Origin of the sequence: Synechococcales cyanobacterium CNB (assembly GCA_030263455.1) — a bacterium.
GTDB lineage: Bacteria > Planctomycetota > Phycisphaerae > Phycisphaerales > UBA1924 > CAADGN01.
This window is the reverse complement of record SZOZ01000002.1, coordinates 1-114,286: the sequence shown is the minus strand read 5'-3', so window position 1 is coordinate 114,286 and position 114,286 is coordinate 1. Positions and strand designations below refer to the sequence as shown.

Here is a 114,286-nt window from a genome sequence, read left to right as displayed (position 1 = left end):
GCGCAAGTGGCGCGCAAAGCGAACCGTCGCCGCGAACCACTCGACCGATTCGCCGGGGACCAGCCCCTCCCCCGCCTCGCGCGCGGCAAGCCGTTCCAGCACGTCCTCGACACGATCGGCTGGCAGGCGCAGTGCGGCCACTTCGAACGCCCGCAACCCGAAGCCCGATTCCTCGCTCTCATGCCCGACCGCGTGCGCCAGGCGCGGGCTGGGTTCGGGCATGCTGTCGAGGGAGGGCAGCAGGACCCGCAGCGGCTCGGGCGACGCGGCGGGGAGCAGGCGGGCGAGTTCATCGGCAGCAGCAGCGAACGGATGGGCCGAGTCCGATGCCGCGGCTCTGAGCGGCCACAGCCGGGCCGACTCCGCCCACAGCCGAACCGAACCACCCGCCCACACTCCATGAACGATCAACATTGGCGCGGCTTACGACTCGGAATGCAGGGTGGCACGATTGACTCGGGACTCTTCCGAATGAGGGCGCAGGGACTCGAACCCTGGACCCGCGGATTAAAAGTCCGCTGCTCTACCAACTGAGCTACGCCCTCGGGGGCCGTCAGCGGGGTTCGCCCGCGCAGCCAAGCCGGAATCCTAGACCCCGACCGCCTCCGCGACCAACCCGGCGTTCCGTCGGCTCGCCCCGCGGTTGGCTTCGACGCAGGCGAGGGCGCGGCGGCCCAGTTCGGCCCGACGCTCCGCGTCGTTGAGAAGGGCGGCCAGGTCCGCGCTGACCCGGGCGCGGTCGGTGCGCACAATGGCCCCGGCATGGTCGAGCGTCTCGACCACGGAGCGGAAGTCGTCCACGCGCTGGCCGATCAGCACGGGCTTGCCGAGCGCGGCCGGTTCGAGCGGGTCCGAGCCGTACAGGTCGAAGAACGAGCGACCGACGACGACGAGGTCGGCCAGCGCGTAGGCCGAGCGGAGTTCGCCGATGGTGTCGAGGAGATACCAGCGCGGGGGCGTCTCCGTGCGCGCGCCGGGCTGCGAACGGCGCACGCATCCCGGCAGCGCGGCCGCGGCCTCGTCGAAGCGTTCCGGCTTGCGCGGCGCGCACAGGAGTTGGACGTGTTCCCCGTGGAACGCTCGCTCGCACGCCGAGCGGAGCAGGGCTTCCTCCCCGGGTCCGGTGCTGCCCGCGACGATGAGCGGGCGAGCGCGGTCGATGCCCAGCTCGCGCGCGAGGGCGCCCGCTCCTTCCGGCTCGCCGACGCGGGCCGAGTCGAACTTCATCGAGCCGGTGACGTGCACGCGCTCCGGTGGCGTGCCCATCGCGCGGAAACGCTCCGCGTAGGTCTCGTCCTGCACACACGCGAAAGCGAGCGCGCGGAAACTCGCGCCGATGAACGGGCGGATGCGCCGGTAGCCCCGGAACGAGCGGTCGCTCAGCCGCCCGTTCACGACGCCGATGGGGATGCCGCGCCCGACGCACTCGCGCACGAAGTTCGGCCAGAGTTCCAGCTCGACGAGAGCGACAGCGTCCGGCCGCACCGCGTCGAGAAAGCGACGCACCGCGCCCGAGGCATCCAGCGGGTATCGCACCACGAGGTGTCGGTCGGCGAAGAGTTCGCGGGCGCGGGCGATGCCCGTGTCGGTCGAGGCCGCGACCACGACCTCGGCCCGCTCGGCGAGCAGGGGGACGAACTCGCGGACGGCGTTGACCTCGCCGACGGAGACGGCGTGGACGAGCACGCGGGGGCGCGAGGCGTCGCCGCGGGGGGGGGGGAGGTCGCGGGCGAAGCGCTCGCGCCAGCCGCCCCTGGCTTTGCGTGCCCACCACGGGGCGGTCGCGCCGGCGACGAGGAGATAGGCGAGGTCGAGGGCGTTCAGCGGCGGCCTCCGCGCGTGGCGACGGGTGAATGGGCGGGCCGGGACTCGAACCCGGGACCCTTCGCGTGTAAGGCGAATGCTCTGGCCAACTGAGCTACCCGCCCGGGCGGGGAAGGGTAGCGCGGCAGAGGATGTGCCCTCTCAGCAGCCTTCGTTGTAGGCGTTGAGATACGCCAGAAGGTCGGCAGTATTCACGATGCCGTCGCCGTTGAAGTCGGCGTCCGGGTGCCCGTCGGACCACTGGTTGAGGAAGGCGATGAAGTCGAGCGTGTTCACATCGCCGTCGAGGTTCCAGTCCGACGGGCAGCGGACGGTGACGGTGATCGTGCCCCAGCCTCGCGTGCCGGGGTCGCGCATCCAGCGTGAGGCGAGCAGGACTTCGGCGCTCTGGCCCGCGGCGTCGGGGGGGGGAGAGAACACGGCGTGAACCTGTTCGCTCTGGGCTGGCGCGAGTTCAGCCGTCTGCACCGGGTCGGCGGCAGCGGGCCACGGGGAGTCTTCAACACCGGGCAGGAGCGAGGCCGGGAGATGCCCCGAGTTCGTCACCGTGAATGGGACGGGTGTGTCCGTCCCGGCGCGAATGAACACCTCCGGCGCGTCCGGCGCGACGGTGATGCCGCTCTCGTGCGTGAGCGAGACGCGAGGATCCGTGCCCGCGTCCGGTCCCCAGACGACCTTCCACCGCGACTGATCCGACCTGAGGTTGAGGTCGAAGAACTCGACCAGCAAACGACGCGTGAGCTCGAGCTGCTGGGCGCGCGGGAGTGAGCCGCTGTCGCAGAAGATCACGGAAGAGTCCATGAAGCCGCAGTGCGAGCCGCCGATGATCATCGGCAGTTGCTTGGGCGCGTTGCCGGCGTTGTACATGGGAATCTGGTGCTGCCCGGGCGGGGTGATGGCGTCCTGCGAGCCGGCGATGAGCGAGATGGGGATGGTGAGATCGTCCATCACGGCGATTGCGCTTGGTGATGTCTCGGCCGCGGCGAGGTTCGCCAACGCGCGAACGCGTGCATCGCGTCCCGCGGCGAGGATGCTCGCGCCGCCGCCCATCGAGTGCCCGGAGAGTCCGTATCCGGCGTCGATATCGAGCGCGGTGTGGTACGGCGAGTTCGGGTCGGCGCTCGCGGTTTCGAGCCACGTGAGGCAGTAGAGCAGGTCGTCGGCGTACTTCGAGTGATTAGGCGAGAAGCCCGTGTACGACTCGGTGGCGATCGCAAAGTAACCGTGCGTGGCGAGGTGCCGAAGCGTCGAGTCGTACATCGTCGGCTGCTGGAGGAATCCATGCCCGAACGAGACGGCTTGGTACGGAGCGCCGGAAGGATCGAACGGCGTGTTGTTGCCGGCCGCGGTCGACGGGTAGTAGAGCAACGCCGTGAAGGTCGTGGCGTCCGGGCGCGTGACGGTCACGCGCGTGCGGCCGGCGGGGAACGGGCCGGGCGCACCCGCATCGTCCGAGGCGGGGCAGGGTTCCGCTCCCGTGACCAGTGTGAGCACGACGAAGCCGAGGATCGTTGCACGCATGATGAATCTCTCCGATACGAAAGGCTGAACAGTGTGCCAGGAGATTGTCGCACACGGAGGGGTACTGTTCCAGCGCGGAATGCGGGATTCGCGCGAGACACATGCCGTGCGACGAATCGTGCGAAACGGGCAGAACGGATGAAGTCGTCCGTGCACACCGGCGCTTCATAGACTGCCGATGCAGCATTTCGCACGCCATGCGTGGCATCGGGAGGGCTGCCGCAGGGAAGAACGGGCCATGAACACGCGCGCAAAGCACGTCGAATCCGTCCTCCCCACCCCGCCCATGCACTGGGTCGGCGATGGGTTCCCGGTCAGTTCCGTCATCTCGCCGCACGCCGTCGGCTCGCGGCTCAGCCCGTTCGTTCTCATGGACTACGCACCGCCCGTGCGCTTCGAGCCTTCCGACCGGCCGCGCGGCGTGGACACGCACCCCCACCGCGGGTTCGAGACTGTCACCGTCGTCTTCCAGGGCGAACTCGAACACCGTGACTCGGCCGGCAACAGCGGGCGCATCGGCCCCGGCGACGTCCAGTGGATGACGGCCGGCGCGGGCGTGCTGCACGAGGAGAAGCACTCGCGCGAGTTCACCCACCGCGGCGGCGCGTTTGAGGTCGTCCAACTCTGGGTGAACCTGCCCGCGAAACACAAGATGACCCCGCCGCGATACCAGGAACTGCCGGCGAGCGCAATCCCGAGCGTGCAACTGCCCGGCGACGCAGGCACGGCTCGCGTCATCGCCGGCGACTTCGCCGGCGTGCGCGGCCCGGCGGCGACGGTGACGCCCGTCGTCCTCTGGGACGTGCGATTGCGCGCCGGCGCGCGCGCGGAGTTGCCCATCCCCGAAGGCCACAACGCGGCCTTCTTCGTGCGGCGCGGATCGGTGGGCGTTGCGGGCGAGCGCGATGTGTCGGCGGGCGAACTCGCCCTGCTCTCACGGGCTGGCGCCGGCGCGGCAGTCGAATCGGCCGACGGCGCAGACCTGCTCGTCCTCGCCGGCGAGCCGATCGACGAGCCGGTCGTCGCCTACGGCCCGTTCGTGATGAACACGGCCGAAGAAATCCAGCAGGCCGTCGCCGACGTGCGGGCGGGAAGGTTCGGAAGGCTGTGAAGAAAGGACGCGCCCGGTCACCGCCGCCGGGCGCGCCGATCTCAGGGGGCGGCAGGGTTGATCGCAAAGGAGTCGCCATGTCATACAAGTACCGCCGTCTCGACAAGAACGATGCCGCCGTCCTTCTCGTGGACCATCAGTCCGGGCTGTGCAACATCGTGCACGACTGGTCCACGGACGAGTTCCGCAACAACGTGCTCGCGTTGGGTGCGTGCGCGAAGTATTTTCGCCTGCCGACCGTTCTGACGACCAGTTTCGAGGACGGTCCCAACGGGCCGCTCATGCCCGAACTCAAGGAGATGTTCCCGGATGCCCCGTACATTGCGCGCCCGGGCAACATCAACGCATGGGACAACGAGGACTTCGTGCGCGCCGTGCGCGCGACAGGGAAGAAGCAGCTGGTCATCGCGGGCGTGGTGACCGAGGTGTGTGTCGCGTTCCCAGCGCTCTCGGCGGCGGAAGAGGGGTTTGAGGTCTTCGTGGTGGCGGATGCCTCCGGCACGTTCAACGAGGTGACGCGACACGCCGCGTGGATGCGCATGCAGGCTGCGGGAGTGCAGATGATGACCTGGTTCGGAGTGGCGTGCGAGTTGCACCGCGACTGGCGCAACGACGTCGAGGGACTCGCCCGCCTCTTCTCGAACCACCTGCCTGCGTACCGGAATTTGATCACCAGCCATAGCGGACGCCCGTAGGCAGGGCACGGCTACCCGCCCTGTTCGGCGTTGGCTGTGTAGGCTTTGGCATGGCCAGGACGTGCCGCGTGGGCGGCGTGGAGATCGGGGCTGGGCGGCGGCTCGCGGTGATCGCGGGGCCGTGCGTGCTTGAGTCGTTCGAGTTGGGGCTGCGCGTGGGGGAGACGGTGCGCGAGGCTTGCGAGGGCCTCGGCCTCGGGTACGTTTTCAAGGCGTCGTTCGATAAGGCGAACCGTTCGAGCGTGTCGTCCGCGCGCGGGCCGGGGTTGCAGGCCGGGCTAGAGGCGCTGACACGGCTGCGCGATCGGCTCGGCGTGCCGGTGACAACGGACGTGCACCTGCCCGAGCAGGCCGAGCCCGCGGCGCAGGCGGTTGACCTGCTGCAGGTGCCGGCGTTCCTGTGCCGGCAGAGCGACCTGCTCGCGGCCGTGGGCGAGTCCGCGGCCCGGCACGGGCGGGGGGTGAACGTGAAGAAGGGGCAGTTCCTCTCGCCGGCCGAGATGCTCGGGCCGGTGCGGAAACTCGCGGCCGCACGATGCGCGAACGTGATGCTCACCGAGCGGGGCACGTTCTTCGGCTATCACCGGCTGGTGAACGACTTCATCGGCGTGGGCGACCTGATCGAACTGCCCGCGGAGGGGGGGGCGCCGCCCGTGTGCTTCGACGTGACACACTCGACGCAACTGCCCGGCGCGGGCGAGCAGACGGGCGGCCGCCCCGAGCGGGCGCCGCTGCTGGCGCGGGCCGCGGCGGCGGCCGGAGTTCATGCGCTGTTCCTGGAGTGCCACCCGGAGCCGGCGAAAGGGGCGAGCGACTCGGCGACGATGCTCTCGCTGGAGCGGGTGCCGGAACTCTTGCGCGCGGCGGCACGGGTGCGCGAGGCGATCGAGGGGGGGGGCAGCGGAGCGAGCGAAAGGAAAACCGCTCTCTCACGGTCGCGGCCCGTTGAGTAGTCGCGGCTCGTTGAGGAGCGCTGACGCTTTTCGTCGGCTCGCTCGCTGGTGCCGGGTCAGTTGTTGGACGACGCCCTGGGGAGCCAGACGGGTCGGGGTGCGCCCGGGTCGGAAGGATCCACGTGGACGCGGCGGCCCTGGAAGACGACCGTGCCGTGGGCAACGGAGAAGAGCGTATCGTCGGTGCCGCGGCGGACGTTGAAGCCGGGCTGGAACTTCGTGCCGCGCTGGCGGACGATGACCGAGCCGGGCTTGGCGGTTTCACCGCCGTAGAGCTTGACGCCGAGGTACTGGGGGTTGGAGTCGCGCCCGTTCTTGGTCGAGCCTTGACCCTTCTTATGTGCCATGGCGAAGCCCTCTGAGTGCTGCCCGCGGGTGTCCGGCCCGCGGGACGGGGAGGATAGGCGCGGCGTTACCGCATGATCCAGCGGCGGTTGACCTCGGTCAGCGGGCGGGATTTCTGGAGTTCGAGCCGGAGATCGCCCGGAACGGCGTAGGCGAGCATGAGGGTCTTGCGGAAGACGAGTCGGCGTTCCTGGCCCGTGCGGGGGTCGATGAGGGTGATGGTCTCGTTCTCGCCGCTGAAGCCGGCGGCGAAGACCTTGACCTCGTCGATCTTCAGGTCGTTGGCGGGCCAGATCACGACGCCGTGGCGAGCGTTCTCGACGCCCTGCTGGATGCGACCGATGATGGCGATCTGGTCTTCGAGCAGCGGGTCGCGCAAACGGGCCATGATGTCGCGCGTGGCGATCTCCGGAACCCCGACGCCGGAGAGAAGAACCTCGCCCTCGTCGGTGGCGAGCTCGAAGGAGGGGACGAGGTCGAGTTCCTCGCCCGTGTGGTTCACGACGGAATAGGTGAGGTAATAGAAGGCGCGGGGGCCTTCGCCGGGCAGCTCGACCGAGGCCACGCGGAGCGGCCCCGGCTTGAGGTCCAGTTGCCAGCGCTTCGGCACGGGTGCGGGTTCAGGCGCAGCGAACGCGGTCGCTATCGCGGCGGAGACCGCCAACGCTGCGAGAGCAACAAGGGACAGATGCCGGAAGGGACGGTCGGACATGCCTGGGTCTCCGTCGGATGGGTCGGGGGCGAGTGTAGTCTAGTGGGGAGCAGCAGTGTTGAGGAGCGGGGCCTGCAAAGCCTCCGCCCCGAGACAAGGAGTGGGGCCTTCAAGGCCTCGCCCCGGGGTGCGAAAAAGGGGTTCGCTTGGGCCGGCCCCGAAGATATCGATCGGGCGAGAGGTGTGAGTGAGCGAGCGGGTAGAGAAATCGGGTGTCGTCGTCGGGGTCGCCGCGTGCAAGGCGGTTCCGGTACCGGACGACCTGTTGGTTGAGGCAGCGGGTCGGCTCGCGGCTGCGTCTCGTGGGCAGCGGATGCGTGCCGGGCGGCAGTTCGTCGAGCAAGCTGGGCGACTGGGGATCGACCTGCGTCTGATGCGGGCCGCCGTGCATGGGGAGGGTCGGCACCGGGCGGTAGGGCAGGTCTGTCTGCCCGTGGCCGGGGCGGGGCGGACGGCAATGTTCTTCGTCTCCGGGCCAGCCACGCAGGAGTCCGATGCCGACCGGGCTGAGCGGGTCGCGGTGGTTGAAGCTGGGGTCGAGGCGGTGCGGTCGCTCGGCGAAGGGGTCGTTCGGCTGTGCCAGGCCCTGCCTGAACCACGGGAAGTCTGGGCCATTGCCGCGTACGAGGCGGCGGGGTTCATGCGGATAGGCCCGCTCGACTACATGAGGAGGCCGCTGCACGCTGCGGAGGGCCGTGGGGGAGTCGCGCCGTGCCTGCCGAGCGGGCTGGACTGCTGGCCGGGCGGCGTGGAGGTGCGTTCCTGCGAACAGGGCGAGCGGGACGAGGTGTTCGTCGCGCGCGCTCTGGAGGCGAGTTACGAGGGGACGATGGACTGCCCCGAGTTGTGCGGGCTGCGCGAGACGACGGACGTGATGGCGTCCCACCGCGCGACGGGACGGTGGGAGCCATGCATGTGGTGGCTCGTGCTGCGCGAGGGCGAACCAGTTGGGTGCGTGCTGCTCAACCCGTGCCCGGAGATCGGGAGTGTGGAGCTGGTGTACCTGGGGCTTTCGCCCTTGGTGCGCGGCGTCGGGCTTGCGGACGCGCTGCTGCGTGCGGCGATCTCCGCGTGCGCGACGCGGGGCGGGGAGTTGACCTGCGCGGTGGACAGGCGGAACCAGCCAGCGTGTCGGCTGTATGCGCGCCACGGGTTTCGTCGGTTCGCGGAACGCATCGCGCTCGTGCGTGCGCTGTGAGCGACGGCCGGGGGGAGTCCCGCGATTTCACGCGAAGCGGCGAGTGTTGCGAGGAACGACGGCGCGCGCGGTGGGGGGAATCGCGCAAACGCCCGATCGGCCGGGGAGTTGCGCGTTGCGCGCACGAGTTATACACACGTTGTTCGAGTGTGTATCAGCGTCGTGTGCAGAAGTCCGGCGGTGCGCAAGCGCTTGCGGGAGCGCGACAAGCGCATTTCGCGTGAAGAAGTTCGACAAGGCTCTTGCTCGCCGAGCGTCGGCGCAATATCTTTGCCCCGCTCGTCAGGGAGCGACGGGCGAGTGGTGGAACGGAAGAGAGAGATCGTGCGGTCGCGCGCCGCGTTCGGAGCGTGCGGGCGCGCGGAATGGCGGGGTTCGCTCCGCCGCTCGGGTGAACGGACTCGCACTCGTGGCATCGTTTCGGCGGACCAACGGGCGGGGCCGGTCGCGCGCGGGTTGTGTGCGCGGGGTTGTGCATCGCGCGCCGGGACGCTGCGGAGGTGGCGCCGGTGCCGGAGGCAGCAGGGGTCGCGAGCGGGATGACAATGGGAACTGACGCGGACTCGCGCCTGCGGTCGCGGCTGCGAGAGCAACTCGGAGAGGATCGGTACGAGCGGTACTTCGGGCGAGACGTGCGGTTCGAGTGCCGCGACGGCGAGGTCGAGGTCGCGGTGGCGACGCCGTTCCTTGCCAAACTGCTGGACCGCCGCGTGGGCGAAAGTCTGCGCCGCGCGGCCGAGGCCGAGGGCGGTACGCGCGTGCGCGTGCGGGTCGATCGCAGCGCGTTCGAGCGCGCGGGCGGCAACCTCGTGCCAGAGCAAAGCGGCGAAAGGCACGATCGACGCCCTCCCAGGCCGAGCGCCAAGCGAAGGCCAGCCGGGGCGCCGGGCAAGCGGCTCGAAGACTTCGTCGTCGGCGAGGCGAACCGGCTCGCTTACAACGCGGCGGTCAGCCTCGCCGAGGGGGGCGAGGGGGCGAGGTTCAGCCCACTCTTCATCCACGGCGCGTCGGGGATGGGCAAGACGCACCTGCTCCAGGGGATCGTCGGGCGAGTGCAGGCACGCAGCCCTGGCGCGCGGGTCATCATGACCACCGCCGAGTCCTTCATGAACGACTACGTCGCGGCGGTCAAGGGAAATGCGCTGGAGGGCTTCCGCCGGCGCTGGCGCGGTGTGGAACTGCTCTGCCTCGACGACGTTCATTTCCTCTCCAGCAAGCAGGGGACGCAGAACGAACTCCTGCACACCTTCGATGCGATCGACCTGACCGGCGCCCGCGTCGCGCTGGCCTCCGACGAACATCCGCACCGCATCGACCAACTCTCGGCGCAACTCCGATCGAGATTCCTCTCCGGGGCCGTCGTTCGGCTGGACGCGCCGGAGGCGGACCTTCGGCGGCGACTGATCGCCGCGTTCGCCGCGCGTCGCGGAATCGCGCTCGAGGACGAGGCGGTGCGAGTGATCGTGGAGCGGTCGGGGTTGCCGACGGGTTCGCCGGCCTCCGTGCGCGACATCGAGGGCATGGTGACGCAGGTCGAGGCAGTCAGCAGGCTCCTCCCGGAGTTCGTGACGAACAGCGGCAGGATCGGCGCGCTGGCCGTGCGTCGTGCCATGGGACTCGGGGAGCCGGGGTCGGAGGGCGTGTCGCGTCGTCCGCTCAGGCCGATCCGCCCCGAGGCCGTCGTGCGCGGGGTGGCCGCCGCGCTGGGGGTCGAAGTCTCGGACGTTCTGGGCACGACCAGGCACCGACGGGTTGTACTCGCGAGAGCCTTGTGCGTCTACCTGATGCGCGAGTTGACGACGCTCAGTTACCCCGAGATCAGCCGCGCCCTCGCCAGGCGGAACCACTCCACGGCCGCCACGGCGGACAAGCGGCTCCGGAGGCAGATCGTGGATGCCTTCCCAGCGGGGGTGGGCGGGGAGTTCGAGGGCATGACCGTCGGAGAGGTCATCGGCAGAGTTCAGCGGCTCGTGCTGGACGGTGTATCGAACCGGGGTTGAGTGAAAAAATGTGGGTTTGGGTAACGCTCACCCAAGCGGCTTCACGGCGTTTGTTCGGGCGATGAGCGGGGAGCAAATTTTTCGGTGGAAATCAACCGGGAAATTACACCCAGGGTCTTGACTCAGGGTTTCCGTTGTGTTGAGATGTGCCCGATCGGCAAGCCCACAAGGCGGTCGAGCCGTGGGGCAGTCTGAGAGAGACGAGACAGACCCAGCCCCAAGATGGTGTTCGGAGCGTGAGGCGAGGAATCGCGTCGCGTTCGTGTGCATGAGGTGCCGGTCGCGTGGCCGGCACTGAATAGGGGTTTCGTGCCGTCGAGTGTCATCGACGGCGTCAGTTCCGGGCCATGGCCCGTACAGGAGAGAGTCTCATGAAGAAGGCGATTGCAGTTCTTGCCGTTCTCGCCGTGAGCGGCGCCGCGTTCGGCAACACGATCATCCACAACAAGCTTCAGGGGCCCGGCTACGCCTGGTCGAGCGGCTTCGGCAGCTCGAGCGGCGGCCAGAACCTCTTCGGCGGCTACAACGACTACGCCGTCGTTGACAAGGTCAGCGTTCCCCTCGGCTTCAATGCCATCACCGAGATCAAGACGACCAGCATCTCGGCGGCGAACTTCTTCTTCGGCGCTGCGCCCATTCTCGCGACGCAGGCCTCCGTCTACGTCACCCAGAACCTCGGCTCCGGCGCCCCGACGCTGACGAACGTCGGCGTCGCCTCCGTCAACATCGGTGTTGACGGCTACGGGATCGCCATGGTCCAGATGACCTGGACGGGCAACATCCCCGTCACCGGCGGCCAGGACTACTACATCGGCCTGCGTGCGTTCAGCACCGCCGGCGAGCCCAACGAGTGGTACTACCAGCACGACGCCCCGGGCGGCGGCAGTGCCCACCAGTCCGCCTTCGGCGGGCCGTTCGGCTCTCTCGGCAAGGCTTCGCTGGCCCTCGTCGGCCTCGGCGGCCTCGTCGCCGCCCGTCGTCGTCGCTGATCGCGGCTACGGCATCCTGTGGATCCTCTGATCCATCCGCGACCCCGGTCTCACGACCGGGGTCGTTTTTTTCCCCGTGATCCGTCAGTTCCCATGACCAGCAGGGCCAGGCGTTGTGCGAGCGGGGCATCCCCCTCAGCCGATCGGACTTCAGCCCACTCGAGGTCGAAATGGTCCCGCTGACGCTCCGGTCGGGCCGGCTCGTGCGCGGCCAGATGGTCGAGCGGCAGGAGGGGGGCGGACTTGCAGCGATCCGCGCGCCGGACCGGCGCCGTCGGCTCGCGAGTGCTCGGAGTACACCCGACCGTACCGACATCGAGTTCGAGTAGCGCGATGGAGAGGTCGAGGTCGCGGTGGCATCGTCGTTTCGGGCGAAACCGCCGGAGCGCGGCGTCGGACTGCTGTCTCGACGGCGTCCGTTTCCCTTCCAGCGGGAGGGGACGCAGAACGAGATCGTGCACAACTTCGATGCGATCGACACCGCAGGCGCCAGCCTCGCGCAGACATCAGACGATCACCCGCAGCACCTCGACCGGCTCTCGGCGCAGCTTCGTCGGGACTCCGTCTCGTGGTGGTCGTTCGCTTGGATGTGAAGGACGCGGGCCTGAAGCGCCGGCTGGCCGCGGGCTTCGCCGCACCCGCGTTCTCTTGAAGCTGTGGTGCGCGGCGCGGCTTCTGCGCTCGGGGGCGAAGGCTCGGATCTTCTGCGCACAACTCGGCGCTGACGCGTCGTACTCGCGAGAGCATTGTGCGCCTTCCTGATGCGCGTTGATGATGCCGGTGATGTCGCCGGAGTTCCGAAAACATCTGTTGAGTTTGGTGTTGAGCGACGGCGAGGGCAATTACGGGATCGTTTTGCATTGGGGTTTATCTCTTGCTGCTGACCAGGGGAGTTTGCCCACCAGCGAGAAAAAGGTGCGGAACTGCGGGAATCGTGCTTGACGCACGGCGGTCGGTCCAATCAGAATGCGGTCCATCGACATCGACGTGTTGTGGTCGAGTCGCGGGCAGTCTGAGAAGAGAGACAAGGCAAACGCTGCCCCCCATCCGATGCGGAGCGTGAGGCGAGAGATCGTGTCGCGTTCGTATGTTTCTGGAGTCCGGCCGCGTGGTCGGTACACCGTTGTGTTGCGGCCGTCGTACGTTCGGCGGCGAATATCGGGGTCATTCCCGCAGGAGAGAGTCACATGAAGAAGGCGATTGCAGTTCTTGCCGTTCTCGCGCTGAGCGGCGCGGCCTACGGCGACACCATCATCCACAACAACCTGCAGGGCGCGGGTTACGCGTGGGTCAACGGTTGGGGCAGTTCCGTGGGCGGCGACAACCTGTTCGGCGGACGCAGCGACTACGCCGTCGTTGACCGCGTCACCGTTCCCGCCGGCTTCAACAAGATCACGAGCGTCTCGACGACGAGCATCTCGTCCCAGAGCTTCTTCTTCGGCGGCGTGCCGATCCTCGCCACCCAGGCGACCCTCTACATCATCCCCGCCGGCGACATGCCGAACAACTTCGCCGGCAACCGCTTCGAGAACGTGTCCGTGACCTCGACGAACATCGGGTTCGACGGCTACGGCATCGCCATGGTGCAGATGGACTGGACCGGCAGCGTCAACGTTGCCCCCGGCACGTACTACATCGGCCTGCGTGCGTTCAGCACCGCCGGCGAGCCCAACGAGTGGTACTACCAGCACGATGCCCCGGTGGCCGGTGATGCCTACCAGGCCTCCTTCGATGGTCCCTTCGGCTCCCTCGGCGGGGCTTCGCTGGCCCTCGTCGGCCTCGGCGGCCTCGTCGCCGCCCGTCGTCGTCGCTGATCGCGGCTACGGCATCCTGTGGATCCTCTGATCCATCCGCGGCCCCGGCCTCACGACCGGGGCCGCTTTTTTCCTACAATGCGCCCGGCGTCCCTGGCCAGGAGGGCCGAGCGTTGAGCGAGCAGGACATCCCCCTCAGCCGACCGGACATCAGCGATCTTGAAGTGGAGATGGTCTCGCTGACACTTCGGTCGGGGCGGCTCGCGCTCGGGCCGATGGTCGAGCGCTTCGAGCGGCATGTCGCGGATCGCGCCGGGTGCGCGCACGGCGTCGCGGTCTCGTCGGGGACAGCCGGGCTGCACCTCGCCCTCCAGGCGCTGGGCGTAGGGCCGGGCGATGAGGTCGTCACCACGCCGTTCTCGTTCATCGCCTCGGCGAACGCGATCCTGTACGTCGGCGCCCGGCCGGTCTTTGTGGACATCGACCCGTGCAGCCTGAACATGGACCCGGGTCGCGTGGCGGAGGCGATCGGACCGCGCACGCGGGCGATCCTGGCGGTCGAGGCCTTCGGCAACCCGAAGCACATGGATGCCTACGCCTCCATCGCGGCCCGCGACGAGATCCCGCTCGTCGAAGACTGCTGCGAAGCGCTCGGATGCTCGCACAAGGGGCGGGCGTGCGGGTCGTTTGGGCGCGTCGGCGTCTTCGGGTTCTATCCGAACAAGCAGGTCACGACGGGCGAGGGCGGCATGATCGTGACGGACGACGAGCGGCTTGCGGATGTCTGCCGCTCCCTGCGCAACCAGGGTCGAGCGGCGCGGGGCGCGCAGACACCGGGCGATCCGCAGGCCGCGCTGGGATCGTGGCTGGCGCACGAGCGAGTGGGGTACAACTACCGGCTTGACGAGTTGTCGGCCGCGCTGGGCGTGGCCCAGATGCGCCGCTTTGACGAGATCGTCGCACGCCGGCAGGCGGTGGCGCAGATGTACATGGAGCGCCTCATCGACCACCCCGAGCTGATCCTGCCGACCGTTGACCCCGAGTCGGTGCAGAGCTGGTTCGTGTTCGTCGTGCGGCTGGCGACCGGGTGGTCGCGCGCCGAGCGAGATCGGATCATCGCCAGCCTTCGCCGGCACGAGGTCGGTGCGGCGGACTACTTCCCCTGCATCCATCTTCAGCCGCCCTATCGCGAGCGGTTCGGGTTCGAGGAAGGGTCGTTCCCGATCGCGGAGGCGGTGAGTGGGCGGACGATCGCGCTGCCGTTCCACTCGGGCCTGACGGAACGGGACGTGGACTTCGTGTGCCAGACCCTTGCACTGATGATGTCGCGCGAGGGGCTGGGGCGGGGGTGAGCCATGTCGCCGGTCCGTTGAGTCCTGCTGACATCACAGGCACACACTTATGTTGTTGTGTGGCATGATGTTGCGATGCGATTCCGTCACGGCGAACGAGTGATGCCGCACTCGATCGTATCCCTACCAAACATATCGTTGGAATTCGAGTGTTGCGTTGACCCGGGGTTATCCGTAGGCTGGAAGACCAGTCGGCGGTGAGTGGGATCCGGGTGGGTTGCACCGGCGCGCGGCGAGAACACTCAACAAGGGAGAGTAGCCATGGGATATGGACGCCAGATTGCGGCGTTGGTGGTCGCGTGCGGTCTCGGCTCGGCGGCTGCGGCGCAGGTGAGCGATCCGGTCGGGCCTGCGCCCGGCACGGTGAGCGTGGCGCGGCCCGACGTGCTGGTGTACGAGGGATTGCTTGTCTACCTCGGCACGCCCGTGGAGGGCGAGGTGGACATGGTGGTGACGGCGTGGGACCGGCCGCTTGGCGGCGCGTTGCTGGAAGGGCCGACCGAGTACACGGCGGTGCTGGTGGAGGATGGGTGGTTCCGTGTGGAACTCGAACCGACGCTGCTGGAGCGTGGGCGTGGGTTCGCGTGGCTGGAGGTGTCGGTGCGCTGGCCGTCGGGGTTGGGCGAGTACGAGAGGCTCGACGGGCGTCAGCGTGTGGACTTCGGGTCGGTGGTGTATGTTCCGAATGATGGCGAAGGCGGCGCGGCGCGAGGGGGCGAGCCGGACGACGATGGGGCTCGCTTCGGCGCGCGTGGGCGCACGGCGACGCCGATCTCGACGGGGCGCGGGCTCGCGGCGGGTGATCGGCCCGATGACGTGCGCGACCCCGCGCGTGGACGCTTTGACGGTTCGTCCGGCACGATCGGCGACGGTTCAGAGGGCGGGGGCGGGACGCGCGCGTGCGACTGGACAATCGTCGGCGACAACGTGTACTACGAGTGCGGGAACGTGGGCGTGGGCACGACGAACCCGTTGCACCGGCTGCACGTCGTGAGCGGCGGGCAGCACGCGATCTTCAGCGTGAACACACTGAACACAGGCGGCCTTGCGTACGGGGTGTGGGGCCAGGCTGCCTCGACTAGCGGACGGGGGGTGGTGGGCTTCGCAACGGCTGGAACCGGGGCGACCGCCGGACTGTACGGACGCAGCGACAGCACGGCCGGGCGCGGCGTGTTCGGCGTGGCGACGGCACCGAGCGGCTTCGTGTACGGGGTGTGGGGTGAGGCCGGCTCGCCGACCGGGCGTGGCGTGCTCGGGTTCGCGACGTCCGCGACAGGGGGCGCCGCGGGCCTCTTCGGCCGCAGCGACAGCACGACGGGCTACGGGCTGTTCTCCCTCGCAACGGCGGTGAGCGGCCAGAACTACGCCGTGTTTGCGGAGACGATGAGCAGCGGCGGCTTCGCGGGGTACTTCAAGGGCGGCAAGAACTACTTCCAAGGACGGGTGGGCATCGGGACGGAAAGCCCCGAGGGTGCCCTTCATGTGCTGACCGGGGTTCAGCACGGGGTCTTCTCGCAGGCGTCGCACAACACGGGGCGCGCGGTCTATGGCGAGGCCACCGGCAGCAACAACGGCATCGGCGTCATCGGCGTCGCGAGCGCGACGACGGGCACCAACTACGGGATGTACGGGCGGACGCACGGGTCGACGGGCACGGGCGTGTACGGCATCGCAATGCACACGACCGGCACCACCTACGGCGTGCAGGGACGAAACCACAGCTCCGCCGGGCGCGGCGTGTATGGCTACGCGACGTCGGGGAGCGGGACCACGTACGGTGTGATGGGTGAGGCGGAGAGCACGAGCGGGCGTGGGGTGTTTGGCAGAGCGTTGTCGGGTTCCGGGACGACGTACGGCGTTCGGGGTGAGGTGAGCAGCACGAGCGGGCGCGGCGTCTACGGCAGTTCAAGCGCAACCACGGGCACGACCTACGGTGTCTACGGCACGAGCAGCAGCAGCAGCGGGCGCGGCGTGTTCGGTTTCTCGAACAACTCGACATCGACGGCACGGGGGGTGCTCGGGCAGGCGGCCGCGCCGGCCGTCGCCGTCTATGCCGTCGGCAACTCGCACGCTTCGGGCACCAAGACGTTCGAGATCGACCACCCGCTGGACCCGGCGAACAAGTACCTCCGTCACTACAGCACCGAGGCGCCCGAGCCGATCAACTTCTATTCCGGGAACGTGGTGCTGGATGACGCGGGGCAGGCATGGGTCGACCTGCCCGACTACTTCGAGGAGATCAACCGCGACTTCCGCTACCAGTTGACGACGATCGGCGGCTGGGCGCCGGTGTATGTGGCGCTCGAGATCGAGGACAACCGGTTCATGATCGCGGGAGGGCCGGGCGGGATGAAGGTCTCGTGGCGAGTCGAGGCGATCCGCAACGACGCCTACGTCCGCGTGTACGGCGCGCCGGTCGAGGTCGAGAAGGCCGAGAGTGAGCGCGGCAAGTTCATTCACCCCGAGTTGTTCGGGCAGCCGGAGGAGATGGGCATCTACTACGACCCCGAGCCGATCGGGCCGACACCAGTGGACGAGGTGCCGGCCGACCTGGCCAGCGGGTCCTGAACGGCGTGGGCCGGGCACGGAAAGTCGGATTCTGCTTTGCCCGGGACGGTCTCTGCGGTAGCCTCGACTCGGTGGCGCGCGGATGCGTTCGCGTGCTGCCGAGCGAGGCGCGCCATGAATGGACCGTGCGTTGATCGTTGTGGTGCGATTCGTCGTACCTTCCTGCTGATGGCCGGTGTCGGCGCGGTCTGTTCCCTGCCGGTTTCGGCCCAGGACTGGACGAACGCGGGAGGGAACGCGGGGCGGAATGGACGCACCGGCGAAGTGGGGCCGGACGCGGCGGACGTGCTGTGGACGGGCGGGCGATCGTCGATCATCGCATGGCAGCCGGTGACGCTCGGGGGCAAAGCGTTCATGGTTCGGCAGACGGGGTTCCCGCCCGAGCCGAACTCGGACGAGTCGCCGGTGGTGGCGATGGACCTCGACACCGGGGCCGAGTTGTGGTTCGTGCATGTGCCCGCGCGGCCGGCGGACTGGACGACGTGGGTGCTCGGGGCGCGGGACGGCCGGGTGTACGTGTCGCGCTCCGGCAACGGGTCGAGCGTGTACGCGCCGGTGTATGCGCTGGATGCGGCCGACGGTTCGGTGGTGTGGGTGTCGGACGTGGAGACGGGGGCGGGGGCGTACGACGGCGTGGTGTTCGCGCCGGACGGGGACCTCATCGTCGCGGACTTCCGGAAGATCTACCGGATCAGCGCGCTGGACGGCTCGACGGTGTGGACGGCGGATCGGCTCTGCTCGGTGAGCGGGAACTGCGGACCGTGCGCGACGCAGACCGCGGTCTACGTCGCGGACGCGGCGGTGGGAGGGCACGTTGTCAAGCGCTACGACCTGGCGACCGGAGCGTTCCAGTACGAAAGCCCGGTGATGAGCGGGTTCACCCTCCAGAACACGCCGATGGTTGCGCCGGACGGAACGATCTACCTCTCGCGCACGCAGAACAACCCCGCGGTGGATTACTTCTACGCGATCGACGACACGGGAGCGGCGATGTCGATCCGGTGGTCCGTGCCGGCGGGCCGCGCCGGGAAACCGCATCAGGCGTCTGGACGCGGCGACGGGGGCGACGCTGGCGGAGTCGGATTCGCTGGACGCCCTCTCCGCGCCGCGGATGGCGACGGATGCGCAGGGACGGGTGTACGTCTCAAACGGAGCGTTCGCGCAGGGGCGGTTCTACTCGTTCGACGCGGACCTGACGCCGCGCTGGTCCGTGCCCGTGCAGAACATCAACATCGGCGCGCCGGCGATCGGAGCCGACGGGGCGCTCGTGGTCTGCGGCGTGGGGACGGACGTGCGGGCATACCGCACGGAACGCAACGATTGCCCCGCGGACTTCAACGGCGACACGGTCGTCAACTCGCTGGACTTCATCGCCTTCCTGAACGCCTACACGGCGGGAGACCCGAAGGCGGACTTCAACGGCGACACCGTCGTCAACTCGCTGGACGTGCTGGCGTTCCTGAATGCGTACGTCCTGGGGTGCGGCTGAGCGGCTCACAGGCGGGCAACGCGGCGGCTGTCAGGGTCATGATCGGCTGGCGACCCTGTCCTCAGGGACCACCGGTTGCCTTGGTTGGGGGGCGGACTAGAGTTGGGGCCTTGAGTTCGTCGGGCGGCCCCTGAGGGGCGAGGATTGAGCCATGCCGCGTGTCTGCCATTTCACCGGGAAGAAGACCACCTTCGGCAAGTCCCGCGTCTATCGCGGGCAGAAGATCACGAAGGGCGGCTTCGGCCTCAAGCCGACGGGGATCAGCCCCCGTACCTTCAAGCCGAACCTGCAGCCCGTGACGGCGATCGTGGACGAAGGCGGCAAGCCCACCCGGCGTCGCATCCTGGCTTCGACCAAGGCCATCCGGCAGGGGCTGGTCGTCAAGCCGCTGAAGCGCAAGTACGGCTACACCCGCCAGCAGAAACTCAGCGGCCACTGAACTTCGCGGCTGCGGGCCACGTGCCCATTGGTAACGCGCGCGATCAGCAGCCTGCGATCCACTCGTTGAGGAAGGCCAGGAAGTCGAGGCTGTTGACGGTGCCGTCCCGATTCCAGTCCGCGGCCGGGTGTGACGCCGTCCAGTAGTTGAGGAACAGGACGAAGTCGAGCGAGTTGACCGCTCCGTCGCCGTTGAGGTCGGGGCGGCAGGTGTTGATGACGGCCAGTCCGACGCCGCGCGGAGTGGTTGTGGGCGCGACGTCGAGTGCGTGGTGGTATGCGCCGGTGTTGAGGTTGATGGTGCCGATGCGGAGCATGCCGCCGGCCTTGCTTGGCGGGGGGTGGATTCGGGCGTTGCTAGGGCATGTTCGAGGCCCACGGGGTTGCGAGTGGCGGTGCGGGCCGGGCGGGCGTTGATCGGGCTATCCGCGCGGTTGTAGACTGCCGGTTGGCGTGAAGTGCGATCACTGCGACAACGAGGCGACGGTACACGAGGTGACCGTGGCGGGCGGCGTGCCGTACGAGAAGCACCTGTGCGAGGCCTGCGCCCGCGACGCCGGGCTGGCCGTGGCGACGCAGCTGCCGATCAGCCAGCTGCTCACCCACGCGGTGGTGCAGAAGGCCTCGACGAAGCTCGTTGGGCCGGGCGTGTCGAGCCGGTGCCCCGAGTGCGGCACGACGTTCGGCGAGTTCAAGGAGTCGGGGCTGCTCGGGTGTCCCGCGTGCTACCGGTCGTTCGAGAAGCACCTCTCGCCGCTGCTGGATCGTGCGCACGAGGGGGCGACGCACCACGTCGGGAAGGTGCCTCGGCGGGCGCTGCGGGCGAGCCGGGCAGGTGGGGGTGACGAGGGGGCGATCGAGTCGGTCCTCGGGCCGGCGGAGGAGCGGGCAAGGCGAGGCCGGCTGCTGCGCCAGCAGATGGAGGCCGCGATTTCGGCAGAGGAGTACGAGCGGGCGGCTCGCTTGCGGGACGAGTTGAGTCGGTTGACCGAGTTGGGCCTGGCGTCGGGCGAGGACGACTCGAACGGAGACGACTCGTGAGGCCGGGCGGCGGCGAACCGGCGCGTCTGTTCGAGGCGGGCACGGAATGGCTGCGCGGCGAGGGCGACGGCTCGGACGTCGTGCTCTCGTCGCGCGTTCGGCTTGCTCGCAACCTCGCCGGCGTCCCTTTCCCGAGCCGCGGTTCGCCGACGGACCGTCGCCACGCGCTCGAAACGTGCAAGCAGGCGATCCTGTCGTCGTCGATCGGCAGCGCGAGCACGCTCTGGGTGGACCTGCACGATGCGCCCCCGCTGGAACGCACGCTGTTGGTCGAGCGGCACCTGATCAGCAAGCAGCACGCGCGCGGGCCGCGCGGCAAGGGAGCGAACGACGCGGATCATCCGCGCGGCGTCGCGGTCGCACTCCCCGGCGAGCGGGCCTCGGTGATGGTGAACGAGGAGGACCACCTCCGGGTGCAGGTGATCCGATCGGGCCTCTCGCTCGACTCCGCGCTCGAAGAGGCGGACGCTCTCGACGATCGGCTGGAGGAACGCCTCGACTTCGCGTACAGCCCGCGGTTCGGCTATCTCACCGCCTGCCCGACGAATGTCGGCACGGGCGTCCGCCTCAGCGTCATGCTGCACCTGCCAGGCCTGCGCATGACGGGCGAGATCGACAAGGTCAAGCGAGCGGCGGCGGACATGTCGCTGGCGGTGCGGGGGTTCTACGGCGAAGGATCGGAGGCTTCGGGGGACTTCTACCAGATCTCGAACCAGACGACGCTGGGCAAGACCGAGCGCGTGCTGCTCCACGAGATGCAGCGTGAGATCATCCCGCGCGTCGTGGAGTATGAGCGAGAGAGCAGGCGGCAGCTGCTGACGAGGCGACGCGCACTGCTGGAGGACCAGGTGTGTCGACCGCTCGGCGTGCTCCGCCACGCGAGAGTGCTGGCGACGGAAGAGGCCCTGAAACTGCTGAGCATGGTGCGGCTGGGCGTGTCGCTCGGGCTGGTCGAGGGGATCGAGTTGAGGGCGGTCCATCACCTCATGCTGCTCGTGCAGCCGGCGCACCTGCAGCGTGCGCTCAAGAAGGAACTGGACCAGAATCAGCGGAGCGTGGAGCGGGCCGCGATGGTGCGCGCCCGGCTGGCATGAGCGCCGGTGCGCCCCCCGGCCGCGGGGCGTTCGCCTGGCCGCCGGGCGGCGGCGGTGAGCGCACGCAAGCGGATGAAGCGGGCGTTGTTGCCGCTCGTGGCGTGCGATCGGCGTGGGGATGGATCGAGCGAGACTGGCTCGGGGTCCGGGCGGTGAGCCTGCGCGAGCGAGCGACGGACGCCGGCTGGACGCCCGACCCTCCCGGAGCGTACTGCCCTCGGTGTGCGACAAGCGTCGGTGCGTTCGAGGCCGACGCGGACGGTTGCTCGGCCTGCCGAGAGAAGCGGCTGGCGTGGAACGGGGCGTTCAGGGTCGGGTCGTACGAGGGTGTGCTGCGCGACGCGGTGATGGAACTGAAGTTCACGGCATGGCGACGCGTGGGGCGCGAGATGGGGTCGATGTTGGGAGCGGCCGTTGCGGAGGGGCTGCGTGCGCGCGGGATCGACCCGCGCCTGGTGGTTGTGGTGCCGGTACCGACGACGTTTCGGAGACGCATGTCGCGCGGGGTGCATCACACGCTGGTGCTGGCGTGGGAGGTCGCCGGGGCGTGTGGTGGCCGGATGGTTCGCGGTTTGAGTCGGAAGCACCGCCCGACCCAGACGAGCCTGCCCCGAAGCGAGCGGGCGAGGAACATGGTGGGCGTGTTCAGGCCGCGCGATCCGGAACGGCTGGCGGAACTTGCGGCGTCGGGGCGTGTATTCGTGGTGGTGGACGACGTTCGGACGACTGGGGCGACGATGACGGCAGCCTGCCGGGCGTTGCGGGCCGGGCTGCCGAGAGGGGCGGAGATCTACGCTGGGGTGGTGGCGGTGACGCCGTTCGACGGGCGGTAGGGGGGGTTGTGTCGCGGTTTTTGGGTTGCCCTGCTTGACGGTACGGGGCAGTGGGGTACGATGTCCCCTGCCGCTTGACGCGGTCGGCACGGTTTCGTGTCGGCCCAAGGGGTCGGTTTCGGCCTGCTTGGGCGTCTTCCTTGAAAAGTGAACAGTTGGTGCCATCGCGAGGACGTGAGGCGTCGGGAGCGGTCCATGACCGCGGGTTGCCAGCCTATCCGGCGTCGCCAAACGGCCACGGGGATTCACAGTCACCCGTGCGCTGACGTTCTCGTGGAAAGCCCCCGCCCGTGTTGAACGGGCGGAGTTTTGAACGTCAGAACACCGTCGGTTTGCCGACCGACGGCGCCGCATGGGTCGTGAGGCTTGTGCGGTGGAGACCGGCCCGCGTCGAGCGACGCGGGTGTAAACCGGGTCATCGCTTCTTTTGAAGACTGCCCGCGAGAGCGGGAGTAACGGCTTTCAACTGAAGAGTTTGATCCTGGCTCAGATTGAACGCTGGCGGCATGGCTAAAGCATGCAAGTCGAACGAGAACCGGCTTCGGCCGGGGACAGTGGCGGAAGGGCGAGGAATACGATCGAACGTGCCCCGAGGTGGGGGATAGCCGCGGGAAACTGCGGGTAATACCCCATGTGCTCTTCGGAGGAAAGGTTTACCGCCTTGGGAGCGGCGATCGTCCTATCAGGTAGTTGGCGGGGTAACGGCCCACCAAGCCGAAGACGGGTAGCGGGTGTGAGAGCACGACCCGCCGCATCGGGACTGAGACACTGCCCGGACTCCTACGGGAGGCTGCAGCGACGAATCTTCCGCAATGGGCGCAAGCCTGACGGAGCAATGCCGCGTGCGGGATGAAGCGGCTTCGCCGTGTAAACCGCTGTCAGGTCCCAGGAACACTGACCGGGACCAGAGGAAGGGCCGGCTAACCTCGTGCCAGCAGCCGCGGTAATACGAGGGGCCCGAGCGTTAATCGGAATCACTGGGCTTAAAGGGTGCGCAGGCTGGCCCGAAAGCGTCTTGTGAAAGCCCCCGGCTCAACCGGGGAACAGCGGGGCGAACTTCGGGTCTTGAGGCAGGTAGGGGCGGATGGAACTGTCGGTGGAGCGGTGGAATGCGTAGATATCGACAGGAACGCCGATGGCGAAGGCAGTCCGCTGGGCCTGTCCTGACGCTCAGGCACGAAAGCGTGGGGAGCAAACAGGATTAGATACCCTGGTAGTCCACGCCGTAAACGATGCACACTAGATCGGAGTGGTTCTCATGCCTTTCCGGTCGAAGCAAAAGCGCTAAGTGTGCCGCCTGGGGAGTACGGTCGCAAGGCTAAAACTCAAAGGAATTGACGGGGGCTCACACAAGCGGTGGAGCATGTTGCTTAATTCGAGGCAACGCGAAGAACCTTACCTGGGCTTGACATGCACGGATTAACTCCCTGAAAGGGGAGCCACGCCCGCAAGGGTGGAACGTGCACAGGTGTTGCATGGCTGTCGTCAGCTCGTGCTGTGAAGTGTCGGGTTAAGTCCCTTAACGAGCGCAACCCCTGTCGCTAGTTGCTAACGGGTAATGCCGAGGACTCTAGCGAGACTGCCGGTGTCAAACCGGAGGAAGGTGGGGATGACGTCAAGTCCTCATGGCCCTTATGTCCAGGGATGCTAACGTGCTACAATGGCGCGTACAGAGCGAAGCGAGGCCGCGAGGCGGAGCAAATCGCAAAAAGCGCGCCCCAGTTCGGATTGCAGGCTGCAACTCGCCTGCATGAAGCCGGAATCGCTAGTAATCGGAGATCAGCTACGCTCCGGTGAATACGTTCCTGAGCCTTGTACACACCGCCCGTCACGTCATGGAAGCCGGGAGCGCCCGAAGTCGCCGCATCTCAGCGGCGCCCACGGCAAGCTCGGTGACTGGGACGAAGTCGTAACAAGGTAGCCGTAGGAGAACCTGCGGCTGGATCACCTCCTTTCTAAGGGATTTCCTTAGGCCCGCCAAACCCGGGACAACCAACCCCCGGGCCGCAGAGCGATCTGCAGCGGGACCATGAGCGCGATCTCGCCCGACCCCACGGGGTCGGATAGCTGTGCGGCGACGCACGGCGAAGATGGCCCCAACTGTCTCACGTTCACGCGACGCCCGCCGATTCCCTCGGCGGGCGTCGTCATTTTTGGATTTCGTTCGGATCGGGAAGGGCAACCGGGTACCCCTGCCCCGCGAACCTTTCTTCGCGGGCTGAACGCCGGGGTGCCGATCTACGATCGTCTCCCGGGGGTATGGCGTAGGGTTTGCCCGTACCCGAAAGGCAGGAGAGTCTCCATGCGTATCGAGCCTCGTGTGTCGCCGCATTGTCGTTCGGGATCGCTTCGAGGGACCGGGTCCGCCATCGGCACACCCCTCTGTGAGTCACTCGAAGGCAGGACGCTGCTCTCGATCTCGTTCTCCGATCCGACGACCATTGCCGTGGGCGACCAGCCGCTCTCGATCGCGCTCGCCGACCTGAACGCTGACGGCAGCCCCGACCTCGTGGTCGGGCTTCGCGCCGGCATCAGCACCCTGCTGAACGACGGATCGGGCACGTTCGGCAACCAGAGAACGTACACGCACGCCTCGCCGATGTCGTCGGTCGCGGTCGGCGACGTGAACGGCGACGGGGTACCGGACATCGTGACGGCTAGCCTCGGCGCAACCGTGATCGGCAAGCGCATGTACGTGTACATCGGCCTCGGCGGCGGGGAGTTCGAAGATCCCGCCGAGTACGACGCCGGAACGAGCGTGAGCAGCATGGCGCTCGCCGACCTGAACGGCGACGGGTTCCTCGACATCGTCGCCACGAATCCCGGCTCGAACGTGCTCTCGGTGCTGCTGAATCAGGGTGATGGAACGTTCGGCGCCCGTCAGACGAGGGCCACCGGCGCGAACCCGCAGTCGCTGGTGCTCGCCGACATCACCGGCAACGGGCACCTGGACGCGATCCTGCTGTCGTTCGCGGACCTGCAGATCGTGATCCATCAGGGCGTCGGCAACGGGTCGTTCGAGGACGCCGTGACGGTCGAGTCGCCGTCGAACCCGCGAGCGGTGCGTGTCGCCGATTTCACCGGGGACGGCCTGCTCGACCTTCTGGTCGCGAGCGGGGACGAGTCGGTCGGGCGCCTCACGCTCTACCCCGGCCTGGGCGGAGGCACGTTCGGCACGAGCGTGGAGACACAACTCACGGTGCCGCCGCTGAACAACGGGCTGGCGATCGGCGATCTGAACCTGGACGGCCGCCCGGACGCGGTGCCGAACAACTCGGGCGGCGGTGCGGGCGAGGCGCGCCTCTTCGGCGTCGGCGGCGTGTTCGAGACGCCGGTTCCGTTCGAATCGGCGGGGTTCTCGAACACGGGCGTCGCCCTGGCGGACATCGACGGCGACGGCGACCTCGACCTCGTCACGTCGCAGGGACTGGACGGCACGGTCACGGTGTTCAAGCTGCGCCGCGCGCCCACCATCGGCTCGCTCGTCTCGACGGGCGCGGTGCTCCCCGGCGGGGCGAGTTTCACGCTGACGGCCAACAACGTGACCGACCCGGACGGCAGCGTCGTTCACGTCCGGTTCTACATCGACCTCAATGGGAACGGCACGGGCGACGCGGGCGAGTTGCTCTTCGTCGATTCCAACGGGGCGAACGGGTGGAGTTTCTCCGGCACCGTGACGGCCGACTACCCGCTCGGTCCGGTCTCGTTCCTCGCGATCGCCGAGGACAACGACGGAGCCTTCAGCGAGCCGGTCGCGCTGCCGGTCACGATCGTCTATTCAACGCTCGCGGGCGACAACGCCCGCATCACGGGCACATCCGCGCCCGGGAACCTGCACGCCGTTGCAGGGCTGAACTTCACCGGGCTGCCCATCGTTTTCGAGCAGATCACGGACACGGGCTGGTCGGTGCGAGACCTTGTCGCGGCGACCGGCTCGCCGATCCCGAACGGGGATCCCGTCGCGTGGACCGACCCGACCGACGGTCGGCTGTTCGTCTTTGCGCCGTCCGCCGCCGGGCTGATCGCGTACTGGCGTCGCAACGACGGCACGTGGGCGTTCCAGAACTTGACCGAATCCGTACAGGGCGGTCGCGGCATCGCGTCGGCCGTCACGGTCTTCGCGGACGTTTCGGGGCGTCTCCATGTCGCGGGCCTCGATGCGGACGGCGACCTCGTGCTGTACGTGCGGACCGGCACGGCCGAGGACGGCTCGGCGACCTGGTCCTTCGAGAACATCTCCGAGACGCACCTGCGCGCCCGCGGACAGGACACGCCGGCCTGGGTCGGGCCGATCATCAGTTACGTCACGCGGTGGGACGGGCTGAACATCGCGGCGCTCGACGGTGCGGGCCGCATCCAGGTCGTGTGGACCTCGCCCGAACTTGGGCACTGGCGCGTGGACGACCTGAGCGCGATCACTGGCGCGCCCGCGCTCAGCGGCGGGCTGACGGCGTACCTCACGACTTGGGACGGCATCAACCTCGCCGGACTCGACGCCTCGGGCAAGGTCTCCGTGACCTGGTGGGTGCCCGCCTTCGGCGGCGACTGGGAGACCAGCAACCTGACCGACCTCTTTGACGGCCCGACGCTCCAAGGCACGGGACTGACGAGTTACGTGACGCCGTGGGGCGGCCTGAACGTCGCCGGCCTCAACCCGGGCGGCGACCTCATCATCTACTGGTGGGTGCCGGAGTTCGCCAGCGACCCGGAGACCGACGTCTGGGTCATCAGCAACCTCAGCGAGGGCTTCGAGGAGGGCACGCCCAACCCCGCCGGCCAGATCACCAGCCACGCGTCCGCAGCCGGCACGCTCAACCTGTTCGGGGCGGCGGCAGGCGGCGAAATCCTGCGGTTCTTCTGGAATCCGGGCGACGGCGGCACGTGGTCGGCGCAGGATCTCTCGACGACGGCCGGTCGCCTTTGAAGTCGGCGGTCGGGGGCACTAGAGTTCGCGGTTCCGAGGGAGCCGGGCGTGACGGAGAGCCGCGCGAGCGGTTCGAGGCGCGTCCATGGGCCTTCCGACCGGGCGTCGTGCCCGGCGCGGCATAGGTGGGTCCAGCTCCAAACTCTCGCGGCCCCGGTCGGCGCGCGGGGGTGATGTGCCGCGGCCGCTGTCTTGTGTCCGGCGTGCGACGCCGGGGACCGCGGACCGCGTGAGGTCCGTGTGATCCCGGCCCGGTGGGCCGAGCGAGGCAGGAGGTCCGCGTCGTTCGCCGACGGCACCGCCCGCGTCAGTAGTACGCGATACCCGGTGGTGTAACGGTAGCACAGCAGATTTTGGTTCTGCTTGTCCAGGTTCGAATCCTGGCCGGGTAGTTTGCCCTTCGGGGCTGCCACCCCGGTGCCTGCGGTGCGTCCGGTGAGTGAGACGGTGTGATGGGTGTCGAGAAGACGACAACCGGTTCGGCATCGCCAGTGGGCGTCGTTCTGGCCGCGGGGCAGGGTGTGCGCATGCGATCGGACCTGCCGAAGGTGGTGCATCCGGTCGGCGGGCGGGCGATGGTGTGCGCTGTGGTGGACGCGTGCCTCGACGCCGGGTGTGAGCGGGTGATCGTGGTGGTGGGGTATCGGCAGGAGGCGGTGCGTGCCGCGCTGGCGGAGTACGGGCCGGAGGTGTGTTTCGCGGTGCAGGCGGAGCAGTTGGGAACGGGGCACGCCGTGCTGAGCGCGCGGCGCGAGCTGGAGGGGCTGGCGGAGGGAACGGCGGTGTTCGTGCTCTGCGGGGACGGACCGCTGATCCGCGCGGAGACGCTGCGGAAGTTGCTCTCGCGGCATCGTGCGAGCGGTGCGGCGGCGACTCTGGCGACGGCGGTGCTGAACGACCCGGCCGGCTACGGGCGTGTGGTGCGCGACGAAGCGGGGCGTTTCCGCGAGATCGTTGAGGAGAAGGCGGCGACGCCGGAACAGCGCAGCATCCGCGAAGTGAACCCGAGCTACTACTGCTTCGAGGCGGGCGCGCTGCTGCGGGCGCTGGAGCGCGTGCGACGCAACCCCGCGAGCGGCGAGTATTACGTGACCGACGTGCCCACGCTGTTGCTGGCGGAGGGCGCGCGGGTCGAGGTGATCGACGCGGTGCCGGCGCAGGACGTGCTGAGCATCAACACGCCGGAGCAACTGGCGGAGGTGGACCGGATCTTCCGTTCGCGTGCGGGGGCGCGTGTGAGCGCGGGGAGGGGGTCGTGATGGCGCAGCCGGGCTTCAACGGGAACGACGGGTTGAAGATCTTCGCGGGTCGCCACAGCCGGACGCTCACCGAGCGCGTGTGCGAGCACATCGGCATCCCGATCGGGGAGGCGCGCACGCTCGAGTTCCCGGACGGAGAACTGCTGGTTCGGCTCGAGGAGGACGTGCGCGGGCGCGATTGCTACGTCGTGATCTCGACGTGCAACCCCGTGAACGAGAACCTGGTCGAACTGCTGATCTTCATCGACTGCCTGAAGCGGGCGAGCGCGCGGCGGGTGACGATCGTCACGCCGTACTTCGGCTACGCCCGCCAGGACCGCAAGGACAAGGGCCGGGTGCCCATCACGGCGAAACTGGTGGCGAACCTCATCACCGCGGCCCGGGCGGACCGCGTGCTGGCGATCGACCTGCACGCGGCCCAGATTCAGGGGTTCTTCGACCTGCCGGTGGATCACCTCTCGGCGACGCCGGTGTTCCATCGCTACTTCACGTCGATCCGCGACGAACTGGGCGACCTGTGCCTCGTCAGCCCGGACGTGGGGAACGTGAAAGTGGCGGAGGGCTTCGCCAACATGCTCGGTGGCGACCTGGCGATCATCAACAAGCGTCGCATCAGCGGCACGGCAGTGGTGACGGAGCACATCATCGGCACCGTGAAGGGCAAGACGGTGCTGATGTTCGACGACATGATCTCGACCGCGGGCACGGTTACGGAGGCCGCACGCCTCGTGATGGACCACGGCGCGAAGGACGTGATCGCGGCGGCGACGCACCCTGTGCTCTGCGGCAGCGCGATGGAGCGGCTCGCCGCGTCGCCGATCTCGCGCCTCGTCGTGACGAACACCATTCCCCTCGGCGAGCGGGCCGCGCCGATCCGCGACCGGCTCGTCGAGTTGTGCGTGGGCGGCCTGCTGGGCGAGGCCATCCACCGCATCCACAACAACCAATCGGTGTCGGCCCTGTTCGGGCCGGCGGCGGGCGTCAAGCGATGAGCGGCCCGCGTGGAGACGCATCGAAGTTCGACCGCTGAACGGTCGGTGAAGGAAGCACAGCCATGCATGAGAACGCCACGATTCTGCACGCCTCGACCCGCGACCGGGTCGGTTCCCGCTACGCCCGCAGGCTGCGCCAGAGCGGCCGCCTGCCCGCCGTGCTCTACGGGCACGGGGAGGCGCCGGCCTCGGTGCACCTGGACGCGAAGGACGCCCTGCTGCACCTGCACAGGGGTGAGAAGGTCTTCCAGATCACGATCGACGGAGGAACGCCGCAGGTCGCGCTGCTGAAGGAAGTGCAGTACGACTACCTCGGCTCGAACATCGTGCATGCGGACTTCGCACGGGTGTCGCTGACCGACCGCGTGGAGACGCGCGTGCCGCTGCACCTGATCGGCGAGGCGGTGGGCCTGAAGACTGCCGGGGCGATCCTCATGCACCCGACCTCGGAACTCGAGATCGAGTGCGCGGTGTCGGACATCCCCGAGTACCTGGAACTGGACATCACCGCGCTGGAGGCGGGCCATTCGATGTCGGCTTCGGACGTGCCGCTGCCCTCGGGCATGACGCTGGTGACCGACCCGCACGCGGTGGTGGCGCAGATCGTGGTGCAGGTGGAGGAGAAGGTTGCGGAGGCGGCGCCGGCCGAGGCCCCCGCCGCGCCGGAAGTCATCACCGAGAAGAAGCGCGAGGAGGAGAACGAGGAGTGACCTCTCCGCTGGATTGCCGAGCATGAAGATGATCGTCGGACTTGGCAACCCCGGGCAGCGCTACGAGCGGACGCGGCACAACGCGGGCGCGATGGTCGTGGACCGTCTCGTTCGCCGGCACGCGCCGTCGGAGCCTGTCCGTTCGCGATTCAACGCCGATTGCGTGGAGGCGGTGGTGCGCGGGGAGCGGTGCCTGCTGATGAAGCCGGTCACCTACATGAACCGCTCGGGGATCGCCGTCGCCGAGGCGCTGCGGTTCTACAAGCTCGACCCGGGCAGGGACGTGCTGGTCGTGACCGACGACGTGGCGCTGCCGCCCGGCTCGATCCGCCTTCGTGCCTCCGGCGGCGCGGGCGGGCACAACGGGCTTTCCGACGTCACGCAGCGGCTGGGCACGGACGGCTACGCGCGGTGCCGGATCGGCATCGGGGCCTCGCCACCCCTGATGGACCAGGCGGACTACGTGCTCGGGAAGTTCACGGAAGAGGAGATGGCGGTCGTGTCGCCCGCGCTGGATCGCGCCGCGGACGCGGCCGAGACGTTCGCGGTCGAAGGGATCGAGGCCGCGATGAACAGGTTCAACGTGCGGGCCGAGCCGCGTGGGCGCGGCCCAGAGTCGAAGCAGGACGAGCAAGACCCGATCGACCCCGGCTGGACCGGCGCGTGATCGGCGTGACCGGATGACCAAGCGAGCCGCGGCGCGGCCGCGGAAAGGAAACGGAACGATGGCAGAGCAGGTGATGCATCAGTACGAGGGGATGTTCCTCATCAGTCAGTCGGAGGCGGTGGACCTCGGAGGTGTGGTGTCGCACATCGAGGAGATTCTGGGCCGCGCGCACGCCCGCATCGTGGCGATGAAGAAGTGGGACGAGCGCCGCCTGGCCTACGAGATCAAGAAGCAGAAGCGTGGCGTGTACCTGCTGGTGTACTTCGTGGCGCCCGCGTCGTCGCTGGCGCAGATCGAGCGCGACTGCAACCTCTCGGAGCGCCTGCTGCGGGTGCTGGTCACGAAGGCCGACCACCTGACCGAGGATGAGATGCTGGCCGCCGATGCACGCGAGGAACTGAAGGTCGAGGCCCGGCTTCGGGCCGAGCGTGCGGCGGAGCGTGACGCCCGAGAAGGGGCAGGGGCGACGCTCGGTCGGCCCGAGGAGGAGTCCGAGGCCGGCGAGCAGGCAGAGGGCGAGGGCGGCGACACCGCCACAGCGACCGCGGAGGACGAGGACGAGGAATAAACCCCTGCGAGATGACTTGCGGCGCACAGGTTCGGGTTCTGCTAGACTCTGCCGGGCGGGGAGCCCGCCCCAGACAAGGAGGCCTTGATGGCCGGTAGTTTCAACAAGGTGCTGCTGATGGGAAACCTGACCCGCGACCCGGAAGTCCGTCACACGGCGGGGAACCAGGCGGTGGCGAACATCGGGCTTGCGGTGAACCGCCGATGGAAGAGCGCGGACGGCGAGAACCGCGAGGAGACGACGTTCATCGACTGCGAGGCGTGGGGCCGCACCGCCGAGATGATCGGGCAGTACTTCAAGAAGGGCCGACCCATCTTCATCGAGGGGCGGTTGAAACTGGACCAGTGGGAGGACAAGAACGACGGCTCGAAGCGCTCCAAACTGAAGGTCGTCGTTGAGAACTTCCACTTCGTGGACAGCAAGTCCGACGGCGACGGCGGTGAAGGCCGTCCGATCGGTGCGGGCGCGGGACGGCGCGGCGCGCCGCAGCACGCGGACGAGCCGCCGCCGGACGATGACATTCCGTTCTGAGGCCGAGGGGAGCGGGTTGAAGGCGGAAGGGGAAGCGGGATCGCGGCGGGTGGTCCGTCGCGGAGCGTTGGGGCCGGGCTGGTCGGCTCCTCAACTTCCCGTGCCTGCGGGCGCGGGCGAGGACAGCGAAAGGGAACGCGATGGCGAGCAAGAACGTGCGGTTGCTGCTGACGGAGAACGTGGACAACCTCGGGATCGTCGGGGACGTGGTGTCGGTGCGCGTGGGGTACGCGAGGAACTACCTGCTGCCGATGGGGATGGCGACGGAGCCGTCGGAGGAGCGGCTGGCCGCGCTGGCGGCCAAGCGTGCCGCAGCAGAGCAGCAGCTGGCAGAACTGCGCAAGCAGCGTGAGGGGATCATCGTCCGGCTTGCAGGCGTGGAGATCACGCTCGAGCGTTCGTGCAACGACCAGGGCATCCTGTACGGCGCGGTGACTCAGCAGGACATCGCGTCCGCGCTCACGGGCCTCGGCTACCCGGTGAAGCCGCGCGAGGTGAGGCTGCCGCAGACGATCAAGCGTGTGGACACCTACGACGTGCACATCAAGTTCGACACGGACCTGGAGGCCGACGTCAAGGTGTGGGTCGTGCCCGATCGGAAGATCGAGGAGGATAAGCGCGAGGAGATGGAGTTCGACAACGAGGGAAACCTCATCGAGAAGCGAACCGACAAGCAGAAGGGCGGCAAGGGCGAGAAGGTGGGTGTGGCCGAGGGCGACGATCGCCCGGCTCGCCGGCGGTCGCGCCGCGACGAGGAATAGTCGACAGGGCCGGCACCGTGACGAACAAGCCCCCCGCGCCGAGCGGGGGGCTTGTTTATCCATGCGGGGGCAGGAAAGGCCCGGATGAAATGGGGTCGCTCAACGCTGCGTGCGTTCGAGTTTCATCGGCGGGTCGAGGACGACGATGGCCTTGTCGCCGATGGCGAAAGCGGAGAGGTCCACGCCCTGATCGCAGAGGAAGAGCAGGGTGAGTTTCTGGTCGGGCCGGCTCGCGGAGATCATCACGCGGTTCTCCTGGAGTTCGGAGATGCCGCGGACGGGCTTGCCGGGCGTGTAGCGGATGAAGACGAGTTCGTTGTCCTCGTAGACCCAGCCGACGGCCGGGTAGCGGGTGCCTTGAGCGTCCACGAGGAAGGGCGGGTCGTTGCGGTCCGCGGCGGCGGCAGCGGGTGAGAGCACGCTCGCGGGTCGGCCGCGGCCGACATCGACCTGGACCATGACCGTGCCGCGGTTGACCTCGAAGGTGCGGACCTGCAACTGGCGATCGATGGTGTTCCCGCCCTGGAGTTCAGCGGGCGAGAACTTCTCCTCGCCGCCGATGATGCCGTTGCTCTCGCCGATCTGGAGGCCCTTCTCGCGTCCCTTCTGGATGACGTAGCGTCCGACGAGGTTGTTGACGTCGGTGATGCCGGCGGCGCGAGTTGCCTCATCGCTCTGGCGTCCGGTTCCGATCGTCGTCGCCATGGAGCGGTCGAGCGGGCCGCCGCCGCCCCCGGTTTTGAGAATCGAGCCTGAGGGCACGTCGCGGTCGCGGTCCGCGGCGGTGCGGTACGTGGCGACATTGCCGCCGGTCAGTTCGCGCCGGATGTTGCGGACGTAGACGGCGATCGGCTCATAGCCCGGCGGGACGACGAACTCGAAGCCCATCGGCTCGAGGGCCGCACCCGCTGAGGCGACGAAGACTTCCGAATCGAAGCGGAAGCGTCCGAAGGCGATGTCGCCCGGAGCGGCCTTCGCCACGACGCCGACGGGGTGGATATTCATGCGGTCGCCCGTCTGCGCGTTCTCGGCGACGATCCAGATCTGTCCCTCGCCGATGACGACTTGGCCGTGCTTCTCCTTGATGCCCGGTTTGAAGTCGATCACGATCCCCTCGATGCGCGAGCCTGGGGGATAGGGCTTGCCGTCGAGCATCTTCGCGTCGTGAGGGCGAACACCCCAGGAATCGCGGAGCAGATCGACGACGCCGACCCCTTCACCACCCACGCGGTAGCGCCGGATGATCTCGAACTCGGCCGGTCTGGCATAGTTCTTCGCGCGGCCTTGGCGGTCGGTGAGCCGCATGACGGCGGCGGTGTGCGAGACGTCCGGGTACCACCGCGCGAGCGGTCGGGCAGTGCGGAACGCGGATTCGGAGAGGTGTCCGTAGAGGCCGCCGACGATGCGATCGACGGGAACGATCAGGCCTCCGGTGCGCTGCAGGCTCTCGCCCTGGTACCGGATGGGCTGATAGCCGAGGAAGTCGGAGGACATGCGCATGGTCCCGAGGGCGATGACGAGGATGCCCGCGGTGATGACGCCCGAGACCGCGCCGCACGCCGCCCCGCCGACGTAGGAGACGGTGGACTGGACCTGAACGTTCGCGGGGATGAGTTTGTCCACGCCGAGTCGGAGGAGAGCGAGCGACGCCGCGAAGGGGAGCACGAGCCCCCACGCCCACGCGGTTCCGAGCACGAAGGCCGTGAACTTCCGGTCCTCGGGGCCTTTGGCGAGGATGAGGTGGGAGAGCGGCTCCCAGAAAGCGAACGCGATCGCGCCCGCGATGATGACGCAGACCATGTGGATCAGGGCGGAAAAGAACCCGCGGGTCATCCAGATGTAGCCCAGCAGGCCGATGACGGCGATGGCGAGAAGGCTCATGAACATGGGTCAGGCTCCTGCGGGCTGGGCGGCGTCGGCGGGTGGCCGGTTCTCCTGCTGGGGCTTGGCTTCGGTCGTGACGCGCACGACCTCCTCGACGCTGGTGATGCCGTCGATGGCCTTGCGCAGCGCGGCCTGCTGGATGGTCGGCAGTTGCTTCTTGCGGAGTTCGGCGCGCAGACCGGCGAGGTTATTGCCCTTGATGAGGTCGCGCTCGGCGTCGCCCAGGTGATAGACCTCAAACAACCCTTCCTGCCCGACGTACCCGACACCCTGGCAGACGGGGCAGGTCTCGGGCTTGTTCTTGATGAGCACCTGGCCGCCCTTCTTGAAGAGTTGCTTCACCTTGTCCGCCGGCAGCCCCAGTTTCTTGAGCATGTCCGCGGAAGGCTGGTAGGCGACGCGGCAGTTGATGCAGAGTTTGCGGCAGAGCCGGACGGCGACGACGCCGTGCAGGCAGCCTGCCGAGGCGGCCGGATCGCCGACGGCCTTCATCCAGAGTTGAACGGCCGGGAGCGCGCCGTTGGCGCGGAGCAGCACGTAGGTCCGGGTGCGGTCCTGGTCGGCGCGGGTGATCTCCTTGGCGGTCGCAGCGTCGGGCAGTTCGGTGACGCTCACGACGTCCGGGTCGCGACGCATGATCGACCGCACGAGCGTGGAGAACTCCTGGCCCTCCTTCGTCGGGTCGAAGACGTTCTGGCGGACGCCCTCGATGACGCCCTGCGTCTCGTACTCGATCGTCTGCACGTTGGTCGTGTAGGCGTCGTGCATGCGCGTGAGGGAGTAGATGAGCGTCGTGCCCCCGCCGTCGGGCATGGCGGCCACCAGCACGACACCCTTGCCGTCCTCGACGATGGCGCGCAGTTCCTCGGCCTGCTGGTCGAGCAGCCCCAGCTCATCGGCCTTGCGCCGGACGGCCTTCTCGGGGTCAAAGAGCAGGTTGAGCGTCATGCCCCCCTGCCCGCCCGCCGTCCGCACGCGGAGCTTGTGCTTCTCCTCGTTGCGGTCGTAGGAGCAGTGGCCGGTCTGCTTGCGGCGGCGGTCGTTCACGTCCAGCCCGGCTGCGGACTTCCAGAAATCGATGATCTTCACGGCGTCCGCGGCGGGCGTGGTGCCGCCGGCGGTGCGCACGCCGTCCACGAGGAAGACGCTGACGTACGAACCGTCGCGCCCGGGTGCGAGGTCGATCTCGGCGGCGCGGGCTTCGCGAGCGCGGAGGACGATCTGCTCGGCAGCGACGCGGACCTGGAACTCGGGTGAATCGGACTCGGGGACGGGGATCGGTTTGCCGTCCGGGAGCCGCACGATGATCTCCGAGGAGCCGATCTGCTTGGTCTCCTTCTTCGCACGCCGGGCCTCGGCCATCTTGGAGAAGTCGAGGCGCAGGCGGTGCTGCTCGGGGACGCGCTCGTCCTTGTTGGTCAGGAGCGGGAAGACGGCGACGCTGATGCCGAGCACGACGATCTCGAGCAGGAACCCGAGCCAGAACGACAACTCGCTCTTCATCGGGATCGCAAGGGCAACGACGATCGCGAGTACGCCGAGGCAGAGGTGGATGGCTGCCCACTTCTCTCGCCCGAGGTGGAAGCGTGCGGCATGCTTGTCGTAGACCGACGAGATGAGCCAGGCCCACGCGACGAAGGGCAGGAGCAGCAGAACGGGCTTCCAGGGCGAGACGAGGAGATAGGCCTGCTGCGCGAGGAACAACGCGTGCGTGCCGGGGGCGTCCGATGCGTCGAACGCCGCGAGGTAGTCGGTTGGTGCGCTCACCGCTGGAAGTTCCTTCGTGGTGGAGGCCCGCCGTTCGGCGCGCGGGCCTGGGTGCTGCACGGCTAGCCGAGCTTCTTGAGCCGCATCATCAGTTCGTCAACGTTCGGCGAGGCGTCGATGGCAACGCGCATGTGGATGTACTCTTTCTCCACCAGATCGACCAGCGACTGGTTGAAGTCCACCATGCCGCGCTGGCGCGCCTCGATCGAGTTCAGGTACTCGCGGAGTTCGCCCTCGCGCCCCTCGAGGATGAACTTCTGCACGACGGCGTCGTTGATGAGGATCTCGATCGCGGGGATGCGGTGGATGTTCTCGTGGAGCGTCGGGAGCAGCTTCTGGTACACGAACGCCCGCATCTGGTAGGCGAGAATCTTGCGGATGCCCTCGACCTCGTCCTGCTCGAACAGGCCGTAGATGCGGCTGAAGGTCTGCGTCGTCGAACTTGCGTGGATCGTGCCGTAGACGAGGTGTCCCGTCTCGGCGGCCATGAGGGCGGCCTCGAAGGTCTCGGCGTCGCGCATCTCGCCGATCAGCACGATGTCCGGGTTCTCACGCACCAGCGCGCGAAGAGCGATCTTGAAGTCCAGCACGTCGATGCCGATCTCACGCTGGTTGATCGTCGCCACCTTGTCGGTGAAGAGGTACTCGATCGGATCCTCGATCGTCACGATGTGGACCGGCTTGCGCTGGTTCACGTAGTCGAGCATCGACGCGATGGTCGTGGACTTGCCCGAGCCGGTCACGCCGCAGAGCAGCACCAGCCCCTGCGGCTGGAGCGCGATCTGGCCCATGACCGCGGGCAGGTGCAGGCCCTCGAAGGGCAGGATGTTGCTCGTGATGCGACGGGCGGCGATCGAGAGACGCCCGCGTGCCATGAAGAGGTTGACCCGGAACCGGCACGCCTCGTCGTAATCGTACGCGAAGTCCACCGAGCCGAATCGGTGCAGATCCTCGAGCTGCTCCTCGGTGAGGATCGCGCGGGCGATCTTCCAGAACTCGTCCTCATCGACGATCGGTGTGTCGAGCGCCTTGAGCGCGCCGCGGAGGCGGATCTTCGGCTGCTGCCCCGTCTTCATGATGAGGTCGGAGGCCTCGAACTTGATGGTCGCCTGCAGGAACTTGCCCCAGCGCGTGGCATGAGGGTCGGATTTCTTCTTCGTGGGCAGGGCAACGTGCCCCACGTGCGATGCGTCGGTCTGGGCGTCCGTGTGGACGGTCATGGGCGTTCGCTCCTCCGGCACCCCGCGTCACGGGGAGCCTGTAGATTAGCCGTTGACGCGGCTTGCGGCGACGGGAAAGGCGCTGGAAGACCGCCCGCGGCGGCTCGCACCCGATGCCGGTTCGCGTGGGATGCAGGGGTGGTTCCCCGGTGTTCGCGCGTGAAAGCGGCCCCGCCCGGGTGGGGCAGGGCCGCGGGGGCATTCGTCGGAACCACCGGCGTCATTCCGCGCCGACGGGGGTTTCGAGCGTCTCGCCGTTGGCCTCTTCGTCGCCGTCCTCTGGGCCGGGAGGCTCCTCTTCGGGACGGTTGCCGAGGAAGCCCGCTTCCAGCGTCAGGCGGATCTTCTCCATCGCCTTGTTCTGGATCTGGCGGACGCGCTCCTTGGTCACACCGATGATCTGACCGACCTGTTCGAGCGTCATCGGCTTCTCACCGTCGCCCGACTCAAGCCCGAAGCGGTGCTCGATCACCGTCCGTTCGACGTCGGTCAGGTCCGCGCGGTTCTCGACCACGATCCGTTTGACCTCCTCGGCGGCATCCTTCTCGAAGTTCTCCCGCTTGGCCTCCACGAAGTTCGACCGCTCGAGCTTCGGGTCGAAGTCCGTCGGGAAACGCTGGCGGTACTTCGAGAGCTTCATGCCCTGGCGGCTGAACGCCTTGAGAATGGCGCGGCAGGCGTAGGTCGAGAACTTGTACCCGCGGCCGGCGTCGAACTTGTCAACGGCGCGGAGCAACGCCATGTTGCCCTCGCTGACGAGGTCGGCAAAGTCCACCTCGCTCATGCGGGTGCGCTTCGCCATCGCCAGCACCAGCGCGAGGTTCGTCTCCGCGATCTGCTCGCGGATGCGGTCGGCCTTGCGGTGCCACGCCAGAACCTCCGCCGCCTGCTCGGGCGTCGGCTGACGCGCGGGGCTGGACCAGATCTCCTGCTGGAGCTTCCACACGCGATAACGCGCGTAGTTGAACTGGTGGAAGAGCACACGCTCCTCCGCTCCGGTCAGGATGACCTGCTGCGCGCTCTTCACCGTGCGCCCCCGCGCGGACGAGATGTCGTCCATCACGGGGTGATACCAGCTGGTGTCCGGCTTCTGGATGTCCGGCGCGTCGTCGTAGATCTTCCGGTCCGCGTCCGTCTCGTAGAAGACGGGGCTGTCGATGAAGTCCTGTTCGTGCGTGAGCAGGTGCTTCAGCAGCCGCTCGTCTTCGACGCTCAGCCGGCGGGTGGGCGCAGCCTTGCCCTCGGCCCGCCCCTGGGCGGGCGCAACCACACCCACGCGGTGGCGACGACGCACCTGCTCGAGGGGACTCAGCTTCCTGCCTGTGACGTTCCGCATCTTCTTACCCTTCGCCCGGCCGGGCCGGACGGATCAATCTGTGCTCCCACCAGTTACCGCCCGACCTCCTGCCGCGCGGGCCTCTACCCAATCCCCGGCGGCACCATCCGCCAAGGTATCCCACGAACCGGGCGGTCAATCGCCCGGTGTTTTCTCGGGGCATCCCCACGCCCCGTACCACCATCCCGGGAAAACACACCCGGTCGCATTTCTTACGGCCTGGGAAGCCGATTGTTCCAACCAGCATTTAGAATCGATCAAAACAACCCCGCACGAGCCGTGCAGCCGCGACGCCGAAGCACTTCCCTGCCCGCGGGTACTCCGCCCCGCCGGTCCCACCTGATTCCGTTCGCCGTGGCAACAGACTCTCGGCTGACCGAACGAGCATCCCTGCCGCTCGACACACCGGCCGAGAGGACTCCCAGTGTACCTAGAATCGGCGCAAACACAAGTGGGTGGCCCTCATTTTCGGCCCAGACGACCTGTTCGTGTTTCATTCGGCAATCAACTCCCGGGAGGATCACATGGCCTTCACGCTGCCCGACCTGCCCTACCCGCACGCGGCCCTGGAGCCGCACGTCGACGCGCGCACGATGGAGATTCATCACGGCAAGCACCACGCTGCGTACGTCGCGAACGCGAACAAGGCGCTCGAAGGCACGCCGCTCGCGGCCGTGAGCGACCCGTGGGAGGTCTGCCGCCGCCTCCGGGAGGTGCCGGATGATCGTCGAACGGCGGCACGCAACAACGCGGGCGGGCACGCGAACCACTCGCTCTTCTGGCAGGTGATGGCGCCAGCGGGCAAAGGGGGGGGCGGAACGCCCGGCGGCGCGCTGGGCGACGCGATCACCTCGGCCTTCGGCTCGTTCGACGGGTTCAAGGAGAAGTTCGCCGCCGCCGCCACCACGCGCTTCGGCTCCGGCTGGGCGTGGCTCTGCGTCGAGAAGGGCGGCAAACTCAGCGTCTGCTCCACCGCGAACCAGGACAACCCGGCGATGCGGGACGCCATCGGCGATGCGGCCGGATGCACCGGCACGCCGATCCTCGGCCTCGACGTCTGGGAGCACGCCTACTACCTGCACTACCAGAACCGCCGACCCGACTACGTCGCGGCGTGGTGGAACATCGTCAACTGGGCGAAGGTCGGCGAGTTGTACGCCAAGGCACGCGGCTGAGCGTCAGACGAGCGGCGCGAACTCCGTCCCTTCCATCACGTCGAAGCTCACGAACTGCCCCTCGCGGAAGTCCGTCGCCTTCTGGCGAGGGTCCGTCGGTCGGCAGTGGATCGGCACGCCCGCATTCACCACGATCTCGTTCGTCGATGGCTCGACAGCGACGATGATGCCCTGCACCCGGCGCGGCCGCCCGGCGACCGGCTCGACGTACCGCCCGCCCGTGCCGACCTCGTCGATGCGTTTCGCCAGAGCGTGGATGGTTCCCACGATCCGCTTGCCCGGCGGCGTCGTGATTCCGGACCGTGGGACCAGGTGTAGTTCGTAGCGGGTGTTCGGATAGGTGATGACGGCAAACGCGGGCTTGGTGGCCGTTTCGGGCCGAAGTTCGAGCAGCGTGCCACGAGCGTGGCGGGGGTCGATCTTCGTGGTCGGGGCGGGGTGGATCATGGTTGAGGAGGGTACCGGGGACACTGGACTGTGGACAGCGGGCATCCAGGTGGACGTGGTCAGGCTTCGAGAAAGTTGCGCAGGAGCATGGGGCCTTCGTCGGTCAGGAAACTCTCGGGGTGGAACTGGACGCCTTCGAGGGGTGGTGCGTCGCCGCCCCAGACGCGGCGCAGGCCCATGACGATGCGCTCGGGCGAGCCGCCGGGTCCGGTGGCGTCCTCCGTCCACGCGGAGACCTCCCAGCCCGGTGCGGGTGCGTCATCGGCGCGGACGATGAGCGAGTGGTAGCGCGTGGCGACGAAGGGGTTGCTCAGGCCGCGGAAGACGCCGCGTCCGTCGTGATGGACGAGGCTGGTCTTCCCGTGCATCTGAAGGGCGTGGCGGACGACGGGCATGCCGTGCATCGCACCCATGCACTGGTGCCCGAGACACACGCCGAGGATGGGGATGCGTCCGGCGTAGTGGCGGATCATCTCGGCGGAGACCCCCGCCTCGTCGGGTGATCCGGGGCCGGGCGAGATGATGAGCCGATCCGGCCCGCGTCCGTGGTCGAGCGAGTCGGCCTGGTCGGGGGTGATCTTGTCATTTCGGACGACGACGAGGTCGCGCCCGAGCACGATGGCGGGATCGATCTCGCCGAGCCGCTGGACGAGGTTCCAGGTGAAGGAGTCGTAGTTGTCGATGAGGAGGATCATCAGAGGCAAGGGTAGGTGACCGCGCGACCATATCGGCTTATGCCGCTTCGCCGTTGGCGTCGCGGTCGGTGCGGGTGCCGGCGATGCCGTCGCGGGTGACGTAGAAGAAGTCGCTGGTGATGGGGTAGGGGAGTCGGCGGTAGTCCTGGGCGACGCGGCCGCCGACGCGGTCCACGAACTCGCGCGGGTCGCGGGAGAGGGCGATGAACATGTCGCGCGCCGGTGTGGCGACGAGGAAATCGCCGCCGAGTTGCGGAGCCAGGCGCTCCCACAGGCCGCCGAGGAGCAGGCGGGCGGCGTCGTACCCGTCCTGCTCGGAGACGATCGCGGCCCGGCCCCCCTCCTTGGACTCGATGAACTGGACCTCGAGTTCGGAGGTGTAGTGCTGGAGGTTGGCGCGGGCGATCCGCTCGACCTCGTCGATGTCCAGCCCCCAGCGGAGGGTCTGCTCCGTGGTGATGCTGACGGTCATCTGCGGCAGGTCGGTGACGAAGACGATGACGGTGCCGTTGACGAAGGGGACGTGGGCGACCATGTGCCGATCGAGGTGGTCGAAGATGGACTCGGGCTGGATGCGCGGCATGATCCGGGGTCTGGCGAAGTCGAGGGTCATGGTGACCGCGTTGACGGCGTCTTCGGCGAAGAGCTGCTCGAGGTAGTGCCGGACGATCTCGTCGCCGCGGTTCGGCTCTGTGGCCACCATGCGGTAGACGTTTTCGAGGTCGAGGCGGCGGCCGTTGACGAGGAGCTCGCGTGGGCCTGAGAGTTGGATCTTCACGCCCGGGTGGAGTTCGCGCAGGAGGGTGGCGACCCTCTCGGCGAAGGCTTCGGGTTCACGCGGCATGCCGGCCATGGCATTCTCCTCGCCGCGACGGATTCCGCCCGATCGTCGTCTCCCCACGACACGCCACCCGCGGCCGGACAGGCCGCACGACCGGGCAGGCCGTTCGCGATGGCTGTATCGTCCATTCCACTTCCAGTTTGCACGCGCCACGGCCATCAGCCCACCAAAGGGGCGGCACAATCCGCACAACCGTCGGGCTGGTCGATCGGTGAGCACGGTCGGCGGGTGGGTGGTGATCGGGTCCGAGGGGGGGTCTGGCGGGGCCGTGGCAGGGTTTGGGGGTTTCGGCTAGACTTGGGGCCGCCATACGGCGCCGGGGCCTGACCGGGCGGTCAGGCCGGGGGTTTGCGCCGCCGGAGAGTGCACGCGTGACCGAACAAGAGATCGAAGCGAAAGTGATCGAGATCGTCGCCGAGCAGTTGGGCGCGGACAAGTCCAAGATCACGCGCGAGACGAGCTTCGTGGAAGACCTGAGCGCGGACAGCCTCGACACGGTCGAGCTGGTTATGGAGTTCGAGGACGAGTTCGAGACATCGATCCCGGACGACCAGGCCGAGAAGATCAAGACCGTGGGAGAGGCGATCGACTTCATCAAACAGGCGCACGGGATCGAATGAGGCTCGCGCGGCGCGAGCTTCTCGGGATGCCCGCGCGCCCGCCGGGGCGGCCCGGTGAGCCACGGGACCGATGAACGCGATGCCAAGCCGAAGCGCAGACACACCGCGGATCGTGATTACCGGGTTTGGGGCGGTGACGAACCTCGGCGCGGACGCCGCGTCCACCTGGGCCGGCATGCGCGAAGGACGGAGCGGGATCAGCCGCATCGAGGGTGGGGAGTTCGCCCCCTACGAGCCGAAGTGGGCGGTGCGGATCGCGGGCCAGGTCAAGGGGTGGGATCCGGCGACGGTTCTGGACCCGCGCGAAGTGAAGCGGCTTGACCGTTGCACGATCTTCGGGCTGGCCGCGGCCGAGGAGGCCGTCCGACACTCGGGGATCGACTTCACCCGCGAGAACGGCGACCGGTGCGGCGTGGTCATCGGCTCCGGCGTCGGCGGGATCGGGACGATCGAGGACGGGCTGCACACGCTCGTGGAGCGGGGACCGGACCGCCTCAGCCCGTTCACCGTGCCGAAACTCATGGTGAACGCGGTCGCCGGGAACGCCTCAATCCGCTACGGCCTGCGCGGTCCTGCGTCGGCGCACGCGACGGCCTGCGCGAGTTCCGGTCACGCGATGGGCGACGCGGTGCGCTACATGCGGACGGGGCTGGCGGACGTGATGCTGACGGGCGGGTCGGAGGCAGCGGTGACGCCGCTGTGCATCGGCGCGTTCATGACCATGCGGGCGCTCTCGACGCGCAACGACGAGCCGGAGCGGGCGAGCCGCCCGTTCGACGCCGCACGCGACGGGTTCGTTCTGGCCGAGGGCGGGGCGATGTTCGTGCTGGAGACCGAGGAGCACGCCAGACGACGCGGGGCGACGATCCACGCCGAGATCGTGGGTTTCGGCAACAGTTCGGACGCGAGCCACATCACCGCACCGGACGCCGAGGGGAGCGGGGCGGCACGTTCGATGCGCTGGGCGCTCGAAGACGCCGGGATCGGCCCAGAGGCGATCGACTACGTGAACGCGCACGGGACGTCGACTCCGCTGGGCGACAAGGCGGAGGTCGCCGCGGTGCTCAAGGTCTTCGGCGACCACGCGAGGCGGTCGGCGGGCGGGCGGCTGCTGATGAGCTCGACCAAGTCCATGCACGGGCATTGCCTGGGCGCGTCGGGAGCTGTGGAGACGATCGCCTGCATCCATGCCGTGCGCGACGGCGTCGTCGCCCCGACGATCAACCTCGATCGTCCGGACGAGTCGTTCGACGTGGACCTCGTTGCGCACGAGGCGCGGGAGCGGCGCGTCCGCTATGCCATGAACAATACGTTCGGGTTCGGCGGGCACAACGTGACGCTGATCGTGGGCCGGTACGAGGGCTGAGGGTGGCACGCGGGTTGCGAGCCGTGGTCATGCGGGGTGTCCGTGCGCACGGATTGCGCCCGCGGGGTTCAAGGGACTGTGCAGGACCGCCGATGAGCGCAGCGATGAAGGAAGCCGACCTGCGGACGATTCTGACGCTCGAGGTGCCGGTCATCGTCCGGCTCGGCGAGCGGCAGTTGCCCATGCGGGACGTGTTGGCGTTGGTGCCGGGTGCGATCATTGAACTGGACAAGCGGGCCGATCACGAACTGGAGCTGCTGGTCAATAACCGCGTGATCGGGTCGGGGACTGCGGTGAAGGTCGGGGAGAACTTCGGCCTGCGCGTGTCTCGCGTCGGGCTGGCGTTGGATCGGCTCGATGCCGCGCTCAACCCCGCGACCGGCGACGGCTCGACGGATGAAGCCGAGGAGCCTTCCGCGCAGGCCGCTTGACGGCGCCCGTGCGATCGCGCTGGAGCGCGTGGGGAGTCAGGCGGCGAGGTCGCGCAGGAATCGTGCGACGCCCTCGGTCTCGTCGTTCGGGTCGGGGTCGAGGCCCAGCGCCTTGAGCAGTGAGTCCGGCGTCTCGCGCGACGGTTCGAACTGGTAGGAAGCGAGCCGAGAGCCCGTGGAATCGAGCAAGTAGATCGCGGTGCCACCGTTCGGCTCGGCCTCGATCTCGACGGGCCCACCCCCGAGACGGAAGCACATGGTGCGTGCGCGGCAGGCCTCCTCGAAGCCACGGCCTGTCTCGGCGTCCACGAGATCGACGAGCTCGGCATGAACGCGCTCGGCGAGCCTGTCAACGTGTGACACCGCGTCCGCGACGCCGTCGAACAGCGAGAGGATCGCGCGGTATTCGCGTGCCGCTGCCCGGGCGGCGTTCCCGACCTCGTCCGACGTCATGCCGAGCACGGACGCGGCGAGTGTCGGCATCGGCGAGTCCTGCTTCAAGGTTCCGTCCTCGGCGAGATCGACGACGCCCGCGAAGTACGCGACGGGGTGAAGCCTGTGGCTCGATGCCTCGCTGTCCGTCTCGCTCGGGTGGACGTGATGCCACTCGATCGGCTTGCCGAGGACTTCGGGCAGTCGCCACCGTCGGACGAGCGCCGCGACGACGTCAACGTGCGTGTACGGCAGCAACTCGGTTTCGGCGCGGAACTGCTTCGCGGGAGGCAGCCTCCTGGAATAGATCGCGTCGAAGGTCGTGCCGAGGAGCTGGTGCATCAGGGGGATGCCGGCGTCCAGCATCAGCCCGACCACGAACGCCTCCGACGCCAGCATCGGGCAGACTCGGCGAGCGAGTTCCGTGGCAAAGCACGCCCGGAAGACGGATTGCCCCCAGACCTCGCGCGAGATCGTTCTCGACGCTGACGATGCCGCGGCACGGCTCAGGTAGAAGCCAAGCGCAACGGCCTTCAGCCGACCGATGCCCAGAAGTACGCAGGCTCGGTCAACGGTCGTCACGGGCACCCGTTGGGCGAAGAAGGCGGAGTTGACCATCCGGAGCAGGCGGCCGCTGAGGGCTGCGTCGGTGCGGATGACCTCGGCGTACTGAGTCAGCCCGGAGTTCGGGTCGCTGGTGAGTTCAAGAATCTGGGCGGCGACCTGGGGCTGAGTTTCGATGCCGAGGCCGTCCAGACGCCGGTCGAGCGTTTCATAGAGGGCGGTCACCTCGGCGGCTGTCAACTTGGCCCGTGGCTTCATCGGGCTGTCTCCGACGCAAGGCCCTGGGTAGCTCCAGGGAGGCTTCAGCCGTTGGGCCTGCCAGTCTGGCCGACCCCACGAGCGGTCGGCGTGTGGATGCGATGACCCCGGGGATCGGCAACGCCGCGGGTCGCCGGGGCAGGTGCAGTCATCGGGGGTTTCGCCCCACTCCTTGAACGACAGGGACTTGTGCGGCGAGGTCGGCCTCGGCTGGCCGCTACGACCGACACGGGCTTCCTCGAAATCGGACGATCAATCGTTCTCTTCCGGGCGAAGGTCTGCATAATGGGTGGACAGTCCGTCGGCACACCCACACTCAGCGGCAAGGATGCGAGACTGTGCCCGTGAACACCACGAACGGATTCGACGCTTCGCCTGCCGTCCGGCGCCAGCCCCGTCCCGAACTGAAACTCGACCGACTTTTCGACCGGCTCCCGCCGCACTCGACGGAAGCGGAGATGTCGCTGCTCGGCTCGCTGCTGCTCGAACCGCGGATGATCGCGGACGTGGTGAGCATCGTAACGACGCCCGACGCCTTCTACCACGAGCGTCACGCGACGATCTACCGGCTGATCGTCGAACTCGGCGACAAGCACAGCGCCTGCGACGTGGTGCAACTGGTGGACACGCTGCGCGATCGCGGCCAGCTCGACGGCATCGGCGGGCAGGATTATCTCGTCGAGCTTGCGTCCGGCGTGCCATCGGCGGTGAACGCGCGCCACTACGCGCGCGTCGTGGCGGACAAGCACCGCTTGCGCCGGCTGATCGAGGCGGCCGGGCACATGCTGTACGACGCTTTCCACGCAGGCCACCTCGGGCCTGAGGGCGTGGGCGAGGTGCTGGACCGCTCCGAGCAGTCGCTGTTCGAGATCGCGCACGAGCCGGGCATGAACGACCCGCAGAGCCTCGACGCCATCCTCCAGAGCGAGATGGACCGCCTCGAAGCGATCGAGAGCCAGGGCGGCCTGACGGGCCTGCCTTCCGGCTTCGCCGATCTGGACGCGTTGCTGAGCGGTCTGCACCCCGGGGAGATGGTGATCCTCGCGGCCAGGCCGTCCATGGGAAAGACCGCCCTTGCGCTCAACCTCGCCGAGCAGATCGCCCTCGGCGGCCCGCCGCACGCCCCGCGCAGCCCGAAACGGGCGCCGGTCGCCATCTTCAGCCTCGAAATGTCGCGCTCCTCGCTCGCGCAGCGGCTCATCAGCGCCCGCTCGGGACTGGACCTGCAACGCCTGCGCACGGGCGACCTGCGCCAGTCGGATTGGGAGACGCTCACGCGCGTCTGCGGCGAACTGCACGATGCGCCGATCTACATCGACGACACGCCCGCGCTGACGGTGCTTCAGTTGCGGGCCAGGGCGCGTCGCATGGCGGCGCAGTTCGGCGTGCGAGCAATCATGATCGACTACCTCCAGCTGCTCACCGCCCCCGGAGCGGCCCGCGAGAGCAGGCAGGTCGAGGTTGCCGCCATCAGCCGCGGCATCAAGGCCCTCGCCCGCGAACTCGACCTGCCCGTGGTCTGTCTCGCGCAGCTGAACCGGTCCAGCGAGCACCGCGAGGGGAACCGGCCTCGCATGGCGGACCTGCGCGAGTCCGGCTCGATCGAGCAGGATGCGGACGTCGTGCTGCTGCTGCACCGCGAGGAGTACTACCACCGCGGCGACGAGGAGTGGGAGCAGAACAACCCGGACAAGGTGAACCTGGCCGAACTGATCGTCGCCAAGCAGCGCAACGGCCCGACCGGGCTGGTGAAACTGACGTGGGACTCTCGCGCCACGCGTTTCAAGGACCACGACCCCTATCACACGACGCACGACGGGTACGAGTCGGTGTCGCAGGCGGGGCGGGCTGCCGCGTCGGAGCCGAAGCCTCGCGGCCCGGCGGCGTACGCACCGGGGGCGCGCACCGGGCCGGTCGAGAACTTCCGCGACGGCGGCGGACCCGAGGCGTTCGACGACGACACGATGACGGACGACGAGCCGCCGTTCTGATCGGCCGCCGGCTCAACCCACGTCGCCGAGGCCGAACTCCGCGCCGTGTGCCTTGAGCACGCGCCGGAGCAGCAGCGATTCGTCGGGGCTGTCAAGGCGCGGCGAACGGTCGATCCAGTCGCGCGCGTCGCGCCGGGCGAGCGAGAGCAGGTCTCGGTCGCGCATGAGGTCGGCAACTCGGAGCGCGGCCGCGCCGGACTGGCGTGCCCCGAAGACCTCGCCCGGACCTCGGATTTCGAGATCCCGTTCGGCGAGCACGAAGCCGTCGTTGGTCTCGGCGAGCACGCGCAACCGCTGCTGCGATTCGGGCGTGGATCCTTCGGCGATGAGGATACAGACCGATCGCCGGCTGCCGCGGCCGACGCGCCCCCGGAGCTGGTGGAGTTGGGCGAGGCCGAACCGGTCGGCGTGCTCGACGATCATGACCGAGGCGTTGGGCACGTCCACGCCGACCTCGATGACGGTCGTGGCGACGAGGGCGTGGACGAGGCCCGCGCGGAAGCGGGCCATCACGTGGTCGCGCGTCGAGCGTTTCAGGCGGCCGTGCAGGGCAGCGAGGCGCAGCCCCGCGAGCGCGCCGGCCTCGAGCTCGCGCAGCACGCCGCGCACGTCCGCGATCTCGCCCGCGCCAGGCTCGTCACCGATGGTGGGGACGACGACGTACGCCTGCCCGCCCGTCTCGATGCGCCGGCGCACGAACTCGTAGACTTCGCGTCGCTTCTCGGGCGCGACGACGCGCGTGGTCACGGGGCGGCGGCCGGGGGGCAGGCCGCGGATCGTCGAGACGTCCAGGTCGCCGAAGAGCGTGATGGCGAGCGTTCGCGGGATTGGCGTGGCGGTCATGACGAGGACGTGCGGCGTGGTCTCGCCGTCCGCGCCCTTCTGCCGGAGCGTGGCACGCTGGTGCACGCCGAAGCGGTGCTGCTCGTCGATGACGGCCAGCGCGATCGAGCGGAAGCGGACGGACTCGGTGAGCAGGGCGTGCGTGCCGACGACGAGATCGGCGTCGCCCGAGGCGATGCGCGCCAGCGCGCTCTCGCGTTCGGCGCGCGGCATGGAGCCGGTGAGCAGCTCGACGCGGACGCGCGAGCCTTCGAGCGCGGCTGTGATCAGGCCATGGTGCTGCTCGGCGAGCAGTTCGGTCGGCGCCATCAGGGCTGCCTGCTGCCCGCTGGCGACGGCGAGCAGCATGGCGTAGAGGGCGATCACCGTCTTGCCCGAGCCGACGTCGCCCTGGATGAGCCGGTTCGCGGGCGTCTCGGAGGTCAGGTCGCGCACGACCTCCGCGAGCGCCTCCTCCTGCCCCGGCGTGAGCGTGAACGGGAACCGCTGGCGGATGTGACGGTCGATCGCCTCGCTCCACTTGAGCGCGGGCGCGCGCGATTCTGCCCGCAACTGCCGCCTCTTCATGAACACCGCGAGTTGCAGGAAGAGCAGTTCGTCGTAAGCGAGCCGGCGTCGGGCGGCACGCGCCTCATCCTCGTCCTTCGGTTGGTGCACCATCCGGTACGCCTCGGCGAGCGAGGGCAGGGAACGCTCGCGCCGGTACGCCTCCGGCAGGTGGTCCTCGATGAGCGGCAGGGCAACGGGCAGCACCGCGCGCACCGCCGCCTCGATCTCCCACGACTTGACGTGCTCGCTCGCCGGGTACACCGGGCGCAGGCGCGCCTCGCGCGGGGCCGGGCCGCCCGATTCGGGGACGATCTCCCACCGCGGGTTGGCGAGTTGGAGCTTGTTGTCGACGCGCCGCAGCGTCCCCTGCACGCGCAGGTGGTGGCCGGGATGGATGCGCTGCGCGAGGAAGGTCTGGTTGAACCAGACCACGTCGAGCCGCCCGGTGCCGTCGTGCAGCACGGCCTCGAAACGCGGGCGCGGGCGGCGGTCGACGACTCGCGTGGCGGTGACCTCGGCGCGGGTCGAGACGATCTGCCCCGGCGTGAGTTCCGCGATCGGGCGTTCCTCCTCGTGCCGCTCGTGCCGCATCGGCAGGTGGGCGATCAGTCTCCCGACGTTGGTGATGCCGAGGGTTGCCAGCATCTCGGTGCGGCGCAGGCCGACACCCTGCGCCTGCGTCAGCGGCGACAGCAGGGTGAGGCTCGGCGCAGGGTCGGAGGCAGGGTTGGGCATCGGTGAGAGAACATACCCGTTGCATCGTGCCGGATCATTCATCGTCAACGGGGCGGGCCTTGTGGAAGCGGGGATCGATCTCGCGCAGGTAGGCCCACGAATAGATGCCCGTGTCGTGCCCGTCGGAGAAGCGGACGCGGATGGCGTAGTGCCCGACCAGTTCGGCATCCACGGCGGTGAGCGGGGCGTTCGAAGACACCGGCGCGCTCGGCAGCACCGTGAGCGGGTTGCGGGCCAGCTGCTCGCGCAGTTCACGCATATCGGCTGAGGGGGACATGCGACGGAGATAATCGATGGTGTAGTACGAGGTGCTGCCGTCGGCCCACTCGATCGTGAGGCCGCGGTCCTTCTTCAGGTCGATGCGTGTCGGCGTGTTGGGGTCCACGGTGTCGGCCCGCCCTCCGGCTACGATAGCCGCCGTGAGCGTTTCGCCGTCCGTGAGATTCAGCGACCGCCTGGCCGACGCGATCGACCGCGTGGGCGCGCCGGTGTGCGTGGGGCTGGACCCGGTGGCCGATCGCCTGCCCGCGGAGTTCCGCGCGCGGTCGGGTTCCGATGACGAGGCGGTGGGGCTGTTCGAGTTCTGTGCAGGCGTGGTCGAGGCTGTGCGCGGACACGCGGCGGCCGTCAAGCCGCAATCGGCGTGCTTCGAGCGCTATGGCCCCGCTGGGATGCTGGTGCTGCGGAACGTCATCGGGGCGGCACGCTCGGCGGGGCTGGTCGTGGTGCTGGACGCCAAGCGAGGTGACATCGGCACGACCGCTGAGCATTACGCCGCCGCGGCGTCCGGCCTCGGTGCGGATGCGATCACGGTGAACGGGTATCTCGGCCCGGAGACGGTCGAGCCGTTCCTGGACGCCGGACTCGGCGTCTTCGTGCTGGTGCGGACGAGCAACCCCGGGAGCGACGCCGTGCAATCGGCGCGGCTGGACGACGGTCGGACGGTCGCGGAGATGATGGCGGGCCACGTCGCCGCGCTCGGCTCATCGCGTCGCGGCGCGCGCGGTCTGAGCGACGCCGGCGCGGTGGTCGGGGCGACCAAGCCGGCCGACGGCGCTTCGCTGCGGGCGCGGATGCCGGATGCACCGATCCTGGTGCCAGGCTATGGAGCGCAGGGCGGCACGGCCGACGACGTGCGGGCGCTCGTTCGCCGCGGCGCGCGCACACCAGGCGAGCGAGGGGTGCTGGTCAACGCGAGCCGATCTGTGATCTACGCAGCCCCCAATGCTGGCGAGCGATGGACCGTGGCCGTGCAGCGAGCGGCAGGTGAAATGGCGGACGACCTGAGGCGCGTGTTGGGATAGTCGCGGGTATGGGCGCGCGGCCTGTGCCGGTTCTTGTCTTGAGCCAGGAATGAAAAACCGCCGGCCGCAGCGGGCCGACGGTGAATCGCGCGCGGGGGTTGTTCGTCTCGTTCAGCGGCGGCGGCGGCCGGCGGCGAGCGCGCCGAAGCCGAGCAGAGCGATCGAACCGGGAGCAGGCACGAAGAAGGCGGAGCCGGAGTAGGAGCCTTCGGACCGCCACCACATCGCGGGGAGCATGTTCTGGTCGAGCGCGACGCCCATGCCGCCGTCGCTCTGGAGGAAGGTGAGCGTGAAGGCGGCGTCGTCGGGATCGACGGAGTCGCCGGTGAACAGGCCGTAGTCGGGGATGTTGGGTCCGTGCCAGGTGTAGGTGACGGAGGAGCCCGCGCCGTCCGCCCCGAAGATGGCGCCGGAGGAGTACCACGAGGCAGCGCCACCGAGGGCGGTGAGCGATCCTCCTTCGACGACGGCGGAGAGGACGAGTGCGCCGAAGGCGTCGCGGAACTCGAAGGAGCCGTCGAGGGAGTAGGCGTGGATGAAGTTGCCGCCGCCGGAGGGGATGCTGCCGAGGTGGGCGATCTCGAATGCCGCGTTGAACTCGATGCTCAGGGTGATGGGCGCGCCAGGCCCGTTGGTGTCGTCGATGAGCAGGGTGAGCGGCTCGCTCGGGTCCATGGCGTCGCCGACGAAGCCGCCGGTTCCCATGAAGGTGAACGAGGTGTGGTCAACGTCGGACGCGAAACTGAAGAGACTCGCGTTCGCGGCGGTCGCCAGACCGGCCAGCGCGGCAAGCGACGTCGTGATCCTGTTCATGGGCGTTCTCCTTCCGATCGCCTGCTCGCACCGCGTGGGCCTCTCTCCGGACACCACGAAACCCACCCAACGAGGCGGGGCTACGACGGCACAGGCCGCCGATCAAAGATGCCCCCGGTTCCGGACCTTGCCAGCAATCAGGGGACGTTGTCCCGAATCGGGTCAAAACCCTTTCGGGCTTGACCCGCGCGTGATTCGGTCATGCGTCAGCGGCGGCGGCGGATCGCGACGAGCCCGCTCGCCAGAGCGAGGGCCAGGACGCCCGGGGCGGGAACGATCTCCGCGCTCACGAGGGCCGGGACGCCGGAGAAACTCTTGGTGAGGAAGGCAGATGCGGAGTGGATGTAGAGCGTGACGATCGCGCCCTGGAACGGCGAGTTGTACCCGGAGAAGTCGGTGCTGAAGGAGCCGGCGGTGGCGCCGTCGAAGGAGCCGTCGCCCGAGTTGTCGTTGACGGTGACGTTGTTGAGTTGTCCGTTGAAGAAGACGGTGCCGAACGCGCCCTTCATCCAAGTGCCGACGATTTCACCGGTGACGGTGTCGCCGTTGGTATCGGAAACGGTGAACGAGCCGGCGCCGTCGGCGGTGAAGCCGTTGTTGTTCGTGACGTTGATGGTCATCACGAAGTCGGCCATGCTGGTTCCCGCGAAGCCGGCGTTGAACTCGGCCGTTCCGGCCGCGCCGTCGAGGCGGGTCACGTCGCCGGAGGTCTGGCTCGACGCGACGGCCGTATACAGGCCCGAACCGACGTCGAACGAGCCGCTGACGTCGCTGTAGGTGTAGGACAGAATGACTTCCGCGCTGCCGGCTGCCGTGATCGAGGCGGCCGTCAGAATGCCCAAGACGTGCGTGCTGCGGACCATGATCTCTCCTTCTCTCAATCTGTGGCCGGGATCCCGGTTCCACGACATCTGCGAGCAGTGCGACAAGCGTGTTCCACTCGGCCGACGGAATCTCCGCCCGCAGGGACGGACTCCACCGTCCTGCGGCACAATGCCCCGGATTTCCGGGCGTGCCAGCCAATCCGAAAGAAAAACTCGCGTGTCGCCGGGTCCGAGAACCGGCCGTTCGAGAGGTGTACGGCGGCAGCGTGACTCCCGGGCCGCGTGCGCGGGCCGGGCTACATGGGCTTCTTCTCGACCGTCACGTCGTAGACCTTCAGGAGCTTCTCCTTGTCGAAGACCATCTCCTGGCGGCTCAGGCCGACCACGTCGTACTCGGTCGTCAACTCGATCGCGTCCACCGGGCAGGCTTCCTCGCACATCCCGCAGAAGATGCACCGGAGCTCGTCGATCTCAAACTTTGCGGGGTACTTCTCGCGGTCGTCCCACGGGCTTTCGGCCGCCACAATGTGGATGCAGTTCGCGGGGCAGATGGTCGGGCACATCATGCACGCGACGCACTTGACTCGCCCCTGCTCGTCGCGGTTGAGGCGGTGGAACGCCCGGAAGTTGCTCTTCTGCATCCCGCCGCGCTCTGGGGGTTGGTGCTCCTTGCGCTCCTCCGGGTACTGCATGGATCGGCTGGTTCTGCCCTGCCCGAAGGAGGTGAAGAAGTGGCGCATCGTGACGCCGAAACCGCCGATGATGGCGGGGAGGTAGGCCCGCTCGCCGCGCGACATCGGCGCGGGGCGGATGAGAATGACGTCCTCTTCCCGGATGGCCATGGGGCGGCAGTATAGGGCCGCGTTGCGCGGATTCGGGATCGCGCCGGAGGGAGATAGAATCGTGAGTATGCCAGGCCGCCGACACAGCCCGCCGCTCTTCGAGTTGCTCCAGGGATCGCAATCGGCGGGGGTGCGCCACGCGGCCCCGGGGCCGCGCCCCGCGCCGAAGCCCATCCCTGAACCCAGGCGTGCGGCACCGGAGCCGCCACCGCGACCGAGGCCCACACCAACACCCGAACCCCCACACGACCAGCCGCGTCAGGCGTTCAGTCTCTCCGGGGGTGAGGTCCGGCTTCCCACGAGTTATGCGCTTGTCGCTCTTGCCGCGGTCATCGGCCTGATGATCGGGGCATGGACGATCGGATTCCGGTCCGGTGAGTCCTCAGCCCGCGACGAGGCTCTGCGGCGTGAGCTCGCCATCCAAGGCCCGGCAACCGATCCGTCCCTGACCCCGCCCACCCAGCGGCAGGCAGACCCCCCACGCCAGCAGCCACGGCAGCCCGAGCCTCCCCAAGGCTTGCGGCCGGCTACCGGCGGGGCGGCCGCCGCGCTCGCCCCGACGGGGGCGATAAGCGATCCGCGCCAACCCCAGACCAACTACCTCCGGCTTGCCACCCTGCCGCAGGACGACGCGGTGAACGCCATTGCGTTCCTCAACGACCGGGGATTCCAGGCGTTCGCGGTGATTGATCCTCGCACCCGCAGCGGCAACAATCCACCCCGCTACGCCCTGTATGCGGCGGCCGGGTTCCCGAGCGACGGGTTCCGGGCGTCGGAGGGCGCGCGGGCACAGGTCCGATCCGAGGCGCTGCGTCTCGGGCAGGCTTGGCGGGCGGCCGGCGGGGCCTCGAACTTCGCGGACGCCGGGTGGGAACGATCCGACCGTTGACCGACTGGAGCGCCGACCGATGAGCATGGACCGATCGCTGAAGACGAAGGGCAACCTGGCGGGCAAGCGCTCGGTGCTGAAGCGCTCCGAGCGCATCGCCAAGATGCAGGCCGACAAGAAGTTCGACCCGAAGAAGGACAAGGCCCTGGGCATCCCCAAGACGCTGGTGCGCTGAGGCATCAAGGGAGCGGCCCGGCCGCGGTCCGTCATGGACATCAACCGCCTGCTCGCCGACCGTGCCCGGGCCATCGACGCCTCGGGCATCCGGCGCGTCTTTGAACTCGGCGCGAAACTCAGGAACCCCTGCAACCTGTCGATCGGCCAGCCGGACTTCCCGGCGCCCGAGGCGGTGAAGCGAGCTGCGATCGAGGCGATCTCGGCCGACCGCAACGGGTACACGCTCACACAGGGTGTCGCGGAGCTGCGTTGGCGCATCGAGCGTGCGCTCGCCGTCGATCTGGGCTGGGATTTCTCGCCCGGTTCCGGGGCTTCGGCGCTGGTGACGAGCGGCACAAGCGGCGCGCTGCTGCTCGCGTGCTTTGCGCTGCTCGGACCGGGCGACGAGATCATCATCCCAGACCCGTGGTTCGTGCTCTACCCGCACCTGGCGACGCTCTGCGGGGCAAGAGCGGTGGCGTGCGAGACGCATCCCGATGGTCGAATGACGGCCGATCGCGTCGAGCCGCTCATCACGGGACGAACCAAGATCGTGCTGTTCAACTCGCCCGCAAACCCGACGGGCGTCGTGGCGACGCGTGACGAGTGCGCGGACCTGCTCGACCTGTGCCGGCGACGAGGCGTGCTGCTCATCTCGGACGAGATCTACAACGAGTTCTGCTATTCCGAGTCGCGGACCGATCGCTTCACGGGCGACGCCTCACGCGCGTGCTGCCCGAGCCCGGCTCGGTTCGAGGCGGCGCAGCACGACGTGCTGGTGGTCCGGGGGTTCGGCAAGACCTACGGCGTGACGGGGTGGCGGATGGGCTACGCAGCCGGGCCGACCGCGCTCGTCGAGCAGATGGCAAAGTTCCAGCAGTACACGTTCGTGTGCGCGCCGGCGCCGCTGCAGTGGGGGTGCGTGGCCGCGCTGGACGTGGACATGACCGAGCACGTTTCGGAGTACGAGGCTCGGCGGAACCTCGTCGTCGACCGGTTGCGCGAGGTGACGGAAGTGCCGTTCCCGGGCGGGGCGTTCTACGCATTCCCGCGCGTGCCGGATCGGCTCGGCTTGAGCGGCTCGAGGGTCGTGGAGCGGGCGATCGAGCGGAGCGTGCTCGTCATCCCAGGCTCGGTGTTCTCCTCGCGCGACGACCACTTCCGACTCGGCTACGCGACCAGCCGCGAGCAGCTGGAGCGCGGGCTTGACGCGATCGTCGAGCTGCTGCGGGGCTGAGCGGCCGTCCGCCAAGAAGCGTGGCACAGGCGGGATGCCTGTGCCACGGGTCGTCGAGCGGGGTTGCGAGCGGGCGGTCGTGTTCAGTTGTCCCGTGCGGCCTCGGCGCGTTCGCCGACCAGATCGCTGCGGACCTCGACGTGTGGCACGCCGAGCGAGTCGTTGCGGTTCGCCCCGAGCGCCTCGGCGGCCCGGGCGGCCTCGGCGAGCATCTCGGCCTCCTCGTCGAGGTCGTCCTTCGGCGGCTCGGCGAGGTACTTGACACGCAGGTCCTGGTAGAGACGGAAGCCCGTGCCCGCCGGGATCAGGTGCCCGAGCAGGACGTTCTCCTTCAGGCCGACGAGCGTGTCCTCAGCGCCCTTGAGGGCGGCTTCGGTGAGCACCTTCGTCGTCTCCTGGAACGAAGCGCCCGAGAGGAACGACTCGCTCTGGAGGCTGGCCTTGGTGATGCCGAGCAGCAGGGTGCGTCCGGTCGCGGGCCGGGCACGCTTGGTCTTGGCCGGCTCCTTGCCCTCGGCCTCGGCCTTGGCGTTCGCCTCCTTCACCACGTCCTTGTGGACCAGTTCGCCCACGCGCAGGTCCGTCCCGCCTGACTCGACCACGCGCAGCATCGAGGCGATCTTGTTGTTGGTCTGGCGGAACTGGAACTTGTCGACGACTTCCTGCGGCAGCAGGTCGGTATCGCCGGTGTTCTCGATCTTCACCTTGCGGAGCATCTGGCTCAGGATGAGCTCGATGTGCTTGTCGTTGATGGTGACGCCCTGGGCGCGGTAGACGTTCTGCACCTCGTCGAGCATGTAGGTCCAGAGGGCTTCCTCGCCCTTGATGCGCAGGATGTCGTGGGGCACGAGCGGGCCTTCGGTGAGCGGGTCGCCGGCCTGCACGAAGTCGCCGCCGTGCACGAGCAGGTGCTTGTCCGACAGGACGTGGTGGTCCTTCTCGATGCCCGAGTCGGACGTGATGCGGATGGTCATCTTGCCCTTGCGCTTGTCCGAGAGGAGTTCCACTCGGCCGGTGATCTCGGCGACGTAGGCGGGATCCTTCGGCTTTCGGGCCTCGAAGATCTCGGTCACGCGGGGGAGGCCGCCGACGATGTCCTGCGAGCCGCCCGCGGCGCGGGGCTGGCGCGCGAGCATGTGCCCGGCTTGGACTTCCTGGCCGTCCTTGACCTCGATGCGAGCCTTGGCGGGGAGATAGTGGAAGTCGAGGATGTTGCCCTGCGCATCGACGATGTTGATCTGGGGGTGGAGGTCACCCTTGTGCTCGATGACGACCTTGGCCTTATCGCGGCCATGGCCGGCGTCCTCCTCGCGGTAGGTCTCGCCCAGGACGATGTCGACGAACTGGACCCTTCCGGGCTTCTCGGCGAGGGTGGGGGTGCGGTGCGGGTCCCACTTGACGAGTTCCTGTCCCTTCTTCACTTCCTGCCCGGGCTTGACGAGGATGAACCCGCCGTAGGGCACCTTGAACTTCTCGACCTCGCGTCCCTTGGCGTCGAAGATGGCGATCTCGCCGTTGCGTTTGAGAGAGACGAGGACTTCGCGGCCGTCCTCGTCGGTGACGGGGGCCTCGCTGCAATCGCGGATGACGACGGTGCCGGCGACGCCGGCGCGGTACTCGCTCTCGGCGACGGAGCGTGTGCCGATGCCGCCGGTGTGGAAGGTGCGCATCGTCAGCTGCGTTCCCGGCTCGCCGATGGACTGGGCGGCGATGATGCCGACGGCCATCCCGATCTCGACCGGCTTGCCGGTGGACATGTCCAGGCCGTAGTCCATGACCGAGCAGCCGGTGCTGCTCTCGCTGGTGAGGGGAGAGCGGACGTAGACGGCCTCGATGCCGAGCTCCTCGATCTTCTTGGCGATCTCCCTCGTGATGATCTCGTTCTCGCGGACGATCTGCGTGTCGTACATGGGGTTGACGATGTTGTTGAGGCTGACGCGTCCCTCGATCTGGTCGCGGAGGGGAACGTCGATCTCGTCGCCCTTGTAGATGGCGCGTTTGACGATGCCGCGCCTGGAGCCGCAGTCGTGCTCGCCCACGATGACGGACTGGGCGATGTCGCAGAGTTTGCGGGTGAGGTAGCCGGAGTCGGCGGTCTTGAGGGCGGTGTCCGCCAGCCCCTTGCGGGCGCCGTGCGTCGAGGAGAAGTACTCGAGGATGTTGAGGCCCTCGCGGAAGTTGGCGCGGATGGGGGTCTCGATGATCTCGCCCGAGGGCTTGGCCATCAGGCCGCGCATGCCGGCCAGCTGCATCATCTGGCTGATGTTGCCGCGGGCGCCGGAGTCGGACATGAGGTAGACGGGGTTGAGGTAGTGCCTGCCCGCGCCGGAGGCGATGTCGGCGTACTCGCCGTTCTCGTCGCGCCGGTCGTGCCTGAGGGTTTCGATGAGTTTCGTGGTGACTTCCTCGCGGCAGTGGGCCCAGATGTCGAGGAGCTGGTTGTAACGCTCGCGGTGCGTGATGATGCCGCGGTCGTAGTTCTTCTCGACGCGATCGACCCTGCGCTGGGCCTCGGCGAGCAGCTCGCTCTTCTCCGCGGGGATGCGCATGTCGTAGACGCCGAAGGAGAGGCCGGCGAGCGTGGACTGCTTGAACCCGATCTCCTTCATCAGGTCGAGCAGTTCGATCGTGGCGGGCCGGCCGCAGAGGTCGTACACGTCGTCAATGACGCGCGCGCACCCCTTCTTGCCCAGCGCGCAGTTGTAGTAGGGCATGTGCTCGACCTGTTCGAGCCGCTGGCGGCACTCGGCGCGCCGCTCGTCCGTGGCGGCCAGGCCCAGCTCGGTCGTCCACTCGCGGCGTGCGATGCGCTTCGCTTCCTCGATGATGTCGGAGAACAGCACTCGCCCGACGGTCGTCCGGATGCGACGGCTCGCGGGGAAGTCCGCCGGCGCGCCCCCCTGCGAGGAGACGATCTTGCGGAACTCCTCGATCCGGACCGTGACGAACTCGTGGATGTCGATCACGCCCTGCTCGTACGCCAGGATCGCCTCGTGCCGGTCCTTGAACGAGCGGAGCTGCTCGACCGGGCGTGAATCGGGCACTTCCGTCGTCAGGAAGTACACGCCCATCACGATGTCCTGCGACGCCGAGATGATCGGCTTGCCGTTCGCGGGCGAGAAGATGTTGTGCGTGCTCAGCATGAGCACGTGGGCTTCGGCCTGCGCCTCGATGCTCAGGGGGAGGTGGACGGCCATCTGGTCGCCGTCGAAGTCGGCGTTGAATCCGCCGCACACCAGCGGGTGGATGCGGATCGCGTTCCCCTCGACCAGCACCGGCTCGAACGCCTGGATGCCCATGCGGTGCAGCGTCGGGGCGCGGTTCAGCAGCACCGGATGCTGGTAGATGACCTGTTCGAGGATGTCCCACACCTCCGCGTCGCGCCGTTCGAGCATGCGCTTGGCGGATTTGATGGTGTCCGCCAGGCCCTGCTCCTTGAGCTTGCGGATGATGAAGGGCTGGTAGAGCTCGAGGGCGATCTTCTTGGGCAGACCGCACTGGTGCAGCTTGAGCTCCGGCCCGACCACGATGACGGATCGCGCGGAGTAGTCCACGCGCTTGCCGAGGAGGTTCTCGCGGAACCGGCCCTGTTTGCCCTTGATCATGTCCGTCAGCGACTTGAGCGGGCGGTTGCTCGAACCGAGCACCGGGCGCCGGCAGCGGCCGTTGTCGAAGAGCGCGTCCACCGCCTGCTGCAGCATCCGCTTCTCGTTGCGGATGATGACCTCGGGGGCGTTGAGGTCCATCAGTTTCTTCAGGCGGTTGTTGCGGTTGATGATGCGCCGGTAGAGATCGTTCAGGTCGCTGGTGGCGAAGTTGCCCGATTCGAGCAGCACGAGCGGGCGCAGGTCGGGCGGGATGACCGGGATGACGTCCATCACCAGCCACGCCGGGTGGTTCTCGCTGCCGCGGACCTGCTCGATGAGCTTCAGCCGCTTGGCGTAGTCCTTGATCTTCTGCTTGGAGCGAGTCTCGCGCAGTTCGGTGCGGAGCTGCTCGGCCTCGTTCGCGAGGTCGAGCCGCTCGATGAGTTCGCGGATGGCGTCCGCGCCCATCAGCGCCCGGAACGCGTTGCCGTACTTGTCCACGTTGGCGCGGTGGTCGTCCTCGGTGAGGATCTGGCGGGGCTTGAGGTCGGTGTCGCCGGGATCGACCACGACGTAATCCTGGTAGTAGATGACCTTTTCGAGGTCCGAGGTCTTCATGCCCAGCAGCGTGCCGAGGCGGCTGGGCATGCTCTTGAAGAACCAGATGTGGACGACGGGGGCGGCGAGGTTGATGTGCCCCATGCGCTTGCGCCGCACGCGTGAGTGCGTGACCTTCACGCCGCAGCGGTCGCAGATGATGCCCTTGTACTTCGTGCCGCGGTACTTGCCGCAGGCGCACTCGTAGTCGCGCTCGGGGCCGAAGATGCGCTCGCAGAAGAGGCCGTCCTTCTCGGGGCGGTAGGTGCGGTAGTTGATGGTCTCGGGCTTCTTCACCTCGCCGTACGACCAGGCCCGGATGTCGTTGGGCGACGCCAGGGTGATCTTCACGCCGGTGAAGTCGTTCACTCTCTCGTACACGGTGTCGGACATTCGTGTCTACTCCCGCGATGTGTGCGGCTCAGTTCTCGCTCGTCGACCGTCGAGGACAGCGGACCATGTCGTGCCCGGCGCGGCGTGCAGTCCTCGGCGCACGCGGCCCCGACCGCGTCCTGCTAGAGCAGGGCGCCCGTGTCCAGCCGCCGCTTCTCCAGCGTCACGTTCATGCCCAGGCCCTTGAGTTCGTTGCACAGCACGTCGAAGGCGACGGGCATGCCCGCCTCCAGCTTGTTCGTGCCTTTGACCATGCTCTCGTAGATCTTCGTGCGGCCTTCGACGTCGTCTGACTTCACCGTCAGCAGTTCCTGAAGGATGTACGCCGCGCCGTACGCTTCCAGCGCCCAGACTTCCATCTCGCCGAAGCGCTGCCCGCCGGTGCGGGCCTTGCCGCCGAGGGGCTGCTGGGTGATGAGCGAGTACGGGCCGGTCGCGCGGGCGTGGATCTTGTCGTCCACGAGGTGGTGCAGTTTGAGCAGGTACATGAATCCGACGGAGGTGCGCTGCTTGAACGGGTCGCCCGTGCGGCCGTCGTACAGCTGGATCTTCCCGCCGCGCGGCATCCTGGCCAGGATCTCGCGCGGGTGCGGCCAGCGGCCCTGCTCCTCGTACTCGCGGGTGCGCCGCTCGACGTCCGCGTTCGCCTCCTCGATCGCCGCGTGGATTTCCTCCTCCGTCGCGCCGTCGAACACGGGCGTGACGGCCTGGAAGCCCAGCACGTGCGCCGCCCAGCCGAGGTGCAGTTCGAGAATCTGCCCGACGTTCATGCGGCTGGGCACGCCCAGCGGGTTCAGCAGCACGTCCACCGGCGTGCCGTCCTCCATGAACGGCATGTCCTCTTCGGGCACGATGCGGGCGATGACGCCCTTGTTGCCGTGGCGTCCCGCCATCTTGTCGCCGACCGAGAGGTGGCGCTTCGAGGCGAGGTAGACCTTCACCATCTCCAGCACGCCGGAGGGCAGCTCGTCGCCCCGCTTCATGTGCGAGACCTTGCGCTGCTTCTCCTGCTCGATCGCCTCGATGCGCGGCCAGTACTGCTTCTGCACGACTTCCGCGCGTTCGCGTGTCTCCTTCGATCCCTTGATCCACTTCACGTCGAAGGTCTTGATCTGTTCGAGGATGACCTCCGGGATGTCGCTCGCGCCCACCTTCTGGCGGGTCATCGGGTCCACCATCTCGGAGCCGGTGATCGCGTTGATCGCGGCGGTCATCTCGCGGAAGAGATCGATCGCCTTCACGTCCATCGAGCGTTCGTAGGCCTCGATGTCCTTCTTCTGCTGCTTCTTCTGGGCCTCGTTCATGTGCGTGCGGCGCGAGAACTTCTTCGTGCCGATCACGATGCCCTCGACGCCGGCGGGCACTTCGAGCGAGTCGTTCTTCACGTCCTCGCCCGCGCGGCCGAAGATGGCGTGCAGCAGTTTCTCCTCGGGGGTCAGCTCGGTCTTGCTCTTGGGGCTGACCTTGCCGACGAGGATGTCGCCCGGGCCGACGCGCGCCCCGACGCGGATCACGCCGTTGTCGTCGAGGTTGCGGAGCATCTTCTCCGAGACGTTCGGGATGTCGCGGGTGAACTCCTCGCGTCCGAGCTTGGTCTCGCGGATCTCGACGTCGAAGGCGTCGATGTGGATGCTGGTGAAGACGTCGTCCTTCACCAGCCGCTCGCTGATGACGATGGCGTCCTCGAAGTTGTACCCGTCGAAAGTGTTGAAGGCGATGAGGACGTTCTTGCCGATGGCGAGCTCGCCCTGGCAGGTGGCCGCGCCATCGGCGATGACCTGCCCCTTCTCGACCTTCTGCCCGGAGCGGACGACGGGGCGCTGGTTCAGGCAGGTGCGCTCGTTGAGGCCCACGAACTTGCGCAGGACATACTCGTCCGCGTTGTCGATGATGATGCGCTCGGCATCGGCGAAGGTGACAGTCCCGCCTCGCTTCGCCCGCACCACCATGCCCGAGTTCATGCCGACGTGCGTCTCGACGCCCGTCGCGATCGCCGGGGGCTCCACGCGGATGAGGGGCACGGCCTGGCGCTGCATGTTCGAACCCATCAGCGCGCGGTTCGCATCGTCGTGCTCCAGGAACGGGATCAGCGCGGCCGAGATGCCCACGATCTGCTTGGGCGAGATGTCGAGATAGTCCACCTGACCCGAGTCGATCTCCTTCAGCTCGCTGTCCACGCGGGCCAGGATTGTCCCGGCGCGCAGCTTCCCGTCCGGCTCCACCGCGTCCGCGGGGGCAAGAACGGCCTTCATCTCCTCGTCGGCGCGCAGGTGTACGACCTCGCCCGTGGGCTTGCCGTTCTTCACGACGCGGTAGGCCGTGCGCAGGAAGCCGTACTCGTCCACGGAGGCGAAGATGCCCAGCGACGCGATGAGGCCGATGTTCGTGCCTTCAGGCGTCTCGATCGGGCAGATGCGTCCGTAGTGGGAGATGTGGACGTCGCGGACCTCGAAGCCGGCGCGCTTGCGGTTCAGCCCGCCCGGCCCGAGCGCGGAGAGCCTGCGCTCGTGCACCAGCGTGGAGAGCGGGTTCGTCTGGTCCACGACCTGGCTCAGCTCGGAGCGCCCGAAGAAGAAGTCGATCGCCGACGAGATGCTCTTGGAGTTCACGAGGTCGGCGATCTTCGTCACCTCCTCGGGATCCTTCACGCTCATGCGTTCCTGCACGGTGCGCCGCAGCTTCAGGAAGCCCTTGCGCAGCTCGTCCACCGCCAGTTCGTCGAGCGTGCGCAGGCGGCGGTTGCCGAGGTGGTCGATGTCGTCGATCTGGGCGGCGGGCCTGCCCGTCTTCGGGTCCAGGCGGTTCGAGCGCAGGTCGAGGATGTACGCGATGACCTTCAGGTAGTCCTCCGACGAGAGGAACATCGCGTCATCCGGCGTGTCCAGGTCGAACTTCCGGTTGATGCGGAATCGGCCCACCTTGCCCAAGCGGTAGCGGTTCTCGTCGAAGAACTTCTCGTTGAAGAGCTGCAGCGCCTTGTCCACCTGCGGCGGGTTGCCCGGACGCAGCCGCGAGTACACCTTCAGCAGCGCCTTCTCGCGGTCGGTGGCCGCCTCGAACTGCTCCAGTTTCTCCTCCGCGACCGTGTTCAGGATCAGTTCGTCCGACGGGTTCTGCACCACGCGGACCTTCTTCAGGCTCGACGAACGGATGGCCTCCGCCTTGTCGCCGATCTGGCGTCCGACATGGACGAACTCCTCGCCCGTTTCGGTGTCGATGATCGACTGGGCGGCCCAGTGCTCGGGCTGCACGTCCGCGGCCTTGATCTCGGAGACCTCGTAAAAGAGGGAGATGATCGCGTCGGTCGAGGCGACGGACTCGTCCAGACAGCGCAAGAAGGTCGTGGCCGCCATCTTGGTGGACTGGTCGATCTTCATCGCCAGTACATCCTTCTTTGTCACCTCCAGCTCGATCCACGAGCCGCGCTCGGGGATGATCCGTGCCGAGTGCAGCGGGCGGTCGCCCTCGCTGGAGACGATCTGGAAGTCCACGCCGGGGGAGCGGTGCAACTGACTGACGATGACGCGCTCCGCGCCGTTCACGATGAACTCGCCGCCGCCCATCATGATCGGGAACTCGCCGAGGAAGATGTCCTCTTCCGGCAGGTCGGCGTGGTTGTCGCGCTGAAGACGAACCGCAAGGCGGAACGGACGCCCGTACGTCAGACGCAGTTCGCGGCATTCGTCGGGCGTATACCGCGGCTCGTCGAGCGTGTAGTGCAAGTACTCCAGGCGCATCGTGCCGTCGTAGCTCTCGATCGGGAACACTTCCCGGAGGAGAGCCTCCAGCCCGAGCGACGGGTCGCGCTCGTGCGGACCCTTGTTCAACTGGAGGAACCGCTCGTACGCACGCCCCTGAAGTTCCGTCAGGTCCGGGATGCTCATCCCGTCCCCGCGCTTCGAGTAGTTGCGCACCCTCTTTTCGCGCACGGTCTTCCCTGCCATCAACTACCTCGCGGTGATGGTTTGACTACGGCATTCGTCCGCGCTGTGCGCGGCGCACGCCGTCAGCCCTGCCTGTGTGTTCAAGCCTGCCCCGCTGCTGCCACGCTGCCCCGACGCCTTGTGCCAGATGCTCGACCCAGAACCCAGCAGTATAGCCCGCCCTGTCCCAGCCCTACGAACGTCCGAGAACAAGGGAAACTACCTGATTTGATTCCCGAGAGACAAAGGCACCCGGGGGGAGGGCTTCTTGCCCTGCCCCCGGGTGTCCGGCCGATGGATCACTTCAGTTCGACCTCGGCGCCCGCCTCCTTCAGAGCCGCAGCCAGCTTGTCCGCATCCTCCTTCGAGAGGCCCTGCTTGACGGGCTTGGGAGCGCCGTCGACCAGATCCTTGGCCTCCTTCAGGCCAAGCCCGGTCGCCTCGCGGACAACCTTGATGACCTTGATCTTCTCGGCGCCTGCAGCCTTGAGGATGACGTCGAACTCCGTCTTCTCCTCGACCGCCGGAGCCCCGCCGCCTCCGCCCGGGCCGGCCATGACGACCGCGCCGCCGGCCGCGGCCTCGATGCCGTAGGTCTCCTTCAGGTAGTCGCCCAGATCGACGGCTTCCTTCAGGCTCAGCCCGGCAAGCTCGTCGCCGAGTTTGGTGATCTTCGCGGAGAACTCCTTGGTTGCGGTCTCGGACATGGTGGAACCTCGTTCTGTCGATGCACTCGCCCGAGAGGGGCCGAACCGTTCGGCGCTTTAACCCCGTGCGGGGCCAGTCGGACGCGGATGCCTGCTTCGTTCGATCACGCGGACTTGGCGATCGTCTCGCCCTTCTCCAGTTTCTCTTCGATGGTCTTGACGACGCCCGCCAGGCGCGAGCCTGGTCCCTTGATCTGGGCCGCGAGCTTGCGGGCCGGGCTAAGGATGAGCGTGACGGCCTGCGCGATCGCCTCTTCGCGCGTGGGCATGGTGCTCAGCCGCTTGACGCCCTCTTCGCCGGCGTACAGCTCGCCATCGAGCACCGCCCCCTTGAGTTCGATGCCGGGGAAGGTCTTGACGAGTTCGACGATCTCGCGGGCGACCTCAACGACCGTCTCGCCGCCGTACACCCCGGCGGTCGGGCCGGAGAGCATGGGTTCGAGCGCGCTGAGCGGCGTACCCTCGAACGCCTTGCGGGCGAGGGTGTTGCGAAGCACGGTCACTCGGATGTTCTTCTTCGCGAGACCGGAGCGGATCTTGTTCGCGTCGTTCGCGCTCACGCCGCGGATGCTCACCAGCAGCATCTCTTCGACGCCGTTGAGCCGGTCGCGGTAGTCGCGGATGATGATCTCTTTGACGGCTTTGGACATGGTCGTTCCCCTTGGGGGTCGTTCAGGCGGTCGGGACTGCCGAGGCGTACTGCACCTGGACGCCCGGGGTCATGGTGCCGCAGACGCTGATCTTCTTGACGTACGTCCCTTTCACCGAGGAGGGCTTCGCCTTCTCGATCGTGGCGACGAAGTGCTGCAGGTTCTCCAGCAGGTCGCTCTCCGGGAACGACATCTTGCCGATGATCGCGTGGACGTTCCCGCTCTTGTCCGTGCGATACTCCACCTTGCCCGCGGCGAACTCCTTCACCGCGTCCACCACGTTCTTCGTCACCGTGCCGTTCTTGGGCGAGGGCATCAGCCCCTTCGGCCCGAGCACCCGGCCCAGTTTCGAGATCACGCGCATCATGTCCGGGCTGGCAACGGCCACGTCGAAGTCCATCCACCCGCCCTCGATCTCGGCGACCAGCTCCTCGCCGCCCGCCTTCGTCGCGCCGGCGGCCAGCGCGTCCTTCGTCACGTCCGCGGTGCAGAACGCGACCACGCGCTTGGTCTTGCCGATCCCCCGGGGCAGGCTCACCGAACCGCGCAGGTTCTGGTCCGCCTGCTTCACGTCCACGCCGAGGTGCATCACCACCTCGACCGTCTGGTCGAACTTCGGCGGCTTGAACTTCTTCAGCGCGGCGATCGCCTCCGGCATCGGCAGCGGCGACTGCGGGGCAAGAGGGGCGTTGGCGCGTGCTCGCTTGCTCAGTTTCGGCATGGCTCAGCCCTCCACCACGGTGACGCCCATCGAACGGGCCGTGCCCTCGACCACGCGCATCGCCGCCTCGACGCTCCCCGAGTTCAGGTCGGCGAGCTTCTCCTGCGCGATCTTCCGCACCTGCGACTTCGTGATCGTGCCCACCTTCTCCTTGTTGGGCACGCCCGAGCCTTTCTCGATCCCCGCGGCCTCCTTGATGAGCACCGAGGCCGGCGAGCTCTTGATCTCGAAGGTGAACGAGCGGTCGCTATAGACCGTCACGATGCACCCGACCAGTTTCCCGCCCAGTTTCGCGGTCGCCGCGTTGAACTGCTGGATGAACTGGCCCGGGTTGACGCCGTTCGCGCCCAAGACGGGGCCGAGAGGTGGCGCGGGCGTGGCCGACCCACCGGGGGCCATCAGCTTGAACGATTTGACGACTTCTTTCTTGGCCATCGGACTCCACCTCCCACCGGCCCCGGGCAAAGCCCGGCTCAGACCCGCCCCGGCCAGGGGTGCGGGCAGGCTCGGTGGTGCAACCGGCACCGATTTGTCGGCACGGACCCACCGTCCGCGCAGGGCCTGAACAATAGCCGCGTGAAAGGGGCGGGCAAGACGAACGGTCACCCTCGACCGGGGAACCCCACTTGCGCCGAGAGTCGGTCGTAGACCTCCGACTCCAGGCCCGCCTCGCGGGCGCGTTCGAGCACGCGGCGGGCGGCGGCGGCCCGGCCGTCGGCGTGCAGCATCACCGTCGCCGCGAGCCACCCGGAGGCCGAGTTTGCCCGCGCGGCGTACTGCATTGAGCGGTCGATCATGCTCCGCGCCCGGCCCGGCCGGCCCGCGAAGAGGTCGAGGTCCGCGGGGTTGCCGGCGAGCGTCGGATCGGTGCGGTAGGCGAGGGCGAGCACGGCCGCGCCTTGGGCCGGATCGCCGGACTCGATGAGCGCAAGGCCGAGCAGGCGCATGGCGGGCGCATCCTCCGGGTCGTCGCGCAGATGCTCGCGCAGGGCCGCAACCGCTTCCTGCGATTGCTCGAAACGGAGCAGCACGCGCGCCCGCTCGATGGGCGTGAGCGGCTCGGGTTGCGCGGCGGGCTGTGTGGGCTGCGTGACGTACACGATCTGCGGCGGCGCGGTCAGCGTGCCGTCGATCGGGTAGCGCGGGTAGTAGCCGCTCCACCGGTCGTAATAGCGGGTGTACGGATAGCGCGGATAGACGTAGCGGTAGCCCGGGACGGTGACCCACCGGCCGTCGATGAGTTGCACGGGGTCGGAGCCGAGACGAGCGTCGATCGACCAGCGGTCGCCGGAGTACGAGGCGTTCAGCCGGAAGCCGGACTCCTGCACGTACACGCGCCGGCCGGTCGTAAAGATCACGGGCGAGCCGACCACGGCGGGCACGGTCACGGAACGGATGGGCGTGATGTCCGCGGTGCGCTCCATCGGGAGCGAGCGGTTGAAGCCGTAGACGTTCGGCAGCGTGACGCGCACGCCGCCGGTTGTGGGCTGGGTGTGCTGAGCAAAGGCCGGCGCGACGGCGATCGCGCACAGAAGCGCGGACATGCGGATTGTGGTTGACCGGAACATTGCGGCCTCCTTGCGTGGGGAACCGCTCCCTCACGGTTGCGGCTCGTTTCGTGGGAACCGCGCATGTGCCCTGACAAGTTTACCGACGAGGGGCGGTCCAAGCGGCAGCGAGCCGGGCCGCGAGGTCGGCATCCAGGCCCGCCTGCTCGCCCTTGCGGATCAGTTCGAGCGCACGACCGGTGTTGCCCATGGCGTGCACCGAGAACGCCGCGGCCAGGTACGCCTCGCCGGTGCGGGCACGCTCGGCGTGGGGCACGAGGGCCTGCGTCAGTTTGCGACGGTCAGCCGTGCGAGGCAGCAGCGTGTCGAGCAGGTCCGCTCGTCCCGCGATTTCGCCGTCGATCCAGAGGGCTTCCGTGATCGACGCGACGCCGCCCGGCGCGTCGCCCGCGAGCACGGCCGCAACTCCGAGTGCGAATGCGGCCTCGGCATCCTCGGGGTCGTCGGAGAGGTGGTCCCGCAGTGCGGCCCGCGCGTGGGCCGCACGCCCTTCGGCGAGCATCGCAAGCCCCCGCTCGCGCGCGGCCGGCGGCTGGATGCGAGGCGCCTCCTCACGCGGCGGCGTGTAGTACGGCTGAAGGGTCATGTCCGGCATGGTGTGGATACCGCCATCGAACGGGCCATAGTCGATGGAGTTGTCCAACGCGCGGCGATCCGGCACGCCCGTCCGCGAGAGGCCGGACGAAGTCGAGACCGGCACGGGCCGACCGTCCCGGATCGCATCGATCGCGCCGGCGATCTCACGCTCGCTGAACATGCCGGGCGTATGCATCGGCGCGTTGGCCGGCGCGGCGTCGCCGTCGCCCCTGCCGGGTGCGGGCAGGTCCGGCGCAAACGGATTGGCGAAGCGCGTCGGCATGGGAGGGGAGAGGCGACCGTTGTGGTTCTCGCCGCCGATCGGCGCATACCGACGGGGTCGAAGCTCGAACCGATGCGGGATGGCGATGGCCTTGCCCGTCGGCATCCGCACGACCCCGGTTTCCATGAGGGGCGCCCGCTCCGGCAGCCGCACGCCGCCGCTGGTCGGGTAGCGCGTCGTCTTCTTCGGCTCGTCCTGCTGGGCGGACGTCGTGCCGACGGCGACCAACACACCCGCGAGCGCCCCGATCAGTCCGGCTGGTCTCATGGCTCGGCTCCGCGGCTGACGGGCAGCCGCCGACCCCCGCCCCTCGCGTTCCCATCCGTCCGAAACACCCTTCCGGTTGCCCCGAGGCGATCCGTAGGGCACTCCGGTCCCCCCAAGACGGTATCGTCTTCATTCTATGACCCGATTGACCACGAAGTTCGACCCCGGGACCGTGTGGGTATTGGTGCTCGCGGGAGTTCTGCTCGCGGGGCTGATCGCCGGGTGCGGTGGTCGCACTGTCCTCGGCGGCGGGTCCGTTCGCGTCGAGTCCATCGACGAGGGGACGGCCCTGCGCCCCGCCCTGCGCCTGCGGGCCTACCAGGCTCAGGACAAGAACACCGCCGACATCTACCTCACCGACCTGACGCCGGAGCAACTCGACCCGACCGTCGATCCGACGACGCTCGCCGGCAGCATCATCCACATCCACATGTTCATCCGGCCCAGGCCCGGCCGCACGCCGATCGAGGGCACAGCCTCGACGGCCGCCATCCGCCACGTTGTGCTCGCCAAGGGCGAGGTCGGCGTCTACAGCGGGGGGGGGTTCCTGCTTCCGTCGGGCAACGTGGGCGACTCCCGTTTCGGCGGTCGCATCTCGCGCGCCTCGCTCAAACTCACCCGCGCAACCGACGGCTTCAACGACCTGCTCGGGGCGGCCGAGCTCTCGGGCACCGTCTCCGCCCCGCTCGACGGCGCCATTGCGGCAAGGATCGAGGCTCTGCTCGAAGAGGCCGCCGCACAGACGAGGCCGCGGTGAACTCATCTCGCGTATCGTGGTTCGAGCAGTGCGACCGCCGCGTCGCGAAACAGCGTGCGAAGCATCCCCGGGCCCAACGCCAGCCCGCGCAGCGTCGGCGCGCTCATCGCGTCGTGGCGTGTCGGGTCTTCCAGCGCGAGGTCCGGGTCCGCGATCGGACTTTCGCCCTGGTAGTCCGTCTCGAACATTGTGCGCAGCGACCAGTACCGGCTCGCGTACAGGTCGAACGCCTCTTCCGTGCTGCTCGCCTGATCGGCCTTGATGCTCGGCGCGCCGGACTTGTCTGGCGTCAGGTGCGAGTCCATCGTCACGATGTCCGAGCCGAAGAGCACGCGCCCGCGCCACCTCGACAGGAACGCCCGCACACGCTCGGGTTCGTGCCGGCCCAGAGCGCGCACGACCCACTTCGTTGCCGACGTATCCAGGTACAGGTTCGCGTGGCGACCGAGCAGCCCGTCGAGGAACCCGAGGTCTTCGGGCCATCCTCCCATGTGGGCGGCGATCACCGGCCCGCCGAATCGGGCCAGCAGGCGTTCGAGCGACTCGTACTGCTGTCGCTTTGTGCCGTAGCGGGACGCATCGGCGTAGCGAGTGCGGAACCAGACGTCGGGGTCGGCGACGTGGACCATGAGCATCATGCCCAATCGCTCCGCCGCCTCGACCGCGCGCAGCCGCCAGGGGCTGTCGAACGCGACCACGTCGTCCGGATCGCCTTCGACATAGTCACGCAGGGCGGGCGCTCCCCAGAGCTTCACCATCCTCGCGCCGAACCGCTCATGCCATTCGTGGATATGCTCGACGAACCGCTCGCGGTGCACGGCCGCGCGGTCCGGGTGTCCCCACTCGGGGAACGCGATGAACCGCACGCGATCGCCGAGTGCGGTGCGCACGGCCTCGGCATCGCTCAGCCTGCTCTGCGAGTAGACCGCCGCGATGCCGAAAAGGTCGCAGACCTCGCCGAAGAGGGCGGTGGCACGCGCCCCGTTCACGTGGCAGTGCGCGTCGATGATCGGAACGGGCGGCCGCCCCAGTCGCTCCGCTTCGCGCCGATAATCCAGGCACAATCGGTTGGCCGGCGTCGGCGTGCGACGCGGGTCACGGATCAGGTCGCTCACGCGCAGGCTCCCCGGCACGCGCCATGATAGACGCCCGCTCGAACCCGACAGCACGCACGCGCGTCCTCCTCGCCCACGACTGGCTCTGCGGGCGGCGCGGCGGGGAGGCCGTCCTCGAACGCATCGCGGCTGTCCTCCGCGAACGGTACGAGGTCGTCGCCGTGTTCACGATGTTCGATGACGGGTCGAGCATCGGCCCGGCGGTCGATGCGTTGCCGCGCGTCGTCTGGCCCGGCGGGCGTGTGCCGGGGGCGCGGGTGCTGCGCCGGTGGATGCTCCCGCTCTACCCCGAGGCCGTGCGCTGGCTCTCCGCCCGCCTGGCGCGTCTGCACGACGATCGGCCGATCGACCTCGTGGTGTCGAGCAGTTCCGCGGCGGTCAAGGGCCTGCGTCCGCCGCGCGGTGTGCCGCACGTCTGCTACTGCCACGCCCCGGCCCGCTACGTCTGGTCGGTGGAGGAGGAGTACGCCGTGGGTCGCTCGCCCGGCGACGCTCTGCGCACGCTCGGGCTGCGGGCGATCGGGCCGCTCTACCGCTCGTGGGACCGGCGAACGGCCGCAAATGTCACGCGCTTCCTGGCGAACTCTTCGCACACGGCCGCGGAGATCGCGCGCTGCTACGGTCGCGAAGCGGCTGTGGTGCACCCGCCGGTCCGCACGGGGTTCTTCACGCCCGACCCGGGCGTGCCGCGGCAGCCCTTCTGGCTCTTCGCGGGCGCGCTGGAGCCGTACAAGCGCGCGGACTTGGCGGTGGAGGCCGCGCGGTGGGCAGGCGTGCGGCTGGTCATGGCGGGGGGGGGGTCGATGGAGCGTGCGCTGCGCGCGCGAGCACGACGGCTGCCGGAGGGCACGGTCGAGATCGCGGGACGCGTGAGCGACGAGCGGCTGCGAGAACTGTACCGGCGCGCCCGCCTGCTCCTCTTTCCCCAGGTCGAGGACTTCGGCATCACGGCGGTCGAGGCCCAGGCGTGCGGTTGCCCGGTCGTCGCCCGCCGCGCCGGCGGCGCGCTGGATACGGTGATCGAAGGACGAACCGGTGCGTTCTTCGACCGCCCCGAGCCGGCTGCGATCGCCGAGGCCGCGGGACGATGCCCGCTCGGCGCGGACATTGTGTGCCGGAGGAACGCGGAGCGGTTCGGGGAGATCGCGTTCGACGAGTCGCTGCTTCGGCACGTTTCCTCGGCTGTCGAGAGCGAATGATGCGGGACAGCCGCCGTCCGTCGATCAGGAGGCCCGCCCATGCGCATCGCCCTCTTCAGCGCCAAGCCATTTGACCGTGAGTTCTTCGATCGCGCCAACGCTCGGCACGGGCACGAGATCGTCTACTTCGAGCCGGGCCTCGACGCGACGACGGCCGGGCTGGCGGCCGGTTTCGCGTGCGTCTGCCCGTTCGTGAACGACCGCCTCGACCGACCCGCGATCAAGGCGCTCGCCGCCGGCGGGACGAGGCTGCTTGCGCTGCGCAGCGCGGGGTTCAACCACGTCGATCTCGCCGCGGCGACGGAGCGCGGCATCACCGTCGCACGCGTGCCCGCGTACTCGCCACATGCCGTCGCCGAGCACGCCGTCGGGCTGCTGCTGACCGTGAACCGCAAACTACACCGCGCCGCCGCCCGCGTGCGCGAGCACAACTTCGCCCTCGACGGGCTGATGGGGTTCGATCTGCACGGCAAGACCGTCGGCCTCGTGGGGACGGGGCGCATCGGCGAGGCTTTCGCGCGCATCATGCACGGCTTCGGGTGTGCCGTCATCGCCGCGGACCCGAAACCGGACCCGGAACTCGCCCGGCTTGGCGTGCGCTACGTCGGCCTCGACGAACTCCTCGAACGCAGCGACGTGGTCTCCCTCCACTGTCCGCTCACGCCCGAGACGCACCACCTCATCAGCGACGACTCGCTCGCACGCATGAAGCCCGGCGTCGTCATCCTGAACACCAGCCGCGGCGCGGTGCTCGACACCAGGGCGGTGATCCGCGCACTGAAGGCCGGGCGGCTCGGCGGGCTGGGCATCGACGTCTACGAGGAAGAGGGAGACCTCTTCTTCCGCGACCTGTCGGACCGTGCCCTTCAGGATGATGTCCTGGCCCGGCTCCTGACCTTCCCGAATGTGGTCGTAACCGCCCACCAGGGCTTCTTCACCCGCGAGGCGATGGAGGCCATCGCTGAGACCACGCTTTCCAACGCCACGGAGTTTGCCCGCGGGGGTGTTCCGGCGGCGAACTTGGTTACGCCTCAGGCGCATGTCGCCGAGTCTCGTTGAAATCAGGATGAACGCAGGACATTGACCCGTCCATAAACCGAATATTAGCCCAACCTCAAAGTTTCCGAGAAACTTTCTTGAAACCGAGATCGGTTTCCCCTACTACATATCCAAGAGACCACAAAGCGACTTCCCCTCCTCCGGAAGTCCCGGGAACGCACACAGCAAGGGCGGCCAACCCGCCCGAAGGAGAATCGGGATGAACAGCAGACTCGTTCGTGTGGGCACGTGCCTCGCGGCCGTTGCCCTCGCCGGTGCAGCCTCTGCCCAGGTCATCGACTCGCAGGACTTCGAGGGCGACTGGCAGAGCGGCTTCGGCGGCTGGACCGTGAACGGTGAACAAATGATCTTCGGCGGGGGCAACCCCGGACAGTACATGGGCGTGCCCTACCTGGACTTCTGGGGTGTGACGCTCGGGAACGAGAACCCCGCCAACCCCGTCAACGGCGACTACACCAAGCTCGGACCGACGAAGTTCTCCGTCGACGTCCGAGTCTTCGCCCTCGACAACTTCTGGGGCGATCCGCTCAACCCCGACTGGTTCCCCCTCGTTCTCCAACTCCATGATTACGGTGATCCCAACGATTGGGACGACAACGTGAGTGTCTGGTTCCTCGGCAAGGGGCTGCCACAGATCGAGGACGGCTGGGTTCGCTACGAGTTTCTCCTCCCCGATCCGACGCAGGATGCGCTGCCGCCGGGCTGGGGGGGCACCGGCGCGGAGAACGAGTGGGGCGAGCCGATCCTCCCCCCCGATCGCACGTGGAGCAGTGTGCTCTCCAGTGTTGACGCGGTCTCGTTCACGACGTTCGTGCCGGGTTACTTCTACGGCGCGAACTGGTGGGAGGTCGGTTTCGACAACGTGCTCGTGGAGGTTGTTCCCGCACCGGGTTCGCTTGCGATGCTCGGGGTCGCCGGCCTGCTCTCCTCGCGCCGTCGCCGCTGACGCGGTCGAGCGCGAAACGCATCGGGGTCCCCCACCCCATGAGTCCGGGGCGGTCCTTCGGGATCGCTCCGGTTTTTTTCCCGTCGCTACGCGCCTGCCGCCATTTGTTCCTGTCGCGCGCACTCGGCCGCGGACATCAGGGGGAGCGATGCGCGGTTGGTTGCGATCGCGAGCCGGACGTAGGGCAGACAAAGCCCGCACGACTCGCCGCAACCCGTGCGTTCGATCAGTTCGTCGATCGACAGGCGCTCGGTCCGGCCCAGCCGGATCAACTCGGCGAACGTTACGCCCCTGCAGACGCAGCGATCGACTTCCATGCGGCTCCCATCTTGCGCCGGCGCGCTCACCCGGGATGATACCTCTACGGTCCCGGCTCGTAATCAAACAGCACGTTGCTGTCCGATTCACCGGGCCATCCGAGTCCCACTCTGCCGGCTTCGGGCTGGTACAGGCCGCTGGACCAGGTGAAGGTGCGCGGGGCGGACGACGCGTGCCCGTCGAGCCACGCGACGTTGGCTCTTCCAGCACGCGCCCCGGCGTGCCGAAAGTGCATGGAGGGGTCCGCGCGAGCATCGCTCCCCCAATCGGGGTGGAACCGCGGCTCAGCGAAACTGTACTCGACGACACCGCCGACGCCGTTCGACCCGGCGAACGCAGCATCGGCGAAGGCGATCGTCGCGCCAGGCGTGGCGAAGCGTTCGCGCGACGAACCGGCAAGGTCGGTGACCAGCGGGCGCGTGCCGTCGGTCGCGCGCGTGCGCACCACGCCGGCGAAGGCGTTGTTGTATCCGTACCCGCCCGCCGACCGCTCGAACCCCGCGCCGGACTCGGCAAGGGCGCGCAGCGTGTCCGCGAAGGTCGGGCACTCGCGTACAAGCGTCGCGCCGAGGTGCTCGCTGAGCGTGCCGCCACGGGGACGGAACGGCTCGGAAGGCTTCTCGCGCGAGCCGTGCCAGCGGGTGAGGTTGCGGAGCATGTCCGGCGCGCCCGGCGCGAGCGACCCACCGTTGTCGTTCGCGTACAGGTCGTTGGCTGTCTGGACCTGCCGCAGGTTCGAGAGGCAGGCGGCTGATCGGCCCGCCTCGCGCGCCCTCGCCAGCCCAGGCGCGAGCAGCCCCACGAGCAGCGCGACGATCGCCACCACGACGAGCAACTCGATGAGGGTGAACCCGCGATGTCCGCGCGCATGGATCATGGCCACCGCCTCGAGCTGTGCGGTGCGGCGGGAGCGGATGCGCCGCCATTCGCCGCGGGCCGCACGATGGCTACGCCTCCGATCTCGGCCGACGACTCACCGAACGGCGGGCGCACGACGTTGCAGGCCGTCGTGATGCGGATGAAGTCGAACCCCGGCAGCATCGCGGGCGCCCCCGTTGCGGGATCGACCGCCCACGCGATGTCGAAGGCGTCGCCCCCCCCTGAGCCTGGCGTGACGCCCACCTCGAAGGGGTCGTCCGGCACGGTGTAGAACCGGTCCGGTGTCATCGCCGGGTCATCGACCGCGTTGTCGCCGTTCATGTCGCCCAGCGCCAGCGTCGGCGAAAGGTCCGCGTAGCCCCACACGCCCTCGACGCTTGCCCACGGCCCGTTCGGGTTGTCCAGCACCGGCGACTGCGCTTCGAACACCGCGGACGGAGGACGGTATGCCCAGGTCGTCCACGTTCCCGACGCGCCGAAGGGCAGCCACGAGGCGTGATGCGGCGGCCACGTCGGGTCCGCGATGTCGTCGTCCCACGTCTGCCAGTCAAGATGCACCACCGGCGGCAGGGCGAGGTGCGATCCCGGGATTACGTACCACGGGTCGTCGGGGATGCCGTTGCCGTTCGCGTCGAGGCTGATCTCGATGATCGCAGGCTCGGCCCATCGGCGGTTCGGGTTGCCGCCGACCCAGAAGGCGTTGCCGAAGACGATGAAGTCGAGTCCCATCGGATTCCTCGGGTCGTCGATCACGCGGCGGTCGAAGCCGAGCGTGATGGAGCCGCCGAAGCCGCCGAGCGTGACGACCTTGGTGTCGTCGCCGTCGAGCGTGCCGCCGCCGATGGGAGGGCCGAGGGCGCGAGCAGGGTCGCTGAGCGCCGGGTGCCGCACGAACTGGCCCGGCGCGGGGGAGTAGTCGAGGACGCGCGCGGCGAACCAGGACGCCTCCTGCGCGGCCGCGGGCGCCGACGCGGAGTTCACGACCCAGACACAGAGAGCACAGATCGGGACATGGATGCGGGAAACGAGCCGCCACATCGCGGTACGTCGCTGACTGCGCCAGTTCCTCCGCGCTGTCTCACGCATGGCGTCGCCTCCTCATGCCCAGTGCGGCCAGGCCGAGCAGCGAGAGCGACGCGGGCGCGGGGACGGTTGCAAACCATTCGCCGCCGTCGAAGGCGTACAGCTCGCCCGTCGCCGCGTTGTACGACGCGGAGAAGAATGCGAACCCGTTCGTGGGCGGGAAAAGCGGGCGCATCTGGAGCGGGTCGTTGCGGTCGATGGGTCCGAGGCCAGCCAGCGCGTCGGCGATCGCGCCGGCGGCGATCACGCCGAGGTAGCCGGAGTCGCCCTCCAGGAAGTCCCCCCCCCCAACGGCGAGATTGCCGAAGGCGTCGAACGTGAGCGAGACGCCGCTGAGCACGTCGCCGATGAGCGTGCCATGGGCCTCGAAGTCCGCCGGCCCGTGCTGCCATGCCGTCGGCTCGAAGGCCTTGATCCAGCCGGTGTCGGACCAGCCGCCGGAGCCGAAACCGTTGGCGGTGTAGAGCCGCCCGGCCGCGTCGAAGGCGACGCCCGCCGACGCCCCGGCGATGTTCTCAACGATGGTGACGTTCACGGGCGAGTTGGGGTCGCTCAGCACGTCGAGCAGCGTGACGCGGGCCGGCGAGCCGAAGTCGCCCGCCGTGAGCGCGAGCCGTCCGTCGGGCGTCCATGCGCCGTGGTAGTGGGGGACGTCGAAGTAGTTCGCCACGCCGGGGGTGAGCGTTGTCGGTGCGCCCGGGGCGCCCAGCGCACCGACGTCGAAGACGACGACCGGCCGCCCGAACCCCGTGCCCACGGCGATCCTGCCCGTCGGCCCGACGGTCACGAACGCCGGGTCGCTCCCCCCCCCCGTCTTGCCCGCATCGAAGACGGCGACCTCGTCGAACGCGCCCGTGCCCGCGCCGCTCTCGAGGAAGACGCTGTTGCCGGTGACGGCGAGCATGCGCCCGTCCGGCAGCGCGCCGCCCAGCACCTGGTAGCTCTGCGGCCCGATCGGCGGCGGCGACACCGTCCGCCACGACTGCCCGTAGCGCCCGAAGGCGTCGGCTTTCACGGCCGGGGCGACGAAGGAGACTCCCAGCGCGGCCGCGGCCGCGCACGACACAACCACCGTTCTCATCTCGATCACTCCGCATTCGCCCCGATCCGCGCGGGACGGTTCCCGACCTTGCTCAGGCCGCCGCGGGGCATGACTCGGCAGTGGGGGGCGCGCCGGGAACGAGCGCGGTGCCGCCGCCGAAGCCCCTGAACGCGGGGGCCGACCGGACCGATCGGAGGCTGGGCCGTGCGCCGCGCGCACGACCTCGACTCCGGCCATCGGCAGGTCTTCCGGCTCCGGGCCTTCGCGGGTCCGCCTTCCCAGCCTCGGGCGCGCTCCGACGCGCCCCCGGCCAGTGGCTTTCATGAACCCGCGGCATACGCCCGTCACGGCGGCGCGTCCGCGGTGGAATCGGTCCGCCCGCAGGCGAGACCTCACCACACTTCCCTCTTCACCCCGACAGCCGCACACGCGGCCGAACGGGGCACCGATGACGGACACAGCCTACCGCGCCGCACTGCCGTGTCAAGTCGGCCCGTGCGATGCGGGGGAGCGTGGTGCATGGTTCCCCGAGCGACAACGTTCGTGCCATCGAGATCGGACTTGCGACCTCGGCGTGCTGTGCGCACGACGGGCACGCAACGCGCCGACTTTGGCTTAGAACGGCCGAATGAGATGGCACGCGGCGTGAGAAGATCATTCCGCATGTTCTCGCGGGACGCTCGCTTGCGCTTCGTTCTCTGTTTCGTTCCGCTTGCCGTTTCGCTTCGGACTCTGCTTTGATTACTTACGCGATTGTCATCGCCGGCGGGTCCAGCGGCAGGCTGCGGGCGAGGTTCATGTAGTTGCGGAACGCCGCGTCCAGTTCCGTCATTGAGTCCGCCGGGAACTTGTCCAGCAAAGCGCGGGCGATCTCGAAGGCCACGACGTTCTCCATCACGACGCTCGCCGCGCTCACGGCGCAGATGTCCGAGCGTTCGTACTGGCTCTGCTCCGGCTGTTTCGTGTTCAGGTTCACGCTCGGCAGGCCGCGCAGCAGCGTCGAGATCGGCTTCATGGTTCCCCGCACCACCACGGGCTGCCCGTTGGTCATGCCGCCCTCGGTCCCGCCGGCGTTGTTCGTCGGCCGCTCGAAGCCGAGCGTGTTCGTCCCGACCTTCGCGGCATCAAAGTGGATCGGGTCGTGGACCTGGGAGCCTGTTCGGCGAGCGCACTCGCGCCCCAGCCCGATCTCGACGGCCTTGAACGCCTGGATGCCCATGACGGCGCAGGCGACGCGGGCGTCGAGCTTGTCGCGCCAGTCCATGCACGAGCCGAGGCCGGGCGGGCAGCCGAAGACGTGCGTTTCCACGACGCCGCCGACCGTGTCCTTGTCGATCTTCGCCTGCCGGATGATCTCGCACTGGCGTTCGGTGGCGGCCGGATCGGGGCAGTAGGTCTCGCTCGCGTCGCGCGCCGCCACCAGCGATCGCCAGTTCTGGGGTGCAACTTGCACGGCGGTCTCCGCGTCAAGGATGGCGCGCACGAAGCCGAAGGCCTCGACGCCGTACTCGCGGAGCAGGCATCGCGCCACCGCTCCCGCCGCGACTCGGGCAGCCGTCTCACGCGCGCTCGCGCGCTCGAGGGTCTCCCGGCAGTCGGTCGTCAGCCACTTGACGCTCCCGGCCAGGTCCGCGTGCCCGGGCCGCGGGCGATGCACCGGCGGCGTCCTCTGGGGGTCGTCAAGGCGTGAGTCCTTGTTGCGGACGATCATCGTCAGCGGCGAGCCGATGGTGTGGCCCTGTCGCACCCCCGAGAGGAACTCGACGCGGTCTGTCTCGATGCGTTGTCGGCCGCCGCGCCCGTAGCCGCCCTGCCGTCGGGCGAGTTCGGAGTTGATGAAATCCACGTCGAGCGTGAGTCCGGCGGGCAGGCCGGTCACGGTGCAGAGGACCGCGGGTCCGTGCGATTCCCCGGCGGTCTGGTAGTCAAGGCGTGGCATGGCGGAAGCATACCGCTACAGCCAGCGGAGGATGCGCAGGATGTCGGCGTGGTTGTCCGTCCAGACCGGAAAGCCGGGCGGTGGTGTGAGCGGGATCCAGCGAGTGTCCGACTCGATCCGGCGGAGTGTCTCGCGGGAAGGTGAGAGCACGATCCATGTGCACCCGAATCGGCCCGAGCCGCGTCCTTCGCCCTCTTCGTCCTGCCGGATCAGCCCGTGCAGCGAGGCGTCGGAGGCGAGCGCGGCCACCACGGGGGGCAGGTTGAGGTTGCGGTTCGAGACATGCAGCGCGATCACCCCGCCGGGCGAGAGTTTCGCCGTGTAGACCTCGAATGCCTCGCGTGTCATCAGGTGGATCGGGATCGAGTCTGAGCTGAAAGCGTCGAGGATGAGCATGTCATACCGGCCGTCCGGCTCCTCGCGCAGGGTGAGCCGTCCGTCGCCGAGGACGTAGCGGATTTCGGCCTTCGAGTTCTGCACGAAGGTGAAGTGGCCGGAGTCGCGGGCGATCCAGACGACGTGCGGGTCGATCTCGAAGTAGTCGAAGCGTTGGCCGGGCCGGCCGTACGCCGCGAGCGAGCCGGAGCCAAGCCCGACCAGTCCGACGCGCTGCGCCGTCGCGCCGAAGGCGCCCATGATCGCCCCCGTCGGGCCGTCGGGGTGGTAGTAGGCGAGCGGCATGCCGGCGATCTGCGGCGCGCGGCTCTCCAGCCCGTGGATGGTCGTGCCGTGCAGCAGCGTGACGGTGCGACCCGACTCGGAGAGCGTGATGGTGTGCACGCCGAAGAAGGTGCGGTCCTTGTGCAGCACGCGCACGTTCTGGGTCGCGCCGACGGTTCCCGCGCCCATGAGTACCGCGAGGGAGAGCGCGAACGCGAGCGGCTTGCCCGAGGCGAGATACGCCGCGAACGCGGGAAGGCCGACCAGCAGCGCCTGCTGGTTGATGTCCGGCGCCCCGCCGTGGTTCGTCCTGATCCATGCCCGCATGAGCACGATCCACAGGACGAGACCGACAGGGAACAGCACGGGTGCGGCGAAGTCGAAGGCCTCTCGCCACGTCGGACCTGCTTCGCGCTGCCCCTTCGCGGCCGGTGAGCGCTTCTTCGACACGGGAGGCAACGCGGGCTTCGGCGTCCGAGGGATGGCCAGGCACGCCAGCGCGATGACCAGGGGATACTCGAGCACGTCATTGAAGATGACCGGGGCAATGAGCGCGTTGAACACGCCGCCCAGCGCGCCGCCGACAGAGATCAGGAGGTAGAACTCCGTCAGCCGCGCCGGCTCGGGGCGCAGCGCGGCGAGCCGGCCGTGACAGAGCAAGCCGCCCGCGAAAAGCGCGGCCAGGTGCAGCACGACCAGCGCGGCAATCGGGTTGTGCGCCTGCATCAGGAACGCCAGCGCGACGCCTACCGCAAGCACCTTCCACGTCTTCGTCACGCGGCTGGCGTGCGACGGACCGGACGACGCCAGCGACCTGCGCGAGAACGCGAGTATGAACGTGAGCAGGTACACCCCCAGCGGCAGCACCCACAGCAGGGGGATCGCGGCAACGTCCGTCGTGATGTACTGCGTCACGCCGAGCATCAGGCTCGAAGGCAGGAACGCCAGCGCAACCCACGCGAGCCGCGGAGGGACCGAAAGCCGCGCGCCGAACACGGAGAAGGACAGCGTCTGGCTGGGTCGCTCGACCTTGTCGTCCGGCGACTCGCCGCCAGCGGCGGGGTCGGCTGTCTTGCGTCCGGCGCGCATTGCCGCGACCGCGCACGCAGCCGCCAGCAGCACGAAGGCCGCGTAGCCGATCGTCCACGCGACGCCCTGCGCCTTCAGCCCCAACGCAGGCCCGAGCGCGAACGGGTACGCGAGCAGGCCGAGCAGACTCCCCGCGTTGCTCGCGGCGTACAGAAAGTACGGGTCGCCCGCCCCCCTGTGCGGCGTCAGGCTGTACCACCGTTGCAGCAACGGCCCGGCGCTCGACACCGCGAAGTAGGGCAACCCGACCGCGATCCCGAGCAGCGCGAGCAGCGCGAGCGAGGGCGGCGCGCCCGACGCAAGCCCCAGCCGCGACTCCGGCAGCGCGATCGGCAGCGCGACGAACGCCGCCAGCAGGACGATGCCATGCACCACGCCCTGCCACCGCGCCGCGATGCGCGTCGTGAGCAGGTGGGCGTAGAAGTAGCCGCCGAGCAGCGCGGTCTGGAAAAACAACATGGCCGTGTTCCAGACCGCGGGCGTACCGCCGAACACCGGCAGGAAGAGCTTGGCTGCCAGCGGCTGCACGATGAACAGCAGCGCTGCCGCGACGAAGATGGCGATGGCGAAGACGATCGGCATGGAACAACCCTCGGAATGGGCCGAGCATACCACGCCAACGCCGATGGCATCGACCACAAGTGGAGCCACTAGCCCCCGTGGTCCCAGCCCATCTCGCCCGCGTCGTGCTCTCGCCCGTAGGCGTCCACGATCGTCGCCCCCGGGGCTTCGCGCTCGCGGCAGGCGCGGACCAAGCCGATCGGGCCGATCAGCGGCGGCTGCGCGTCGAACGGCGGACGCCCCGAGCGGACGTCGCCCACAGCGACGCACATGAGGAGTTCGTAGTCCTCGCCTTCGCGCACGGCCTGCCGCCAGTCGCGGCAGCGGTGGCTGACGGGGATCTTCGCGGCGTCGATCACGAGACGCACACCGGACGCCGCGCCGATCCGGCCCGCGTCGCGCCCGAGTCCGTCCGAGAGGTCGATCATCGCGTGGACCAGCCCGGATCGCGCCGCGGCGCGCCCCGCCTCCAGGCGCGGCTCAAACCGGAGGTGCCACCCGGACTCGAACGAACCGCCGACCTGGCCTGTGAGCCAGAGTTCATCGCCTGGCAGCGAGCCGGAGCGCGGCACCGGCTTCACACCGTCCATGCGGCCGACGACGGTCACGGTCATCGTGAGCGGTCCCGGTCCCGACGCGATGTCGCCGCCCACGATCGGGCAGCGCCAGTGCATTCCCCACCTGTGCAGGGCGTCGCACAGGTCGCGCCCGTGCTCGTACTTCTCCGGCAGCACGCCCGCGGCAAGCCCCCACGCGGGCACACCGCCCATCGCAGCGATGTCCGAAATCGACCGCGCGACGGCCTTGCGGGCGATCAGGTCAACGGGTGTTCCCGGCTCGAAGTGCCTTCCCTCGACGACCTGGTCCACCGTGAGGAGCAGTTCATCGCCGCCCGGCGCGCGCACGACCGCGCAGTCGTCGCCCGGGCCGACGAGAACCCCCGCCGCGGCGGCATCGGCTCCCGCCGCGATGGTGTAGACGTGGGCGAGCAGGTCTGATTCGCGCATGGGTGATTGTTGCACAGGCGGGGATTCGGCGGCGATGCGGCAAGAACGGCGTGAGTCGTGGCTCGGGGCTGCGTTTGGAGAGACAGAACGGAGCGCGTGATCATCCGGGGCGGGTTGCCCCGGGCGCGCCGGCCGTGCACCAGCGGTTTGCAGGAGTATCAGACATGAAGGGTTCCCAGTTTCGGTTGACGGCGGCGTCGTTTGCGCTCGCTGCCGCGGGGGTCGTGGCGTTGCCGTGCGGCTTGGCGCACGCGCAGGATACGAAGAACTTCAGGATCAGGAACCAGTCGAAGGAGAACGTGCGGACACTCTCCGACCTGTACGCGTTCGACGGCGCGAACAACACGGGCAAGAGGACCGAGATTCTCAGGAAGGGCGACGCGACCGACGACGTCAACATCGCGGCGGGTGGCGTCAAGAACATCGCGGTCCCCAAGGATTCGATGAGCTACACGGTCTCGTGGATGAAGGACGGCAAGGAGATCGAGCACGACCTGAATGAGCCCTTCATCACGTTCGCGTACGCCACCTTCGATGCGCCCGGCTTCGCGGGTCTGATGGCCGTCGCGTTCGACGACGTGCAGGGAGCGCTCCCGCCCGAGGGGTACATGGGCCTGGTGATGGGCGGCAAGTACGCTGAACCGCAGTACCAGTGGTTCACCTTCTACGACGCCACGGCGTCCGACGGCTTCATCGCACGCGACCCCAACGGTGTCCCGATCAGCCCGCTCCTGAGCGGCTACTCCGTCGAGACGGCGTTCCACTGGTCGGTGATCCCGGCACCCTCCACACTCGCGGTCCTGGGCGGACTCGGCATGGCTGCCATCCGCCGCCGGCGGCGATAGCGGACTCGCCGCACGATCACGACCCCGCCCGCCGGGAAGCCGGTGGCGGGGTTCTTGTGCACGAACGGTTGACACGCGCAAACGTCGGCTCCAGGGAGCCTGGCACGGTCATCTCGCCCTTCTTCCTTCCAGGCCCCGTTGCAGCAGCACGAATCCCAGCAGCAGCCCGCCCACGGCAATGCGGAACCACCACGAGTTCGTCACGCCCGCGCGCGGCATCGCCTCCTGGATCAGTCCGAAGATCAGCACGCCGGCCACCGTCCCGACGATCGAACCAGCGCCGCCCGCGAGGGGCGTGCCGCCGATGACCACGGCAGCGATCGCGTCGAGTTCCGCGAGGTGTCCGGTCGTGGCGTTGCCCGCGCCTGTCGCCAGCGTCATTGCCACCCCGGCGAGCGCGGCGCACAGCCCACTGATCGCGTAGACGCGCATCCTCACGCTTGCGACGCGGACACCCATCAGCCGGGCGGACTCCTCGCCACCGCCGAGGGCGTACACGTCGCGCCCGAAGCGTGTCCACCGCGCGAGCACAAAGCCCGCCGCGGCGATCATGATGAACATCACGACCGCCGGCGGGACCGGGCCTGAACCCCATTCCGCGAGCGTGCGGTGGAAGGGGTGGCGGATGGTGATGGATCGCTCGCTGACCATCAGCGCGCCGCCGCGGTAGAGGAACATGCCCGCGAGCGTGACGAGGAACGGCGGCAATGCGAAGCGGTGGATGAGCGTTCCCATCGCTGCCCCGCCCGCCGTGCCGGTCGCGAGCGAGACGCCGAACGCCGACAGCGGGTGCCAGCCGTGCTGCACGAGCAAGGCGATGAGGATGCTGGAGAAGCCGATCGCCGCGCCGACGGAGAGGTCGATGCCGCCGGAGATGATGACGAAGGTCATGCCGATGCAGACCAGTCCGAGGACGGCGTTGCCGACGAGCAGGTTGCGGGCCACGCCGGGCGACAGGAACCCCGGAAAGGCGATGGCGCACGCCGTGAAGAGAGCGATCAGCACGCCGACCGTCGCGGCGAGCGGCACGTCTTGCGGAGAGAGCAGAGCGTGAACGCGAAGGCCACGAAGAGCGCGAAAGAGCAGGCGTCTGGCGGGCTGCTGGTTCATCGTTCTCCCCGCCACCTCGTCGTCCATGCCCTTGCCCGCTCCGAGACCGCCAGGCATACCGCCAGCACTGCGGTTGCCTTCAGGGCCAGCGTCGCGTTCGGGCCGACGTCGTGCAGGTAGAGCGTCGTCGTCATTCCCTGGATGAACAGCGCGCCGAGCGCGGCCCCGACGAGCGAGAACCTCCCCCCCCGCAGCGCGGTCCCGCCCAGCACCGCGGCGAGGATCGCGTCCAGTTCGAGGTACAGACCGGCGTTGTTGGCGTCGGCGGCGCGGATGTCGCTCGCGGCGAGCAGCCCGGCGACGGCGGCCGCCGCGCCGCAGAGCACGTAGGCCGATGCCTTTACCACCCGCACGCGCACGCCCGCCAAGCGAGCGGCTCGTTCGTTGTCGCCCGTCGCCTCGATGAAGAGGCCGAGGGCCGTGCCGCGCGTGAGCGCGACGCCGAGCGTCAGCGCGCCGGCGGCGATCAGCGCGGGCATGGGCACGCCCGCGATGAAACCGCCGTCGATGAAGTTCAGGATGGGGTCGTTGAAGGTGACGATCTGTCCTCCCGTGAGGAGTTGCGCCGCGCCGCGGCCGGCAACCATGAGGACGAGCGTTGCGACGATGGGCTGCACGCCCGCGCCGGCGACGAGCGTGCCGTTGAACGCGCCGGCTGCCGCGCCGACGGCGAGCGCGGCCGCGATGGCCGCCCACGAGTTCGTCCCGTGCTGCGCCACCAGCGTGGCCGCCGTCGCGCCCGCGATCGCCATGACCGCGCCGACCGAGAGGTCCACGCCGCCCGTGGCGATGACGAGCGCCATGCCGAGCGCGAGCAGCACGACGATCGCGCCGCGGTTCAGCACGTCCACGAGCGACCCGGTGAGCCGGCCGTCAATGACCGACAGGTCGAAGAATCCCGGCGTGAAGAGGGCGTTGAACGCCAGCAGCAGGCCGACCGCCGCCGCGGCGGGCGCGGCCCGTCCGATCGCTCGCAGCGCTGCTCGCGCCGAGTCACGCACGCTCGCCCTCCCCCGCGATCAGCCGCATGACGGCTTCGACCGTCACGACTTGGCCGGAGAGTTCGCCCGCCGCGCGACCGTCCCGCAGCACCAGGACGCGGTCGCACACGCGGGCGACTTCCTCGACCTCCGATGAGATGAACAGCATCGCCACGCCGCGCGCGCACAGGTCGCCGACGAGCCGCTCGACCTCCGCCTTCGCGCCCACGTCGATGCCCCGTGTCGGCTCGTCCAGCAGCAGCACGCGCGGCTCCGTCGCCAGCCATCGCGCCAGCACCACTTTCTGCTGGTTCCCGCCGCTCAGTTCGCCCGCGGCCTTCTCCACGCCCGGCGTCGCGATGCGCAGCGAACGCACGAACCGCTCGGCGAGTTCACGCTGCCCGCGCCGCCCGATCGGACGCCACCACCCTCGGCGTGCCTGCGCTGCGAGCGAGATGTTCTCTCGCACCGACAGCCCCGGCACGAGAGCCTCCGCCTTGCGGTCTTCCGGGCAGAGCGCGATCCCCGCGGCGATCGCGCGGCGAGGCGAGCCGGTCGGCACGGATCGCCCGTCGATCTCGACGCGGCCGCTCTCGGGCCGATCCGCGCCAGCGACCATGCGGGCGGTTTCGGTGCGCCCCGATCCGAGCAGCCCCGCTAGGCCGAGCGCGCCCCCCTTCCGCAGTTCGAGGTCGATCGGCCCGACCCGCCCGCGGCGCAGCCCTTGCGCGCGCAGCGCAACGTCCGCCGAAGAACCCGTCCGAGCGTGCGAGCGCTCGATCGCCCGCGCCTCTTCCATCGACACGCCGAGCATCAGGGCAACGAGTTCCAGCCGTGGCAGGTCTTCGGCGTCGCGCACGGCGACCACACGCCCGCCCCGCATCACAGTGATGCGCCCGCACGCCTCGTACACCTGTCCGATGAAGTGCGTGATGAACACGACGCCCATGCCGCGCGTCGCCAGGTCGCGCATCACCGCGAACAGCCGCGCCGTCTCCTCCGCGTCGAGGCTCGACGTCGGCTCGTCGAGCACGAGCACGCGGGCATCAAGGTCAAGGGCACGCCCGATCGCGGCCATCTGCTGCACCGCGATGGGGAGCGACCCCAGCGGTCGTCCCACGTCCGCTCGCACGCCCAGGCGTGCCATGACCTTCTCGGCGCGCCGGCGCGACCGCCGTCGGTCGATCAGCCCGAACTGTCGCGGCTGCCTGCCGAGCAGCACGTTCTCGGCGAGCGACAGGTTCGGCGCGAGGTTCACTTCCTGGTAGACCGTGCTGATGCCAAGCCTCTGCGCCTCGACAGGCGAGCGCGGCCTGACGACACGACCGTCAAGCCGCACCTCACCCGCGTCCGGCAACACCGCGCCGGTCAACGCCTTGATGAGCGTGGACTTGCCCGCTCCGTTCTCGCCCATGAGGGCATGGACCTCGCCCGCGCGGAGCGTGAAGTCCGCGCCGTCGAGCGCGCGCACGCCTGGGTAGACCTTGACCAGTCCGCGTGCTTCGAGCAGTGGGGGTGCCTCGCCCATCGGCGCGTCAGCATACCGGCGAGGTCGCCCGCGCAGTCAGTACTTCCGCGTATCGATAACCTCCGCCGCCACGGACTGGTCAAAGACCCGGTCCTCGACCTTGATCCATTTCGGCAGGGTCTCGCCGGCGAGCGCCCGCTCGACCGCGTCGAACGCGGCGGGGCCGAGCAGCGGGTTGCACTCGACGGTGCAGTTCAGTTTGCCCTGGACCATCGCCTCGAATGCGGCCCGCACGCCGTCGATGGAGACGAGAACGACGTCCGTGCCCGGCTTCAGTCCGGCCTCCTCGATCGCCTGGATCGCGCCGAGCGCCATGTCGTCGTTGTGCGCGTAAACAGCGTCGATCTTCTCCCGTTCCGCCTTGAGGAACGCTTCCATGACCTCCTTGCCCTTGGCGCGGGTGAAGTCGCCCGACTGCGAGCGGACGACGGTCATGCCCGGGAACTCGGCGATGGCCTCCTCGAATCCGCGCTTCCGGTCGATGGCTGGCGCGGAGCCGGGCGTGCCCTGGAGTTCCACGATGCGCCCCGAGCCGCCGAGCCGCTCGGCGAGCCACCTGCCCGCCATGCGTCCCTCCTCGACGAAGTCCGATGCGATCAGCGTGGTGTAGAGCGAGTCGTCGTCCACGTCCACGCCGCGATCGACAAGCACCACCGGGATGCCGGCTCGCTTCGCCTCTCGCAGCACCGGCTCCCATCCGGTCTCGACGATCGGCGCGAGGATGATCGCGTCCACTTTCTGCGTGATGAAGGAGCGCAGGGCGCTGATCTGGTTCTCCTGCTTCTGCTGCGCGTCGCTGAACTTCAGGTCCACGCCGCGTGCCTGGGCCTCGGAGCGGATCGACTCGGTCTCGGCGGTGCGCCACGCGCTCTCCGCGCCGATCTGCGAGAACCCGACGACCAGCCGCCTCGGCCCGCCGGTTTCGGGCGCGGCGGCCTGCTCCTTGCACGCCGTCGCCAGCATCGCAATGGCGGCACACGCGACAATCAGCCTGCGCATCGGTCGTCCCTCACTTCGGTTGCGTCACTCGTTCCCAGTCGTCGCTTCGGAAGGGCGACGCGGGCAGCCCCGCGCCGTTGAACATGTTCGGGTCCGCCGCCGCGCCCCAGCCGTAGCGCACCGCCACCGGCTCGGGCACCAGCGGGCTGAACGCCAGCACGCTCGCCCCGTCGATGATCGCGCCCGCGGGGTGGTACACGCGATCCTCGCCCGCCACCTCGAACCCGCGCGGCATCCCGCCCCGCGCCGACAGCCCGTCGGCGTGCGCGAACCTGGCGCGGATCATGCCGTCCTCGGGCGAGGCGTCGAGGAAGATCGGCCCCGAGCACTCGACGCCATCCACGCCGTAGGTCTTCGCCAGCGCCCAGAGCGCGAGCCGCCGACCGACGTCGCGCTTGTTGCGAGGGTGGATGTCCTTCGCCTCGCCGACGTCCATCGTCACCACCATGCCCGTGTGCGGCGTGCGCATGGCGAGCAGTTGCGCCTCGCGCAGTTCCGCCGTCTCGCCCCGATCGTTCTGGTACTCGAACGGCGCGATCTGCACGAAGTAGAACGGCATCTCCGGGTTCTGGAACACGGCGCGCCAGTCCTCGATCAGCGCGGGGAAGAGCGTGCGGTACTGCCACGCCCGCCCGCGGTTGGACTCGCCCTGGTACCAGATCGCACCGCGCACGGCCATCGGCGCGAGCGGGGCGATCATGCCGTTGTGGAGCGCGGTCGGAGAGTTCGGCCCGATCCGCCGCGGCTCCGGGCGAGGGGGGAGCGAGCCTTCCGCCGCGCGCCGATAGCGCCACTCGCCCGCCAGGCGCACCGGCTGAACGCCCTCTGCGTCCGCCGGGCGCGCCCAGAGATCCTCTGGTGAGCCGTTGATCCCGCCCAGGCCGCCCGTGTCCAGCACCGCGACGGCGATCGTGTTCCGCCCCGCCGCGACGAACCGACCAGGCGCCGTGTAGCGGCGCGGCTGGTTCCAGCGGCCCGGGCCGGTCATTTCGCCGACCTTCTCCCCGTTGAAGAACGTCCAGTCCTGATCGTCGATCGGCCCGAGTGAGAGCAGCAGGTCCCGCCCCGCCCACTCGGACGGCAGGTGGATGGTGGTGCGGAACCAGGCGGTTCCGTCGAACCCGCCGAGGTCTGGCCCACTCCAGGTCGCGGGCACGGGGTGCGTCGGCCATGCGCTGTCGTCGAAGTCGGGTCGTGCCCAGGCGGCGCGCTCGTCGCGTTCGATCGTGCGCTCCCACGCCGCGACCGCCTCGGCGTGTTCGCGATCGAGCCGATCGGGGTCGTCGCGCGTCAGGCGCACGACTTCGAGCCGGTCGGCGAGTTCAGGGAACCTCGCGACTGCGGCCTCGCTCATCCACGCCTCGCAGACGGTGCCCCCCCAGTCTGCCGCGATCAGCCCGATCGGCACGCGAAGTTCGCGGTGGAGTTCACGGCCGAAGTAGTACGCGGTCGCGCTGAACGTGCGTGCGGTCTCTGGCGTGCAGGCGGTCCATGCGCCCCGGCAGTCGTCCTCGGGCTTCGCCGAGAGCGCATTGGCGACGGTGAACAGTCGGATCGCGGGGTGGTCGGCCGCGGCGACCTCCGCCTCCCAGTCCAGCACGCCGGTATAACCGGGTCCGACGTTGCCCAGCGGCATCTCCATGTTGGACTGGCCCGAGCAGAGCCAGACCTCGCCCAGGAGCACGTCGTTGATCGTGAGTTCGTTCCGGCCGCGCACTGTGATCGTGTGCGGCCCGCCCGCGGAGGGCGTGCGCAGGCGCACCATCCAACGGCCGTGTGCGTCGGCGGTCGCGCTCGCAGGCTGCGCGCCGGGCCAGTCGGGCGAGACCGTGATGCGCTCGCCGGGGTCAGCCCAGCCCCACAGGCGGGCCTCGGCGTTCTGCTGCAGGACCATGCCGTCGTCGAAGAACGCGGGCAGGCGCACGTCTGCGAGCGTGGCCGAACCGATCGAGGCGGTTGCGGCGAGGCCGAACCGCAGGGCAAGAACGGGCTTCATGGCGACAGGATACCTCGGCGAGCAGCGGCGTGAGCCGAGGGGGCGCCGGTATGCTGTCAGCATGGCGAACGCGGCCTTCGACCCCCGGGTGATCACCCGCCCCGACCCGATCCTGATGCGGTACTACAGCGTGGTCGCACTCCTGACCGGCCCGCTCTTCCCGATCTTCATCGTCGAGCGTTACTGCAGGTACCGGACGCTTCGATACCGCTTCGACGACGAGGGCGTCTGGATGTCGTGGGGTCTCCTCTTCCGGCGCGAGATCAACCTCACCTACCGGCGCATCCAGGACATCCACGTCTCGCGCGGGCTGATCCAGCGGTGGTTCGGGCTTGCCGTCGTGCAGGTCCAGACTGCGTCCGCGAGCGCGACGCCCGAGATCACGATCGAGGGCGTGCTGGACGCCGACGCCCTGCGGGACTTCCTCTACAAGCGGATGCGCGGGGCGCGCGGCGAGAGCGACGCCGAGTCTGTGCGTGAAGGTTCTCCGGAAGAAGTAGACGAGTTGCTCGACACGCTGCGCGAGGTGCGCGATGCGCTGCGCGTGCTGGCCGCGCGGGGAGGCACGGCGTGACCCTCGCCGCCGACCGCGCCTGCGAGTGGGTCTACCGCGGCGTGTGGGGCGCGATCGCCCGCGACTTCCGCGTGCCGGGCGAGCCGCCGACGCTGCCCGTGCGACCGGGCGAGGAGATACGCTCGACGCGCCCCGCGCCGGGATATCTGCGCTACGTCAAGTTCAAGTTCTGGATCGTGCTGCTGCTGATGGATGGCTTGCTCACCGCCCTGTGGGTCGTGCTGCTCGTAGCGAATCGCACGGTTGGACTGTGGATATTCCCGGTGTACCTGGTCGTCGCCTTCGTGCCGGACGTCATCGCCTACGTCGCCATCCACCTCCGCTACGACACCACGTGGTACGTCTTCACGCCCCGGAGCCTGCGCATCCGGCGCGGTATCTGGATCATCCGCGAGAGCACCATCACCTTCGAGAACGTGCAGAACGTCGCCGTTCGGCAGGGTCCTCTCCAGCGGCGCTACGGCATCGCGGACCTGCACGTGCAGACGGCGGGCGGCGGGGGCGGCGCGGGACCGCACGGTGCACAGCCGGGCGCTGGCTCGCACCACGGCCTGATCGAGGGCGTTGACGACGCGCCCGCCCTGCGCGACACCATCATGCGCTTCGTCACCGCCTCGCGCTCCGCCGGCCTCGGCGACGAACGCGATGCCGCCCCGCTCGCCCGCCCGGCCTCGGCAACACTCACCCCCGAGCACCGCGCCGTCCTGCGCGACATCCGCGAGGCAGCGCGGGCGATCCACGCTGCAGGAGCCTGACGATGCCCGTTCGTTGCCCCTGGGCGAAGACGGAGTTGTCGATCGCGTACCACGACGCCGAGTGGGGCGTTCCGTGCCACGACGACCGCACGCTCTTCGAGTTCATCACGCTCGAAGGGGCGCAGGCGGGGTTGTCGTGGGAGACGATCCTCCGCAAGCGGGGTCGCTACCGCGAGGTGTTCGAGGGTTTCGACCCGGAGCGTGTCTCGCGGTTCACCCCCGCTGACGTTGAGCGTCTGCTGGCCGACCCGGGCATCGTCCGCAACCGGGCGAAGGTCGAGTCGGCGATCGCCAACGCGCGGGCCGTGCTGCGCGCGCGGGAGGAGTTCGGCTCGCTGGACGCCTGCCTGTGGCGGTTCGTGGACGGCCGCCCGATCGTGCATCGGCGACGATGGATGAGCGACATCCCCGCGTCGTCGGCGGTGTCGGACGCGATGAGCACGGACCTCAAACGCCGCGGGTTCGCGTTCGTGGGCACGACGGTCTGTTACGCGCTGATGCAGGCGGTCGGGATGGTGAACGACCACCTCATCTCCTGCCCGCGCCACGCCGAGATATCCGGGGTGCGTTGACCCGGCAAGCCGCGCGCGTCAGCAAGCGGTTCGCGCCGCGTTCTCATCGGAACCTCAGTTGAACCACCACGCGTGCCGGAAGACCTGCCCCTCGAAGGCCCGAACCATTCGATTCCACGTGCCGTCCGCGGTAAACTCGCCTTCTTCGAGATACGGCCCGGCAGCGGAGCCCTGCACCCACAGCACGAGGTCGAACCGTCGCGGCTCGGCAAAGACGCGGCGGACGTTGATGCCGCGCGAGCCGTCGCCCCGCCAGAAGCGGAGCAATCGCCGGCCTTCGAGGAGCGCCTCCGCCTCGTCTAGGCCGAGCAGCCAGGCCTCGCGCATGTCATCATCCACGCGAGCCCCGGGGATGGCCGCCGTCTGGCGCGGGTTGGGGATCCACTCGCGGTCGTTGTCGGTCTCGGTGTCGAAGTACCGCCACATGGCGCGGCTGTGCGCGACCGCGGCCAGGAGGTGCGTGCGGGCGGTCTCCAATCGCGCCGCGTCCTTCACATCGAAACTCAGCAGGTGGACGAAGGCGATCACGTCCGACACGTCCACGCCCGTGCCCATGTCGAACTGCCGCCGCGGCCCCTTGAGGTACTCGTGCGGCGTGACGTTCGCGGGAAAGAAGACATGACCCGCACGCTCGAAGAGGTCGCGTGTGTCGTACGCGAGGAGGAGCTCGCCGAACGCCATGCAGATGCGGCAGTAGCCGCGGAGCCACTCGGCGTCGCCGCGGTCAAAGGCGATGACGAACTCGGCTGCGGTCTGACGGTTCGGGCGGAAGGCGTCCTGGACGATGCGGAAGAGCCGCCAGAGTTCCTCGTCTTCGGTGGCGACGCCGTCGGCGTTGAGATCGAATCGTGTGAGGCCGAGGCGTGCCCGGACTTTCACGCCGTCTGCGCGAACGTCGGCGAGAGTGCGTTCGACCGCCGCGACGTCGTCGAGCCATGCGCGAATGATGGCTTCGAACTGCTCGTGGGTGATGGGCTGTGGGTCAGGGTTCGCGGCGACGCCCTGGTTCACGCCGCCGAGGCCGGTCATCATGCTGGCGAGGGCGACCGTGTTGAACCCGCCGTGCCTGTAGAGCGACTGCGAGAGCCGTTCCCCGGTGCGAAGGAAGCGGACGATGGCGAGCGTGAAGCGCGCGTCTTCGTCTCGCGGGCTGCCGCGGAGGTGGGCGTCGAGGGCGGCTTCGGCGGCGGTGAGCGTGCCGTCGCCGTGCCCAGCGGTGAAGGCTCGCTCGATGACGTCGGGGTGCTGGCGTTCCTGCGCGACCGCGGGCAGTTGGAGTGCGAGAACGGCGGATGCGAAGGCGAAGAGCGTCGAGCGCGGCATGGGATGCTTCCTTCCCGCGCATCATACCGCCGGCGCGGCGACCAAAGAAAACGCCCGCCCCGGCGGCGTGCGCAAGGGCGGGCGTGTGTACCCCCGTGGGGTCGTGGTCAGGAGTCGGCGTTCACGGACAGCCGTCGTTGTAGGCGTTGAGGAACGCGATCACGTCGAGGGAGTTGATGACCGTGTCGCCGTTGAAGTCGGCCTTCGGGTCGCCGTCGTTGTAGGCATTGAGGAACGCGATCACGTCAAGCGAGTTGACCACCGTGTCGCCGTTGAAGTCGGCAGGGCAGTCCACGCCGCAATCGACGACCGTGATGCGGAAGTCGTCGATGCACGCCTCGACCAGCGACTGCGGGTTGTAGTCCGACGCGATGAAGCGGAAGCGGATCTGGCTCGTCGGCGTCACGACGTCCGCCAGCCTGAACTCCTTGTAGAGCCAGCCGCCTTCGACCTCCGAGCCGCTCGGCCCGACGGTCTCGACGTTCGTCCACGTCGTGCCGCCGTTGGTCGAGACGTCCACGACGAAGACGTCCGAGTACGGCCCGTTGCCGGCGTGGTTGCAGTACCAGCGCCAGTAACTGACGACCGGATCCTGTCCGGCCAGATCGAAGACCGGGCTGAAGAGCGTGGTCTTGCCGTTGTCCACGTCGTACTGTCCCGCGCTGCCGCCGCGTCCGTCCGTTACCCAGCAGTTCGTGCCCGAGACGACCGAGCCGGGCTGCACGATGATGCCGTTGTTGGTGGTCTGTTGCGGCGCCATGCGGCTCCAGTGGCCGGTCGTGGCGTCATCGTCCGGAGCACCGGCGGTCCAGCCCTTGTTTGTGTCGAAGTTGTCCTCGAAGAGTGTGATCAGGCCCTTGGCGGACAGCGCGCTGTGCGAGTTGGTCGGGGCGTTGGCGGGCGAGGTGTAGGTCTTGCTGTCGTCCGCCTGCGCGCTGAAGTAGTAGGCGACGTTCGAGCCGCACGTTGAGGACGGGAAGACCGCGTCGTAGACGTTCGGTGAGACGACCGTCATCGGGATCGCCTGCCATCCGCCCCCGGTGTTCACGTGGAGCGTGCCCGTGCCCGGGACGGGGTTGATGCCCGTGCCGGTGACGTTGACGCGGACGGTGTCGCCGCCCTGGGGGTCGATGACGCTCGGCAGGCCGTTGGGGAAGTCGAACTTGAGCGTCGAGATGAGCGAGAGCGAGCCGAGGACGTTGATGCGGCCGTAGCCGAAGGTGTTGTCCACGCCCGGCGAGCCGAGGTCGGTGCACCCGGCCTTGAGGATGGCCTCGACCTCGTCGGGCGTAAGGGACGGGTTGGCGGAGAAGATCAGGCCGCACAGCCCGGCGGTGAGCGGGCACGCGAAACTGGTCCCGCTGACGGCCGAGTAGGAGGAGTTGCCGCCGTTGCTGGTGGTGTAGACGTTGACGGCCGGGGCGACGACATCCACGAACGGGCCGTAGGCGGAGAACGAGGCCTTGTTGTCGTTCTGGTCGGTCCCGCCCGCGACGATGAGGTCGTCGGCGTCACGATTGCCGAAGGTTAGGTTGCGGTTGTCGTTGCCGGCTGCCCAGACGAGCAGCCCGCCGAGCGACTTGATGTAGGTCGCGCTGGTGAGGTTGGTCTGGTTGTCCACGCCGCTGTAACTGACGCTGGCGACCTTGTCGCCCGCCTCGATCGCCGTCCGCGCCGCGTGGTTCAGCGTGGTCAGGTCAGAACTGCCGCCGCTGGAGTTGGAGACCCGCATCATGCGGTGGCCGAGGTTCCAGCCCACGCCCGAGACACCGACCGCGTTGTTGCCGTTCGCGGACCCGCACCCGGTCACGTTCGTCCCGTGCCCGTTGATGTCCGTGATCTGCCCGCCCTGCGACTCCCACAGCTTGTTCACCGCGTTGTACGCCTCCTTGCGGTGCAGCAGCAGGTCCTGGTGCGTGATCCGGATTCCCGTGTCGCAGTAGGCGACGACCGTGGTCGGGTTGCCGGTGTGGATGTCCCACCCCGCGCACGAACTCATGCGGTTCGCGTTGTGGTGCCACTGGTTGTTGAGCAGCGGATCGTTCGGGCACCCGATCGGGTACACGATCCAGTTCGGGTGCACGTACTGGAACAGGCCAGTGTCCAACAGCTCGCGTGCGACGCGCTCCTCCGAGCCGATTCCCACCTCGAGCACGTACTCGTCGGTCTGCCAGACGTATTCGACGAGTTCGTGCTTCAGCGCGGCCTCCTTCGCGGCCCGCGCGTTCGCCCGCGCTGCGTCGAGGCCGACGCCGCGCTTCGCCCAGTCCGCGTCCTGCACAGGCCGCGCTATCAACTGGCCCGAGAACTCCTGCTGCCCGGGCCGCTCGACGAACATCGGCTCGTCGAGCGCAGCGACCTGCCCCCACACGCACGACACCGCCGCGCTGAGCGCGACAACAACGACGATTCCGGCCGTTCTTCGCAGCATGTTCCTTCTCCGTTCCAAGATGGTCCGCGTTTGCGCCGCGACCCCCCGTCGCGGACGACCCCCACGCCCACGCCCAACCTACACCATCGGCCCGCCGCGGCACAACGCCGATCGTGCCGATTCGGGCGGATTTTCGTGCTTTCCGGACATTCGCGGGCGGGCGCGAGGCCTCCGGCGCGCTCTGCCCGGGGGAATCATCCGGAAACGGCCCCGTCGGCGCCAACCCACTCGGCCAGCAGGCGGTGGAAGTGATGCACGCCCTGCTCGCGCGTCGGCGAGTACCGGCCCCGGTCGTACAGCCGCGAGCGCACGCCCCGCTGCACCGCCTCGACCACCGCTTCGTCCTCGCGCTCGACGCGGTCGAGTTCCGCTCCCGCGCCGGTCGAGATGCGCGACTCGTCCCAGACGTAACTGAGGAACGACACCCGCGTGCGATCGACGCCGAGCGGACGCACCACGTTCACCGAGATGCCCCACGGGTAAAAGTTGAGCATCGTGTTCGGGAAGAGCCAGTAGTAGTAGGCCGCGATCTCGGAACCCTTGTCGGGCGAGTCCGCAGGCAGCTCGAATACGTCCTCCCCCCCCTTGCTCACCCCGAGTTGGAGGCTGGCGTAGCGGTACGTCTCGGTGCGGTACTGCCCGTAGTCGAGCGCGGCCGCGAGCGAAGCGTGCACGAACGGGATGTGGAACCCCTCCAGGTAGTTCTCGACGTACAAGGCCCAGTTGCACTTCACGAGGTAGTCGCGGCTTCGTGCCGGGTCGAAGCGGGCCTGCTCGATCGGGAGGAAGCCCACGCGACGATCCATCTCCGCCGACAGTTCGTCGAACCCGAACGCGGGCGAGAGACCCGCAAAGATGAACTTCCGCCACACCGCCATCGGCACGCGCGGCAGGTTGTCCTTCTCGCTGGGGAATCCCTCGCACCGCTCGAACTCGGGCATGGATCGGAATCGCCCGTCCAGTTCGAAGCGCCGACCGTGGTATCGGCAGGTCAGGCACGTGACCCGATCCGGCGCCTCCGCGACGAGCGTCCCGCGGTGAGTGCAGACGTTCGACAGGCAATGCAGGGCGTCAGAGCGGTCGCGCGTGAGCAGGATCGGCTCGTCGAGACACCCCTCCAGGAGCGTTACGGGATGCACCTGTCCGGGAAGCCGCAGTTGGTCCGTGTCCGCGATGAGTTGCCACGACCGCGCGAAGACCGCGTCCCTGGCTCGCTCGTACACGCCCGGGTCGGCGTAGAACCGGCCCGGCAGCGTCCGCGCCCTGCGAATGTCCGCGTCGATCTCCATTCCCGCGCCTCCGGAACATGTCCTGCCCGTCCGAAGATTACCGCCTCGTCGGGGAATGAACCGCGACCCAGCCCCGGCGATCTGCTAGGCTTGCATCCAGACCGTCAGGGGGCGATGGATGGCGTCCGGCGAGCAGCAGCACCCTCAAGGCAGCGGCGAAGCGACCGGCGGCAACGCTGGTCGAAAGCCCCCGTCATCCCGGTCGCCGGGCTTCGCGGATCAGCCGACGCTCGCGCCGGGCGAGTTTCCCGCCGCAGCCGCCACGGGCAGTCAGACCCCGCCTCCCGCGGCCCGCCCCGATACGCCGCCACCACCCGCTCACGACTCCGGCACGGGTCGACCGGGTTCGTGGGCGGCGCGAAGTCCGCAGCAGCGGCCCGTCACCGACTCGTGGGATCGTCCACCTCCCGGATCGTCCGGCGCACTCGGCTCGGATCCGGACCGCGGCGAAGCCGCGACGATCGCGCCGTGGCAGAGTTCCTTCGGCGGGCAGCGCATCACCGCCGGCAAGAACATCGGCCCCTATCCGATCGAGCGAGAACTCGGACGGGGGGGCATGGGCGTCGTCTACCTTGCCAAGGACACTCGCCTCAACCGTCGCGTCGCGATCAAGGTGCTGCCCGACGTCTTCGCCCAGCACCCCGAGCGTGCGGCCCGCTTCCGACGCGAGGCGCAACTGCTCGCGTCGCTCAATCATCCGAACATTGCGGGCATCTACGGCCTCGAGGAGCACGAGGGCCATCACTACATCGTCATGGAGTTCGTGCCGGGCGACACGCTCTCGGAGCGGCTTGCCAACGGGCCGCTGAGCGTGGACGACGCCGTCCACGTCTGCGCCCAGATCGCCGAGGGGCTTGAGGCTGCCCACGAGCGGGGCGTGATCCACCGCGACCTGAAGCCGGGGAACGTCAAGATCACGCCGGACGGGCTTGTCAAGGTGCTCGACTTCGGCCTGGCGAAATCCTCGCACGACAGCGGCACGGTCGGCGGTTCCGAGGCGTTGCAGACCGGGTCGCTCGAGAACACGCAGGAGGGCGTCATCCTCGGCACGGCAGCGTACATGAGTCCCGAGCAGGCCCGCGGCCGCACGCTCGACAAGCGCACGGACGTCTGGAGTTTCGGGTGCGTGCTCTACGAGACGCTCTGCGGCGCGCCGCCGTTTCGTGCCGACACGATCTCGGACACGATCGCGCTCATCCTGCGCTCCGAGCCGGACTGGTCGGCCCTGCCCGTGGACACGCCGGGCCGCGTGCGGGAGGTGCTCCGCAAGTGCCTCCAGAAGGATCCGAAACGGAGACTCCGCGACCTGGGAGACGCGCGCATCGAGCTCCACGATGCCTACGGGGCGCTCTCGGGGTCGCACGTTGACGTGCCCTCTGAGGTGCGCGCGATCCAGGTAGAGGAAGCGCAGGCTTCGCCGTGGCTCGCGCAGTTGCCGTGGATCGTCGCGGGGGTTGCGCTCGCGCTTGCGGCCACGCTGCTGGCCGTCGTGCTCAAGGGGGGGCCGACGGGCCAGGCGACGTCGGCGATCAGCGCTCCGCTCGCTCGCTTCGCGCTCGCTCCGCCCGTGCAGGGGAAGTACGACGCGCCCGACGGAGCCGGCGCGGTCGCGATCTCGCCGGACGGCAGCCTGCTGGTGTTCCGCGCGAGGGATGCGGCTGGCGCTCGCCTGTACCTGCGGCGTCTGGACTCTGTCGATGCCGAGCCGATCGCGGACACGGACGACGGGCGCATGCCCTTTTTCGCGCCCGACGGCTCGTCGGTCGGTTTCTTTACGCCTGGCCGCCTGCGCCGCGTCGGCCTGACCGGCGCGCAGCGGTTCGTGCAGGACGTCGCCTCGGTCTCCGACGACGTCGCCGGCGCGGCGTGGGTGAGCGACAACGAGATCATCTTCGCCGCCGTGGGATCGAGCACGCCCGGGCTGTTCCGAGTTCCCGCGTCCGGCGGGTCACCCTCGCCGCTGACCGTGCCCGATCGGGCACGGGGAGAGGTCGCCCACGCCTGGCCGCACGTGCTGCCGGGTGGGAAGTCGATCGTCTACGCGGCGTTGACCGGCGAGGGACAGCCGGGTGCGACGATCTACGCACTCGCGCTGAACGAGGGGGCGCAGCCTGTCAGAGTCCTGGAGGGGTACACCGCGCCAAGGTACACCGACGGCTACCTGCTGTGTGCGCGCGGCGACTCGCTGTACGCGGTGAAGTTTGACGCTGATCGTCTCGCTGTTGCCGGTGCGCCCGTCTTCGTGAACCAGCGCATCCTGTCGTCCTCCGGCCGTGCCTCGGGCGAGTTCGCCGTCTCGCGCGGCGGGACGCTCGCGCTGATCCCCGGCTCGCTCGCGCAGGCCTCGAACACGCTGGTCCGCGTGCCGATCGATCGGGCGGCCGGCGAAGCGAAGGACGTGCTCACGTCCGAACTCGTCCAGGCCTCTCCGCGCTTCGACCCGCGCGACCCGTCGAGGATCGTGTTCGCTTCGGGCCAGGACGGCGGCGTGTGGGCGTACTCGCCCGCCGCGCCCGAACCCCAGCCCCTGGTCCGTAACCCGCTGCTCGGTCGTCCCGTGGCATTGACGTTCAAGCCCGACGGCTCGGCGGTGACCGCGACGCTGAGCGTGGGGAACAAGTGGGCGTTCACGACCATCCCGATGGATGGGGCCGCGCAGCCCCGCGAGGAATACAGCACCGACCGCCCGATCGCGGCGTCCTCGTGGCGTCCGAGTCAGTCCTCGGAGCTCGTCGCGGTCGAGACGCAGGCGGCCACGGGGCGCGACATCGTGCGCATCGCCTCAGGGCAGCGCACGGCGCTGCTCGCGACGCCCGCCGATGAGCACTCGCCCGTGTTCTCGCCCGACGGGCGGTGGCTGCTGTACGTCTCGAACGAGAGCGGCACGCCGCGCGTCTATCTTCGTGGCTATCCCGATGAACGAACCGTCGTGGATGTCTCGCAGGGATATGGCGAAGAGCCGCTCTGGAACGGCGCCGCCTGGAGCGAGGCGTCCGCTGAGGTGCTGTACCGGGACCGCGACACGATCAAGCGCGTCCACGTTCTGTTCGAGAACGGGCATCCGCTCGTCGGCGTCGCGGACACGGTGTACCGGGGCGTGCACCGGGTGGGCGCGGACGGCGTCCCAGCGTGGGACGTCGCGCCGGACGGCCGTTCCATCGTCGCGATCAGGGACGGACGCGCCGACGCCTCCGCCGACGCGCTCCACATCGTCCTCGGGTTCCACCGCGAGATCGAGCGTCTGCTCGCCCCCAACTGAAGCGGCTTCGTTCACCATGCGCACGATCACCGTCATCACCACGGGCGGCACCATCGAGAAGACCTTCGACGAGCGCACCGGATCGCTCGAGAACCGCGGCTCGATCCTCCGGCGCATGCTCCGCCGCATCCGTCTCGAAGAGACCGACACCCGCATCGTCGAACTCATGAGCAAGGACAGCCTGCTCATGGGCGATGCCGACCGCGCCCGCATCGTCGCCGCCGTGAAGGACGCTCTGGCGTCCCGCGATGTCTCGGGCGTGGTCGTTCTCCATGGTACCGACACGCTCGAGCACACCGGCGAGGCGCTGCACGCCGCGCTCGGCGTCCCCCGTGTTCCGGTCGTCATCACGGGCGCGATGCGCCCCTTCGAGATGAAGCGGTCGGACGCGCTGCAGAACCTGACCGAAGCGCTCTTCGCGGTCGGTGTCCTCCCGCCGGGGGTCTATTGTGTCGCGCACGGGCGCGCCCTCCGATTCCCGGGCGTCGTCAAGAATCGTGAGCGTTCGACGTTCGTTCGTGCCGCGGATCGGCCGTGACACGGAGCGGGGCGTTGTGGTGCGGTCGGCGAGGCTGATTTTGTGAGATCGCGGCCGGCGCGCCGCGGCTGCTCGGTACACTGACCACGGGGGCCGCGGCGCGGGCGGCTCGGTGTCGTCTGCAGGATCTGTCGCTCGCTCCCCGAGCAACGAAACGAGGAGAGATCACATGTCGAAGAAGTGTTCGGTCATCGCTGCCGCTGTCCTCTTGTGTGCGACAGCTGGCCTCGCGGCGGGGCAGGCAAGCCCGCTCTACATGTTCTCGTACGATACGAACCAGGCGGTCATCGTGCAGAACGGCCAGGTCATCGGTCAGTTCACGAACAGCGGTGCGTTCCGAGAGACAGCCCTGGCGATTCACTCGACCATCAGGGTGCTCGGGCGCAACCCAGGCGAGAACGGTCGCGAGTACGACCTGAACGGCGCCCCGCTCGGCGGCGGACCCTACAACAACCCCGCCTACGTGGACGTCTACGACGGCACGACCGACGGCACGTTCAACTACGGCATCGCGCACAACGACTTCAACACCAACTTCGCGGTCGTCCGCGGCGACGCGAACTGGAACAACGTCTCCGTTCTCTTCGTCCCCGTCGATCGCTCGTCCGGGATCGCCTACGACGGGAACACGAACACGCTCTGGATCGCCGGCAACGTCGGCGGGCTGACCAGCCTGATGCAGTACGACCTGAGCGGGAACCTGCTCCAGCACATCTCGCTCTCGTTCATCAGCGGCGCGGGCTACGGGCTGGCTTGGGACCCCGCCGACGACACGCTGTGGGTCACCGGCGCGTTCAACGGGGGCACGGTGGACGCCTACCAGTTCTCCAAGTCGGGCGTTCTGCTCTCGACGATCGACCTGCCCGGCATGCCGGCGACGAACTGGATCAGCGCGGAGATCCTCCCCGACGCCGACTGCTACGTCGACTGCAACGGCGACACCGTCATTAACTCGCTCGACGTGCTCTGCTTCCTGAACAACTACACCTCGCAGAACCCCGCCGCGGACTGCAACGGCGACACCGTCATCAACTCGCTCGACGTCCTCTGCTTCCTCAACCTCTACAACAACCCGCCCTGCCCGTGAGGCGTGACGACGGAGCAATCCGGCCTGGACGCACGGCGCCCGGTCCGAGGGGACCGGGCGTCGCTTTTCTTGCCTGTTCACGGGGCGGCGACGCGCGTCAGACCTCGACCGTCTCGAACCGCACCCGGCCCTCGACGAGTCGGGCGAAGTAGCCCTCGATCCGCTCGACGCCGGTGACTCGGTGCACGAAGGCGGCGGCGCGGACGAGGTCCGCCCGCTGCACGAGTTCAAGGCGCGGCTCGCCGAGCGAGAGGCGCGTGCCGTAGAACGCGCAACCCTGATGCGCAATGAGCACGATGCGCTTCAGCCCGTGCACCTCGACGAGGAACCGCAGTTCGTCCACGACGCCCTGTTCCTCGAGGTGCGCCTGCGGGTGCCCCGCAAGGCACGCCGGACCGCCGGGGAGCGCGACGCGGTCGTACCGGGGCAGGCCCAGCCCATTCTGGAGGAAGTCGTCGAAGTGCTCGCCGACGCGGCCATCGGAGCAGTACACCGCGGCCGCACGGATGCGACTGGCCTCGTAGGCGATCCTCGACTCGTAGCCTCCCATCTTGCTCACTTCGAGTCCCGCTTGGCCTGGCGAGCGCGGGTCCGCGAGGCGACGTGGCTCATCGCCCGCTTGACGTTCGTGTCTTCGAGACGCCGCTCCTTGCGAACGGCGAGCGCGTCCGGCGAAGCTTCGGGACGGGCGACCGGGCCGGTGGGGTGCGGTCCGGGGCTGGGGGTTCGAGGCGAGCCGGGCTTCTTGACGCCCGCCCTCTTCTTCGACGATCGCTTCGCGCCGCCCTGCGCTCCCGTGCCCTTCTTCTTGGCCATGTGGTGCTCCTCCCGATGCGGTGATCGCCGGTGCGGGAAGTCTACCGCCCAAGAGCGCCGCTCGCACGGGTCAGAATCGCAGCTGGAGCCTGGCGAAGAGCGTGTCTGCGCCGAGACCGGACCCCATCGAATCGGCGGCGCCGGCGCGGAGGAACTCGTACCCGAAGCGCAGGCCCGCGTTGTGGGAGAGGTCAACACCCGCCTCCGCGCCGATGGCGAGGAACCGGCGTTCGTCCTCGTCCGGCCGGCGACCGACGCCCGTGCCGCGCAGGTGCAACCACTCGCCGACGTCCCACTGCATGACCGTGAAGGCCTCGGAGAGCGGCGTGAGTTCCTCCGCGTCGCTGCCGAAGCCGGCGGTCATGCGGCGGTCGAGTCTGGCCGCTGCTCCCCGGCTCATCGCCTCACGGCCCACGGCAGCGAAGCCGAGCGGCGGGCCGAGGCGCACTTCCGCGGCGCGATGCTCGAGTCGATCGGACGAGAGTGGTTCGATGACGAGCGCATCGGCATCGTGCACGTCATTCGCCTCGACGACCGGGGCAAGCCGCAGGTCCAGGCGCGAGGGCGGATCGCCGTTCTCCGCGACGATGGACTCGGCGTGCCCCGGCACCGTGATGGTCAGGCCCGAGAACGGATCGTGCGATTCCGTTTCCGTCGTGAACGCGGCCGGCGAGAACACGACAGCGAGAACCGGCGATTCGATCATGTCGGAGAGGAGCCAAGCCAGCGCATCGAGGTCGTCAGGCTCTTCGGCAGGAGGATCGAACGCCGCGCCGGGAACGGCCAGCGCGAGCGAGGCGACCAGCGTGGCGATCTCGCGGGTGTGAGCCATCGCACCGCCCTCTACCGCCGCCTCGCGGCGCGGTTGCCGCGGGCGTCGTTCGAAGAATAGAGCATCCGCTGAGACCAAGCGTCGCGGCCGCGCGGTTACGGCTCCGGGGAAACATCCGGCGACCCCCTCATCCCGAAGCGATCAGCGCGAGAAGCGACCTCTCACTCGTCGAGCGACGCCAGCCCGGCACGGATGGCAATGCGCGCAAGCTCGACACGGTTCGACGCACCGAGCTTGTTCCCCAGCGAGACCCGATGCCACTCGACAGTCTTGACGCTCCGGTGGAGTTTCTTGGCGATATCGGCGGTGGATAGACCCTGGCCGATGAGGGCGAGCACCTCGCGCTCGCGGGGCGTGAGCGAGCCGATCGGACCCTCGTCGCTGTGCCGGGCCTCGATGCGCTCGACACCGGGCTCGGCGGGGGTCGTCGCCGAGATGGGGTGGCAGACGATCAGGACACGGGCAGGCTCGCCATGCTCTCCGGGGACGGGGCGCACATGGGCGCGACGCATCCGCCCGCCGAACATCCCGTCCACGATGAGCGGTTTGCCGCTCTCGACGGCACGGCGCGCGTACTGGACCCGTTCGTCCGCGACCTCGGTCGGCATGACGGCGCGGAGGTGTTGGCCGCGCACGGCGTCGGCCGTTACGCCGAGCACGCGTGCCGCTTCACCGTTCACGAACTCGATCTTGCCGTCGGTGTCGTGAACAAGCACGCACACGCCCGTGTCCTCGGCCAGCGCCTGCCAGCAGACCGGCGCGGGATGGATCGGCTGGAGGGAGTACTCCTCGTGTCCGACTGCCGGGGGAGACCCGGTCGGGGTTGATGTGGTCACCATGATGGGTTCGGTCCTCTGCGGGGTTTCGACCGGTTCCCGTACGCCCGACGGTCCGTCGCCGGGGCCCACCGCACGAGAACCAGACTCAACGAGGAGATTAATCGTTTCACCGGGGGGTCGGTCAAGGATCATGGTCGGCGAAAGGGGTGGATCAACCCGGAGAAACCCCGAAAAACCGCGTTCTGGGGTCAGAAATCGACTTTCTTTCCAGTTGAGATTTCTCCCATCCTCCGCCCCCGGGAGTCTCGACCGTCAAGCGATCTCCGAGTTCGGCATCAACTCGCACGCGACCTGTTAGCGACTCCTTACTTCCGTTGGCGCGGATGAGAATCTGCCTGCCCGGCGCGCCGTCACGTGCGCCGTGCGCGCCCGGTGCGCCGCGTGTGCGCCGTTGTGCGTTGATCGAGATGCGCGCGGGCGCGAGGAACTCCAGTTCACGGACGATGCCGTCGCCGCCGCGCCATCGGCCTTCGCCGCCGGACCCGCGGCGCACGGCGAAGCGCACCACGCGCACGGGGTAGCGCCGTTCGAGAACTTCCGCGTCCGTGATGCGCGTGTTGGTCATGTGGACGTGGACGGCGGACGCGCCGTCAAAGCCCGGCCCAGCGCCGGCGCCGCCGCCGATGGTTTCGTAGCACCCGCCCTGCTCGTCGCCGAACGCGACGTTGTTCATCGTTGCCTGGCTTCCGGCGCACAGGCCGAGGGCGCGCACGAGCAGATCGGCGAGACGCTGGCTCGTCTCGACGTTGCCGGCCGCCACTCCCGGGCACAAGGCCGGGTCGGCGACGAAGCGCGGGTTGAGCATCCCCTCGGGCACGCGCACTTCTACAGATCGCAGCAGCCCCTCGTTGAGCGGCATCGGCTCGTCAATCATGACACGCAGCACGTAGACCACAACACTGCGCACGATCGCCTCGGTAGCGTTCAGGTTGCCGGGGTGGACGCCGGCCGTGCCCGTGAAGTCGATGATCGCCCTGTCCCTGATGGTCTCGATCGTGACGCGCACCGGCGAACCATCGTCGAGCGCATCGGCGAGCTCCACGACGCCCGCGGGGCGGCGGCGCAGCGCGTTCCGAACACGCGATGCGGCGCGAAACTTCAGCGAGCGCATGAATCCGAGCGCCGTCTCCGATCCGAACTCACGCGACAGCGCGCGCAGTCCTTCGGCCCCGTATGCCACGGCTTCGACCTGCGCCAGCAGGTCAGCCGCGTTCGTGCTCGGGTCGCGGCTCGGGCGCGGCCCGCGCTCGAAGATCGCCCGCACGGCGGCGGGATCGATCGCGCCGAGCGCACCGATCGTCGTCGGTGCGATGACGACCCCCTCTTCCTCGAGCGTTCGCGAGTCCGCGGGCATCGAGCCGGGCGCGATGCCGCCGATCTCCGCGTGATGTGCCCGGCACGCGACATACCCCAGCGGCAGTCCGGCGCCGTCATGAACGGCGAGCATCACCGTCACGTCCGGCAGGTGCGCCCCGCCGAAGCCGGGGTGGTTGGAGACGGCGACTTGCCCGGCGAAGTCGTGGCCGAGCACGCCGCGCACAGCCCGCACGCACGCGCCCAGCGCGCCCAGATGCACGGGCACGTGCGGTGCGCTGGCGACAAGCTCGCCCTCGGCGTCCACGACGGCGCACGAGAAGTCGAGCCGATCCTTGACGTTGACGGAGAGGGCGCTGCGCCGCAGCCGTTCTCCCATCTCCTCGGCCAGAGAAGAGAGTCGGTTGATGAACAGTTCTGCCCTCACGGTCTCGGCCTGCGCCGGGGTTCGACCCGCGTTCTCTCCTGTCAGCACGAGCGCACCGCAGTCCGAGACGCGCAGCGACCACCCCGGCTCGACGAACGTTGTGCAATGCTGCTCGGTGACGAGCGCGGGGCCTTCCAGCGCCGCGCCGGGCGCGAGACCGCCCCGCTCCAGAACCACGCACTCCCGCCACGCCCCTTCAGCCCAGACACGCCCGCTCCGTTTCATCTCGTCCGCGCGCCCTCGCCTTCGCTCGAAGCGGTTCGGAATCTGCCCGCCAGACCCGGCCGCGGCCGCTCGCACCGCGACGACTTCGACCGCGCGTCCGGTCCCCGCTGCGCCGAACAGTGTGCGATGTCGATCCTCGAATCTTGCTCGTGCGCCCGGCCCCGCCTCGACTTCGACCGCTTCGTCCTGCCCCTCGAAGCGCAGGTCGAGCCACGCGCCGAGCGTCCGAATGTCCTTCGGGTCAACGTCCTCACGCGCGACTGCGGCGCGCGCTTCACGCTCGACCTCGGTCTCGATTCCGCGCAACCATGCCTCGTCTTCATCCAGCGACCGCAGCACGGTTCGCTCGGCGAACCGCTCGATTCGTGCCGCTCCCAGCCCGGCCGCGCTCAGCAGGCCGGCATCCGCCGGCACCACGACCGTCCGCACGCCGAGCCGCCGCGCGATCCCGCACGCGTGCTGCGGCCCCGCCCCACCGAACGCGACGAGGGCGTAGTCCGCGGGGTCGTAGCCCTCGCGTGCGGAGACCCGTCGCACGGCGTCGGCCATGCGCTCGTCGGCGATCTGGATGAACCCTTCGAGCAGTTCATCGCGCGACATGACACCGCCGCACGCCGCGAGGGCCTGATCGGCGCGGCGCGCTGCGGCCGCCGCGTCGAGCGGGACGGCGAAGCGCGCCGCATCAAGCCGACCGAGCAGCAGGTTCGCGTCGGTCAGCGTGAGCGGGCCACCCGCGCCGTAGCAGGCCGGTCCGGGGCGTGCACCCGCGCTTTCCGGTCCCACGCGCAACGCCCCGCGCTCCGCGAAGCAAACGGACCCCCCGCCCGCGGCAACCGTCTCCACGGCGACGCACGGGGCGACGACCCGAGCGTGACCGACACGGGTCTCGAACCGGCGTGCCGGCGCGGCGTCGATGCGAGTGGCGTCCGTGCTCGTCCCGCCCATGTCGAGGGCGATGGATCGCGCGAACCCGGCGAGACGGGCCGCTTCGGCCGCGCCGACCGCGCCGCCCGCCGGTCCGCTCAGGAGCATGTCCTTGGGCCTGATTCGTTCACGCCGCACCAGCCCGCCCGCGCTCGTCATGATCAGCAGGCGAGAACCGGCAAGCGACCGTTGCACTCGGTCGAGGTAGTCCTCAACGGCGCCCGCGAGGTACGCATCGACGACGGCCGTCTCCGCGCGCCAGAGCAGCTTGATCCGTGACGAAAGGTCGGTCGATGCCGCGACACGCTGAATGCCGCCGCGCCGGACGGCCTCCGCGACGGCCCGCTCGTGCGCCGGGTTGGTCCACGAGTGAAGGAGCGCGACCGCCGCTGAAACCACGCCCAGCCCCGCCAGCCGTCGTGCTTCGCGCTCGACCGCATCGAGGTCCGGCCGGCGCAGCACGCGGCCCTGCGCGTCGAGCCGTTCGTCCACCTCGACCACCGCCTCGCACAACGGCGCGGGTCGCTCGATGCGCAGCGAGAACAGGTCCGGCCGGGTCTGATCGCCGATGAACAAGAGGTCACCGAATCCGCGGGTGATGAAGAGGGCGACTCGCCCGCCCTGCCGCTCGAGGAGTGCGTTGGTCGCTCTCGTCGTGCCGAGGCGCATCTCCATTCGCGGCAAGGGTGAGCCGGCGGGCGTACCGGTAACCATGCGCGCCGCGAGCAACGGCGCAACTTCGTGTGCGCTGAGTTCGAACGCTGCGCCGTGCTCTGCCCACGTCGGCCATTCGCCCCTGACGGCCAGCACACGCCGGCCGGGATCGAAAGACTCGACCAGCGCGGCAGGCCCATCTCCATCCACGGGCCTGAGCGTCATGCCCGCGGCGAACCGGCCGTCGTGCTCTGCCCATGCACATTCGACTCTCGCCGCAGAGGAGCCGGTGCGTTCGCGCGCCCGCCCGCGCACGACGCCGGCGCTCAGGGCCTTGGCACGTCGGACCTCGCCTGCCGGCCCCAGTGCGAGGCAGTCGGTGAATGTTCCGCCGGTGTCGATCCACACGCGCCACATGCGGCAAGCGTACTGCGCGGCGGGATGGTTGGCGTTCGTGCGCGCTGGACTTCACCGCGTCCGATCGCCGATACTCACCATCCCTCCACGTTCCGCCTCTATCCTTGCTCCACCCGATGACCGACGAAGCGCCTCATCATCGATCCGCACGATCACCGAACGGCAGCGCCCATCGGTGGGGAAAGGGGACGCGCTCGCCGCTCGAAGGCCAGATGCTGGCCGGCCCGCGATCGCGGACGGAGGAGTTCTTCCGCGTTCTTCGCATCACGGCCGAGTTCATCCGCGGGTTTCGCGCGCTGCACTTCGTCGGGCCGTGCGTAACCGTCTTCGGGTCGGCGCGGTTCAAGGAGAATCACCGCTACTACATCATGGCCCGCGAGGTCGGGCGTCGGCTCGCCGAGACCGGTTTCGCCGTGATGACCGGCGGCGGGCCGGGCATCATGGAGGCCGCCAACCGCGGCGCGAAGGAGGCCGGCGGCCTGAGCATCGGGTGCAATATCCTGCTGCCCAAGGAGCAGGAGCCGAACCCCTACCTCGACAAGTTCATCGAGTTCAACTACTTCTTCGTGCGCAAGGTGATGCTCGTGAAGTATTCGTCTGCGTTCATCGTCCTCCCGGGTGGCTACGGCACGCTCGACGAGGTCTTCGAAACGGGCACGCTCATCCAGACGGGCAAGATCGAGCACTTTCCCGTCGTCATCATGGGGCGGGACTACTGGCGGCCGCTCGGCGAGTTCCTGCGGCACACGCTCGTGCCCGAGGGCACCATCGACCCCGTCGATCTCGAGCTCTTCTCCGCGACCGACGATCCCGCCGAGGCCGTCGAGCGTGTGATGGCGGGCATCCGCCCCATGGACCACCCGCCGAAGCCCAGCCCGATCCTCGGCGAATCGCGCCCGGAGCCGAGCCGCGCGGGCGAGCAGACGGTGCGCTGATCCCGTCAGTACCGAACCGTCATTCCCGCGAAGAGGCGGACGGTTTCGGTGTCGGGATGGTCGAGGCCCACGACGACGCCCGCATCGAACCGCAGGTCGCGCGTGATCGAGAACGCGAACCCACCCGCGATCGACGGGCTGTAGCCGCTGTCGTCGGCGAGCGAGAGTTCTCCGATGTACTCGCCGTACACCCCGAAGCGGTCCGTGATCTCGCGCCCGAGCGCGACCGTGTGCGAGAAGACAGTCTCGTGCCCGTTGTTGTCCCCGCCGCGAACGCGGTCGATCTGCACCTGGGCACCGAGGTCCCACCCCTCGGCGAGCGAGCAGGCGAAGGGCACGACGATGCCGCCCTCGACGCGATTGGAGGCCACGTCATCGCTGCCGGTCGGAAACACGAGGTATGGCAGGATCGCGAGGGCGGCGTCCCCGTCGTCGTTGCCGAACAGGTTGACTTTCAGCCGCAGCCCCGTGTTTCCGACGCCGCGGCGGGCTCCCTGCTCGGGATCATCGCCGACCAGGTAGGGGTCAAGGAGGAACTGGATGTCGGCGCTGCTGGTCAGGCCGAGCTTCAGGTTGAGCGGAGCGATCGACGTAGACGAGACACGCCGCGCGCCGGAGCCGCTCCAGGCGTGCTCGACGAAACTCATCTCCAGCTGGATCGCACCGGCATCGACGGTGTACGGGCTTTCCGTCGCATCGGGCCTGTCCGCGCTCAGCGGCCTGCGGAGCTCCGCCGGCGTCGGGTTGAACAGGGAGTAGGCCGACTTGTCGGGCACGGGCTGAGCGTCCGCCATGCTCGGACACGACCCCGCGATCGTCGGACAGAGCGCTGCCGTCGTCACGAGCCTGGACAGGGCGTGATGCACGACGATTCTCCTTGCCTGTAGCCAAGGCTACATTCGGAGTCAAGCCGGGCGTCAGCCGGGCAACTCAGGGCCGAGGAACGGAGGTCGGCTCGATGGGGTTCACTCGCACCCCGCCGACCACGCGCTCAGGAAGGCGAGCACGTCGAGCGAACTGAGTACGCCGTCGGTATTGATGTCGGCGACGGGGTCGCCGCCGGTGAACGCGACGAGGAACGCTTGGACGTCGAGGGGGTCGACGGTCCCGTTCATGTCGAAGTCGGCCGGGCAGTACGAGCAGCCGTTGAGGCCGAAGACGTAGGCCGCCCCCGGGAGGTTCTGGTGGTCCGTCCCGTCGCGGTTCGCGCCCACGAGCACGACGTTGCCGTTGAGCGCAAGCGTCCTTGAGAACAGGTCGGGAACCGGAGGCGACTCGACGCTCAAAGCGTTCGTGTGGCTCCATGCGCCCGCCTGTCGTCGGTAGACTCGAGCGGCGTTCGCGCCGGGATACTCCGGGTCGGATCGTCCGCCGATGATGACGGTGTCGCCCGCGCAGGCGACAGCCCGCCCGAAGCTCTGGCCCCCGCTGGAGACGGACTGTTCAGGCGCCCACACGCCGCCGACGAGCCTGTAGATGGCCGCGCTCGACTGCGCACCGCCCGGCCTGCCGATGACGGCCAGCCCGCCGGAGAGCGCGACGGCCGATCCGGCCTGGGAGCCGCTCGGGCCGGTAAACTTTGCCTCCTCGACCCATTGACCATCCGGCGTGCGCCGGAACATGTAGGCCGCTCCCGCGTTGCCGCCGCCATGCCTCGGTGCGCCCACGAGGATGCGATCAGCAGAGACGGCGACGGCCGCTCCGAATCGGTCGGAGCCGGCGCCGTCCGAGGCTCGGAGGATCGCCGCTTCGCTCCACCCTTCGTCCGGGTCGTTGGCGCTGAGTTCGAAGACGTAGACCTTGCCCGTATCTGCCGGGCTCAGGTCCTCCGGCGAACCGATCACGATCCGAGTTCCCTGCACGCCGATGCTCTGTCCGAAACGTGCGCCGCGCCCGGCCTGCGATCCGTTCAGCCGCTGCATGTGGACCCACTCGCCCGCCACCCGCGAGAAGAGATGCACGCGCCCCGGCGCCTCGCTGGGGAAGAGGCTCGGCGCACCGACGACAAGCAACGAGTTCGACATCGCGATCGAATAGCCGAAGCAGTCGCCCTGGGCCGCGCCGGGGGCGGTCAGGCGCGTCGTCTCGTCCCACGCCGTTCCCTGGCGCTCGAAGATGCGAACCTTGCCCGTGAAGGGGCCTTGGCTCTTCGCGCCGAACGCGCCGATGGCGGCGAGGGGGCCGCGCAGCGCAAGCCCAAGCCCGAACTGGTCGTCGTGCGAGCCATCGGACGCCGTCAGCTTCTGATGAAGGCAGGGCGCCTGGGCAGCGCAGCGCGAGGCGGGCAACCCACTCCACGCCGCGACGGCCGTCGCCAACGCACAACAGATGAAGGGATTGCTCACTCGCCGGCCTCCGCCTCCCCACGCCGACGCCGACGCCAGATTACCGGGCGGGCTCACCCCGATCAATCGCTTCGCGGCCGCGGCGCAGGGGTTCCCTCCCTATCGGCTCGTAACTCCCGGGGGTACACCGCCCGAATGAAGAGCAAGGCCGGAACCGTCAAGGAATACCTGACCTCGTTGCCGGATGACCGTCGCAGGAAGATCGAGGTCATCGGGCGGACGACCAGACAGGCGACCGCGAACAGGTTCATCGAGCGCAATGAGGAGGCGCTGCGGGGCACACCGGCTCACAAGCCCGGGACGAAGCCGGCGCGGAAGGCCGGGACCGGCGCCACGCGCAAGACAGCGGGCGGACGCGGGTCAGCATCCGCCCGCCGATGACTCGCACGATGCTCGATCGAGGCGGTTCAGCGTCGCCTTCGCGCGGCGGCGAGCAGTCCAAGCCCGATCACGCCGAGCGAGCCAGGCGTAGGGACATAGACGAGGCCGAGCAGGTTCCCCGAGCCCATGAAGCCGATGACGTTCGCAACGCCCGTGGTCGTGTCGATCCAGTAGAAGTTGTCGGTGCTGTTGTCCACCATGTAGAGCACGCCGTTGTCCCAGTTGTACGCCAACCCGTTCGGATTGGTGGAGTTCACCAGCGGACCGATGAGGGTGGTCTGCCCGGTCGCTCGGTCCACGGTGTAGAAGCTGTCCGCGCCGCTGTTGGTCAGGTACATGGTGTCGGTGTGGGAGTTGTATCCGAGGTTGGAGAACGACGACAGCCCCGAGGTGCCGATGAGGGTTGCGAAGCCCGTGGTGATGTCGATGTTGTACAGTCCGTTGTTGTGCGACGACACGCCGTAGAGCGTTCGGGTGCTGCTGTCCCACTCCAGCCCGTGCATCACCACGGAGGAATCGCCGTAGAACCCCACGAGCGTCGCCTCCCCGGTGCTGAGATCGAGCGTGAAGAGCGAGTCGAGGCTGGTCGAGGTGAGGTAGACGGTGCCGGTGGCGCGATCGAACGCGAGACCGCCCGTCGTGCCCGCGTTCGCGCTCACCGTGCCGATCTGTGTCTTGCCCCCGGTGGCGATGTCGATCTCGAAGAGCGCACGGCTGCTGTCCACGGCGAACATCTGTCCCTGGCCGAGGCAGATCCCCGCGGATGAAACGAGCGCAGCCGAGAACCACCCCATCAATGCGGAACGTGTCATGGCTTGTCTCCTGTGTTCCCCCCGGATCACGCCCGGGTTCCGTCACTCCTGCCAAGTTATAAAACGTCATCTCCACGGGTCAACGGCGGATATGCGGGATGCGGCGTGCTCGCGCGAGTTCGTTATCGCTCAGCCGATCAATGTTCGTATGTTGCTCGCTGAACACGACCCTGACCCGGGCTTAGCCCCGGGGTTGTTGACTCAACCTTCTAAGGGGGCGAGCGTATGGAGCAGGAGGGGGGAGACGCGCAGCGGATCCGATCCGGAGCGCTGGGCGAGGACGCACGAGGAGGTGTACGGATGAAACGCCTGCGTGGGTTCTGTGCTGGGGCGTTGGTTGCGATCGGCGGCACGGTCGTGTGCCCCGGTTGCACGGTTGCGCTGGTCGCCGGTGCCGCCGCGGCGGGCATCGCCGGGACGTACGTCTACACCGAGGGGCGGCTCGAATCGGTCGAGGACGCCCCGCTGGCGGAGGTGCACGCGGCCGCTCTGAAGGCCGTGGACGACCTCGGATTCACGCTCGTGCGGGAGTCTCAGGACGCCTTCAACTCGATCGTCACGGCCAAGCGAGCCGACAACAGCGACGTCAACATCGCGCTCGAGAAGAAATCGGACAAGACGACTTCCGTCCGCATCCGCGTCGGCATCGTCGGCGACGAGGCGGTCTCGACAGAGATCCTGACCCGCATCCGGGCGAACCTGAAAGCCTGACTTCGGGCACAGGGCGGCGGAGCCACGACGCGCCCTCGACGGCTCTCGGGCAGCACGGGGAAGCCGTCGCCATCGTGTGCGCCCGGCGGATCAGCCGTCGGTGAACCAGTTGAGGTACAGGATGAAGTCGAGGGAGTTGACGTTGCCGTCCCCGTTCGTGTCCGCTCGCGGGTCGAGCGAGGTGAACCAGTTGAGGAACTGCACGAAGTCCAGCGAGTTTGTGACGCCGTCCAGGTTCAGGTCGGCCAGGTCCGTCGAGAGCATCCGCACGCGCGTCCCTTCGTAGATCAGCACGGTCTTGTCTGTGGGGGGCGCGGTCGGCAGCGCGGTCGAGGTGAACTGGCCCGTGCGGCCGCCGGTGGCGGTCAGCACGTCGAAGAACGTGCCTTCCGCGGGCACGTACCCATTCACGTACGCCGCGGTGAAGCCCCCGGAGATTGTCGTCGCGCCGGTCGACGTGAGGACGCCGTGGTTCGCCGCGCCCGCCCCCTGCACACTGATGCTCACCAGCGAGGTCGCCGACAGGGTCAGATTGTCGATGATCTCGACCTTCGAGCCTGGCGCAACCGCGATAGTGCCGTCGTTGGTCCAGGTTGTGCCCGAGCCGGGGAGGTCGATGCGGAGCGTGGAGCCGGAGGCGGCGCGGACGGTTCCCTCGTTGGTGAACTGATCGGCGTTGATGACGATGCCGCTATTGGCGTCGGCGGTGATCGTGCCCAGGTTCAGGATCGCCTGCACGCCCGCGCCGGTGGAGGAGATGGTCGAGGTCAGGGAGGGCGAGCCGCCGTTGATGGTGGCGTTGGCGGCGATGGTGAGGACGGTGCCGTCCGGTCCGGAGGAACGGACGGTGTGCGAGGCGGCGTTGTCGGGGACGAAGGTGATGGCACCGTTGGA

The 114,286-nt window shown here is 68.7% G+C and carries 97 protein-coding genes, 3 tRNA genes, 1 rRNA gene and 1 riboswitch (1 of these 102 cut by a window edge); of the genes, 48 read left to right on the top strand and 53 right to left on the bottom strand.

Annotated features, from left to right (window positions below):
• From FBT69_02155 to FBT69_02135, 5 genes are all read right to left on the bottom strand, one after another.
• Positions 1 to 414, bottom strand: the beginning of a protein-coding gene (locus tag FBT69_02155) for a DEAD/DEAH box helicase (protein MDL1903600.1). The gene continues 2,766 nt to the left of window position 1, outside the view; 414 of the gene's 3,180 nt are visible here — the first part of the coding sequence; the start codon lies at positions 412 to 414; its stop codon lies beyond the left edge, outside the window.
• A gap of 58 nt (positions 415 to 472) precedes the next feature.
• Positions 473 to 545: transfer RNA gene (locus FBT69_02150), tRNA-Lys, on the bottom strand.
• Between the two features lie 43 nt (positions 546 to 588).
• Positions 589 to 1,902, bottom strand: coding sequence for a 3-deoxy-D-manno-octulosonic acid transferase (locus tag FBT69_02145; protein ID MDL1903599.1), 1,314 nt, complete (start codon positions 1,900 to 1,902; stop codon positions 589 to 591).
• A tRNA-Val gene (locus tag FBT69_02140) sits at positions 1,855 to 1,928 on the bottom strand. Before FBT69_02140 ends, FBT69_02145 begins: the two co-directional genes overlap by 48 nt.
• 37 nt (positions 1,929 to 1,965) lie before the next feature.
• Complete coding sequence (locus tag FBT69_02135) at positions 1,966 to 3,345, bottom strand: hypothetical protein (GenBank protein MDL1903598.1); 1,380 nt, start codon at positions 3,343 to 3,345, stop codon at positions 1,966 to 1,968.
• 286 nt (positions 3,346 to 3,631) lie between these two features.
• Here FBT69_02135 and FBT69_02130 point away from each other — a divergent pair, with 286 nt between their 5' ends.
• The 3 genes from FBT69_02130 to FBT69_02120 all read left to right on the top strand — a co-directional run bounded on the left by FBT69_02130 (position 3,632) and on the right by FBT69_02120 (position 6,104).
• A complete protein-coding gene (locus tag FBT69_02130; protein MDL1903597.1) occupies positions 3,632 to 4,456 on the top strand; it encodes a pirin family protein in 825 nt (274 codons plus the stop codon).
• A 77-nt stretch (positions 4,457 to 4,533) separates the two neighbouring features.
• The gene (locus FBT69_02125) at positions 4,534 to 5,151 is read left to right on the top strand and encodes a hydrolase (GenBank protein ID MDL1903596.1); all 618 of its coding nucleotides are present in this window, start codon (positions 4,534 to 4,536) and stop codon (positions 5,149 to 5,151) included.
• Positions 5,152 to 5,201: 50 nt separating this feature from the next.
• Positions 5,202 to 6,104, top strand: coding sequence for a 3-deoxy-8-phosphooctulonate synthase (locus tag FBT69_02120; protein ID MDL1903595.1), 903 nt, complete (start codon positions 5,202 to 5,204; stop codon positions 6,102 to 6,104).
• Positions 6,105 to 6,160: 56 nt separating this feature from the next.
• On the opposite strand, the gene FBT69_02115 is transcribed toward FBT69_02120, so the two are convergent.
• The gene (locus tag FBT69_02115; protein MDL1903594.1) at positions 6,161 to 6,451 is read right to left on the bottom strand and encodes a 50S ribosomal protein L27; all 291 of its coding nucleotides are present in this window, start codon (positions 6,449 to 6,451) and stop codon (positions 6,161 to 6,163) included.
• 65 nt (positions 6,452 to 6,516) lie between these two features.
• On the bottom strand, positions 6,517 to 7,161 hold the full coding sequence (locus FBT69_02110) for a hypothetical protein (protein MDL1903593.1): 645 nt from the start codon (positions 7,159 to 7,161) through the stop codon (positions 6,517 to 6,519).
• 187 nt (positions 7,162 to 7,348) lie between these two features.
• Here FBT69_02110 and FBT69_02105 point away from each other — a divergent pair, with 187 nt between their 5' ends.
• From FBT69_02105 to FBT69_02065, 9 genes are all read left to right on the top strand, one after another.
• Positions 7,349 to 8,359 carry a GNAT family N-acetyltransferase gene (locus FBT69_02105; protein MDL1903592.1) on the top strand — a complete coding sequence of 337 codons (1,011 nt, stop codon included), beginning with the start codon at positions 7,349 to 7,351 and terminating at the stop codon, positions 8,357 to 8,359.
• A 539-nt stretch (positions 8,360 to 8,898) separates the two neighbouring features.
• Positions 8,899 to 10,359, top strand: a complete 1,461-nt coding sequence (locus FBT69_02100) for an AAA family ATPase (protein ID MDL1903591.1) — start codon at positions 8,899 to 8,901, stop codon at positions 10,357 to 10,359.
• A gap of 371 nt (positions 10,360 to 10,730) precedes the next feature.
• Positions 10,731 to 11,348 carry a hypothetical protein gene (locus FBT69_02095; protein ID MDL1903590.1) on the top strand — a complete coding sequence of 206 codons (618 nt, stop codon included), beginning with the start codon at positions 10,731 to 10,733 and terminating at the stop codon, positions 11,346 to 11,348.
• 353 nt (positions 11,349 to 11,701) lie between these two features.
• Positions 11,702 to 11,941 (top strand): hypothetical protein, encoded by a 240-nt coding sequence (locus tag FBT69_02090; protein ID MDL1903589.1) that lies wholly within the window; start codon positions 11,702 to 11,704, stop codon positions 11,939 to 11,941.
• Positions 11,942 to 12,535: 594 nt separating this feature from the next.
• Entirely contained in the window at positions 12,536 to 13,162 is a 627-nt protein-coding gene (locus tag FBT69_02085) for a hypothetical protein (GenBank protein ID MDL1903588.1), read from the top strand.
• 170 nt (positions 13,163 to 13,332) lie between these two features.
• Entirely contained in the window at positions 13,333 to 14,454 is a 1,122-nt protein-coding gene (locus FBT69_02080) for a DegT/DnrJ/EryC1/StrS family aminotransferase (protein ID MDL1903587.1), read from the top strand.
• A 261-nt stretch (positions 14,455 to 14,715) separates the two neighbouring features.
• Positions 14,716 to 17,022 carry a hypothetical protein gene (locus tag FBT69_02075; GenBank protein MDL1903586.1) on the top strand — a complete coding sequence of 769 codons (2,307 nt, stop codon included), beginning with the start codon at positions 14,716 to 14,718 and terminating at the stop codon, positions 17,020 to 17,022.
• Between the two features lie 114 nt (positions 17,023 to 17,136).
• The gene (locus FBT69_02070; GenBank protein ID MDL1903585.1) at positions 17,137 to 18,645 is read left to right on the top strand and encodes a PQQ-like beta-propeller repeat protein; all 1,509 of its coding nucleotides are present in this window, start codon (positions 17,137 to 17,139) and stop codon (positions 18,643 to 18,645) included.
• Between the two features lie 17 nt (positions 18,646 to 18,662).
• On the top strand, positions 18,663 to 18,950 hold the full coding sequence (locus tag FBT69_02065; GenBank protein ID MDL1903584.1) for a 50S ribosomal protein L28: 288 nt from the start codon (positions 18,663 to 18,665) through the stop codon (positions 18,948 to 18,950).
• A gap of 43 nt (positions 18,951 to 18,993) precedes the next feature.
• Here FBT69_02065 and FBT69_02060 read toward each other — a convergent pair whose 3' ends face one another.
• The gene (locus tag FBT69_02060; protein MDL1903583.1) at positions 18,994 to 19,266 is read right to left on the bottom strand and encodes a hypothetical protein; all 273 of its coding nucleotides are present in this window, start codon (positions 19,264 to 19,266) and stop codon (positions 18,994 to 18,996) included.
• Between the two features lie 136 nt (positions 19,267 to 19,402).
• On the opposite strand from FBT69_02060, the gene FBT69_02055 reads away from it, so the two are divergent.
• From FBT69_02055 to rplI, 13 genes are all read left to right on the top strand, one after another.
• Entirely contained in the window at positions 19,403 to 19,990 is a 588-nt protein-coding gene (locus FBT69_02055) for a hypothetical protein (protein ID MDL1903582.1), read from the top strand.
• A 26-nt stretch (positions 19,991 to 20,016) separates the two neighbouring features.
• Positions 20,017 to 21,084 (top strand): protein arginine kinase, encoded by a 1,068-nt coding sequence (locus FBT69_02050; protein MDL1903581.1) that lies wholly within the window; start codon positions 20,017 to 20,019, stop codon positions 21,082 to 21,084.
• Positions 21,081 to 21,917, top strand: coding sequence for a ComF family protein (locus FBT69_02045; GenBank protein ID MDL1903580.1), 837 nt, complete (start codon positions 21,081 to 21,083; stop codon positions 21,915 to 21,917). Before FBT69_02050 ends, FBT69_02045 begins: the two co-directional genes overlap by 4 nt.
• Positions 21,918 to 22,380: 463 nt before the next feature.
• Positions 22,381 to 23,874: ribosomal RNA gene (locus FBT69_02040) — 16S ribosomal RNA — on the top strand.
• Between the two features lie 72 nt (positions 23,875 to 23,946).
• On the top strand, positions 23,947 to 26,841 hold the full coding sequence (locus tag FBT69_02035) for a VCBS repeat-containing protein (GenBank protein ID MDL1903579.1): 2,895 nt from the start codon (positions 23,947 to 23,949) through the stop codon (positions 26,839 to 26,841).
• A gap of 321 nt (positions 26,842 to 27,162) precedes the next feature.
• A tRNA-Gln gene (locus FBT69_02030) sits at positions 27,163 to 27,233 on the top strand.
• Between the two features lie 60 nt (positions 27,234 to 27,293).
• Positions 27,294 to 28,100, top strand: a complete 807-nt coding sequence (locus FBT69_02025; protein ID MDL1903578.1) for a hypothetical protein — start codon at positions 27,294 to 27,296, stop codon at positions 28,098 to 28,100.
• Positions 28,100 to 29,092: a ribose-phosphate pyrophosphokinase gene (locus tag FBT69_02020; protein MDL1903577.1), complete on the top strand. Its 993-nt coding sequence runs from the start codon at positions 28,100 to 28,102 to the stop codon at positions 29,090 to 29,092. The genes FBT69_02025 and FBT69_02020 overlap by 1 nt, the downstream gene beginning before the upstream one ends.
• A 62-nt stretch (positions 29,093 to 29,154) precedes the next feature.
• Entirely contained in the window at positions 29,155 to 29,802 is a 648-nt protein-coding gene (locus FBT69_02015) for a 50S ribosomal protein L25 (protein MDL1903576.1), read from the top strand.
• Between the two features lie 22 nt (positions 29,803 to 29,824).
• Entirely contained in the window at positions 29,825 to 30,469 is a 645-nt protein-coding gene (locus FBT69_02010) for an aminoacyl-tRNA hydrolase (protein ID MDL1903575.1), read from the top strand.
• 13 nt (positions 30,470 to 30,482) lie between these two features.
• The gene (rpsF, locus tag FBT69_02005) at positions 30,483 to 31,037 is read left to right on the top strand and encodes a 30S ribosomal protein S6 (GenBank protein MDL1903574.1); all 555 of its coding nucleotides are present in this window, start codon (positions 30,483 to 30,485) and stop codon (positions 31,035 to 31,037) included.
• 87 nt (positions 31,038 to 31,124) lie between these two features.
• Positions 31,125 to 31,568: a single-stranded DNA-binding protein gene (ssb, locus tag FBT69_02000; GenBank protein MDL1903573.1), complete on the top strand. Its 444-nt coding sequence runs from the start codon at positions 31,125 to 31,127 to the stop codon at positions 31,566 to 31,568.
• Positions 31,569 to 31,708: 140 nt separating this feature from the next.
• Entirely contained in the window at positions 31,709 to 32,329 is a 621-nt protein-coding gene (gene rplI / locus FBT69_01995; protein MDL1903572.1) for a 50S ribosomal protein L9, read from the top strand.
• Positions 32,330 to 32,428: 99 nt separating this feature from the next.
• On the opposite strand, the gene FBT69_01990 is transcribed toward rplI, so the two are convergent.
• From FBT69_01990 to FBT69_01975, 4 genes are all read right to left on the bottom strand, one after another.
• Positions 32,429 to 34,216 carry a CvpA family protein gene (locus FBT69_01990; GenBank protein MDL1903571.1) on the bottom strand — a complete coding sequence of 596 codons (1,788 nt, stop codon included), beginning with the start codon at positions 34,214 to 34,216 and terminating at the stop codon, positions 32,429 to 32,431.
• A 3-nt stretch (positions 34,217 to 34,219) separates the two neighbouring features.
• Complete coding sequence (locus tag FBT69_01985; protein ID MDL1903570.1) at positions 34,220 to 35,980, bottom strand: hypothetical protein; 1,761 nt, start codon at positions 35,978 to 35,980, stop codon at positions 34,220 to 34,222.
• Between the two features lie 62 nt (positions 35,981 to 36,042).
• Entirely contained in the window at positions 36,043 to 37,200 is a 1,158-nt protein-coding gene (locus FBT69_01980; GenBank protein MDL1903569.1) for a PilT/PilU family type 4a pilus ATPase, read from the bottom strand.
• A gap of 220 nt (positions 37,201 to 37,420) precedes the next feature.
• On the bottom strand, positions 37,421 to 38,536 hold the full coding sequence (locus tag FBT69_01975; protein ID MDL1903568.1) for a sigma-70 family RNA polymerase sigma factor: 1,116 nt from the start codon (positions 38,534 to 38,536) through the stop codon (positions 37,421 to 37,423).
• A 524-nt stretch (positions 38,537 to 39,060) separates the two neighbouring features.
• Here FBT69_01975 and FBT69_01970 point away from each other — a divergent pair.
• On the top strand, positions 39,061 to 39,711 hold the full coding sequence (locus tag FBT69_01970) for a superoxide dismutase (GenBank protein MDL1903567.1): 651 nt from the start codon (positions 39,061 to 39,063) through the stop codon (positions 39,709 to 39,711).
• Positions 39,712 to 39,714: 3 nt separating this feature from the next.
• Here the strand turns inward: FBT69_01970 and FBT69_01965 are convergent, their stop codons facing one another.
• Genes FBT69_01965 through FBT69_01955 form a run of 3 tightly spaced genes read right to left on the bottom strand, consistent with a single transcriptional unit; the run spans position 39,715 to position 41,853 of the window.
• Positions 39,715 to 40,158, bottom strand: a complete 444-nt coding sequence (locus tag FBT69_01965) for a hypothetical protein (protein MDL1903566.1) — start codon at positions 40,156 to 40,158, stop codon at positions 39,715 to 39,717.
• 59 nt (positions 40,159 to 40,217) lie between these two features.
• Positions 40,218 to 40,853: an aminodeoxychorismate/anthranilate synthase component II gene (locus FBT69_01960; protein ID MDL1903565.1), complete on the bottom strand. Its 636-nt coding sequence runs from the start codon at positions 40,851 to 40,853 to the stop codon at positions 40,218 to 40,220.
• Between the two features lie 37 nt (positions 40,854 to 40,890).
• Positions 40,891 to 41,853, bottom strand: a complete 963-nt coding sequence (locus FBT69_01955; protein ID MDL1903564.1) for a DUF1444 family protein — start codon at positions 41,851 to 41,853, stop codon at positions 40,891 to 40,893.
• Positions 41,854 to 42,080: 227 nt separating this feature from the next.
• On the opposite strand from FBT69_01955, the gene FBT69_01950 reads away from it, so the two are divergent.
• The 3 genes from FBT69_01950 (at position 42,081) to FBT69_01940 (ending at position 44,111) form a co-directional block, all read left to right on the top strand.
• Entirely contained in the window at positions 42,081 to 42,314 is a 234-nt protein-coding gene (locus tag FBT69_01950; protein ID MDL1903563.1) for an acyl carrier protein, read from the top strand.
• Positions 42,315 to 42,393: 79 nt separating this feature from the next.
• Positions 42,394 to 43,680 carry a beta-ketoacyl-ACP synthase II gene (gene fabF / locus FBT69_01945; protein ID MDL1903562.1) on the top strand — a complete coding sequence of 429 codons (1,287 nt, stop codon included), beginning with the start codon at positions 42,394 to 42,396 and terminating at the stop codon, positions 43,678 to 43,680.
• A gap of 29 nt (positions 43,681 to 43,709) precedes the next feature.
• Positions 43,710 to 44,111 (top strand): FliM/FliN family flagellar motor switch protein, encoded by a 402-nt coding sequence (locus FBT69_01940; GenBank protein MDL1903561.1) that lies wholly within the window; start codon positions 43,710 to 43,712, stop codon positions 44,109 to 44,111.
• A 36-nt stretch (positions 44,112 to 44,147) separates the two neighbouring features.
• Here FBT69_01940 and FBT69_01935 read toward each other — a convergent pair whose 3' ends face one another.
• Positions 44,148 to 45,365, bottom strand: coding sequence for an HDOD domain-containing protein (locus tag FBT69_01935; GenBank protein MDL1903560.1), 1,218 nt, complete (start codon positions 45,363 to 45,365; stop codon positions 44,148 to 44,150).
• Positions 45,366 to 45,709: 344 nt separating this feature from the next.
• Between FBT69_01935 and dnaB the strand changes: the two genes are divergently transcribed.
• Positions 45,710 to 47,356 carry a replicative DNA helicase gene (gene dnaB / locus FBT69_01930; GenBank protein MDL1903559.1) on the top strand — a complete coding sequence of 549 codons (1,647 nt, stop codon included), beginning with the start codon at positions 45,710 to 45,712 and terminating at the stop codon, positions 47,354 to 47,356.
• A 12-nt stretch (positions 47,357 to 47,368) separates the two neighbouring features.
• Here dnaB and recG read toward each other — a convergent pair whose 3' ends face one another.
• Both recG and FBT69_01920 read right to left on the bottom strand, forming a co-directional pair.
• Positions 47,369 to 49,651, bottom strand: a complete 2,283-nt coding sequence (gene recG, locus FBT69_01925; GenBank protein ID MDL1903558.1) for an ATP-dependent DNA helicase RecG — start codon at positions 49,649 to 49,651, stop codon at positions 47,369 to 47,371.
• The gene (locus FBT69_01920) at positions 49,518 to 49,952 is read right to left on the bottom strand and encodes a DUF971 domain-containing protein (protein ID MDL1903557.1); all 435 of its coding nucleotides are present in this window, start codon (positions 49,950 to 49,952) and stop codon (positions 49,518 to 49,520) included. The genes recG and FBT69_01920 overlap by 134 nt, the downstream gene beginning before the upstream one ends.
• On the opposite strand from FBT69_01920, the gene pyrF reads away from it, so the two are divergent.
• Complete coding sequence (pyrF, locus tag FBT69_01915) at positions 49,816 to 50,787, top strand: orotidine-5'-phosphate decarboxylase (GenBank protein MDL1903556.1); 972 nt, start codon at positions 49,816 to 49,818, stop codon at positions 50,785 to 50,787. The genes FBT69_01920 and pyrF overlap by 137 nt on opposite strands.
• A gap of 111 nt (positions 50,788 to 50,898) precedes the next feature.
• Here pyrF and FBT69_01910 read toward each other — a convergent pair whose 3' ends face one another.
• The 3 genes from FBT69_01910 to FBT69_01900 all read right to left on the bottom strand — a co-directional run bounded on the left by FBT69_01910 (position 50,899) and on the right by FBT69_01900 (position 53,266).
• Positions 50,899 to 51,600, bottom strand: a complete 702-nt coding sequence (locus tag FBT69_01910; protein MDL1903555.1) for a PEP-CTERM sorting domain-containing protein — start codon at positions 51,598 to 51,600, stop codon at positions 50,899 to 50,901.
• A 206-nt stretch (positions 51,601 to 51,806) separates the two neighbouring features.
• On the bottom strand, positions 51,807 to 52,463 hold the full coding sequence (locus FBT69_01905) for a hypothetical protein (protein ID MDL1903554.1): 657 nt from the start codon (positions 52,461 to 52,463) through the stop codon (positions 51,807 to 51,809).
• Between the two features lie 257 nt (positions 52,464 to 52,720).
• On the bottom strand, positions 52,721 to 53,266 hold the full coding sequence (locus tag FBT69_01900) for an NADH-quinone oxidoreductase subunit I (protein MDL1903553.1): 546 nt from the start codon (positions 53,264 to 53,266) through the stop codon (positions 52,721 to 52,723).
• A 61-nt stretch (positions 53,267 to 53,327) separates the two neighbouring features.
• Between FBT69_01900 and FBT69_01895 the strand changes: the two genes are divergently transcribed.
• Genes FBT69_01895 through FBT69_01885 form a run of 3 tightly spaced genes read left to right on the top strand, consistent with a single transcriptional unit; the run spans position 53,328 to position 55,548 of the window.
• The gene (locus tag FBT69_01895) at positions 53,328 to 54,155 is read left to right on the top strand and encodes a hypothetical protein (GenBank protein MDL1903552.1); all 828 of its coding nucleotides are present in this window, start codon (positions 53,328 to 53,330) and stop codon (positions 54,153 to 54,155) included.
• 19 nt (positions 54,156 to 54,174) lie between these two features.
• Positions 54,175 to 54,330 carry a small basic protein gene (locus tag FBT69_01890; protein MDL1903551.1) on the top strand — a complete coding sequence of 52 codons (156 nt, stop codon included), beginning with the start codon at positions 54,175 to 54,177 and terminating at the stop codon, positions 54,328 to 54,330.
• Between the two features lie 33 nt (positions 54,331 to 54,363).
• Positions 54,364 to 55,548, top strand: coding sequence for a pyridoxal phosphate-dependent aminotransferase (locus FBT69_01885; GenBank protein MDL1903550.1), 1,185 nt, complete (start codon positions 54,364 to 54,366; stop codon positions 55,546 to 55,548).
• An 83-nt stretch (positions 55,549 to 55,631) separates the two neighbouring features.
• Here FBT69_01885 and rpoC read toward each other — a convergent pair whose 3' ends face one another.
• From rpoC to FBT69_01845, 8 genes are all read right to left on the bottom strand, one after another.
• Positions 55,632 to 60,125, bottom strand: coding sequence for a DNA-directed RNA polymerase subunit beta' (gene rpoC / locus FBT69_01880; GenBank protein MDL1903549.1), 4,494 nt, complete (start codon positions 60,123 to 60,125; stop codon positions 55,632 to 55,634).
• A 122-nt stretch (positions 60,126 to 60,247) separates the two neighbouring features.
• Positions 60,248 to 64,069 (bottom strand): DNA-directed RNA polymerase subunit beta, encoded by a 3,822-nt coding sequence (rpoB, locus tag FBT69_01875; protein MDL1903548.1) that lies wholly within the window; start codon positions 64,067 to 64,069, stop codon positions 60,248 to 60,250.
• 278 nt (positions 64,070 to 64,347) lie between these two features.
• The gene (locus FBT69_01870; GenBank protein ID MDL1903547.1) at positions 64,348 to 64,755 is read right to left on the bottom strand and encodes a 50S ribosomal protein L7/L12; all 408 of its coding nucleotides are present in this window, start codon (positions 64,753 to 64,755) and stop codon (positions 64,348 to 64,350) included.
• A gap of 104 nt (positions 64,756 to 64,859) precedes the next feature.
• Positions 64,860 to 65,405: a 50S ribosomal protein L10 gene (locus FBT69_01865; GenBank protein MDL1903546.1), complete on the bottom strand. Its 546-nt coding sequence runs from the start codon at positions 65,403 to 65,405 to the stop codon at positions 64,860 to 64,862.
• A 22-nt stretch (positions 65,406 to 65,427) separates the two neighbouring features.
• Entirely contained in the window at positions 65,428 to 66,126 is a 699-nt protein-coding gene (locus FBT69_01860; protein MDL1903545.1) for a 50S ribosomal protein L1, read from the bottom strand.
• Positions 66,127 to 66,129: 3 nt separating this feature from the next.
• Positions 66,130 to 66,561 (bottom strand): 50S ribosomal protein L11, encoded by a 432-nt coding sequence (gene rplK / locus FBT69_01855; GenBank protein MDL1903544.1) that lies wholly within the window; start codon positions 66,559 to 66,561, stop codon positions 66,130 to 66,132.
• 167 nt (positions 66,562 to 66,728) lie between these two features.
• Positions 66,729 to 67,694, bottom strand: coding sequence for a hypothetical protein (locus tag FBT69_01850; GenBank protein MDL1903543.1), 966 nt, complete (start codon positions 67,692 to 67,694; stop codon positions 66,729 to 66,731).
• 79 nt (positions 67,695 to 67,773) lie between these two features.
• A complete protein-coding gene (locus FBT69_01845; protein MDL1903542.1) occupies positions 67,774 to 68,820 on the bottom strand; it encodes a hypothetical protein in 1,047 nt (348 codons plus the stop codon).
• 136 nt (positions 68,821 to 68,956) lie between these two features.
• Here FBT69_01845 and FBT69_01840 point away from each other — a divergent pair, with 136 nt between their 5' ends.
• Positions 68,957 to 69,577, top strand: a complete 621-nt coding sequence (locus FBT69_01840) for a hypothetical protein (GenBank protein ID MDL1903541.1) — start codon at positions 68,957 to 68,959, stop codon at positions 69,575 to 69,577.
• Between the two features lie 2 nt (positions 69,578 to 69,579).
• Here the strand turns inward: FBT69_01840 and FBT69_01835 are convergent, their stop codons facing one another.
• The gene (locus FBT69_01835; GenBank protein MDL1903540.1) at positions 69,580 to 70,746 is read right to left on the bottom strand and encodes a hypothetical protein; all 1,167 of its coding nucleotides are present in this window, start codon (positions 70,744 to 70,746) and stop codon (positions 69,580 to 69,582) included.
• Here FBT69_01835 and FBT69_01830 point away from each other — a divergent pair.
• The 3 genes from FBT69_01830 to FBT69_01820 all read left to right on the top strand — a co-directional run bounded on the left by FBT69_01830 (position 70,716) and on the right by FBT69_01820 (position 73,896).
• A complete protein-coding gene (locus FBT69_01830) occupies positions 70,716 to 71,891 on the top strand; it encodes a glycosyltransferase family 4 protein (protein ID MDL1903539.1) in 1,176 nt (391 codons plus the stop codon). The two genes, FBT69_01835 and FBT69_01830, sit on opposite strands and share 31 nt — an antisense overlap.
• Positions 71,892 to 71,930: 39 nt before the next feature.
• Positions 71,931 to 72,950 (top strand): 2-hydroxyacid dehydrogenase, encoded by a 1,020-nt coding sequence (locus tag FBT69_01825; protein MDL1903538.1) that lies wholly within the window; start codon positions 71,931 to 71,933, stop codon positions 72,948 to 72,950.
• Positions 72,951 to 73,149: 199 nt separating this feature from the next.
• Positions 73,150 to 73,896 (top strand): PEP-CTERM sorting domain-containing protein, encoded by a 747-nt coding sequence (locus tag FBT69_01820; protein MDL1903537.1) that lies wholly within the window; start codon positions 73,150 to 73,152, stop codon positions 73,894 to 73,896.
• 86 nt (positions 73,897 to 73,982) lie between these two features.
• Here FBT69_01820 and FBT69_01815 read toward each other — a convergent pair whose 3' ends face one another.
• The 7 genes from FBT69_01815 to thiL all read right to left on the bottom strand — a co-directional run bounded on the left by FBT69_01815 (position 73,983) and on the right by thiL (position 82,474).
• The gene (locus tag FBT69_01815) at positions 73,983 to 74,213 is read right to left on the bottom strand and encodes a bacterioferritin (GenBank protein MDL1903536.1); all 231 of its coding nucleotides are present in this window, start codon (positions 74,211 to 74,213) and stop codon (positions 73,983 to 73,985) included.
• A 44-nt stretch (positions 74,214 to 74,257) separates the two neighbouring features.
• Positions 74,258 to 75,091 (bottom strand): prepilin-type N-terminal cleavage/methylation domain-containing protein, encoded by an 834-nt coding sequence (locus FBT69_01810; GenBank protein ID MDL1903535.1) that lies wholly within the window; start codon positions 75,089 to 75,091, stop codon positions 74,258 to 74,260.
• Positions 75,088 to 76,179 carry a hypothetical protein gene (locus FBT69_01805; GenBank protein MDL1903534.1) on the bottom strand — a complete coding sequence of 364 codons (1,092 nt, stop codon included), beginning with the start codon at positions 76,177 to 76,179 and terminating at the stop codon, positions 75,088 to 75,090. The genes FBT69_01810 and FBT69_01805 overlap by 4 nt, the downstream gene beginning before the upstream one ends.
• A complete protein-coding gene (locus FBT69_01800; protein MDL1903533.1) occupies positions 76,172 to 77,257 on the bottom strand; it encodes a hypothetical protein in 1,086 nt (361 codons plus the stop codon). Before FBT69_01800 ends, FBT69_01805 begins: the two co-directional genes overlap by 8 nt.
• Positions 77,258 to 77,438: 181 nt before the next feature.
• Positions 77,439 to 77,683: riboswitch (cobalamin riboswitch) on the bottom strand.
• 280 nt (positions 77,684 to 77,963) lie between these two features.
• The gene (gene aroC, locus FBT69_01795) at positions 77,964 to 79,157 is read right to left on the bottom strand and encodes a chorismate synthase (GenBank protein MDL1903532.1); all 1,194 of its coding nucleotides are present in this window, start codon (positions 79,155 to 79,157) and stop codon (positions 77,964 to 77,966) included.
• A gap of 15 nt (positions 79,158 to 79,172) precedes the next feature.
• The gene (locus tag FBT69_01790) at positions 79,173 to 81,488 is read right to left on the bottom strand and encodes a hypothetical protein (protein ID MDL1903531.1); all 2,316 of its coding nucleotides are present in this window, start codon (positions 81,486 to 81,488) and stop codon (positions 79,173 to 79,175) included.
• A 68-nt stretch (positions 81,489 to 81,556) separates the two neighbouring features.
• Positions 81,557 to 82,474 (bottom strand): thiamine-phosphate kinase, encoded by a 918-nt coding sequence (thiL, locus tag FBT69_01785; protein MDL1903530.1) that lies wholly within the window; start codon positions 82,472 to 82,474, stop codon positions 81,557 to 81,559.
• A gap of 164 nt (positions 82,475 to 82,638) precedes the next feature.
• On the opposite strand from thiL, the gene FBT69_01780 reads away from it, so the two are divergent.
• Positions 82,639 to 83,319 (top strand): PEP-CTERM sorting domain-containing protein, encoded by a 681-nt coding sequence (locus FBT69_01780; GenBank protein MDL1903529.1) that lies wholly within the window; start codon positions 82,639 to 82,641, stop codon positions 83,317 to 83,319.
• 108 nt (positions 83,320 to 83,427) lie between these two features.
• Here the strand turns inward: FBT69_01780 and FBT69_01775 are convergent, their stop codons facing one another.
• Genes FBT69_01775 through FBT69_01755 form a run of 5 tightly spaced genes read right to left on the bottom strand, consistent with a single transcriptional unit; the run spans position 83,428 to position 89,932 of the window.
• Positions 83,428 to 84,429 carry a sugar ABC transporter permease YjfF gene (locus FBT69_01775; protein MDL1903528.1) on the bottom strand — a complete coding sequence of 334 codons (1,002 nt, stop codon included), beginning with the start codon at positions 84,427 to 84,429 and terminating at the stop codon, positions 83,428 to 83,430.
• Positions 84,426 to 85,406, bottom strand: coding sequence for an ABC transporter permease (locus FBT69_01770; protein MDL1903527.1), 981 nt, complete (start codon positions 85,404 to 85,406; stop codon positions 84,426 to 84,428). The genes FBT69_01775 and FBT69_01770 overlap by 4 nt, the downstream gene beginning before the upstream one ends.
• Positions 85,407 to 85,422: 16 nt before the next feature.
• Positions 85,423 to 86,937: a sugar ABC transporter ATP-binding protein gene (locus tag FBT69_01765; protein MDL1903526.1), complete on the bottom strand. Its 1,515-nt coding sequence runs from the start codon at positions 86,935 to 86,937 to the stop codon at positions 85,423 to 85,425.
• A gap of 36 nt (positions 86,938 to 86,973) precedes the next feature.
• On the bottom strand, positions 86,974 to 87,936 hold the full coding sequence (locus tag FBT69_01760) for an ABC transporter substrate-binding protein (protein MDL1903525.1): 963 nt from the start codon (positions 87,934 to 87,936) through the stop codon (positions 86,974 to 86,976).
• Positions 87,937 to 87,946: 10 nt separating this feature from the next.
• Entirely contained in the window at positions 87,947 to 89,932 is a 1,986-nt protein-coding gene (locus FBT69_01755; GenBank protein ID MDL1903524.1) for a 9-O-acetylesterase, read from the bottom strand.
• A gap of 109 nt (positions 89,933 to 90,041) precedes the next feature.
• Between FBT69_01755 and FBT69_01750 the strand changes: the two genes are divergently transcribed.
• Genes FBT69_01750 through FBT69_01740 form a run of 3 tightly spaced genes read left to right on the top strand, consistent with a single transcriptional unit; the run spans position 90,042 to position 91,833 of the window.
• Entirely contained in the window at positions 90,042 to 90,506 is a 465-nt protein-coding gene (locus FBT69_01750; GenBank protein ID MDL1903523.1) for a PH domain-containing protein, read from the top strand.
• Positions 90,503 to 91,261, top strand: a complete 759-nt coding sequence (locus FBT69_01745; GenBank protein MDL1903522.1) for a PH domain-containing protein — start codon at positions 90,503 to 90,505, stop codon at positions 91,259 to 91,261. Before FBT69_01750 ends, FBT69_01745 begins: the two co-directional genes overlap by 4 nt.
• 2 nt (positions 91,262 to 91,263) lie before the next feature.
• Entirely contained in the window at positions 91,264 to 91,833 is a 570-nt protein-coding gene (locus FBT69_01740; GenBank protein ID MDL1903521.1) for a DNA-3-methyladenine glycosylase I, read from the top strand.
• A gap of 54 nt (positions 91,834 to 91,887) precedes the next feature.
• On the opposite strand, the gene FBT69_01735 is transcribed toward FBT69_01740, so the two are convergent.
• From FBT69_01735 to FBT69_01725, 3 genes are all read right to left on the bottom strand, one after another.
• Complete coding sequence (locus FBT69_01735) at positions 91,888 to 93,156, bottom strand: hypothetical protein (GenBank protein ID MDL1903520.1); 1,269 nt, start codon at positions 93,154 to 93,156, stop codon at positions 91,888 to 91,890.
• A gap of 121 nt (positions 93,157 to 93,277) precedes the next feature.
• The gene (locus FBT69_01730) at positions 93,278 to 95,587 is read right to left on the bottom strand and encodes a hypothetical protein (protein MDL1903519.1); all 2,310 of its coding nucleotides are present in this window, start codon (positions 95,585 to 95,587) and stop codon (positions 93,278 to 93,280) included.
• Positions 95,588 to 95,781: 194 nt separating this feature from the next.
• The gene (locus tag FBT69_01725; GenBank protein MDL1903518.1) at positions 95,782 to 96,876 is read right to left on the bottom strand and encodes a Rieske 2Fe-2S domain-containing protein; all 1,095 of its coding nucleotides are present in this window, start codon (positions 96,874 to 96,876) and stop codon (positions 95,782 to 95,784) included.
• A gap of 118 nt (positions 96,877 to 96,994) precedes the next feature.
• On the opposite strand from FBT69_01725, the gene FBT69_01720 reads away from it, so the two are divergent.
• From FBT69_01720 to FBT69_01710, 3 genes are all read left to right on the top strand, one after another.
• Complete coding sequence (locus FBT69_01720) at positions 96,995 to 100,135, top strand: hypothetical protein (GenBank protein ID MDL1903517.1); 3,141 nt, start codon at positions 96,995 to 96,997, stop codon at positions 100,133 to 100,135.
• 16 nt (positions 100,136 to 100,151) lie between these two features.
• On the top strand, positions 100,152 to 100,673 hold the full coding sequence (locus FBT69_01715; protein MDL1903516.1) for an asparaginase: 522 nt from the start codon (positions 100,152 to 100,154) through the stop codon (positions 100,671 to 100,673).
• 169 nt (positions 100,674 to 100,842) lie between these two features.
• The gene (locus tag FBT69_01710) at positions 100,843 to 101,760 is read left to right on the top strand and encodes a hypothetical protein (GenBank protein ID MDL1903515.1); all 918 of its coding nucleotides are present in this window, start codon (positions 100,843 to 100,845) and stop codon (positions 101,758 to 101,760) included.
• Between the two features lie 97 nt (positions 101,761 to 101,857).
• Here the strand turns inward: FBT69_01710 and FBT69_01705 are convergent, their stop codons facing one another.
• The 5 genes from FBT69_01705 to FBT69_01685 all read right to left on the bottom strand — a co-directional run bounded on the left by FBT69_01705 (position 101,858) and on the right by FBT69_01685 (position 108,208).
• Positions 101,858 to 102,319: a hypothetical protein gene (locus FBT69_01705; GenBank protein MDL1903514.1), complete on the bottom strand. Its 462-nt coding sequence runs from the start codon at positions 102,317 to 102,319 to the stop codon at positions 101,858 to 101,860.
• Positions 102,316 to 102,576: a hypothetical protein gene (locus FBT69_01700; GenBank protein MDL1903513.1), complete on the bottom strand. Its 261-nt coding sequence runs from the start codon at positions 102,574 to 102,576 to the stop codon at positions 102,316 to 102,318. Before FBT69_01700 ends, FBT69_01705 begins: the two co-directional genes overlap by 4 nt.
• 70 nt (positions 102,577 to 102,646) lie before the next feature.
• Positions 102,647 to 103,408, bottom strand: coding sequence for a hypothetical protein (locus tag FBT69_01695; GenBank protein MDL1903512.1), 762 nt, complete (start codon positions 103,406 to 103,408; stop codon positions 102,647 to 102,649).
• Between the two features lie 161 nt (positions 103,409 to 103,569).
• Positions 103,570 to 104,379 (bottom strand): helix-turn-helix transcriptional regulator, encoded by an 810-nt coding sequence (locus FBT69_01690; protein MDL1903511.1) that lies wholly within the window; start codon positions 104,377 to 104,379, stop codon positions 103,570 to 103,572.
• Between the two features lie 19 nt (positions 104,380 to 104,398).
• Positions 104,399 to 108,208, bottom strand: a complete 3,810-nt coding sequence (locus tag FBT69_01685; protein ID MDL1903510.1) for a 5-oxoprolinase — start codon at positions 108,206 to 108,208, stop codon at positions 104,399 to 104,401.
• Between the two features lie 212 nt (positions 108,209 to 108,420).
• Here FBT69_01685 and FBT69_01680 point away from each other — a divergent pair, with 212 nt between their 5' ends.
• Positions 108,421 to 109,143, top strand: coding sequence for a TIGR00730 family Rossman fold protein (locus FBT69_01680; GenBank protein MDL1903509.1), 723 nt, complete (start codon positions 108,421 to 108,423; stop codon positions 109,141 to 109,143).
• A gap of 5 nt (positions 109,144 to 109,148) precedes the next feature.
• On the opposite strand, the gene FBT69_01675 is transcribed toward FBT69_01680, so the two are convergent.
• The gene (locus tag FBT69_01675; GenBank protein ID MDL1903508.1) at positions 109,149 to 110,009 is read right to left on the bottom strand and encodes a transporter; all 861 of its coding nucleotides are present in this window, start codon (positions 110,007 to 110,009) and stop codon (positions 109,149 to 109,151) included.
• A 99-nt stretch (positions 110,010 to 110,108) separates the two neighbouring features.
• Complete coding sequence (locus FBT69_01670) at positions 110,109 to 111,554, bottom strand: hypothetical protein (protein MDL1903507.1); 1,446 nt, start codon at positions 111,552 to 111,554, stop codon at positions 110,109 to 110,111.
• A 69-nt stretch (positions 111,555 to 111,623) separates the two neighbouring features.
• On the opposite strand from FBT69_01670, the gene FBT69_01665 reads away from it, so the two are divergent.
• Positions 111,624 to 111,869 (top strand): hypothetical protein, encoded by a 246-nt coding sequence (locus tag FBT69_01665; protein MDL1903506.1) that lies wholly within the window; start codon positions 111,624 to 111,626, stop codon positions 111,867 to 111,869.
• 26 nt (positions 111,870 to 111,895) lie between these two features.
• Here the strand turns inward: FBT69_01665 and FBT69_01660 are convergent, their stop codons facing one another.
• Positions 111,896 to 112,681 (bottom strand): hypothetical protein, encoded by a 786-nt coding sequence (locus FBT69_01660; protein ID MDL1903505.1) that lies wholly within the window; start codon positions 112,679 to 112,681, stop codon positions 111,896 to 111,898.
• Positions 112,682 to 112,981: 300 nt separating this feature from the next.
• Between FBT69_01660 and FBT69_01655 the strand changes: the two genes are divergently transcribed.
• Positions 112,982 to 113,392, top strand: coding sequence for a DUF3568 family protein (locus tag FBT69_01655; GenBank protein MDL1903504.1), 411 nt, complete (start codon positions 112,982 to 112,984; stop codon positions 113,390 to 113,392).
• Positions 113,393 to 114,286: the final 894 nt, after the last annotated feature.

What these genes read in the sequence shown, in the direction of transcription:
- FBT69_01685 (MDL1903510.1), bottom strand. Translation starts at nt 108,208, where the DNA reads ATGTGGCGCGTGTGGATCGACACCGGCGGAACATTCACCGACTGCCTC.
- FBT69_01690 (MDL1903511.1), bottom strand. Translation starts at nt 104,379, where the DNA reads ATGATCCTTGACCGACCCCCCGGTGAAACGATTAATCTCCTCGTTGAG.
- FBT69_01850 (MDL1903543.1), bottom strand. Translation starts at nt 67,694, where the DNA reads ATGTTCCGGTCAACCACAATCCGCATGTCCGCGCTTCTGTGCGCGATC.
- FBT69_02080 (MDL1903587.1), top strand. Translation starts at nt 13,333, where the DNA reads ATGGTCTCGCTGACACTTCGGTCGGGGCGGCTCGCGCTCGGGCCGATG.
- FBT69_02070 (MDL1903585.1), top strand. Translation starts at nt 17,137, where the DNA reads ATGAATGGACCGTGCGTTGATCGTTGTGGTGCGATTCGTCGTACCTTC.
- FBT69_01910 (MDL1903555.1), bottom strand. Translation starts at nt 51,600, where the DNA reads ATGAACAGGATCACGACGTCGCTTGCCGCGCTGGCCGGTCTGGCGACC.
- rplI (MDL1903572.1), top strand. Translation starts at nt 31,709, where the DNA reads ATGGCGAGCAAGAACGTGCGGTTGCTGCTGACGGAGAACGTGGACAAC.
- FBT69_01810 (MDL1903535.1), bottom strand. Translation starts at nt 75,091, where the DNA reads ATGATCCATGCGCGCGGACATCGCGGGTTCACCCTCATCGAGTTGCTC.
- rpoB (MDL1903548.1), bottom strand. Translation starts at nt 64,069, where the DNA reads ATGGCAGGGAAGACCGTGCGCGAAAAGAGGGTGCGCAACTACTCGAAG.
- FBT69_01955 (MDL1903564.1), bottom strand. Translation starts at nt 41,853, where the DNA reads ATGGCCGTGGCGCGTGCAAACTGGAAGTGGAATGGACGATACAGCCAT.
- FBT69_02010 (MDL1903575.1), top strand. Translation starts at nt 29,825, where the DNA reads ATGAAGATGATCGTCGGACTTGGCAACCCCGGGCAGCGCTACGAGCGG.
- rplK (MDL1903544.1), bottom strand. Translation starts at nt 66,561, where the DNA reads ATGGCCAAGAAAGAAGTCGTCAAATCGTTCAAGCTGATGGCCCCCGGT.
- FBT69_01840 (MDL1903541.1), top strand. Translation starts at nt 68,957, where the DNA reads ATGACCCGATTGACCACGAAGTTCGACCCCGGGACCGTGTGGGTATTG.
- FBT69_02085 (MDL1903588.1), top strand. Translation starts at nt 12,536, where the DNA reads ATGAAGAAGGCGATTGCAGTTCTTGCCGTTCTCGCGCTGAGCGGCGCG.
- FBT69_01700 (MDL1903513.1), bottom strand. Translation starts at nt 102,576, where the DNA reads ATGGCCAAGAAGAAGGGCACGGGAGCGCAGGGCGGCGCGAAGCGATCG.
- FBT69_02025 (MDL1903578.1), top strand. Translation starts at nt 27,294, where the DNA reads ATGGGTGTCGAGAAGACGACAACCGGTTCGGCATCGCCAGTGGGCGTC.
- FBT69_01845 (MDL1903542.1), bottom strand. Translation starts at nt 68,820, where the DNA reads ATGAGACCAGCCGGACTGATCGGGGCGCTCGCGGGTGTGTTGGTCGCC.
- FBT69_01725 (MDL1903518.1), bottom strand. Translation starts at nt 96,876, where the DNA reads ATGGAGATCGACGCGGACATTCGCAGGGCGCGGACGCTGCCGGGCCGG.
- FBT69_02035 (MDL1903579.1), top strand. Translation starts at nt 23,947, where the DNA reads ATGAGCGCGATCTCGCCCGACCCCACGGGGTCGGATAGCTGTGCGGCG.
- FBT69_01790 (MDL1903531.1), bottom strand. Translation starts at nt 81,488, where the DNA reads ATGCCGATCGTCTTCGCCATCGCCATCTTCGTCGCGGCAGCGCTGCTG.
- FBT69_01655 (MDL1903504.1), top strand. Translation starts at nt 112,982, where the DNA reads ATGAAACGCCTGCGTGGGTTCTGTGCTGGGGCGTTGGTTGCGATCGGC.
- FBT69_01905 (MDL1903554.1), bottom strand. Translation starts at nt 52,463, where the DNA reads ATGGTCCGCAGCACGCACGTCTTGGGCATTCTGACGGCCGCCTCGATC.
- FBT69_01665 (MDL1903506.1), top strand. Translation starts at nt 111,624, where the DNA reads ATGAAGAGCAAGGCCGGAACCGTCAAGGAATACCTGACCTCGTTGCCG.
- FBT69_02115 (MDL1903594.1), bottom strand. Translation starts at nt 6,451, where the DNA reads ATGGCACATAAGAAGGGTCAAGGCTCGACCAAGAACGGGCGCGACTCC.
- FBT69_02120 (MDL1903595.1), top strand. Translation starts at nt 5,202, where the DNA reads ATGGCCAGGACGTGCCGCGTGGGCGGCGTGGAGATCGGGGCTGGGCGG.
- FBT69_01885 (MDL1903550.1), top strand. Translation starts at nt 54,364, where the DNA reads ATGGACATCAACCGCCTGCTCGCCGACCGTGCCCGGGCCATCGACGCC.
- FBT69_02095 (MDL1903590.1), top strand. Translation starts at nt 10,731, where the DNA reads ATGAAGAAGGCGATTGCAGTTCTTGCCGTTCTCGCCGTGAGCGGCGCC.
- FBT69_01710 (MDL1903515.1), top strand. Translation starts at nt 100,843, where the DNA reads ATGTCGAAGAAGTGTTCGGTCATCGCTGCCGCTGTCCTCTTGTGTGCG.
- FBT69_01960 (MDL1903565.1), bottom strand. Translation starts at nt 40,853, where the DNA reads ATGATCCTCCTCATCGACAACTACGACTCCTTCACCTGGAACCTCGTC.
- recG (MDL1903558.1), bottom strand. Translation starts at nt 49,651, where the DNA reads ATGCCGAACTGGTCGGGCACTACGCCATCCGCGTCCGCTTCTCCGACG.
- FBT69_01830 (MDL1903539.1), top strand. Translation starts at nt 70,716, where the DNA reads ATGATAGACGCCCGCTCGAACCCGACAGCACGCACGCGCGTCCTCCTC.
- FBT69_02065 (MDL1903584.1), top strand. Translation starts at nt 18,663, where the DNA reads ATGCCGCGTGTCTGCCATTTCACCGGGAAGAAGACCACCTTCGGCAAG.
- FBT69_01970 (MDL1903567.1), top strand. Translation starts at nt 39,061, where the DNA reads ATGGCCTTCACGCTGCCCGACCTGCCCTACCCGCACGCGGCCCTGGAG.
- FBT69_01720 (MDL1903517.1), top strand. Translation starts at nt 96,995, where the DNA reads ATGGCGTCCGGCGAGCAGCAGCACCCTCAAGGCAGCGGCGAAGCGACC.
- FBT69_01890 (MDL1903551.1), top strand. Translation starts at nt 54,175, where the DNA reads ATGAGCATGGACCGATCGCTGAAGACGAAGGGCAACCTGGCGGGCAAG.
- aroC (MDL1903532.1), bottom strand. Translation starts at nt 79,157, where the DNA reads ATGCCACGCCTTGACTACCAGACCGCCGGGGAATCGCACGGACCCGCG.
- FBT69_01990 (MDL1903571.1), bottom strand. Translation starts at nt 34,216, where the DNA reads ATGTTCATGAGCCTTCTCGCCATCGCCGTCATCGGCCTGCTGGGCTAC.
- FBT69_02110 (MDL1903593.1), bottom strand. Translation starts at nt 7,161, where the DNA reads ATGTCCGACCGTCCCTTCCGGCATCTGTCCCTTGTTGCTCTCGCAGCG.
- rpsF (MDL1903574.1), top strand. Translation starts at nt 30,483, where the DNA reads ATGACCAAGCGAGCCGCGGCGCGGCCGCGGAAAGGAAACGGAACGATG.
- FBT69_02075 (MDL1903586.1), top strand. Translation starts at nt 14,716, where the DNA reads ATGGGATATGGACGCCAGATTGCGGCGTTGGTGGTCGCGTGCGGTCTC.
- FBT69_01975 (MDL1903568.1), bottom strand. Translation starts at nt 38,536, where the DNA reads ATGCGGAACGTCACAGGCAGGAAGCTGAGTCCCCTCGAGCAGGTGCGT.
- FBT69_01765 (MDL1903526.1), bottom strand. Translation starts at nt 86,937, where the DNA reads ATGGGCGAGGCACCCCCACTGCTCGAAGCACGCGGACTGGTCAAGGTC.
- FBT69_01860 (MDL1903545.1), bottom strand. Translation starts at nt 66,126, where the DNA reads ATGCCGAAACTGAGCAAGCGAGCACGCGCCAACGCCCCTCTTGCCCCG.
- FBT69_01775 (MDL1903528.1), bottom strand. Translation starts at nt 84,429, where the DNA reads ATGAACCAGCAGCCCGCCAGACGCCTGCTCTTTCGCGCTCTTCGTGGC.
- FBT69_01730 (MDL1903519.1), bottom strand. Translation starts at nt 95,587, where the DNA reads ATGCTGCGAAGAACGGCCGGAATCGTCGTTGTTGTCGCGCTCAGCGCG.
- FBT69_02060 (MDL1903583.1), bottom strand. Translation starts at nt 19,266, where the DNA reads ATGCTCCGCATCGGCACCATCAACCTCAACACCGGCGCATACCACCAC.
- FBT69_01760 (MDL1903525.1), bottom strand. Translation starts at nt 87,936, where the DNA reads ATGCGCAGGCTGATTGTCGCGTGTGCCGCCATTGCGATGCTGGCGACG.
- FBT69_01965 (MDL1903566.1), bottom strand. Translation starts at nt 40,158, where the DNA reads ATGATCCACCCCGCCCCGACCACGAAGATCGACCCCCGCCACGCTCGT.
- FBT69_02135 (MDL1903598.1), bottom strand. Translation starts at nt 3,345, where the DNA reads ATGCGTGCAACGATCCTCGGCTTCGTCGTGCTCACACTGGTCACGGGA.
- FBT69_01935 (MDL1903560.1), bottom strand. Translation starts at nt 45,365, where the DNA reads ATGAAGCCACGGGCCAAGTTGACAGCCGCCGAGGTGACCGCCCTCTAT.
- FBT69_01940 (MDL1903561.1), top strand. Translation starts at nt 43,710, where the DNA reads ATGCGGGGTGTCCGTGCGCACGGATTGCGCCCGCGGGGTTCAAGGGAC.
- FBT69_02015 (MDL1903576.1), top strand. Translation starts at nt 29,155, where the DNA reads ATGCATGAGAACGCCACGATTCTGCACGCCTCGACCCGCGACCGGGTC.
- FBT69_01735 (MDL1903520.1), bottom strand. Translation starts at nt 93,156, where the DNA reads ATGCCGCGCTCGACGCTCTTCGCCTTCGCATCCGCCGTTCTCGCACTC.
- FBT69_02130 (MDL1903597.1), top strand. Translation starts at nt 3,632, where the DNA reads ATGCACTGGGTCGGCGATGGGTTCCCGGTCAGTTCCGTCATCTCGCCG.
- fabF (MDL1903562.1), top strand. Translation starts at nt 42,394, where the DNA reads ATGCCAAGCCGAAGCGCAGACACACCGCGGATCGTGATTACCGGGTTT.
- FBT69_01660 (MDL1903505.1), bottom strand. Translation starts at nt 112,681, where the DNA reads ATGACACGTTCCGCATTGATGGGGTGGTTCTCGGCTGCGCTCGTTTCA.
- FBT69_01695 (MDL1903512.1), bottom strand. Translation starts at nt 103,408, where the DNA reads ATGGCTCACACCCGCGAGATCGCCACGCTGGTCGCCTCGCTCGCGCTG.
- rpoC (MDL1903549.1), bottom strand. Translation starts at nt 60,125, where the DNA reads ATGTCCGACACCGTGTACGAGAGAGTGAACGACTTCACCGGCGTGAAG.
- FBT69_01865 (MDL1903546.1), bottom strand. Translation starts at nt 65,405, where the DNA reads ATGTCCAAAGCCGTCAAAGAGATCATCATCCGCGACTACCGCGACCGG.
- FBT69_01900 (MDL1903553.1), bottom strand. Translation starts at nt 53,266, where the DNA reads ATGGCCATCCGGGAAGAGGACGTCATTCTCATCCGCCCCGCGCCGATG.
- FBT69_02045 (MDL1903580.1), top strand. Translation starts at nt 21,081, where the DNA reads ATGAGCGCCGGTGCGCCCCCCGGCCGCGGGGCGTTCGCCTGGCCGCCG.
- FBT69_01870 (MDL1903547.1), bottom strand. Translation starts at nt 64,755, where the DNA reads ATGTCCGAGACCGCAACCAAGGAGTTCTCCGCGAAGATCACCAAACTC.
- FBT69_01780 (MDL1903529.1), top strand. Translation starts at nt 82,639, where the DNA reads ATGAAGGGTTCCCAGTTTCGGTTGACGGCGGCGTCGTTTGCGCTCGCT.
- FBT69_01715 (MDL1903516.1), top strand. Translation starts at nt 100,152, where the DNA reads ATGCGCACGATCACCGTCATCACCACGGGCGGCACCATCGAGAAGACC.
- FBT69_02100 (MDL1903591.1), top strand. Translation starts at nt 8,899, where the DNA reads ATGACAATGGGAACTGACGCGGACTCGCGCCTGCGGTCGCGGCTGCGA.
- FBT69_02125 (MDL1903596.1), top strand. Translation starts at nt 4,534, where the DNA reads ATGTCATACAAGTACCGCCGTCTCGACAAGAACGATGCCGCCGTCCTT.
- thiL (MDL1903530.1), bottom strand. Translation starts at nt 82,474, where the DNA reads ATGCGCGAATCAGACCTGCTCGCCCACGTCTACACCATCGCGGCGGGA.
- FBT69_02020 (MDL1903577.1), top strand. Translation starts at nt 28,100, where the DNA reads ATGGCGCAGCCGGGCTTCAACGGGAACGACGGGTTGAAGATCTTCGCG.
- FBT69_01980 (MDL1903569.1), bottom strand. Translation starts at nt 37,200, where the DNA reads ATGACCGTCCACACGGACGCCCAGACCGACGCATCGCACGTGGGGCAC.
- FBT69_01825 (MDL1903538.1), top strand. Translation starts at nt 71,931, where the DNA reads ATGCGCATCGCCCTCTTCAGCGCCAAGCCATTTGACCGTGAGTTCTTC.
- FBT69_01755 (MDL1903524.1), bottom strand. Translation starts at nt 89,932, where the DNA reads ATGAAGCCCGTTCTTGCCCTGCGGTTCGGCCTCGCCGCAACCGCCTCG.
- FBT69_01740 (MDL1903521.1), top strand. Translation starts at nt 91,264, where the DNA reads ATGCCCGTTCGTTGCCCCTGGGCGAAGACGGAGTTGTCGATCGCGTAC.
- FBT69_01805 (MDL1903534.1), bottom strand. Translation starts at nt 76,179, where the DNA reads ATGCGTGAGACAGCGCGGAGGAACTGGCGCAGTCAGCGACGTACCGCG.
- FBT69_01815 (MDL1903536.1), bottom strand. Translation starts at nt 74,213, where the DNA reads ATGGAAGTCGATCGCTGCGTCTGCAGGGGCGTAACGTTCGCCGAGTTG.
- FBT69_01820 (MDL1903537.1), top strand. Translation starts at nt 73,150, where the DNA reads ATGAACAGCAGACTCGTTCGTGTGGGCACGTGCCTCGCGGCCGTTGCC.
- FBT69_01800 (MDL1903533.1), bottom strand. Translation starts at nt 77,257, where the DNA reads ATGAGAACGGTGGTTGTGTCGTGCGCGGCCGCGGCCGCGCTGGGAGTC.
- FBT69_01680 (MDL1903509.1), top strand. Translation starts at nt 108,421, where the DNA reads ATGCTGGCCGGCCCGCGATCGCGGACGGAGGAGTTCTTCCGCGTTCTT.
- ssb (MDL1903573.1), top strand. Translation starts at nt 31,125, where the DNA reads ATGGCCGGTAGTTTCAACAAGGTGCTGCTGATGGGAAACCTGACCCGC.